Origin of the sequence: Pseudomonas sp. GD04015, assembly GCF_029837675.1 — a bacterium.
In the GTDB taxonomy this organism is placed as follows: Bacteria; Pseudomonadota; Gammaproteobacteria; order Pseudomonadales; family Pseudomonadaceae; genus Aquipseudomonas; species Aquipseudomonas paralcaligenes.
Genome location: NZ_JAOEEE010000014.1, coordinates 1 through 113,376 on the forward strand (window position 1 = coordinate 1; position 113,376 = coordinate 113,376).

The 113,376-nt window shown below is 61.8% G+C and carries 110 protein-coding genes and 2 pseudogenes (1 of these 112 only partly in view); 50 read left to right on the forward strand and 62 right to left on the reverse strand.

The features are described 5' to 3' along the window. Window position 1 precedes the first annotated feature (1 nt). The 3 genes and pseudogenes from N7640_RS13670 to N7640_RS13680 all read left to right on the forward strand — a co-directional run bounded on the left by N7640_RS13670 (window position 2) and on the right by N7640_RS13680 (window position 1,373). Window positions 2–559: a nitrous oxide reductase accessory protein NosL gene (locus tag N7640_RS13670; protein WP_279904984.1), complete on the forward strand. Its 558-nt coding sequence runs from the start codon at window positions 2–4 to the stop codon at window positions 557–559. 30 nt (window positions 560–589) lie between these two features. Then, window positions 590–754: a twin-arginine translocase TatA/TatE family subunit gene (gene tatA / locus N7640_RS13675; RefSeq protein WP_220815345.1), complete on the forward strand. Its 165-nt coding sequence runs from the start codon at window positions 590–592 to the stop codon at window positions 752–754. A gap of 167 nt (window positions 755–921) precedes the next feature. After that, window positions 922–1,373 (forward strand): annotated as a pseudogene (locus tag N7640_RS13680) (transposase). 101 nt (window positions 1,374–1,474) lie between these two features. Here N7640_RS13680 and N7640_RS13685 read toward each other — a convergent pair. Together N7640_RS13685 and nirK are read right to left on the reverse strand one after the other, a co-directional pair. Continuing rightward, the gene (locus N7640_RS13685; protein WP_279904985.1) at window positions 1,475–2,197 is read right to left on the reverse strand and encodes an SUMF1/EgtB/PvdO family nonheme iron enzyme; all 723 of its coding nucleotides are present in this window, start codon (window positions 2,195–2,197) and stop codon (window positions 1,475–1,477) included. 11 nt (window positions 2,198–2,208) lie between these two features. Beyond that, the gene (nirK, locus tag N7640_RS13690; protein WP_279904986.1) at window positions 2,209–3,294 is read right to left on the reverse strand and encodes a copper-containing nitrite reductase; all 1,086 of its coding nucleotides are present in this window, start codon (window positions 3,292–3,294) and stop codon (window positions 2,209–2,211) included. Between the two features lie 167 nt (window positions 3,295–3,461). On the opposite strand from nirK, the gene N7640_RS13695 reads away from it, so the two are divergent. Genes N7640_RS13695 through N7640_RS13705 form a run of 3 tightly spaced genes read left to right on the forward strand, consistent with a single transcriptional unit; the run spans window position 3,462 to window position 5,095 of the window. Further along, window positions 3,462–4,169, forward strand: a complete 708-nt coding sequence (locus tag N7640_RS13695) for a Crp/Fnr family transcriptional regulator (protein ID WP_279904987.1) — start codon at window positions 3,462–3,464, stop codon at window positions 4,167–4,169. A gap of 49 nt (window positions 4,170–4,218) precedes the next feature. After that, window positions 4,219–4,902 carry a Crp/Fnr family transcriptional regulator gene (locus N7640_RS13700; protein WP_220815379.1) on the forward strand — a complete coding sequence of 228 codons (684 nt, stop codon included), beginning with the start codon at window positions 4,219–4,221 and terminating at the stop codon, window positions 4,900–4,902. A 4-nt stretch (window positions 4,903–4,906) separates the two neighbouring features. Then, window positions 4,907–5,095 (forward strand): protein DnrP, encoded by a 189-nt coding sequence (locus tag N7640_RS13705; RefSeq protein ID WP_279904988.1) that lies wholly within the window; start codon window positions 4,907–4,909, stop codon window positions 5,093–5,095. Between the two features lie 25 nt (window positions 5,096–5,120). Here N7640_RS13705 and N7640_RS13710 read toward each other — a convergent pair whose 3' ends face one another. Both N7640_RS13710 and glsB read right to left on the reverse strand, forming a co-directional pair. Next, window positions 5,121–5,933 (reverse strand): helix-turn-helix transcriptional regulator, encoded by an 813-nt coding sequence (locus N7640_RS13710; protein WP_279904989.1) that lies wholly within the window; start codon window positions 5,931–5,933, stop codon window positions 5,121–5,123. Between the two features lie 48 nt (window positions 5,934–5,981). Next, on the reverse strand, window positions 5,982–6,902 hold the full coding sequence (gene glsB / locus N7640_RS13715) for a glutaminase B (protein WP_279904991.1): 921 nt from the start codon (window positions 6,900–6,902) through the stop codon (window positions 5,982–5,984). Between the two features lie 278 nt (window positions 6,903–7,180). Here glsB and N7640_RS13720 point away from each other — a divergent pair, with 278 nt between their 5' ends. Both N7640_RS13720 and N7640_RS13725 read left to right on the forward strand, forming a co-directional pair. Next, window positions 7,181–8,629, forward strand: coding sequence for an alanine/glycine:cation symporter family protein (locus N7640_RS13720; RefSeq protein ID WP_220815337.1), 1,449 nt, complete (start codon window positions 7,181–7,183; stop codon window positions 8,627–8,629). A gap of 117 nt (window positions 8,630–8,746) precedes the next feature. After that, a complete protein-coding gene (locus N7640_RS13725) occupies window positions 8,747–9,739 on the forward strand; it encodes an asparaginase (RefSeq protein WP_279904992.1) in 993 nt (330 codons plus the stop codon). A gap of 58 nt (window positions 9,740–9,797) precedes the next feature. On the opposite strand, the gene N7640_RS13730 is transcribed toward N7640_RS13725, so the two are convergent. After that, the gene (locus N7640_RS13730) at window positions 9,798–10,961 is read right to left on the reverse strand and encodes an acyltransferase (protein WP_220815335.1); all 1,164 of its coding nucleotides are present in this window, start codon (window positions 10,959–10,961) and stop codon (window positions 9,798–9,800) included. A 216-nt stretch (window positions 10,962–11,177) separates the two neighbouring features. Beyond that, window positions 11,178–11,741: a gamma carbonic anhydrase family protein gene (locus N7640_RS13735; protein ID WP_220815334.1), complete on the reverse strand. Its 564-nt coding sequence runs from the start codon at window positions 11,739–11,741 to the stop codon at window positions 11,178–11,180. Between the two features lie 122 nt (window positions 11,742–11,863). Here N7640_RS13735 and prlC point away from each other — a divergent pair, with 122 nt between their 5' ends. Both prlC and N7640_RS13745 read left to right on the forward strand, forming a co-directional pair. Then, window positions 11,864–13,912, forward strand: coding sequence for an oligopeptidase A (gene prlC, locus N7640_RS13740; RefSeq protein ID WP_279904993.1), 2,049 nt, complete (start codon window positions 11,864–11,866; stop codon window positions 13,910–13,912). Further along, window positions 13,909–14,169 carry a YheV family putative zinc ribbon protein gene (locus tag N7640_RS13745; RefSeq protein ID WP_220815332.1) on the forward strand — a complete coding sequence of 87 codons (261 nt, stop codon included), beginning with the start codon at window positions 13,909–13,911 and terminating at the stop codon, window positions 14,167–14,169. Before prlC ends, N7640_RS13745 begins: the two co-directional genes overlap by 4 nt. 6 nt (window positions 14,170–14,175) lie before the next feature. Here N7640_RS13745 and N7640_RS13750 read toward each other — a convergent pair whose 3' ends face one another. Further along, window positions 14,176–14,976 carry a helix-turn-helix transcriptional regulator gene (locus tag N7640_RS13750; protein WP_220815331.1) on the reverse strand — a complete coding sequence of 267 codons (801 nt, stop codon included), beginning with the start codon at window positions 14,974–14,976 and terminating at the stop codon, window positions 14,176–14,178. Window positions 14,977–15,054: 78 nt separating this feature from the next. Between N7640_RS13750 and N7640_RS13755 the strand changes: the two genes are divergently transcribed. The 4 genes from N7640_RS13755 (at window position 15,055) to N7640_RS13770 (ending at window position 18,558) form a co-directional block, all read left to right on the forward strand. Continuing rightward, window positions 15,055–16,050, forward strand: a complete 996-nt coding sequence (locus N7640_RS13755; protein ID WP_220815330.1) for a bile acid:sodium symporter family protein — start codon at window positions 15,055–15,057, stop codon at window positions 16,048–16,050. Between the two features lie 54 nt (window positions 16,051–16,104). Then, entirely contained in the window at window positions 16,105–16,608 is a 504-nt protein-coding gene (locus N7640_RS13760) for a hypothetical protein (protein WP_220815329.1), read from the forward strand. Between the two features lie 65 nt (window positions 16,609–16,673). Then, on the forward strand, window positions 16,674–17,735 hold the full coding sequence (locus N7640_RS13765) for a PA0069 family radical SAM protein (protein ID WP_220815328.1): 1,062 nt from the start codon (window positions 16,674–16,676) through the stop codon (window positions 17,733–17,735). A 97-nt stretch (window positions 17,736–17,832) separates the two neighbouring features. Further along, a complete protein-coding gene (locus tag N7640_RS13770; RefSeq protein WP_220815327.1) occupies window positions 17,833–18,558 on the forward strand; it encodes a carbonic anhydrase in 726 nt (241 codons plus the stop codon). A gap of 78 nt (window positions 18,559–18,636) precedes the next feature. Here N7640_RS13770 and N7640_RS13775 read toward each other — a convergent pair whose 3' ends face one another. Then, on the reverse strand, window positions 18,637–19,284 hold the full coding sequence (locus N7640_RS13775) for a hypothetical protein (protein WP_220815326.1): 648 nt from the start codon (window positions 19,282–19,284) through the stop codon (window positions 18,637–18,639). Between the two features lie 374 nt (window positions 19,285–19,658). On the opposite strand from N7640_RS13775, the gene coxB reads away from it, so the two are divergent. The 4 genes from coxB to N7640_RS13795 are packed head-to-tail and all read left to right on the forward strand — an operon-like array spanning window position 19,659 to window position 23,873. Continuing rightward, complete coding sequence (gene coxB / locus N7640_RS13780; RefSeq protein WP_220815325.1) at window positions 19,659–20,783, forward strand: cytochrome c oxidase subunit II; 1,125 nt, start codon at window positions 19,659–19,661, stop codon at window positions 20,781–20,783. 4 nt (window positions 20,784–20,787) lie between these two features. Further along, complete coding sequence (gene ctaD / locus N7640_RS13785) at window positions 20,788–22,380, forward strand: cytochrome c oxidase subunit I (protein WP_220815324.1); 1,593 nt, start codon at window positions 20,788–20,790, stop codon at window positions 22,378–22,380. 13 nt (window positions 22,381–22,393) lie between these two features. Then, window positions 22,394–22,972, forward strand: coding sequence for a cytochrome c oxidase assembly protein (locus tag N7640_RS13790; RefSeq protein WP_220815323.1), 579 nt, complete (start codon window positions 22,394–22,396; stop codon window positions 22,970–22,972). Window positions 22,973–22,985: 13 nt separating this feature from the next. Then, the gene (locus N7640_RS13795) at window positions 22,986–23,873 is read left to right on the forward strand and encodes a cytochrome c oxidase subunit 3 (RefSeq protein WP_220815322.1); all 888 of its coding nucleotides are present in this window, start codon (window positions 22,986–22,988) and stop codon (window positions 23,871–23,873) included. 9 nt (window positions 23,874–23,882) lie between these two features. On the opposite strand, the gene N7640_RS13800 is transcribed toward N7640_RS13795, so the two are convergent. Next, entirely contained in the window at window positions 23,883–24,086 is a 204-nt protein-coding gene (locus tag N7640_RS13800; RefSeq protein WP_220815321.1) for a twin transmembrane helix small protein, read from the reverse strand. Between the two features lie 77 nt (window positions 24,087–24,163). On the opposite strand from N7640_RS13800, the gene N7640_RS13805 reads away from it, so the two are divergent. From N7640_RS13805 to N7640_RS13825, 5 genes are all read left to right on the forward strand, one after another. Next, the gene (locus N7640_RS13805) at window positions 24,164–24,919 is read left to right on the forward strand and encodes an SURF1 family protein (protein ID WP_220815320.1); all 756 of its coding nucleotides are present in this window, start codon (window positions 24,164–24,166) and stop codon (window positions 24,917–24,919) included. Further along, a complete protein-coding gene (locus N7640_RS13810; protein ID WP_262880395.1) occupies window positions 24,894–25,469 on the forward strand; it encodes a hypothetical protein in 576 nt (191 codons plus the stop codon). Before N7640_RS13805 ends, N7640_RS13810 begins: the two co-directional genes overlap by 26 nt. 283 nt (window positions 25,470–25,752) lie before the next feature. After that, the gene (locus tag N7640_RS13815) at window positions 25,753–26,823 is read left to right on the forward strand and encodes a COX15/CtaA family protein (protein WP_220815318.1); all 1,071 of its coding nucleotides are present in this window, start codon (window positions 25,753–25,755) and stop codon (window positions 26,821–26,823) included. Between the two features lie 14 nt (window positions 26,824–26,837). Further along, complete coding sequence (cyoE, locus tag N7640_RS13820; protein WP_220815317.1) at window positions 26,838–27,737, forward strand: heme o synthase; 900 nt, start codon at window positions 26,838–26,840, stop codon at window positions 27,735–27,737. Between the two features lie 59 nt (window positions 27,738–27,796). Further along, window positions 27,797–28,432, forward strand: a complete 636-nt coding sequence (locus N7640_RS13825) for an SCO family protein (RefSeq protein ID WP_220815316.1) — start codon at window positions 27,797–27,799, stop codon at window positions 28,430–28,432. Window positions 28,433–28,656: 224 nt separating this feature from the next. Here N7640_RS13825 and N7640_RS13830 read toward each other — a convergent pair whose 3' ends face one another. From N7640_RS13830 to N7640_RS13860, 7 genes are all read right to left on the reverse strand, one after another. Beyond that, window positions 28,657–29,439 (reverse strand): MetQ/NlpA family ABC transporter substrate-binding protein, encoded by a 783-nt coding sequence (locus tag N7640_RS13830; protein WP_279904026.1) that lies wholly within the window; start codon window positions 29,437–29,439, stop codon window positions 28,657–28,659. 68 nt (window positions 29,440–29,507) lie between these two features. Then, window positions 29,508–30,176: an ABC transporter permease gene (locus tag N7640_RS13835; RefSeq protein ID WP_279904027.1), complete on the reverse strand. Its 669-nt coding sequence runs from the start codon at window positions 30,174–30,176 to the stop codon at window positions 29,508–29,510. After that, complete coding sequence (locus N7640_RS13840; protein WP_279904028.1) at window positions 30,176–31,183, reverse strand: methionine ABC transporter ATP-binding protein; 1,008 nt, start codon at window positions 31,181–31,183, stop codon at window positions 30,176–30,178. Before N7640_RS13840 ends, N7640_RS13835 begins: the two co-directional genes overlap by 1 nt. A 203-nt stretch (window positions 31,184–31,386) precedes the next feature. Then, the gene (locus N7640_RS13845) at window positions 31,387–32,340 is read right to left on the reverse strand and encodes a hypothetical protein (protein WP_279904029.1); all 954 of its coding nucleotides are present in this window, start codon (window positions 32,338–32,340) and stop codon (window positions 31,387–31,389) included. A 50-nt stretch (window positions 32,341–32,390) separates the two neighbouring features. Next, window positions 32,391–33,179, reverse strand: coding sequence for a zinc ABC transporter permease subunit ZnuB (znuB, locus tag N7640_RS13850; RefSeq protein WP_220815311.1), 789 nt, complete (start codon window positions 33,177–33,179; stop codon window positions 32,391–32,393). Further along, window positions 33,179–33,970 (reverse strand): zinc ABC transporter ATP-binding protein ZnuC, encoded by a 792-nt coding sequence (znuC, locus tag N7640_RS13855; RefSeq protein WP_279904030.1) that lies wholly within the window; start codon window positions 33,968–33,970, stop codon window positions 33,179–33,181. The genes znuB and znuC overlap by 1 nt, the downstream gene beginning before the upstream one ends. Further along, a complete protein-coding gene (locus N7640_RS13860; protein ID WP_279904031.1) occupies window positions 33,970–34,467 on the reverse strand; it encodes a Fur family transcriptional regulator in 498 nt (165 codons plus the stop codon). The genes znuC and N7640_RS13860 overlap by 1 nt, the downstream gene beginning before the upstream one ends. 64 nt (window positions 34,468–34,531) lie before the next feature. On the opposite strand from N7640_RS13860, the gene N7640_RS13865 reads away from it, so the two are divergent. Continuing rightward, the gene (locus tag N7640_RS13865; protein WP_279904032.1) at window positions 34,532–35,440 is read left to right on the forward strand and encodes a zinc ABC transporter substrate-binding protein; all 909 of its coding nucleotides are present in this window, start codon (window positions 34,532–34,534) and stop codon (window positions 35,438–35,440) included. A gap of 37 nt (window positions 35,441–35,477) precedes the next feature. Here the strand turns inward: N7640_RS13865 and N7640_RS13870 are convergent, their stop codons facing one another. Further along, a complete protein-coding gene (locus tag N7640_RS13870) occupies window positions 35,478–36,428 on the reverse strand; it encodes a homoserine kinase (protein ID WP_279904033.1) in 951 nt (316 codons plus the stop codon). 48 nt (window positions 36,429–36,476) lie between these two features. Next, a complete protein-coding gene (locus N7640_RS13875) occupies window positions 36,477–36,761 on the reverse strand; it encodes a DUF2782 domain-containing protein (protein WP_220815306.1) in 285 nt (94 codons plus the stop codon). Between the two features lie 74 nt (window positions 36,762–36,835). Between N7640_RS13875 and polA the strand changes: the two genes are divergently transcribed. Next, a complete protein-coding gene (polA, locus tag N7640_RS13880) occupies window positions 36,836–39,607 on the forward strand; it encodes a DNA polymerase I (protein ID WP_279904034.1) in 2,772 nt (923 codons plus the stop codon). Window positions 39,608–39,875: 268 nt separating this feature from the next. Here the strand turns inward: polA and yihA are convergent, their stop codons facing one another. After that, on the reverse strand, window positions 39,876–40,514 hold the full coding sequence (yihA, locus tag N7640_RS13885; RefSeq protein WP_279904035.1) for a ribosome biogenesis GTP-binding protein YihA/YsxC: 639 nt from the start codon (window positions 40,512–40,514) through the stop codon (window positions 39,876–39,878). A gap of 204 nt (window positions 40,515–40,718) precedes the next feature. Here yihA and N7640_RS13890 point away from each other — a divergent pair, with 204 nt between their 5' ends. From N7640_RS13890 to N7640_RS13915, 6 genes are all read left to right on the forward strand, one after another. Beyond that, the gene (locus N7640_RS13890) at window positions 40,719–41,018 is read left to right on the forward strand and encodes a c-type cytochrome (protein WP_220815303.1); all 300 of its coding nucleotides are present in this window, start codon (window positions 40,719–40,721) and stop codon (window positions 41,016–41,018) included. Between the two features lie 46 nt (window positions 41,019–41,064). After that, entirely contained in the window at window positions 41,065–41,688 is a 624-nt protein-coding gene (locus N7640_RS13895; protein WP_279904036.1) for a c-type cytochrome, read from the forward strand. A 143-nt stretch (window positions 41,689–41,831) separates the two neighbouring features. Further along, window positions 41,832–42,461 (forward strand): thiol:disulfide interchange protein DsbA/DsbL, encoded by a 630-nt coding sequence (locus N7640_RS13900; RefSeq protein ID WP_279904037.1) that lies wholly within the window; start codon window positions 41,832–41,834, stop codon window positions 42,459–42,461. Between the two features lie 10 nt (window positions 42,462–42,471). Further along, window positions 42,472–43,317, forward strand: coding sequence for an endonuclease/exonuclease/phosphatase family protein (locus tag N7640_RS13905; protein ID WP_220815300.1), 846 nt, complete (start codon window positions 42,472–42,474; stop codon window positions 43,315–43,317). A gap of 25 nt (window positions 43,318–43,342) precedes the next feature. Further along, complete coding sequence (locus N7640_RS13910; RefSeq protein ID WP_279904038.1) at window positions 43,343–45,211, forward strand: diguanylate cyclase; 1,869 nt, start codon at window positions 43,343–43,345, stop codon at window positions 45,209–45,211. Between the two features lie 392 nt (window positions 45,212–45,603). Continuing rightward, entirely contained in the window at window positions 45,604–46,410 is an 807-nt protein-coding gene (locus N7640_RS13915) for an inositol monophosphatase family protein (RefSeq protein WP_279904039.1), read from the forward strand. A gap of 156 nt (window positions 46,411–46,566) precedes the next feature. Here the strand turns inward: N7640_RS13915 and N7640_RS13920 are convergent, their stop codons facing one another. Together N7640_RS13920 and N7640_RS13925 are read right to left on the reverse strand one after the other, a co-directional pair. Further along, window positions 46,567–46,929, reverse strand: coding sequence for a hypothetical protein (locus N7640_RS13920; RefSeq protein ID WP_279904040.1), 363 nt, complete (start codon window positions 46,927–46,929; stop codon window positions 46,567–46,569). A gap of 362 nt (window positions 46,930–47,291) precedes the next feature. Continuing rightward, entirely contained in the window at window positions 47,292–48,569 is a 1,278-nt protein-coding gene (locus tag N7640_RS13925; RefSeq protein ID WP_279904041.1) for a DUF5623 domain-containing protein, read from the reverse strand. A gap of 359 nt (window positions 48,570–48,928) precedes the next feature. Here N7640_RS13925 and N7640_RS13930 point away from each other — a divergent pair, with 359 nt between their 5' ends. The 6 genes and pseudogenes from N7640_RS13930 to N7640_RS13955 all read left to right on the forward strand — a co-directional run bounded on the left by N7640_RS13930 (window position 48,929) and on the right by N7640_RS13955 (window position 55,105). Then, on the forward strand, window positions 48,929–49,606 hold the full coding sequence (locus N7640_RS13930; protein WP_279904042.1) for a DUF5710 domain-containing protein: 678 nt from the start codon (window positions 48,929–48,931) through the stop codon (window positions 49,604–49,606). A gap of 212 nt (window positions 49,607–49,818) precedes the next feature. Beyond that, window positions 49,819–50,172 carry a histone-like nucleoid-structuring protein, MvaT/MvaU family gene (locus N7640_RS13935; RefSeq protein ID WP_279904043.1) on the forward strand — a complete coding sequence of 118 codons (354 nt, stop codon included), beginning with the start codon at window positions 49,819–49,821 and terminating at the stop codon, window positions 50,170–50,172. Window positions 50,173–50,602: 430 nt separating this feature from the next. Then, window positions 50,603–51,352, forward strand: a complete 750-nt coding sequence (locus tag N7640_RS13940) for a hypothetical protein (RefSeq protein ID WP_279904044.1) — start codon at window positions 50,603–50,605, stop codon at window positions 51,350–51,352. Between the two features lie 1,616 nt (window positions 51,353–52,968). Beyond that, window positions 52,969–53,193, forward strand: a complete 225-nt coding sequence (locus N7640_RS13945; protein WP_279904156.1) for an AbrB/MazE/SpoVT family DNA-binding domain-containing protein — start codon at window positions 52,969–52,971, stop codon at window positions 53,191–53,193. Window positions 53,194–53,753: 560 nt separating this feature from the next. Next, window positions 53,754–54,046 (forward strand): annotated as a pseudogene (locus N7640_RS13950) (transcriptional regulator); the annotation flags it as partial. A 306-nt stretch (window positions 54,047–54,352) separates the two neighbouring features. Then, complete coding sequence (locus N7640_RS13955; protein WP_279904045.1) at window positions 54,353–55,105, forward strand: hypothetical protein; 753 nt, start codon at window positions 54,353–54,355, stop codon at window positions 55,103–55,105. Window positions 55,106–55,464: 359 nt separating this feature from the next. On the opposite strand, the gene N7640_RS13960 is transcribed toward N7640_RS13955, so the two are convergent. Beyond that, window positions 55,465–57,015 (reverse strand): hypothetical protein, encoded by a 1,551-nt coding sequence (locus tag N7640_RS13960; RefSeq protein WP_279904046.1) that lies wholly within the window; start codon window positions 57,013–57,015, stop codon window positions 55,465–55,467. Window positions 57,016–57,026: 11 nt separating this feature from the next. After that, window positions 57,027–57,305, reverse strand: a complete 279-nt coding sequence (locus N7640_RS13965; protein ID WP_023100297.1) for a hypothetical protein — start codon at window positions 57,303–57,305, stop codon at window positions 57,027–57,029. 777 nt (window positions 57,306–58,082) lie between these two features. On the opposite strand from N7640_RS13965, the gene N7640_RS13970 reads away from it, so the two are divergent. From N7640_RS13970 to N7640_RS13980, 3 genes are read left to right on the forward strand one after another with little or no spacing between them, the layout of a single operon-like run. Then, window positions 58,083–58,931 carry a bis-aminopropyl spermidine synthase family protein gene (locus N7640_RS13970; protein ID WP_155687331.1) on the forward strand — a complete coding sequence of 283 codons (849 nt, stop codon included), beginning with the start codon at window positions 58,083–58,085 and terminating at the stop codon, window positions 58,929–58,931. After that, window positions 58,924–59,499 carry a hypothetical protein gene (locus tag N7640_RS13975; protein WP_279904047.1) on the forward strand — a complete coding sequence of 192 codons (576 nt, stop codon included), beginning with the start codon at window positions 58,924–58,926 and terminating at the stop codon, window positions 59,497–59,499. Before N7640_RS13970 ends, N7640_RS13975 begins: the two co-directional genes overlap by 8 nt. A gap of 14 nt (window positions 59,500–59,513) precedes the next feature. Further along, on the forward strand, window positions 59,514–60,107 hold the full coding sequence (locus tag N7640_RS13980) for an ATP-binding protein (RefSeq protein WP_279904048.1): 594 nt from the start codon (window positions 59,514–59,516) through the stop codon (window positions 60,105–60,107). Here the strand turns inward: N7640_RS13980 and N7640_RS13985 are convergent. Next, a complete protein-coding gene (locus tag N7640_RS13985; protein WP_023100300.1) occupies window positions 60,100–60,855 on the reverse strand; it encodes a hypothetical protein in 756 nt (251 codons plus the stop codon). The genes N7640_RS13980 and N7640_RS13985 overlap by 8 nt on opposite strands. A 451-nt stretch (window positions 60,856–61,306) precedes the next feature. Between N7640_RS13985 and N7640_RS13990 the strand changes: the two genes are divergently transcribed. Continuing rightward, a complete protein-coding gene (locus N7640_RS13990) occupies window positions 61,307–62,320 on the forward strand; it encodes an ImmA/IrrE family metallo-endopeptidase (RefSeq protein WP_279904049.1) in 1,014 nt (337 codons plus the stop codon). An 8-nt stretch (window positions 62,321–62,328) separates the two neighbouring features. Continuing rightward, window positions 62,329–62,973, forward strand: a complete 645-nt coding sequence (locus N7640_RS13995) for a hypothetical protein (RefSeq protein WP_279904050.1) — start codon at window positions 62,329–62,331, stop codon at window positions 62,971–62,973. 66 nt (window positions 62,974–63,039) lie between these two features. Here the strand turns inward: N7640_RS13995 and N7640_RS14000 are convergent, their stop codons facing one another. Continuing rightward, a complete protein-coding gene (locus N7640_RS14000; RefSeq protein ID WP_279904051.1) occupies window positions 63,040–63,423 on the reverse strand; it encodes a hypothetical protein in 384 nt (127 codons plus the stop codon). 376 nt (window positions 63,424–63,799) lie between these two features. Here N7640_RS14000 and N7640_RS14005 point away from each other — a divergent pair, with 376 nt between their 5' ends. After that, entirely contained in the window at window positions 63,800–64,588 is a 789-nt protein-coding gene (locus tag N7640_RS14005; protein WP_279904052.1) for a hypothetical protein, read from the forward strand. A 250-nt stretch (window positions 64,589–64,838) separates the two neighbouring features. Here the strand turns inward: N7640_RS14005 and N7640_RS14010 are convergent, their stop codons facing one another. From N7640_RS14010 to N7640_RS14035, 6 genes are all read right to left on the reverse strand, one after another. Further along, on the reverse strand, window positions 64,839–65,447 hold the full coding sequence (locus N7640_RS14010; RefSeq protein ID WP_144930060.1) for a DUF6338 family protein: 609 nt from the start codon (window positions 65,445–65,447) through the stop codon (window positions 64,839–64,841). A gap of 186 nt (window positions 65,448–65,633) precedes the next feature. Beyond that, window positions 65,634–66,722, reverse strand: a complete 1,089-nt coding sequence (locus N7640_RS14015; RefSeq protein ID WP_279904053.1) for a caspase family protein — start codon at window positions 66,720–66,722, stop codon at window positions 65,634–65,636. Between the two features lie 17 nt (window positions 66,723–66,739). Beyond that, on the reverse strand, window positions 66,740–69,229 hold the full coding sequence (locus N7640_RS14020; protein ID WP_279904054.1) for an effector-associated domain EAD1-containing protein: 2,490 nt from the start codon (window positions 69,227–69,229) through the stop codon (window positions 66,740–66,742). 4 nt (window positions 69,230–69,233) lie between these two features. Continuing rightward, entirely contained in the window at window positions 69,234–70,070 is an 837-nt protein-coding gene (locus N7640_RS14025) for a hypothetical protein (protein ID WP_279904055.1), read from the reverse strand. Window positions 70,071–70,073: 3 nt separating this feature from the next. Next, window positions 70,074–70,886 carry a hypothetical protein gene (locus N7640_RS14030; RefSeq protein ID WP_279904056.1) on the reverse strand — a complete coding sequence of 271 codons (813 nt, stop codon included), beginning with the start codon at window positions 70,884–70,886 and terminating at the stop codon, window positions 70,074–70,076. Between the two features lie 145 nt (window positions 70,887–71,031). After that, window positions 71,032–72,351 (reverse strand): GTPase-associated system all-helical protein GASH, encoded by a 1,320-nt coding sequence (locus N7640_RS14035; protein ID WP_279904057.1) that lies wholly within the window; start codon window positions 72,349–72,351, stop codon window positions 71,032–71,034. Window positions 72,352–72,532: 181 nt separating this feature from the next. On the opposite strand from N7640_RS14035, the gene N7640_RS14040 reads away from it, so the two are divergent. Together N7640_RS14040 and N7640_RS14045 are read left to right on the forward strand one after the other, a co-directional pair. Then, complete coding sequence (locus N7640_RS14040) at window positions 72,533–73,015, forward strand: hypothetical protein (RefSeq protein WP_279904058.1); 483 nt, start codon at window positions 72,533–72,535, stop codon at window positions 73,013–73,015. 6 nt (window positions 73,016–73,021) lie between these two features. Continuing rightward, on the forward strand, window positions 73,022–73,381 hold the full coding sequence (locus tag N7640_RS14045; RefSeq protein ID WP_279904059.1) for a hypothetical protein: 360 nt from the start codon (window positions 73,022–73,024) through the stop codon (window positions 73,379–73,381). Window positions 73,382–74,134: 753 nt separating this feature from the next. On the opposite strand, the gene N7640_RS14050 is transcribed toward N7640_RS14045, so the two are convergent. After that, complete coding sequence (locus tag N7640_RS14050; RefSeq protein WP_347815592.1) at window positions 74,135–74,317, reverse strand: hypothetical protein; 183 nt, start codon at window positions 74,315–74,317, stop codon at window positions 74,135–74,137. Window positions 74,318–74,580: 263 nt separating this feature from the next. On the opposite strand from N7640_RS14050, the gene N7640_RS14055 reads away from it, so the two are divergent. Then, window positions 74,581–75,141, forward strand: a complete 561-nt coding sequence (locus N7640_RS14055) for a GNAT family N-acetyltransferase (protein ID WP_279904060.1) — start codon at window positions 74,581–74,583, stop codon at window positions 75,139–75,141. A gap of 144 nt (window positions 75,142–75,285) precedes the next feature. On the opposite strand, the gene N7640_RS14060 is transcribed toward N7640_RS14055, so the two are convergent. The 26 genes from N7640_RS14060 to rpmH form a co-directional block, all read right to left on the reverse strand. Further along, window positions 75,286–76,995 carry a TniQ family protein gene (locus N7640_RS14060; protein WP_279904061.1) on the reverse strand — a complete coding sequence of 570 codons (1,710 nt, stop codon included), beginning with the start codon at window positions 76,993–76,995 and terminating at the stop codon, window positions 75,286–75,288. 407 nt (window positions 76,996–77,402) lie between these two features. Then, a complete protein-coding gene (locus N7640_RS14065) occupies window positions 77,403–79,067 on the reverse strand; it encodes a TnsD family Tn7-like transposition protein (protein WP_279904062.1) in 1,665 nt (554 codons plus the stop codon). 15 nt (window positions 79,068–79,082) lie between these two features. After that, window positions 79,083–80,543 carry an ATP-binding protein gene (locus N7640_RS14070; protein WP_279904063.1) on the reverse strand — a complete coding sequence of 487 codons (1,461 nt, stop codon included), beginning with the start codon at window positions 80,541–80,543 and terminating at the stop codon, window positions 79,083–79,085. Beyond that, complete coding sequence (locus N7640_RS14075; protein ID WP_279904064.1) at window positions 80,540–82,711, reverse strand: Mu transposase C-terminal domain-containing protein; 2,172 nt, start codon at window positions 82,709–82,711, stop codon at window positions 80,540–80,542. Before N7640_RS14075 ends, N7640_RS14070 begins: the two co-directional genes overlap by 4 nt. Continuing rightward, complete coding sequence (locus N7640_RS14080) at window positions 82,708–83,562, reverse strand: TnsA endonuclease N-terminal domain-containing protein (RefSeq protein WP_279904065.1); 855 nt, start codon at window positions 83,560–83,562, stop codon at window positions 82,708–82,710. Before N7640_RS14080 ends, N7640_RS14075 begins: the two co-directional genes overlap by 4 nt. A 282-nt stretch (window positions 83,563–83,844) precedes the next feature. Continuing rightward, the gene (gene glmS / locus N7640_RS14085; protein WP_220815798.1) at window positions 83,845–85,680 is read right to left on the reverse strand and encodes a glutamine--fructose-6-phosphate transaminase (isomerizing); all 1,836 of its coding nucleotides are present in this window, start codon (window positions 85,678–85,680) and stop codon (window positions 83,845–83,847) included. Between the two features lie 11 nt (window positions 85,681–85,691). Next, window positions 85,692–86,459, reverse strand: a complete 768-nt coding sequence (locus N7640_RS14090) for a DeoR family transcriptional regulator (protein WP_279904066.1) — start codon at window positions 86,457–86,459, stop codon at window positions 85,692–85,694. Window positions 86,460–86,575: 116 nt separating this feature from the next. Next, window positions 86,576–87,934: a bifunctional UDP-N-acetylglucosamine diphosphorylase/glucosamine-1-phosphate N-acetyltransferase GlmU gene (gene glmU, locus N7640_RS14095; RefSeq protein WP_279904067.1), complete on the reverse strand. Its 1,359-nt coding sequence runs from the start codon at window positions 87,932–87,934 to the stop codon at window positions 86,576–86,578. A gap of 110 nt (window positions 87,935–88,044) precedes the next feature. Next, window positions 88,045–88,470, reverse strand: a complete 426-nt coding sequence (locus N7640_RS14100; protein ID WP_220815801.1) for a F0F1 ATP synthase subunit epsilon — start codon at window positions 88,468–88,470, stop codon at window positions 88,045–88,047. 42 nt (window positions 88,471–88,512) lie between these two features. Further along, entirely contained in the window at window positions 88,513–89,889 is a 1,377-nt protein-coding gene (atpD, locus tag N7640_RS14105) for a F0F1 ATP synthase subunit beta (RefSeq protein ID WP_220815802.1), read from the reverse strand. Between the two features lie 49 nt (window positions 89,890–89,938). After that, on the reverse strand, window positions 89,939–90,799 hold the full coding sequence (gene atpG, locus N7640_RS14110; protein WP_220815803.1) for a F0F1 ATP synthase subunit gamma: 861 nt from the start codon (window positions 90,797–90,799) through the stop codon (window positions 89,939–89,941). 50 nt (window positions 90,800–90,849) lie between these two features. After that, window positions 90,850–92,394, reverse strand: a complete 1,545-nt coding sequence (gene atpA, locus N7640_RS14115) for a F0F1 ATP synthase subunit alpha (protein WP_220815804.1) — start codon at window positions 92,392–92,394, stop codon at window positions 90,850–90,852. A gap of 21 nt (window positions 92,395–92,415) precedes the next feature. Further along, complete coding sequence (locus tag N7640_RS14120) at window positions 92,416–92,952, reverse strand: F0F1 ATP synthase subunit delta (protein WP_279904068.1); 537 nt, start codon at window positions 92,950–92,952, stop codon at window positions 92,416–92,418. Window positions 92,953–92,964: 12 nt separating this feature from the next. Beyond that, entirely contained in the window at window positions 92,965–93,435 is a 471-nt protein-coding gene (locus N7640_RS14125) for a F0F1 ATP synthase subunit B (protein WP_137973935.1), read from the reverse strand. A gap of 53 nt (window positions 93,436–93,488) precedes the next feature. Next, the gene (gene atpE / locus N7640_RS14130) at window positions 93,489–93,746 is read right to left on the reverse strand and encodes a F0F1 ATP synthase subunit C (protein WP_220815806.1); all 258 of its coding nucleotides are present in this window, start codon (window positions 93,744–93,746) and stop codon (window positions 93,489–93,491) included. Window positions 93,747–93,838: 92 nt separating this feature from the next. Further along, window positions 93,839–94,708 carry a F0F1 ATP synthase subunit A gene (gene atpB / locus N7640_RS14135; protein WP_279904069.1) on the reverse strand — a complete coding sequence of 290 codons (870 nt, stop codon included), beginning with the start codon at window positions 94,706–94,708 and terminating at the stop codon, window positions 93,839–93,841. 16 nt (window positions 94,709–94,724) lie between these two features. Further along, window positions 94,725–95,132, reverse strand: a complete 408-nt coding sequence (locus N7640_RS14140) for a F0F1 ATP synthase subunit I (protein WP_279904070.1) — start codon at window positions 95,130–95,132, stop codon at window positions 94,725–94,727. Between the two features lie 145 nt (window positions 95,133–95,277). After that, window positions 95,278–96,150 carry a ParB/RepB/Spo0J family partition protein gene (locus N7640_RS14145; protein ID WP_220815809.1) on the reverse strand — a complete coding sequence of 291 codons (873 nt, stop codon included), beginning with the start codon at window positions 96,148–96,150 and terminating at the stop codon, window positions 95,278–95,280. Window positions 96,151–96,159: 9 nt separating this feature from the next. Beyond that, window positions 96,160–96,948, reverse strand: a complete 789-nt coding sequence (locus tag N7640_RS14150; protein ID WP_220815810.1) for a ParA family protein — start codon at window positions 96,946–96,948, stop codon at window positions 96,160–96,162. A gap of 11 nt (window positions 96,949–96,959) precedes the next feature. Then, window positions 96,960–97,607, reverse strand: coding sequence for a 16S rRNA (guanine(527)-N(7))-methyltransferase RsmG (rsmG, locus tag N7640_RS14155; protein ID WP_279904071.1), 648 nt, complete (start codon window positions 97,605–97,607; stop codon window positions 96,960–96,962). Continuing rightward, a complete protein-coding gene (gene mnmG, locus N7640_RS14160) occupies window positions 97,607–99,499 on the reverse strand; it encodes a tRNA uridine-5-carboxymethylaminomethyl(34) synthesis enzyme MnmG (protein ID WP_279904072.1) in 1,893 nt (630 codons plus the stop codon). The genes rsmG and mnmG overlap by 1 nt, the downstream gene beginning before the upstream one ends. A 397-nt stretch (window positions 99,500–99,896) precedes the next feature. Further along, window positions 99,897–101,264, reverse strand: coding sequence for a tRNA uridine-5-carboxymethylaminomethyl(34) synthesis GTPase MnmE (gene mnmE / locus N7640_RS14165; RefSeq protein ID WP_279904073.1), 1,368 nt, complete (start codon window positions 101,262–101,264; stop codon window positions 99,897–99,899). A gap of 73 nt (window positions 101,265–101,337) precedes the next feature. Further along, complete coding sequence (yidC, locus tag N7640_RS14170; RefSeq protein ID WP_279904074.1) at window positions 101,338–103,014, reverse strand: membrane protein insertase YidC; 1,677 nt, start codon at window positions 103,012–103,014, stop codon at window positions 101,338–101,340. A 3-nt stretch (window positions 103,015–103,017) separates the two neighbouring features. After that, the gene (gene yidD, locus N7640_RS14175; RefSeq protein ID WP_279904075.1) at window positions 103,018–103,257 is read right to left on the reverse strand and encodes a membrane protein insertion efficiency factor YidD; all 240 of its coding nucleotides are present in this window, start codon (window positions 103,255–103,257) and stop codon (window positions 103,018–103,020) included. Next, entirely contained in the window at window positions 103,250–103,645 is a 396-nt protein-coding gene (gene rnpA, locus N7640_RS14180) for a ribonuclease P protein component (protein WP_220815816.1), read from the reverse strand. Before rnpA ends, yidD begins: the two co-directional genes overlap by 8 nt. A gap of 12 nt (window positions 103,646–103,657) precedes the next feature. Next, entirely contained in the window at window positions 103,658–103,792 is a 135-nt protein-coding gene (gene rpmH, locus N7640_RS14185) for a 50S ribosomal protein L34 (RefSeq protein WP_137973924.1), read from the reverse strand. A 524-nt stretch (window positions 103,793–104,316) separates the two neighbouring features. Between rpmH and dnaA the strand changes: the two genes are divergently transcribed. The 4 genes from dnaA to gyrB are packed head-to-tail and all read left to right on the forward strand — an operon-like array spanning window position 104,317 to window position 110,428. Continuing rightward, window positions 104,317–105,762, forward strand: a complete 1,446-nt coding sequence (gene dnaA, locus N7640_RS14190; protein ID WP_279904076.1) for a chromosomal replication initiator protein DnaA — start codon at window positions 104,317–104,319, stop codon at window positions 105,760–105,762. 31 nt (window positions 105,763–105,793) lie between these two features. Then, window positions 105,794–106,897, forward strand: coding sequence for a DNA polymerase III subunit beta (gene dnaN / locus N7640_RS14195; protein WP_220815818.1), 1,104 nt, complete (start codon window positions 105,794–105,796; stop codon window positions 106,895–106,897). An 11-nt stretch (window positions 106,898–106,908) separates the two neighbouring features. Beyond that, window positions 106,909–108,000 carry a DNA replication/repair protein RecF gene (gene recF / locus N7640_RS14200; protein WP_279904077.1) on the forward strand — a complete coding sequence of 364 codons (1,092 nt, stop codon included), beginning with the start codon at window positions 106,909–106,911 and terminating at the stop codon, window positions 107,998–108,000. A gap of 4 nt (window positions 108,001–108,004) precedes the next feature. After that, window positions 108,005–110,428, forward strand: coding sequence for a DNA topoisomerase (ATP-hydrolyzing) subunit B (gyrB, locus tag N7640_RS14205; RefSeq protein WP_279904078.1), 2,424 nt, complete (start codon window positions 108,005–108,007; stop codon window positions 110,426–110,428). A gap of 338 nt (window positions 110,429–110,766) precedes the next feature. Here the strand turns inward: gyrB and N7640_RS14210 are convergent, their stop codons facing one another. The 4 genes from N7640_RS14210 to N7640_RS14225 all read right to left on the reverse strand — a co-directional run. Continuing rightward, window positions 110,767–111,699 carry a phosphatidate cytidylyltransferase gene (locus tag N7640_RS14210; protein ID WP_220815821.1) on the reverse strand — a complete coding sequence of 311 codons (933 nt, stop codon included), beginning with the start codon at window positions 111,697–111,699 and terminating at the stop codon, window positions 110,767–110,769. Between the two features lies 1 nt (window position 111,700). After that, window positions 111,701–112,324, reverse strand: coding sequence for a lysophospholipid acyltransferase family protein (locus tag N7640_RS14215; RefSeq protein ID WP_279904079.1), 624 nt, complete (start codon window positions 112,322–112,324; stop codon window positions 111,701–111,703). 87 nt (window positions 112,325–112,411) lie between these two features. Then, window positions 112,412–113,023: a CDP-alcohol phosphatidyltransferase family protein gene (locus N7640_RS14220; RefSeq protein ID WP_279904080.1), complete on the reverse strand. Its 612-nt coding sequence runs from the start codon at window positions 113,021–113,023 to the stop codon at window positions 112,412–112,414. Between the two features lie 205 nt (window positions 113,024–113,228). Continuing rightward, a protein-coding gene (locus N7640_RS14225) for a lysophospholipid acyltransferase family protein (protein ID WP_220815824.1) crosses the window boundary here: on the reverse strand, window positions 113,229–113,376 show its final stretch. It continues 626 nt past the right edge of the window; only the last 148 of its 774 coding nucleotides appear in the window; the start codon falls outside the window, past its right edge; its stop codon occupies window positions 113,229–113,231.

Here is a 113,376-nt window from a genome sequence, read left to right on the forward strand (position 1 = left end):
AATGAACCACCTGTACCGTACCGGCGCCACGGCGCTGCTCGCCACCGTCCTCGCCTTCGGCCTGGGCGGTTGCGGCGAGAAGGAGGAAACCCGGCAGTCGCTGGAGCCGGTGGCCTTCCACGCCAGCGACGAATGCCACGTCTGCGGCATGGTCATCGCCGACTTCCCCGGGCCCAAGGGCCAGGCCGTGGCGAAGAACGGGGTGAAGAAGTTCTGCTCCACCGCCGAGATGCTCGGCTGGTGGCTGCAGCCGGAGAACCGACACCTCGACGCCAAGCTGTACGTGCACGACATGGGCCGCAGCGTCTGGGAACACCCGGACGACGAGCACCTGATCGACGCGACCAGCGCCTACTACGTGATCGGCACCTCGCTCAAGGGCGCCATGGGTGCGTCGCTGGCCAGCTTCGCCAGCGAGCAGCAGGCGCAGCAACTGGCCGCCGAACACGGCGGCCGCGTGCTGCGCTTCGCGGAGATCGACCAAGCGCTGCTGCAGGAGGCGGCCAACCTGCAACATGGCGCCGCCCCGGCGCATGGCCACGGTCACGCGGGCCACTGACCCGCCGTTCAACCCAACGAGGTACGCGAAATGATGGGTCTCAGCGTCTGGAAAATCCTGATCATCGCCCTGCTGGTCGCCATGCTGTTCGGCACCAGCCGCCTGCGCAGCCTGGGCTCGGACCTGGGCAGCGCGATCAGCGGCTTCCGCAAGTCGATGCGCGAGGGAGAGGAAGATACGAAGCGGATGAAGTAGTAGCGCACCCCCCACCCCTTGTGGGAGCGGCCTTGGCCGCGATGCTTTTCTGCTGGTTCTATTTGCGGCCAAGGCCGCTCCCACAATTGAAACTCTTGCTGGCTTGTCCGCGAACAAGCCCCCCTCTGTGCTATACCGAAACACCCGCTTTTCCCTGAGGCAAAGGAATGCCCGCCGAATCCCACCGCCTGCGTCTTGGCCGCCATTCGGAGCCGGCCGCCCCTACCTGCTGACCACCACCACCCATCAGCGCCAGCCATTCTTCAGCGACTTCCATCTGGGTCGCCTGCTCGTAACGGAATTACGCGCCGCCAACGATGACGGTTGGGTCACTTCGCTGGCCTGGGTGGTGATGCCCGATCACCTGCACTGGCTGGTCGAACTGCGCGACCGCCCGCTGGACAGGCTCATGCGGCGGGTCAAGAACAACAGCTCGCGACACATCAATCGGAGCATCGGATGCTCGGGTGTGCTCTGGCAGCAGGGTTTCCATGACCGGGCCGTGCGCCGGGAGGAAGACCTTCGAGCGGTTGCCCGCTACATCATTGCCAATCCATTGCGGGCGGGCCTTGTGGAGCATATTGGCGATTATCCGCTTTGGGATGCCTGCTGGCTCTGAGGCCATAGGCTGGAAGAGCTTCGCGGACAAGTCCGCTCCCACAATTACAAACACCATCCTCTGTAGGGGCTGCCTTTGTGGGAGCGGCCTTGGCCGCGAACTTAATCGCGTACCAACCTGAAGCCCAGATTGCTCGGCGGCACCCCCACCGAGCAGGCGCCACTGACGGGATCGCGCACGAAGTCGGACAGGCCGCTTGGATGTTGCCCGGCGGCAACGCGGATGCCGCAGAACTCGCCCTGGCCGACGCAGCTGTCGGTCCATTCCCAGACATTGCCGGCCACGTCGAGCAGGCCGTTACCATTGCGACCCTGGCTGCCGAACGCCAGCGGACGCGGGTCCAGCGGCTTGCGCCGGGACTCGCGGTCGTACTCCGCCAGCCAGCGCTGCGCCGGGTTGCGGGCATCGTCGAAGACCTGTGGCGGCTCGTCCTCGAAGGCCTCGCCGGCGGCCAGCACCCACTCGGCGTAGCGGGGTAGGCGATGCGTCACGCCCGTGCGCCGGGTCATCCACTGGGCGTAGGCGCTGGCATCCAGCCAGCTGATGCCCACCGCCGGCAGGTCGGCCGACGCGGCCTCGCGCAACGCGCCGTCCAGGGGCATGCAGGCCTGCGCCGCGACGCACGCCGCGTACTCCGCCTGGCTGACCTGGCGGCGCATGATCGCGAAGCCGTCGCTGCGTTCCTCGATGGCGGCACCGCTGGCGTCGACGGCCTGGTAATGGGCGGTGCCGGCGGCGATCCGCACCCATTCGCTCTCGTCGATGCCGGTGGCCGGCGAACAGCCGCCGAGCACCAGCAACCCGCCTGCCAGCAGCGCTCTCATCGCCATCGCCCCTACTGGGAAGTGATCGGGCCAGGAGCCTTGATCTGCTTCATCAGGTCGTCGTTCCACTCGCCCTCGACCTTGACGTGGCCCGCGGCGCCCAGCTCCATCGCCTCGATCAGGTTGTGGTTGACGTAGGCGTACACTCCAGGCTGCTTGAAGGTGTACAGCGCCGCGCCCGCCGAGCCGCCACGGATGAACCAGGTCTCCAGGTTCTTCTCCGGCGCGTTGGCGAACTTGCCGGTCTCCCAGACCCAGTCGCCGTGGCCGCCGATCAGGTGCGGGCGGGTGTCGCGGTTGGCCTGGGAGTGGATGAACAGCACGGTCTCGCCGACCTTGGCGGTCATGGCGTTCTCGCCGGTCAGCGAACCCACCTTGCCGTTGAACACCACATGGGTCGGGGTCAGGGTGCGCATCACGTCGCGGGTGTCGGCGTAGCTGGAGGCGAGGTCCGGGTAATCCTTGTACTTGCCGTCGGCGTCCTTCGGGATGTACAGGTCGAACTCGCCGATGGTGTAGGCGCGGTCGTAGTGCAGCGGCTTGCCGTCCGGGTCCTTCAGGCCTTCGCGCGGCAGCACCATCAGGGTGCCGCTCATGCCGGCGACCACGTGCCAGGCGACCATGCCTTCCGGCGCGCAGTGGTAGACGAAGGTGCCGCTGCGGTCGGCCTTGAAGCGCAGCACCGCCTCCTCGCCCGGGGCCACCTGGGTCAGCTTGGCGCCGCCCAGCGCGCCGGTGGCGGCGTGGAAGTCGATGTTGTGCGGCATGGCGTTGGTGGCGGGGTTGACCAGGGTCAGCTCCACGTAGTCGCCCTCGTGCACCACCATGGTCGGGCCGGGCATGGAGCCGTCGAAGGTCATCGCCTGCAGGGTGGTGCCCTGGTTGTCGATCACCACCTTCTTCTCCTGGATGACCATGCGGAACTGCACGACCTTGGGCTTGCTGGTGGTGGCCTGCTCGTGGGCATGCACCTGCGGCGGCGCGACCAGATCGACCTTGACCCGCTGCAGGCCGTCGGTGGTGTCCGCGAGCAGCGAGGTGCTGGAGAAGCACAGGGCGATGGCGCTGGCGATCAGCAGGGGTTTGAAAGCTTTCATGGCGTCTTCCCTTTTTAGGTTGGCTGACACCATTGCAGGGCATCGCGACGCCGGCTTCTTTGTCCTGGGACAAAGAAGGGGTGGGCAGCGACAACATACCGCACCGGTGCAGGCGAGCGGCGCGCTACGATCAGCTCATCCGCTGCATTGCCCCAATCTGGTGCCCTATGCCACCCGAGTTCGAGCTGATAGCACGCCTGCCTCTGTTCTCGCCACTGAGCGACAGCGAGCTCAGGGAAGCGCTGGCGCACGCGCAGGAATGCCACTTCCTCAAGGGCGAATTCGTCTTCCAGCAGGGCGAGCCCGCCCGGCATTTCTTTTTCCTGCTCGGCGGCCACCTGCAGATATCCCAGCTGACCTCGGCCGGCGAGCGCGTGGTGGTGCGCTACGTGTGCAGCGGCGAGCTGTTCGGCATCGCCCGGGCCATGGCGATGAGCCATTTCCCGGCGTCCGCCGTCGCCGTGGAGGACAGCTGCGCGCTGCGCTGGCCCTCGGCCCAGTGGGAGCCGCTGAGCCGGGTCTGCACGCACCTGACCGAACACGTGGTGCAGGCCGTCGGCAAGCGCCTGCAGGATGCCCACCAGCGCATCCGCGAGCTGTCCACCGAGCGCGTCGAGCAGCGCCTAGCGCATGCCCTGCTACGCTTGGCGCAGCAGTTCGGGCGCAGCACGGCCACTGGCGTCAGCATCGATTTCCCGCTGTCGCGACAGAACCTCGCGGAGATGACCGGCACCACCCTGCACACCGTCAGCCGCCTGCTCAGCGCCTGGAAGGAGCGCGGACTGCTCGAACTGGGGCGCCAGCACGTGGCGCTGCTCGACCTGGACGGCATCGCCCGCTACGCCGAACCACCGGAGAACGACCATGCTCGATAACACCATCCCGACCCGGATGATCGCCACCTCGGGCGGCCAGGACCCGACCATGGGGCTGCACCGCGTGCACCACCAGATCCTGCGCAGCCACCACCTGTTCGAGCCGATGTCCGACGAGCAGCTGGACGAACTGCTCGCCGACAGCCAGCTGCTCAACCTGGACAGGGGCGACATCCTGTTCATGCAGGGCGAGCCGGCGCACGCGTTCTTCTTCGTCATCGCCGGTGCGGTGAAGATCTACCGCCTGACGCCGGACGGCCAGGAGAAGGTGTTCGAGGTCATCGGCGAGCGGCAGACCTTCGCCGAAGCGATGATGCTGATGGACACCCCCGACTACGTGGCCTCGGCCCAGGCGCTCGGCCCGGTGCAGCTGTACCGCTTCTCCAACACCACCTACATGCGCCTGCTGCAGGGCAACTCGCGGCTGACCTTCGCCCTGCTCGGCAAGCTGTGCATCCGCCTGCACCAGCGCATCAACGAGATCGAGACGCTGTCGCTGAAGAACGCCACCCACCGCGTGGTGCGCTACCTGCTCACCCAGCTGGCGCGCAGCCAGAGCGAGGAACCGGAACTGGAGCTGCCGATGGCCCGGCAGCTGATCGCCGGACACCTGTCGATCCAGCCGGAAACCTTCTCGCGGATCATCCGCCGCCTGATCGACGAAGGCATCATCACCCAGCAGGCGAAGGTCATCCGCATCCTCGATCGCCAGCGCCTCGAGCAGTTCGAGTAGCGCCATGGCCACGCGCACCTGCCTGTACTGCCAGCGCTCGCAGCCGGAGCAGGCGGTCGCCTGCGACGGTTGCGGCATGCCCCTGCCCACCGACCGTCCCCAGCAGCGCCGGCAGCGGCGCTTCCTCTGGTTCTGCGTCGCGCTCTCGGTGTTCTGCCTGGCGATGATGCTGTGGCTGCCGCGCAGCCTGTAATCCGCGGCGGCCTACCTGTCCTGAGCTATTCGATCTCGAACAGTCCGTCGCGGATATGCGCGCCGGACAGACGCTGGCGGATGTCGTCGTCGATGCGTGCATCCTCCGGCGGGTAGAGCATCACCTGGCGATAGGCGTTGACCCGGTTGATCTCCTCGCCGAGGTAGTGCCAGACCACCCGGGTACAGGCCGGGGTACGCCGGTCGCCGCTGGAAACGCCGGTCTTCAGGCCGTTGAGGCGGGTGATGCGGCTCTTGAAGCTGGGGATGAGGATGGTCTGGCTCATCTCGTTGCCGGTGAGCGACTCGTAGTCGATGAGGAACAGCCGGTCCTGCAGGTAAAAGGCCGCGCCCAGATAGCGGCAGCGCACCCAGTCCTCGGCGTCGCCGCCCCGCGCGCGCTCCTGCCTCTCCTGGCGCTCGAACACGTAATTGCCGCGCTCTTCGCGCAGGTGCACCAGCGACAGCAGCACCTGGCCCGGTACCGACATGCAGTTGGAATACTCGAAGTAGTAGCCGCAGTAGCGTGCCAGCGAACTGGAGTGCTCGCGCAGCGGGGCGAACAGTTCCAGCAGGGGATCGCTGGCGGCCTGCGCCTGGGCGCGGTCGGCGCGCACGCCGAGCAGCCGGGCGAACTGCTCCGGCGGCAGCATCAGCTCGTAGTCCTCGACGCCGAAGAAGTCGCAGATGCGCTTGAGGTTGTAGGGCGTGGGGCGGCTCTGGCCGCCAAGGTACTTGTTGAACTGGGCCCGGTTGATCGCCAGCTTGCGGCATACCTCCGCGATGGACCGGTAGTGGCTGCAGAGCAGCTTGAGGTTGTTGCCGAGGGCGTGCGACACGGGCCTCTCCTGATGATGCGCGCGGCGCGAGTCTAGCACCGACGCCGGTCAGCCAAGCGGGGCGAACACCGACCAGCCGATCCGCGCGCTGAGGGCCTCCAGGGTCGCCATGCCGGCCAGGGAATTGCCGGCGGCGTTCAGCTCCGGCGACCACACGCACAGGCTGAAACGCCCCGGCACCACCGCGACGATGCCGCCACCGACACCGCTCTTGCCTGGCAGGCCGACCCGGTAGGCGAAGTTGCCGGCTTCGTCGTACAGACCGCTGGTCGCCATGATGGCGTTGACCTGCTGGGTCTGCCGCGCCGTCAGCACCCGCTCGCCGCTGCGCGGGCAGATGCCCTGGTTGGCCAGAAAGGCGCAGGCGCGGGCCAGGTCCACGCAGCTCATGGCCATGGCGCAATGGTGGAAGTAGCTGCGCAGCACCGTTTCGACCTCGTTGTGGAAATTGCCGAAGGCCTGCATCAGGTAGGCCGCCGCAGCGTTGCGCGCGCGGTGCTGGTATTCCGACTCGGCGACCCGCTCGTCCGACACCAGCAGCGGGTTGCCGGACAGGCGGCGCACGAGGTCACGCATGGACAGTGTCGGCGCGGCGAAGCGCGACTGGTTGATGTCGCAGATCACCAGGGCGCCGGCGTTGATGAACGGATTACGCGGGCGGCCACGCTCGAACTCCAGTTGCACCAGCGAGTTGAACGGCTGGCCGGACGGCTCGTGCCCCAGGCGCAGCCAGATGTCTTCGCCGCAACGCTGGATGGCCTGCACCAGGCTGAACACCTTGGAAATGCTCTGGATCGAGAACGCTTCGGCGGCATCGCCGGCCTGCCACAGACTGCCATCCACGCCCTGCACGGCGATGCCCAGGCGATCGGCCGGCACCTCGGCCAGCGCAGGGATGTAGTCGGCCAGCTCGCCCTGGCCCAGCAGCGGGCGCACCTGGTCCAGGATTTCGTTCAGCAGTGCCTGCATGCTCGGCTTCTCCATAGGCGTGTGCCGACATAGACGCACATGTGCGGCGCATCATCACAGTTGTGTCGGGCCAGCTCGAAACACGCATGACAGACGGCTCGGTGCCTGTGCGGGTGAGTGCCCGATTGTGACGCTAGAGACGCTTTTTGAGCGCCAACTCGCGTCATATCGCCACAGTCCGCGAAATTGCCCGGGGTGGACGCCGGGTCGACCATGCCCGTCCACGGCAGCGCCGTGTTCTTCCGTCCAGTCGAACAATAAGAATCGAGGTCCTCGCCATGCTGGAAATGCTCAACGATTTCCTGTCCGGAAAACTGCTGATCGTGCTGATCGTGGGTCTGGGCAGCTACTTCACCCTCCGCTCGCGCTTCGTCCAGTTCCGCCACTTCGGCCACATGTTCAGCGTGTTCAAGGACTCGATCCGTGGCAGCGCCGGCCAGCTGAGTTCGTTCCAGGCCCTGATGCTGAGCCTCGCCGGCCGCGTCGGCGCCGGCAACATCGCCGGCGTGGGCGTCGCCGTGACCCTCGGCGGCCCGGGCGCGGTGTTCTGGATGTGGGTGACCGCCCTGGTCGGCATGTCCAGCAGCTTCTTCGAGTGCACCCTGGCCCAGGCCTACAAGCGCGCCGACGGCGACGGCCTGTACCGCGGCGGCCCGGCCTACTACATCCAGCACGGCCTGAAGCTGCGCTGGATGGCGCTGACCTTCGCCGTGCTCCTGCTGGTCACCTACGGCTTCGCCTTCAACGGCCTGCAGTCGTTCACCGTGACCCACTCGCTGGAGAACGCCTTCGGCTTCCCGGTGCACTACACCGGCCTGGCCCTGGCCGTGCTGCTGGGCCTGGTGTTCATCGGCGGGATCAAACGCATCGCCGCCGTCTCCGACCTGCTGGTGCCGGTCAAGACCCTGGCCTACATCGCCGTGACCCTGTACGTGATCGTCAGCCAGATCGAACTGGTGCCGGACATGCTGGTGACCATCGTCAAGAGCGCCTTCGGCCTGGAGCCAGCCTTCGCCGGCCTGCTCGGCAGCGCCATCGTGATGGGTGTGAAGCGCGGCGTGTTCGCCAACGAGGCGGGCCTCGGCAGCGCGCCCAACGTGGCCGCCGTGGCCGCGGTCAAGCACCCGGTGGCCCAAGGCGTGGTACAGGCCTTCAGCGTGTTCCTCGACACCTTCGTGATCTGCACCTGCACCGCCCTGCTGATCCTGCTGTCCGGCTTCTACACCCCGGGCTTCGAGGGCGACGGCATCGTCCTCACCCAGAACTCGCTGGCCGCCGTGGTCGGCGACTGGGGCCGGATCTTCGTCAGCGTGGCACTGAGCCTGTTCGTGTTCACCTGCATCCTCTACAACTACTACCTCGGCGAGAACGCCCTGCAGTTCCTCGTCGGCCGCGGCCGCACCCCGCTGCTGGTGTATCGCGGCCTGGTGCTGGCGCTGATCTTCTGGGGCTCGATGCAGAACCTGGGCACCGTGTTCGCCTTCGCCGACATCACCATGACCTGCCTGGCCTTCGTCAACCTGGCCGCCCTGGCCATGCTGATCAAGGTCGGCCTGCGCCTGATGCGCGACTACGACCGCCAGCGCGCCGCCGGCATCGCCACCCCGGTGTTCGATCCGAAGGACTTCGCCGACCTGGACCTCGACCCCGTCGCCTGGCCGGCCAACCCGCAGCCAGCCAGCGCCGACGAGCACGTCGCCCTGAGCCACAGCCTGCACCAGCGCTGAGTCATCCGGTGTAATAAAAAGGGGGCGCGCAGCCCCCTTTTTGTTTGCCCTGCCTCGGCGCCCACGCCGTTACACTCGGGCTATCCAGACCCGTACCGCTACTGTTGGAATAAGCGCATGACTCCTTCGCAGAACCTGCTGGTGCTCTACACCGGCGGCACCATCGGCATGGAAATGAGCGAGTCGGGCCTCGCCCCGGCGTCCGGCTTCGAGGCGCGGCTGAAGGCCGAACAGGCCCTGCACCCGGAGCGCCCCGCGCCGGCCTGGCGCTTCCGCGAGCTGTCGCCACCCATCGACAGCGCCAACATGCGCCAGGCCAACTGGCTGGCGATGCGCGATGCCATCGTCCAGGCGGTGGACGAGGAAGGCTTCGACGCCGTGCTGCTGCTGCACGGCACCGACACCCTGGCCTACAGCGCCGCGGCGCTGAGCTTCCTGCTGCTGGGCATCCAGGTGCCAATCGTGCTGACCGGCTCCATGCTCCCGGCCGGCGCCGCCGGCAGCGACGCCTGGCCCAACCTGTTCGGCGCCCTGGCCGCGCTCGACCAGGGCTGCCTGCCGGGCGTGCACCTGTATTTCGACGGCCACCTGCTGCACGGCGCCCGCGCCAGCAAGATGAAAAGCGAGGCCTTCGACGCCTTCGTCACCATGGCCAGGCCACGCCACGGCGTGCACGAAGAGACGCTCCCCGCCGCCCTGCACTACCGCCAGCCGCGCCGCGAAGTGACGCTGGCCGTGCAACCGCTGTTCCCCGGGCTCACCGCCACCCAGTTGCAAGCCGCCCTGGCGAACGGCGTCGAAGCCCTGCTGCTGGAATGCTACGGAAGCGGCACCGGTCCCTCGGACGACCCGGCGATACTCGCCGCCCTGCGCGAGGCCCGCGAACGAGGCGTGGTGCTGGCCGCCATCAGCCAGTGCCCGCTGGGCCACGTGGACTTCGAGGTCTACGCCGCCGGCAGCGCCCTCGCCGAGGCCGGCCTGGTCAGCGGCGGCGGCATGACCCGGGAGGCCGCGCTGGGCAAGCTGTTCAGCCTGCTCGGCGCGGGCCTGCCCCGATCAGAAGTCGAGCGGCTGTTCGCTCATGATCTTTGTGGGGAAATGGCGGACTGAGGGACGTTGACGAGGCCGGAGATGGCTGCGGAAATGGTTTCCCGCCTGGATCGTCTCGTCAGACGGAAAGCTCGCGCCGGCGCCTGTCCGCATCGGTGTCGCTCGGTTCCTGCCGGGCGAATCGGGCAGCGATTCGCGCGCCGCGCCGACGCAACGGGGTTTCCACCAGGCGATAGTTCAGCTCGCTGAGCAGCAGGATCAACAGGCCGGCCGTCAGGACGTAGGGATAGAAGAAGGTCTCGTCCACCGTCTGCCCCGGCGCCAGCCACCTCCAGATCTGCCGGGTCAGGGAGAAGGCCGGGATGTGGATCAGATAGATCGCATAGGATCGCGAACCCAACCAGGCGAATATCCCCCGCAGCGGCGAGAACAGGAACAGGTCGTCGTCATAGGACGCCACCCAGACCAGCAATATGCTGAGCAAGGCCACCAGGCTCATGCGGTGCGATGCGATCTTCAGCACGTCCGAGCCCAGCAGGCCCATGAACGGGACGACGACCAGCAGGAGCAGGGTTCCCTTCGCCGGTAGCCGCTGGAGGAAGACGGGGCGCGCCAGGGCATAGGTCGGATGGCGGCTCCAGATCGCCAGCAGCACGCCGAGCAACAGGCCATCGCAGCGGAACACCATCATGGCCAGGGTACGCTCGGTCACCAGCTGCCAGACCACGATCAGCAGCAGGACCGGCACCAGCCAGCGGCGCAGCAGCAGGACCGCCAGGGGCAGCAGCAGGTAGAACTGCTCCTCGAGCGACAGGGTCCAGTAGACGAAGCTCGCACCGTACTCGCTGCGCCCGAACGTCTCCAGAAAGCGCAGGTTGGCGACCTGCAGCACCCCGGCCACCGTCGCCTCGATGTTGGCCCGGACGCTGCCGAACAATCCCGACTCCCGAAACACCACCGCCGCGACCAGGATCAGGGCCAGCCACAACCAGGCCGAGGGCAGGAGGCGCCAGGCACGGCGCAGCCAGAACGCCAGCGTGATGCGGAAGGCATCGATGCCGTCGCGACTGGCCTGCAATTGCGGCAGCAGGCTGCGCGCGATCACGAAGCCGGATATGGCGAAGAACAGATCGACGCCCACCCAGCCGCCGAAGTACACCGTCAGCCGCTCCAGGCCGGGCGAACTCCAGGGCAGCAGGTTGCCCACGGCGTGATGCACCACCACGGCCATTACGGCCACGGCGCGCAGGATTTCGATGTCGAGGATGCGTCCCTTGCTCATTCGCTCTGACTCAGGCCACGGGCTCACGCACGATGATGACCTGGCCCTCCACAAGGCCGCAGGCCGCTATCAAGACGCGCATTGTAATCGTCATTGCAAGCCGCCTGCGGTAAAGGCACCAGCGTATTCGCCTGCAATTTCGGCGTGCATAGCATCAGCATTTGCGAATAGCTGCAAGCTGCGCGGCACGCCAATGGCGGGTGACCTCCCGGTCAGTCACAAACGGATGCCTGTCTGGAGCGCGTCACCGGCCTCGGCCCTGTGCAACTCCTTGAGTTTCACGTAGTTCGCCGCGCTGTAGGCGAAGAAGGCGCGCTCCTTGTCGGTCAGCGGGCGGGCCTGTTTCACCGGGCTGCCGACGTACAGGTAGCCGCTCTCCAGCACTTTGCCCGGCGGCACCAGGCTGCCGGCGCCGATCACCACCTCGTCCTCGACCACCGCGCCGTCCATCACGATGCTGCCCATGCCGACCAGGATGCGGCTGCCGAGCGTGCAGCCGTGCAGGGTGACGTTGTGACCGACGGTCACGTCTTCTCCGACGATCAGCGGGTAGCCGTCCGGGTTGAACGGGCCGGCGTGGGTGATGTGCAGCACGCTGCCGTCCTGCACGCTGGTGCGGGCGCCGATGCGGATGCGGTGCATGTCGCCACGCACCACGGCCATCGGCCAGACCGAGGCATCCTCACCCAGTTCCACGTCGCCGAGGACCACGGCGCTGGCGTCGACGAACGCCCGTGCGCCCAGTTGCGGGACTTTGCCCTGGTAACTGCGAATCGCCACGATAGTCTCCTTCAGGCTGCGGTTTGCCGGGATTGTAATTAACATTCGGATCATTCCGGTTGTGAAAGGTCGCTCGCGACCCCATAACCTCTCTTCGAATCCGCGTCCAAAGGTGCCTTGCCGTGACCGCAGCCAACCCCCTCCTGCAGGACTTCGACCTGCCGCCCTACTCGCTGATCAAGCCCGAACACGTCGAGCCGGCCGTCGACCAGATCCTCGCCGACAGCCGCGCGGCCATCGCCGAGCTGCTCAAGACTCAGGCCGGCAGCCCGAGCTGGGACGGTCTGGTGCTCGCCCTGGACGAGCTGGGTGCGCGCCTCGGCCGTGCCTGGAGCCCGGTCAGCCACCTCAATGCGGTATGCAACAACGCCGAGCTGCGCAACGCCTACGAGGCCTGCCTGCCCAAGCTGTCCGAATACTGGACCGAGATGGGCCAGAACAAGCCGCTGTTCGAGGCCTACGACGCGCTGGCCAAGAGCCCGGCCGCCGCAGGCTTCGACGTGGCGCAGCAGACCATCCTCGAACACGCCCTGCGCGACTTCCGCCTGAGCGGGATCGACCTGCCGGCCGAGCAGCAGAAGCGCTACGGCGAGATCCAGATGAAGCTCTCCGAGCTGGGCAGCCGCTTCTCCAACCAGCTGCTCGACGCCACCCAGGCCTGGACCAAGCACATTACCGATGAGGCGGCCCTGGCCGGCCTCACCGACTCGGCCAAGGCGCAGATGGCCCAGGCGGCGCAGGCCAAGGAGCTGGACGGCTGGCTGATCACCCTGGAGTTCCCCAGCTACTACGCGGTGATGACCTACGCCGACGACCGCGCCCTGCGCGAAGAGGTCTACACCGCCTACTGCACCCGTGCCTCCGACCAGGGCCCGAACGCCGGGCAGAACGACAACGGCCCAGTGATGGAGCAGATACTCGACCTGCGCCAGGAACTGGCCCGGCTGCTCGGCTTCGCCCACTACAGCGAGCTGAGCCTGGCCAGCAAGATGGCCGAGAGCACCGACCAGGTGCTGCACTTCCTGCGCGACCTGGCCGTGCGCAGCAAGCCCTTCGCCGCCCGGGACCTGGACGAACTCAAGGCCTTCGCCGCCGAGCAGGGCGTCAGCGACCTGCAGAGCAGGGACGTCGGCTACTACAGCGAGAAGCTGCGCCAGCAGCGCTACAGCATCTCCCAGGAGGAAGTGCGCGCCTGGTTCCCGATCGACAAGGTGCTGTCCGGCCTGTTCGCCATCGTGCAGAAGCTCTACGGCATCGAGATCGCCGAGCTGAAGGACTTCGACACCTGGCACCCGGACGTGCGCCTGTTCGAAATCCGCGAGAACGGCCAGCACGTCGGCCGCTTCTTCTTCGACCTCTACGCCCGCGCCAACAAGCGCGGCGGCGCCTGGATGGACGGCGCCCGCGACAAACGCAAATCGGCGCAAGGTGAACTGATCAGCCCGGTGGCCAACCTGGTGTGCAACTTCACCCCTGCCGTCGGCGGCAAGCCGGCGCTGCTGACCCACGACGAGGTCACCACCCTGTTCCACGAATTCGGCCACGGCCTGCACCACCTGCTGACCCGGGTCGAGCACGCCGGCGCCTCCGGCATCAATGGCGTGGCCTGGGATGCGGTCGAACTGCCGAGCCAGTTTATGGAGAACTGGTGCTGGGAGCCCGAGGGCCTGGCGCTGATCTCCGGCCACTACGAGACCGGCGAGCCGCTGCCCCAGGCGCTGCTGGACAAGATGCTGGCGGCGAAGAACTTCCAGTCCGGCCTGATGATGGTGCGCCAGCTGGAATTCAGCCTGTTCGACTTCGAACTGCACGCCACCCACGGCGACGGCCGTAGCGTGCTGGAGGTGCTGGAGGGCGTGCGCGACGAGGTGGCGGTGATCCGTCCGCCAGCCTTCAACCGCTTCGCCAACAGCTTCGCGCACATCTTCGCCGGCGGTTACGCAGCCGGTTACTACAGCTACAAGTGGGCGGAAGTACTGTCCGCCGACGCCTTCTCCAGGTTCGAGGAGGAAGGCGTGCTCAACCCGGCCACCGGCCGCGCCTTCCGCGAGGCCATCCTGGCCCGCGGCGGCTCCCAGGAGCCGATGGTGCTGTTCGTCGACTTCCGCGGCCGCGAGCCGTCCATCGACGCCCTGCTGCGCCACCTCGGCCTGAGCCGGGAGGCGGCATGAGCGAGCCGAAGAAGCGCTTCATCGCCGGCGCCGTGTGCCCGGCGTGCAGCGCCATGGACACCATCAAGATGTGGGACGAAGATGGCACGCCACACCGCGAATGCGTGGCCTGCGGCTATGCCGACACCCTCAACGCCCAGGGCCAGTCGGTGCCGAAGGAACTCGGCACCCGGGTCAACCAGGGCGCGCCCAAGCCGGCGGCGAACAAGGGGCAGACGGTGCAGTTCTTCCCCAATCCCAAACTGAAGAAGGACTGATCGGCTTCACCGCGCCTGCCTGCGGAAGAACTCGCCGGGCGTCGCGCCGAACTGCTGGCGGAAGGCGGCGATGAAGGCCGACAGGGAGTCGTAGCCGCAGGCCAGAGCCACGTCGGTGACCCGCTCGCCGCGCTCCAGCGGGGCCAGGGCATCGAGCAGGCGCTGCCGCTGGCGCCACAGGCGGAAGCTCAGGCCGGTGTCGCGCAGGAACAGCCGGCTCAGGGTCCGCTCGGACACGCCCAGGCGCGCGCTCCACTCACCCAACCCCAGGTGCTGGTGGTCCGGGTCGGCCAGGCCGGCGCACACGGCGCGCAGGCGTTCGTCGCGCGGCAACGGCAGGGACAGGTCGACCGGCGGCGCGACGCGCAGCTGATCCAGCAGCACGGCGGCCAGGCGACCGGGGGCGCCGGCCTCGTCATATTCCGCCGGCAGGGCGCTGAAGCCGTCGATCAGCTCGCGCAGCAGCGGGCTGACCGCCAGCACCCGGCAATCCTCCGGGCCCCAGGGCACCACGGCACAGGCGATGTACAGGCTGCGCATCTCGGTGCCGGGTGAGCTGAACACCCGGTGCTCGACACCGGCCGGCACCCACACCGCCCGTTGCGGCGGGGCGAGGAAGCGGGCGCTGGCGGTCTGCACCTCCAGCACCCCGGCGATGGCGTAGGACAGCTGCACCCAGGGATGGCTGTGGACGAAGGTCAGCGCCCGGTTGGGCAGCGACTCCACCCGCCCGTACAGCGGCCGGGGCAGGCTGCGCAGGCCGGGCACTTCGCGCTGCACCACATCGTCTTGTCCGTTTGGCGACATTGGCTGGCTCTTTGGCGTTAGTCGGCAATGTCCGGTCACGATAAGTTGGCCCTCCCCGTACCGCAAGCCGAGTCCGCCATGCTGCGCCGCTTCCTCCCCGACCCGTTCACCCAGGCCCTGCTCGCCGTGGTCCTGGCCGCCAGCCTGCTGCCGGCTCGGGGCCAGGTAGCGCTGGCGTTCGACTGGATCACCAACCTGGCCATCGCCCTGCTGTTCTTCCTCCACGGCGCCAAGCTGTCGCGCCAGGCGATCATCGCCGGCGCCGGGCACTGGCGGCTGCACCTGCTGGTGTTCGCCTGCACCTTCGTCGCCTTTCCCCTGCTCGGCCTGGCGCTGCGGCCGCTGCTGACGCCGCTGGTCGGCCCCGAGCTGTATCTCGGCATGCTCTACCTGTGCGCCCTGCCGGCCACCGTGCAATCGGCCATCGCCTTCACCTCGCTGGCGCGCGGCAACGTGCCGGCGGCGATCTGCAGCGCCGCGGCATCCAGCCTGTTCGGCATCTTCCTCACCCCGCTGCTGGTGGCGCTGCTGATGGACGTGCACGGCGACGGCGGCTCGACTCTCGACGCCATCGGCAAGATCACCGTGCAACTGCTGATCCCATTCGTCGCCGGCCAGGTCGCGCGGCGCTGGATCGGCGCCTGGGTCGAGCGCAACCGGCAATGGCTGCGTTTCGTCGACCAGGGTTCGATCCTGCTGGTGGTCTACGTGGCCTTCAGCGCCGCGGTGGTCGAAGGGCTCTGGCACCAAGTGCCGCTGCCAGCCCTGGCCGGTCTGGTGGTGGCCTGCTGCGCGCTGCTGGCCCTGGCGCTGCTCATCGCCCATGGCGCGGCCCGGCTGTTCGGCTTCGACCTGGAAGACCGCATCACCATCCTGTTCTGCGGCTCGAAGAAGAGCCTCGCCACCGGCGTGCCGATGGCCCAGGTGCTGTTCGCCGGCAGCAGCCTCGGCCTGCTGATCCTGCCGCTGATGCTGTTCCACCAGATCCAGCTGATGGTCTGCGCCGTGCTGGCCCAGCGCTACGCCCGGCGACCGGAGTCGATCACCGAGCTGATGGGCCGGGTCGACCCCTAGCCCGCAGGACGCCTCTGCGCTACCGTGCCGGCGGCTATCGAGGAGTCAGGGACGATGAAGGGATATTCATGGCACGGCCTGGGCGGCGCGATGTTGCTCGCGGCATCACTGGGCGCCGCCGCCGAGGACTTCGGCCCGTCGATCTACGCCGGCATGAACGCGCGCTTCGACCCCGCCACGGAGGCGCGCTACCGCCAGCCCGAGGCGGAACTGCGCCTGCTGCTGGCGCACCAGGGCGCAAACACCCGGACCAACCACTTCTGCCTGCTGGGCTACCGCTGGCCCCACGGCCTCGAGTTCGTCTCGGTGCACTGGCGCGAGGGGCGGATGATCCTGCGCTGGCATGGCGGTACGGACTGGGCCGAGGACCTCCTGGTGTCGGTGGTGGGCCAGGGCATCGACCTGGAAACTGGCGTGATCGACGCCGACGATGTCGGTGGCAGCACCTTCCTGGTCACCAAGCGCGGCGCCGAAGGCACGCTCGAGGACTGCCGCCGCCACGGCCGCGAATACGTGATCGGGCCCTTCACGCCTCCGCCGCCGGTCGAAGAGGAGTAACCGCCGCTGGCGTACGGGGGCAAATCCGAATACTGTTCATGTATACAGTATTCGGAGCGTTTTCCATGTCCGTCACCTTGCCGCCCCGTGGCCGCGGCACCGCCAGCAATCCGCACAACCGTTTCGCCCCCACCCGCAGCGAGAACGAGGACGACGGCTGGTTCCAGGACGAGACGCCGCCCTGCCGCGCCACCGAGGTGCGCGTCGAGCGGGCCAAGACGGTGATCACCCGCAACCAGTCGCCGGACGTCGGCTTCGACCGCTCGGTGAACCCCTACCGCGGCTGCGAGCATGGCTGCATCTATTGCTTCGCCCGGCCGACCCACGCCTACTGGGACCTGTCGCCGGGCATCGACTTCGAGACCCGGCTGATCGCCAAGACCAACCTGGCCGAGCGCCTGGAAGAGGAGCTGAGCAGGCCCGGCTACACCCCGCAGCCGCTGGCCCTGGGCATCAACACCGACGCCTACCAGCCGATCGAGCGCGAGCAGCGCCTGACCCGCCAGGCCCTGGAAATCCTGCTGCGCTTCCGCCACCCGCTGCACATCGTCACCAAGAGCTCGCTGATCCTGCGCGACCTCGACCTGCTGCAGGAGCTGGCCAGCCGCAGGCTGGTCAGCGTGGCCTTCAGCCTGACCAGCCTGGACGACGAGCTGAAACGCATCATGGAGCCACGCACCGCCTCGCCCGGCGCCCGCCTGCGCGCCATGCGCCGCCTGCACGAGGCCGGCGTGCCGGTGACCGCGCTGGTGGCGCCGATCATCCCAATGATCAACGACATGGAAATGGAGCGCATCCTCGAAGCGGCCCGCGACGCCGGCGCCCGTTCGGCCGGCTACGTGCTGCTGCGTCTGCCGCTGGAGATCGCCGAGCTGTTCGAGGAATGGCTGCGCAGCCACTTTCCCGAACGGGCCGAGCACGTGATGAGCCTGGTGCGCCAGTCACGCGGCGGCAAGAACTACGACGGCCGCTTCGGCAGCCGCATGCGCGGCGAGGGCGCCTTCGCCGACCTGCTGGCGCAGCGCTTCGCCCTGGCGCGCAAGCGCTTGGGCCTGAACCACCGGGACGGCTTCGACCTGGACTGCAGCCAGTTCGCCCCGCCAGGCCGGCAGATGGCACTGCTGTAAATGAAATGTGACTCACCGGAGCTGGCAACTGTCCGCATGCCAGGTCGATAATCCGCCGCGCGCGCCAGCGCGACGGTCCAGCACGAGGTGAGACGCCATGCCCTACAAGCACAACGCCATTCCCCTGCAGGCGCGCACCGCGCCGGAAAGCGCCGACGAGGCGCTGGGCGCCATCGTCGGAGGCTTCAAGCGCTTCCGCAACGAAGTCTTCCCGCAGCAGGAAGAATTGTTCAAGGCCCTGGCCAGCGCGCAGAACCCGCGCGCCATGTTCATCACCTGCGCCGACTCGCGCATCGTTCCCGAGCTGATCACCCAGAGCGCGCCGGGCGACCTGTTCGTCACCCGCAACGTCGGCAACGTAGTGCCGGCCTACGGGCAGATGATGGGCGGGGTCTCCACCGCCATCGAGTACGCGGTGCTGGCCCTGGGCGTGCAGCACATCATCGTCTGCGGCCACTCCGACTGCGGCGCAATGAAGGCGGTGCTGGCGCCCGAGACCCTGGAGAGCATGCCGACGGTGAAGGCCTGGCTGCGCCACAGCGAAGTGGCGCTGCGGGTGGTCGAGGCAAACTGCGGCTGCGACGGTCATGACACCCTGGGCATCCTCACCGAGGAGAACGTGGTGGCCCAGCTCAACCACCTGTGCACCCACCCCTCGGTAGCGGCGCGGGTAGCCAGCGGTCAACTGTTCATCCACGGCTGGGTCTACGACATCGAGACCAGCGCGATCCGCGCCTACGACGCCGAGAGCGGCCGCTTCCTGCCGCTGGATGGCGACGTGGTGCCGATGGCTACGCCCAAGGCGCGCTACCAGGCGCAATGAAACGAAAAGGCCCGCGGATGCGGGCCTTTTACTGTGGGCCGGTAGCCCGGACGCAGTCCGGGACCAGCGGCGGCGAAGTCAGGCGCTGACCGGCAGGCCCAGCTCCACACCCAGCTGGCGCGACAGGCACGGCCAGTTCTGCCAGGCCGCCACGGTCTGCGGGTTGCTCAGGCGGGCGCGGTATTCCTGCACCGAATCCTGGTGGAACACCTGCTCGTCCAGCATTTCCTCGACCGCGTGATGCACCGCTTCATCCAGCTGGTTGGCGAACGGCTCGCCGATCAGCTGATGGGCGATCACGTTGGCGACGGTGGTATCCAGCGGGATCAGCGGCTGCCCCAGGTGGGCGATGTAGCGGTCGTTCACTTCCTCGACCAGGCGATGGGCCAGGTAGGCCTCGTCCAGCAGCGCATCCAGGCCCTGATGGCCTTCCATGATGCTCGGCGGGCTGAGGAAGAACTGTTCGGCCAGCTTCAGCACCGGTTTCACCTGCGCCTCGATGCCGGCCTCGCGGGCGACGGCATTGGCCGCATCGAGCACATCCGGCACCTGCTCCACATAGGCGGCGACGAAGCGTTCGAGCACACCCCGGGCATCGCGCTCGGGCAACTGGATGATCGGATGCAGCCGGTCGAAGCGGCCTTCGAGCTGGCGGGCCAGGTCACCGCTGCTGGCTTCATGAGAGAGGGCGCGCTGGATCTGTTCGCGCAGGGCGGGGGTATTCATGACGGCTCCGGATGGACATGAGATAGAAACGAAAACTCACCTTAGCTGGCGACGGGCTGGGACTAAGAACGGATTGTCATAATTATTTCATGGTTAGTAGCTGGAGCTATAAACCGCTCCGCCCGGTGCCGCTTCGCTGGACGCCATCCCGCAGCCGGCGCGGCCTGGACAAAAATCGGGCGTTATTTTTCTGGCTGCGTTGTGATGTCGCACTCCCTGTCTATACTCGAACTCGCAAGGCGTGAACCTGATGGAACCGGACGGGCTTCGGCACGGAGAGGTTTCGACAAGTGATAAGCCAGCAGTATCGGCAGTCGATCCCTTAGCCGCAGGCTTAGCCGGCGGGATAACAAGAACAACGAGGGGAACCCGCAATGATGCGACATCCACGAGTCTGGATGGGCCTCCTGCTGTGGTTGACATTTGGCTCGGCGCACGCCGAGTGGGCAGTGAACATGCTGCCGGGTGTCACCGAGGTCAGCCGTTCAGTCTTCGATCTGCACATGATCATCTTCTGGATCTGCGTCGTGATCGGCGTGGTGGTATTCGGCGTGATGTTCTGGTCGATGCTGATCCACCGCCGCTCCACCGGCCAGCAACCCGCGCACTTCCACGAGAGCACGACGGTAGAAATCCTCTGGACCATCGTGCCCCTCGTCATCCTGGTGGTCATGGCCGTGCCCGCCACCAAGACCCTGATCGACATCTACGACACGTCCGAGTCCGAGCTGGACATCCAGGTCACCGGCTACCAGTGGAAGTGGCACTACAAGTACCTGGGCCAGGACGTGGAGTTCTTCAGCAACCTGGCCACCCCGTCCGACCAGATCTACAACCGGGCGAACAAGGACGAGCACTACCTGCTGGAGGTCGACGAGCCGCTGGTGGTGCCGGTGGGCACCAAGGTGCGCTTCCTGATCACCGCCGCCGACGTGATCCACTCCTGGTGGGTACCGGCCCTGGCGGTGAAGAAGGACGCCATCCCCGGCTTCATCAACGAATCCTGGACGCGCATCGAAGAGCCCGGCATCTACCGTGGCCAGTGCACCGAGCTGTGCGGCAAGGACCACGGCTTCATGCCCGTGGTGGTCGAGGCCAAGAGCAAGGAAGACTTCGCCGCGTGGCTGGCCACCCGCAAGGAAGAGGCCGCCAAGCTCAAGGAGCTGACCAGCAAGGAATGGACCCGCGAGGAGCTGATGGCCCGTGGCGAGAAGGCCTACCAGACCAACTGCGCCTCCTGCCACCAGGCCAACGGCGAGGGCCTGCCGCCCATGTTCCCGGCGCTGAAGGGCTCGAAGATCGCCACCGGCCCGGTCCAGGACCACATCCACATCGTGGTCGAGGGCAAGCCGGGCACCGCCATGGCCGCGTTCGGCAAGCAGCTGTCGGAAGTCGACCTCGCCGCCATCATCACCTACGAGCGCAACGCCTGGGGCAACGCCGTGAACGACATGGTTACGCCGAAGGACATCCTCGCGTTCAAACAGGCTCAGGAGTAAGGACATGAGTGCAGTGATCGATCACAACGGTCATGCCGGACATGACCATCACCACGGCCCGGCCAAGGGGCTGATGCGCTGGGTGCTGACCACCAACCACAAGGACATCGGCAGCATGTACCTGTGGTTCAGCTTCGCCATGTTCCTGCTGGGCGGGTCCATGGCCATGGTCATCCGCGCCGAGCTGTTCCAGCCCGGCCTGCAGATCGTCGAGCCGGCCTTCTTCAACCAGATGACCACCATGCACGGCCTGATCATGGTGTTCGGCGCGGTGATGCCGGCCTTCGTCGGCCTGGCCAACTGGATGATCCCGCTGATGGTCGGGGCGCCCGACATGGCTCTGCCGAGGATGAACAACTTCAGCTTCTGGCTGCTGCCGGCGGCCTTCGGCCTGCTGGTGTCGACCCTGTTCATGGAGGGCGGCGGGCCGAACTTCGGCTGGACCTTCTACGCGCCGCTATCAACCACCTACGCGCCGGAGTCGGTGACCTTCTTCATCTTCGCCATCCACCTGATGGGCATCAGCTCGATCATGGGCGCGATCAACGTGATCGCCACCATCCTCAACCTGCGCGCCCCCGGCATGACCCTGATGAAGATGCCGCTGTTCGTCTGGACCTGGCTGATAACCGCCTTCCTGCTGATCGCGGTGATGCCAGTACTGGCCGGGGTGGTGACCATGATGCTGATGGACATTCACTTCGGCACCAGCTTCTTCAGCGCGGCCGGCGGCGGCGACCCGGTGCTGTTCCAGCACGTGTTCTGGTTCTTCGGTCACCCCGAGGTGTACATCATGATCCTGCCGGCGTTCGGCGCCGTCAGCTCGATCATCCCCGCCTTCGCCCGCAAGCCGCTGTTCGGCTACACCTCGATGGTCTACGCCACCGGCGCCATCGCCTTCCTCTCGTTCATCGTCTGGGCCCACCACATGTTCACCGTCGGCATCCCGCTGACCGGCGAACTGTTCTTCATGTACGCCACCATGCTGATCGCCGTGCCCACCGGGGTGAAAGTGTTCAACTGGGTGAGCACCATGTGGCGCGGTTCGATGACCTTCGAGGCGCCGATGCTGTTCGCCGTCGCCTTCGTCATCCTGTTCACCATCGGCGGCTTCTCCGGGCTGATGCTGGCCATCGCCCCGGCGGACTTCCAGTACCACGACACCTACTTCGTGGTGGCGCACTTCCACTACGTGCTGGTGCCGGGCGCGATCTTCGGCATCTTCGCCTCGGCCTATTACTGGCTGCCCAAGTGGACCGGCCACATGTACGACGAGACCCTGGCCAAGCTGCACTTCTGGATGAGCTTCATCGGCATGAACCTGGCGTTCTTCCCGATGCACTTCGTCGGCCTGGCCGGCATGCCGCGGCGGATTCCGGACTACAACCTGCAGTTCGCCGACTTCAACATGATCTCGTCGATCGGCGCCTTCACCTTCGGCGCCACCCAGTTCCTCTTCCTGTTCATCGTCATCAAGTGCATCCGTGGCGGCAAACCCGCCCCGGCCAAGCCCTGGGACGGCGCCGACGGGCTGGAGTGGAGCGTGCCCTCGCCGGCGCCCTACCACACCTTCAGCACGCCGCCGGAAGTGAAGTAGGAGGCGCGCGGTCGTGAGCGAAGCCCTGGACAACCGTCGCCTGGTCACTCGCCTGCTGCTGGTGGTGGCCTGCATGTTCGCCTTCGGCTTCGCCCTGGTGCCGATCTACGACGTGATGTGCCAGGCCTTCGGCATCAACGGCAAGACCGCCGGGGCCTACCAGGGCGAGCAGTCGGTGGACGAGCAGCGCCAGGTACGGGTGCAGTTCCTCGCCACCAACGCCGCCGGCATGTCCTGGGAATTCCATCCGACCACGGACGAACTGACGGTGTCGGCCGGCTCGAGCAACGAGATGGTGTTCATCGCCCACAACCCCACCAGCAGGCCGATGACCGCCCAGGCCATTCCCAGCGTGGCGCCGTCGAAGGCCGCCGCCTTCTTCCACAAGACCGAGTGCTTCTGTTTCACCCAGCAGGTGCTGCAGCCGGGCGAGCGCATCGAGATGCCGGTGCGCTTCATCGTCGACCGGGATCTGCCGAAGGACGTGAGGCACCTGACCCTGGCCTACACCCTGTTCGATATCACTGCGCGCAAACCACCCGTCGCGCAGGCGACTCTTGCCCAGACAGCCCCTGCCGGGGCGGCTCCATAAGGAGAACAAGAAAATGTCGAGTCACGAGAACTACTACGTTCCCGCCCAGAGCAAGTGGCCGATCATCGCCACCATCGGCATGCTCACCACCGTCTACGGTATCGGCAGCTGGTTCAACGACCTCAAGGCCGACCGCGCGGAATCCAACGGCCCGCTGATCTTCTTCGTCGGCGGCCTGATCCTCGCCTACATGCTGTTCGGCTGGTTCGGCAACGTCGTCAAGGAAAGCCGCGGCGGCCTCTACAGCGCGCAGATGGACCGCTCGTTCCGCTGGGGCATGAGCTGGTTCATCTTCTCCGAAGTGATGTTCTTCGCCGCCTTCTTCGGCGCGCTGTTCTACATCCGCATGTGGGCCGGCCCCTGGCTCGGCGGCGAAGGCGACAAGGGCGTCACCAACATGCTGTGGCCGAACTTCGAATACACCTGGCCGCTGCTGAACAACCCCGATCCCAAGCTGTTCCCGGGGCCGACCGAAGTGATCAGCCCGTGGCACCTGCCGCTGATCAACACCATCTTGCTGATCACCTCCAGCTTCACCGTCACCTTCGCCCACCACGCCCTGAAGAAGGACAAGCGCGGCCCGCTGAAGATGTGGCTGGCGCTGACCGTGCTGCTCGGCGTGGTCTTCGTCGTGCTGCAGGCCTACGAATACTACGAGGCCTACACCGAACTGGGCCTGACCCTCGGCTCGGGCATCTACGGCGCGACCTTCTTCATGCTCACCGGCTTCCACGGCGCGCACGTGACCATGGGCGCGCTGATCCTGACGGTGATGCTGGTGCGCATCATGAAGGGCCACTTCGACTCGGAGAAACACTTCGGCTTCGAGGCCGCCAGCTGGTACTGGCACTTCGTCGACGTGGTCTGGATCGGCCTGTTCATCTTCGTCTACGTGCTTTGAAGCCAGTCGCTACCAGGTAACGTGGGAGACCAGTTGGCCGCTGTAGAAGCCCCAGGCGATGAGCGCCAGGGTGACGGAGGCGAGGATCACGCGGAGCGTCAGGGCGTTGACCAGGCGCGAGCCGCGGCCCTCGTCCCTGACCAGGAAGAACAGGCCACTGAACAGGCTGGCCAGGGTGGCCAGCAGCAGGAGGATGATCGCGGCCTTGAGCATGCGTGACTCCGGAAATGGGGGAAGACGGTGTGCAGTTCCAGTATAGCCAGCCGCATTCCGGCCCCGGGCACAGGGGCATGATCGGTTTCCGTCCGGGGCTGCTGCCCAGCATCGTGGTCGCGCTGCTGTTGCCGCTGCTGGTCGGCCTGGGCTTCTGGCAACTCGCCCGCGCCGGGGAGAAGCGCCTGCTGCTCGCCGACTTCGCCGCCCGCGAGCACGCCGAACCCATGGGCGTCACCGACCTCGAACCGCGCGCCGACCTCTCCCACCTGCGCATCCGCCTGCACGGCCAGTTCGACGAACGCCATAGCCTGCTGCTGGACAACCGCCAGCGCGGCGGCCAGGTCGGCGTCGAGCTGCTGCAACCCTTCTACGACCAGGCCTCCGGCCTCTGGCTGCTGGTCAACCGCGGCTGGCTGCCCTGGCCGGACCGGCGCACGCCGCCGCGCTTCGACACCCCCGAGCAGCCGCTGGACCTGGTGGCGCGGGTCTACGTGCCGGTCGGCAAGACCTTCCAGCTGCAGGATGACCCGGCCGGCGGCGACTGGCCGCGCCTGGTCACGGCCGTCGAGCCGGAACGCCTGTGGCGCCAGCTCGGGCGCGGCGGCATGGCCTACGAAGTGCGCCTCGAACCCGGCCCGGCCGCCTACCAGGCCGAATGGCCACTGGTGGCCATGGCCCCGGAAAAACACACCGGCTACGCCGTGCAATGGTTCGCCATGGCCGTCGCCCTGGTCGGCCTCTACCTCTATCTCGGCATCCACACAGCGCGCCAGACCGCGCGGGAGAAACAGCATGAGCCCAGCCATGAATCCGGCCCTTTCCACTCCTGAAGCGCCCAGGGCGCGCGGGCGCCTGCAGCTGATCCTGCTGCTGCTGGTGGCGGTCGGCCCGATGATCCTGGCCACCGCCATGTACCAGTGGCGCTTCTGGGTGCCGGAAGGACGCAACTATCACGGCGCCCTGGTCGGCGATGGCACCCAGATCGCCGACATCGGCGTACAGGGCGCGAGCGAGGAACGCTGGCAACTGCTGGTCACCGCCCCCGGCGACTGCGCCGAGGACTGCCGCCAACTGGTCTACGCCGCCCGGCAGATCCACATCGGCCTCAACCGCGACGCCACCCGTGCCGTCCACGGACTGGCGGTGAGCCGGCCGCTGGCCGCCGACTACGACGAGCAACTCAGGCGCGAATACCCCCAGCTGGGCCGCTACCACCTCGACAACCTGCGCTACGACAAGGCGGTGCCGGCCGGCCAGGGCGCCCTGCTGTGGATCGTCGATCCCAAGGGCAACCTGGTGCTGCGCTACGACGCCACCAGCAAGGGCAAGGACATCCTCAACGATCTGCGGCTGCTGCTGAAGCTGTCGCAGATCGGCTGAGAGCCTGCCCATGATCGGCTGCGCGTCGGCCAGCCCGCGTTGGAAGCGGGCTCGGCATGCCCATTTACCGCTCCTGAGCTGCGTTGCTTCGCCCGCCTCCGCCTTGCCTGGCTCCAGAGACGGTACTGACAGGGTCGTCATTCCCGCGCAAGCGGGAGTCCAGAAGCCCCGCGACATCTCGGCTCCCGCTTGCGCGGGAGTGAAGAGGACTTTTTCAGCGTCCCTGGCTCGCAGGATCATGAGCAGATGCTGGTACCCCCTATAAGAACAAGAGAGGCCCCGGATGAGTGAACGCAAGACCCTGCCCGGCTACCGCCTGGCCCTGTTCGCCACCCTGCTGACGGTGGTGGTGGTACTGCTCGGCGCCTACACCCGCCTGACCCACGCCGGGCTCGGCTGCCCGGACTGGCCGGGCTGCTACGGCTTCCTCGGCGTGCCGATGAGCGAGCACAAGCAGGCCCTGGCCGAGGCGCGCTTCCCCGAGGCGCCGGTGGAGGTGGAAAAGGGCTGGAACGAGATGGTCCACCGCTACTTCGCCGGCACCCTCGGCCTGGTCATCCTCGGCCTCGCCGTGCAGGCGCTGCGCCGCCGCGACGAACCCGGCAGGCCGCTGAAGCTGCCCCTGCTGCTGCTCGGCGTGGTGGTCGCCCAGGCCGCCTTCGGCATGTGGACGGTGACCCTGCAGCTGTGGCCCCAGGTGGTCACCGCGCACCTGCTCGGCGGCTTCACCACCCTGGCGCTGCTGTTCCTGCTGACCCTGCGCCTGTCCGGCCGGCTGCCGGTGCTGGCAAACGTATCGGCGCGCCTGCGCCTGCTCGCCATCGCGGCGCTGTGCCTGGCCGTCGGGCAGATCGCCCTGGGCGGCTGGGTCAGCTCCAACTACGCGGCGGTCGCCTGCGTCGACCTGCCGACCTGTCACGGCGAATGGTGGCCGGCGATGGACTTCGCCAACGGCTTCCACCTGACCCAGCACATCGGCCCCAACTACCTGGGCGGCCAGCTCGACAGCGACGCCCGCACCGCCATCCACATGACCCACCGCCTCGGCGCGGTGGCGCTCAGCCTGATCCTCCTGCTGCTGGCCTGGCGCCTGCGCGCCGCCGGCCTCGGCCGCCTGGCCGGCCTGCTGCTGCTGGCCCTGGCCGTACAGGTCAGCCTCGGCGTGAGCAACGTGCTGCTGCACCTGCCGCTGGCCGTGGCGGTGGCGCACAACGGCGGCGGCGCCGCGCTGCTGCTGGTGCTGGTGCTGATCAACTACCGACTGCGTGCCCCTGCGGGAGCGGCCTTGGCCGCGATGGCCCGGCCTTCACGGCCAAGGCGGGATGCCGCCCAACCGCTTCCCCAGCATAACTAGAAAGGAGAAACGCCATGGCTACAGTGCTGCGAGCCCACTCCGAACACGCCACCTGGCGCGACTACCTGGAGCTGACCAAGCCCAGGGTGGTCCTGTTGATGCTGATCACCTCGCTGGTCGGCATGTTCCTCGCCACCCGCGCCGGCGTGCCGTGGACCGTGCTGGTGTTCGGCAACCTCGGCATCGGCCTGTGCGCCGGCGCCGCGGCGGCGGTGAACCACGTGGTCGACCGACGCATCGACTCGATCATGGCGCGCACCCACAAGCGCCCGGTCACCGCCGGGCGCGTCTCGGTGCCGGCGGCGCTGGGCTTCGCCCTGCTCCTGGCCGTGGTCGGGCAGGGCCTGCTGCTGGCCTTCACCAACGAGCTGACCGCCTGGCTGACCCTGGCCTCGCTGCTCGGCTACGCAGTGCTCTACACCGGCTTCCTCAAGCGCGCCACGCCGCAGAACATCGTGATCGGCGGCCTGGCCGGCGCCGCGCCGCCGCTGCTCGGCTGGGTCGCCACCACCGGCCATCTCAGCGCCGAGCCGCTGCTGCTGGTGCTGATCATCTTCGCCTGGACGCCGCCGCACTTCTGGGCCCTGGCCATCCACCGCAAGGAGGAGTACGCGAAAGCCGACATCCCCATGCTGCCGGTGACCCACGGCGAGCACTACACCAAGGTGCACATCCTGCTGTACACCGCCGTGATGTTCGCCGTGACCCTGCTGCCCTACGCCATCCACATGAGCGGGCCGCTCTACCTCGCGGCCGCGCTGGTGCTCGGCGGGCGCTTCATGTTCTGGGCCTGGGTGCTGTACCGTGACAGCCGGCCGCACGCCGCGATCAACACCTTCAAGTACAGTATCTGGTACCTGTTCCTGCTGTTCATCGCCCTGCTGGCGGACCACTACCTGTTGCTCAACCTCTGAGCGGCCCGCGCGATACCGGCGGGCACGCCACACTGCCCGCCGAACCGAAGAGAGATTCCATGAGCCGTACCCAGAAGACTGTCCTCGTCCTCGCCGCCGTCGTCGCCCTGGTGGTGGGCCTCACCGTCAACAAGGTGCTCAACAGCAAGGGCGACGGCACCGACAAGGTGGCGCTGCTCGACGCCGGCATCGTCCTGCTGCCACAGAGCCGCAGCCTGCCGGACCTGACCCTGACCAACCAGGAAGGCCAGGCGGTGACGGCGAACCAGCTCGAGGGCAAATGGAGCCTGCTGTTCTTCGGCTACACCTTCTGCCCGGACATCTGCCCGGCCACCCTGGCGCAGATGCGCCAGCTGCAGGGCATGCTGCCGGCCGAGGCCAAGGAACGCCTGCGCGTGGTGCTGGTGACGGTGGACCCGCACCGCGACACCCCCGAACAGCTGAAGAAGTACCTCGCCTACTTCGACCCGGGCTTCCAGGGCCTGACCGGCAGCCAGGAGGACATCCAGAAGCTGGCCAGCGCGGTGAGCATTCCGTTCATCCCGGCCGACACCAGCAAGGAAAACTACACCGTCGACCACAGCGGCAACCTGGTGATCATCGGCCCGGACGGCAGCCAGCGCGGCTTCATCCGCGCACCGGTGAACGTCGACAAGCTGGCCGCCCAGCTGCCGGGGCTGCTCGGATCAAGGTAGGGCGGGTGCAACCCGCGTGATCCCCGGTGGCGCGGGTTGCACCCGCCCTACGGGAAGCCGAAACGAAAAAGCCCGCTCAAGAGCGGGCTTTTTGTTGGCTACGTCCTCGTACGGGCACGGCATGTAGGGTGCGCCGTGCGCACCAGCAAGCCCATACATGGCCCCGGTGCGCACAGCCTGGAGGCCCCGCGCTCCCTACACGAGAACCAGCAGCTGGCAGGCGATCAGAACGCCGGCACCACGGCGCCCTTGTACTTGTCCTCGATGAATTTCTTCACTTCCGGGGTGTGCAGGGCCGCTGCCAGTTTCTGCAGAGCGGGGCTGTCCTTCTTCGCGGCGGTGGTCACCAGGATGTTGACGTACGGCGAGTCGGCGCCTTCGATCACCAGGGCGTCCTTGGTCGGGTTGAGGCCGGCTTCCAGGGCGTAGTTGGTGTTGATCAGAGCCAGGTCGACCTGACCCAGCACGCGCGGCAGGGTGGCCGCTTCCAGCTCACGCACCTTGATGGACTTCGGATTCTCGGCGATGTCCTTGACCGTGGCGGTGATACCGGCGCCTTCCTTCAGCTTGATCACGCCGGCCTTCTGCAGCAGCAGCAGGGCGCGACCGCCGTTGGTGGCGTCGTTGGGGATCACCACCTGGGCGCCTTCGCTCAGCTCGTCGAGCTTCTTGATCTTGCTGGAGTAGGCGCCGAAGGGCTCGACGTGCACGCCGGCGATGCTCACCAGCTGGGTGCCACGCGAGGCGTTGAACTCGTCCAGGTACGGCTGGTGCTGGAAGAAGTTGGCGTCCAGGCGGCCTTCGGCGACCTGCACGTTGGGCTGCACGTAGTCGGTGAAGACCTTGATCTTGAGGTCGACGCCTTCCTTGGCCAGGGCCGGCTTGACGAATTCGAGAAGCTCCGCGTGAGGCACGGCGGTGGCGGCGACGCTGATCGAGTCGGCGGCCTGGGCGGCGGCGGAAGTGAGGGCCGCGGCGGCGGCCAGGGCAGTCAGCAGTTTCTTCATGTTCAACTCCTTGTGGGACGTGGCGCGGGGTCCGGCGGGTGGCCGGTCGCCCGCTGTTCTAGGTGGATTTACTTGCGTGAGAAATGGATGACCAGCCTGTCGCCGACCATCTGCAGCACCTGCACCAGCACCAGCAGCAGGATGACGGTCACCGCCATCACATCCGGCTGGTAGCGCTGGTAGCCGTAGCGCACGGCCAGGTCGCCGAGGCCGCCGCCGCCGATCAGTCCGCTCATGGCGGTATAGGAGACCAGGGTGATGGCGGTGACGGTGGTGGCCGCGATCAGTCCCGGCAGGGCCTCCGGCAGCAGCGCGCGGAAGATGATCTGCAGGGTGCTGGCGCCCATCGCCTGGGTCGCCTCGATGATGCCGCGGTCCACCTCGCGCAGGGCGGTCTCCACCAGGCGCGCGAAGAACGGCGTGGCCCCCACCACCAGCGGCGGGATGGCGCCGGCCACGCCCAGCGAGGTGCCGGTGATCAGCACGGTCAGCGGGATCATCAGGATCAGCAGGATCACGAACGGCACCGAGCGCAGGATGTTCACCACCAGCGACAGAACGGCGTACAGCGCGCGCTGCTCGAACATCTGGCGCGGGCCGGTGAGGAACAGCAGCACGCCCAGCGGCAGGCCGAGCAACACGGTGAACAGGGTGGCGCCACCGAGCATGTTGAGGGTGTCGAGGCTGGCGTAGCCGATTTCCTGCCAATCGACGTTGGGCAGCAGTTGCTCGAACATCAGCGCAGTACCTCCAGATGCACCTCGGCGGCCCGGAAGCGGCCGATGGCGCTCTCCACGTCGCCGCCGGTCAGGGCCAGGGTGAGCTGGCCGTAGGGGGCGTCCTTGATGCGGTCGATGCGCCCGGCGAGGATGCTGTAGTCGACGCCCGTCTCGCGGGCCACGGTGCCGAGCAGCGGCGCGTAGGTGGCCTCGCCCTGGAAGGTCAGGCGCAGGATGCGGCCGCTGACGTTGGCGAAGTCGTCGCGCTGCTCGCTCTCGTCGATGTGCTCGTCCTCCAGCACGAAGCGGCGGGTGGTGCCGTGCTGCGGGTGGAGGAACACCCGGGCCACCGGGCCCTGCTCGACGATGCGGCCGTCATCCATCACCGCCACCTGGTCGCAGACCCGGCGGATCACATCCATCTCGTGGGTGATCAGCACGATGGTCAGGCCCAGCTCGCGGTTGATCTCGGCCAGCAGCTGCAGCACCTGGGCGGTGGTCTGCGGGTCCAGTGCGCTGGTGGCCTCGTCGCACAGCAGGATCTTCGGCCGGGTGGCCAGGGCGCGGGCGATGCCGACCCGCTGCTTCTGGCCGCCGGAAAGCTGGGCGGGGTACTTGTCGGCATGGCCGCTGAGGCCGACCCGGGCCAGCAGCTCGTCCACGCGCTGGCGGATTTCCGCGCGGCCCAGTTCGCCGGCCAGTTCCAGCGGCATGGCCACGTTGGCCGCCACGGTCTTGGACGACAGTAGGTTGAAGTGCTGGAAGATCATCCCGACCTGGCGGCGGAAGCGGCGCAGGCCGTCGGCGTCGAGGGCGGTGATGTCCTCGCCGTCGATCACGATGCGCCCGCCGGAGGGTTCCTCCAGGCGGTTGATCAGGCGCAGCAGGGTGCTCTTGCCGGCGCCGGAATGGCCGATCAGGCCGAACACCTGGCCCTGCTCGATGCGCAGGTCGGTGGACTGCAGGGCGGGTACGTCCCGCCCGGAGACCCGATAGGTCTTCTGGACGTGGTGGAACTCGATCACTGAGCGAACCTTGTGGGTACGTGGGAATGCTGGTCGCGATCCGGTGAGGTGCAACGACTCCCCTCTAGCCTAGGCGGTTAGCCGAAAGCCGCGCATTCTAGCCGTTTTGTTTATGCGCTCTTAGTCTTTGTTGGCCTGGCTTTCCTTCATAAAGGCATAAGCCGCGGGGCGGATGCGACCCGCCATGCGGCGCTTCCATTGCCTCAGCCGTTGCGCTGCGGGCTGAGCACCAGGCGCGGCTCCTGGTCGGGCTTGTACACCGGCGACAGGCGCGGCGCGAAGCCCGGGTCGAGCTTCTTGATCCGTGCCGAGAGCAGCGCGGCGACGAAGGGATAGTCCTTGGCCTCGCGCACCTCCAGGCTCACCGCGCAGCCGAAGGCCACCACGTCGGCGGCGACCCGGTCGAGCAGGTCGCGCAGCGCCTCGCGGTCACCGGCATCGAGCATCGGCAACGGCACGGTGCTGCTGGGCGCGGCGGGGTCGATCAGTTGGGCGCGCGGCGCCACCGGCTCGGCGATCTTGGCCGCGACTACTGGCGGCGGCGGAGCCACGGGCTCCGGTCGCTTGGCGGCGGCCTGCTGGGCGCGCGCCTCGCGCTCGGCGGCGGCCTTCTCTTCCGCCAGTTGCTGCTGACGGACCCGCTCGGCTTCCTTCCTGGCGAGGGCGGCCTCGGCTTCGCGCAGGCGGCGTTCGGTTTCCTGGCGGCGCGCCTCGGCGTCCGCCGACTCGCTGGCCTTCGGCTGGGCCGGCGGCGCCTTGGCCGCAACCTGGGGGGCCGGGCTCGCCACGGAGGCGGCCTGGCTGTACTGCTGTTTCAGGGCCGGCGAGGCCGCGCCCAGGTGGCGCTCGCCCTTGGCCAGGGTGGCGCTGGCAGCCGCAGTATCGCCGGCCTGCAATTGCTGGCGGCTGCGTTGCAGGTAGGCATTCGCCAGTTCGCGCTGGTACTGGCCCAGGCGCACGTCGTTGCCGGGGGCCCGCTGGCGCAGGGCTTCCAGCTTGGCTTCCGCGGCCTGCAGGTCGCCCTGGGATATCTGCGCGGAGACCTGATTGAACTCCTTCACCAGCTCGTCCACCGTCCAGTATTCGGCATGGGCTTCGCCCAACAGCAAGCCGAGGCCGAGCGCGGCGATATAGCGATACGCTCTGTTGTTCATCATGTGACCCATGGGTTCCGCTTGGTTTTGATCTGAGCAAAAAACGCTCAATGCTACCGGGCCTGGCGGGGCAGAGCAAAGCCAATCAGGAAAATCGCGGCGGCGCAGACCACGATGGAGGGGCCGGCGGGCGTGTCCTGGAACCAGGAAAGGCTCAAGCCCGCGGCTACCGCGAGCATGCCCAGGAAGCTGGCGCCGATCGCCATCTGTTCCGGGGTGCGCGCGTGGCGCTGGGCGGCGGCCGCCGGGATGATCAGCAGCGAGGTGATCAGCAGCACGCCGACGATCTTCATGGCCACCGCGATGACCACGGCGATCAGCAGCATCAGCGCCAGGCGCAGGCCGGCCACCGGCAGGCCCTCGACCCGCGCCAGCTCCTCGTGCACGGTGATCGCCAGCAGGCGGCGCCACAGCGGCAGCAGCAGGGCCAGGACCAGGGCGCAGCCGCCGAGAATCCACGCCAGGTCGTTGGCGCTCACCGCCAGCAGGTCGCCGAACAGGTAGCCCATCAGGTCGATGCGCACCTCGTCCATGAAACTGAGGACCACCAGGCCCAGCGACAGGGTGGTCGGCGCCAGGATGCCCAGCAGGGTGTCCGAGGCCAGCGCCTGGCGCTGCTGCAGGGTCACCAGCAGCACGGCCAGCAGCAGGCAGCCGGCGGTCACCGCCAGGGTCGGGCTGAGATCGAGCAGGAAGCCCAGGGCCACGCCGAGCAGGGCGGCGTGGGACAGGGTGTCGCCGAAATAGGCCATGCGCCGCCACACCACGAAGGAACCGAGCGGGCCGGCCACCAGGGCAAGGGCCAGGCCGGCGAGCAGCGCGTTGAGCAGGAAATCGGGCATCAGTGCTTGCATCCGGGACCGTGCACATGGGCCGGACCGTGGATGGTCAGGCCGGCGCCTTCGACCACCTCGCCATGCAGGTCGTGGCTGTGGTCATGATGGTGGTGGTAGACGGCCAGGCTCTTGGCGTCCTGGCCGAACATCTCGAAGAACACCGGGTCGTTGCTGACCTGTTCCGGATGTCCCGAGCAGCACACGTGGCGGTTGAGGCAGACCACCTGGTCGGTGGTGCTCATCACCAGGTGCAGGTCGTGGGAGACCATCAGCACGCCGCAGCCGTAGCGGTCGCGCAGGCGGGTGATCAGGCGGTACAGCTCCGCCTGGCCGGCCACGTCGACGCCCTGGACCGGCTCGTCGAGCACCAGCAGTTCCGGCTGGCGCAGCAGGGCGCGGGCCAGCAGCACGCGCTGCAGCTCGCCGCCGGAAATGCTCTGCAGCGGGCTGTCGAGCACCTGCCCGGCGCCCACCTCGTCCAGCGCCGCGATGGCCGCGGCACGATCGACGCCCGGCACCAGGCGCAGGAAGCGCAGCACCGACAGCGGCAGGGTCGGGTCCACGTGCAACTTCTGCGGCATGTAGCCGACGCGCAGGCGCGGCTTGCGCTGCACGCTGCCGCGATCCGGCCGGAGCAGGCCGAGCACGGTGCGCACCAGGGTGGTCTTGCCGGCGCCGTTGGGGCCGATCAGGGTGACGATCTCGCCGGGGCGCACGGTCAGCTGCACGTCCTGCAGCACCGACTGGCCGGCGAAGCCGACGCCCACGCCGTCGAGGCGGATCAGCGCATCGCTCATCACGCGCCCTGGCAACCGGCGCAGAGGCCGACCACTTCGACGGTCTGGCTCTCCACGGCGAAACCCACCTGGCTGGCGCCGGCGACGATGGCCGCGCTGATGGCAGGCTGCTCCAGCTCGATGGCCGTGTGGCAGGTACGGCAGATGAGGAACTGGCCCTGGTGCAGCTCGCCCGGGTGGACGCAGCCGATGAAGGCGTTGAGCGAGGCGATGCGGTGCACCAGCCCGTTCTCCAGCAGGAAGTCGAGGGCGCGGTAGACGGTCGGCGGCGCGGCGCGGCGGCCGTCCTCGTCGCTCAGCACGCCGAGGATGTCGTAGGCCCCGAGCGGCTTGTGGCTGGCCCACACCAGCTCCAGCACGCGCTTGCGCAGCGCGGTCAGGCGCGTGCCCTGACGGGCGCACAGCGTCTCGGCCTCGGCGAGGGCGTCGGCCACGCAGCGGGAATGATCGTGTGGCAGGCAGGCCAGCGGCGTGTTGTCGGTCAGCGGCTTGAACATGACGAGGGACGTCCGGGTGAAGAGACGTTATTCTATTACTCTTTTGCCTCAGAGTCTTGCCGTCGTGTCGCGCCCGTTCGCCGTTATCGCCCTGTTCCTGCTCAGCCTGGCCGCCCAGGCCGAAGTGCGGGTCCTCACCAGTATCAAGCCGCTGCAACTGATCGCCGCCGCCGTGCAGGGCGAGACCGGCCGGCCCGAGGTGCTGCTGCCGCCCGGCGCCTCGCCGCACCACTTCGCCCTGCGCCCTTCAGACGTGCGCCGCGTGCAGTCCGCCGACCTGCTGTACTGGATCGGCCCGGACATGGAGAGCTTCCTGCCGCGCGTGCTGGATGGCCGCGAGCGCCCCAGCGTGGCCGTACAGTCCCTGCCGGGGCTGACCCTGCGCCACTTCGGCGAGGAGGCAAGCGATGAAGACGAGCATCACCACCACGATGCCGACGAGCACGACCACGATCACCGGCCCGGCAGCCTGGACGCGCACCTCTGGCTGCTGCCCGCCAACGCCCGGGTGATCGCCGCGAAGATGGCCGCCGACCTGGCCGCCGCCGACCCGGCCAATGCCGCGCGCTACCAGGCCAACCTGGCCGCCTTCGAACAGCGCCTGGACGCCCTGGACGGCGAGCTGAAAGCCCGTCTGGCGCCGCTGGCCGAAAAACCCTTCTTCGTCTTCCATCAGGCGTTCGACTACTTCGAGGCCGCCTACGGCCTGCGGCACGCCGGGGTGTTCACCGCCGCCAGTGAGGTCCAGCCGGGCGCCCGCCACGTGGCGGCGATGCGCGAGCGCCTGGCGGCGGCCGGCCCATCCTGCGTGTTCAGCGAACCGCCGCTGCGCCCGCGCCTGGCCGACACCCTGTCCGCCGGCCTGCCGGTGAAGCTGGCGGAACTGGACGCCCTGGGCGCCGGCGCGAAGAGCTACGAACAGCTGCTGGGCGAACTGGCTGGCCAGCTCGCCGGCTGCCTGGAAGGGCTGTAGGGCGCACGCCGGTGCGCGTGGCCTAGGCGGCCCCGCGCTACAGGGCGAAGGGCAGCGGCAATGCCACCCGCTGGCGGCGGGCCAGGCGGCGCTGGAACTCGGCGGGGTCCTTGACCAGCACGTCGCGGTCCTGGAAGCGGCGCGCAGCGATCAGCCGGGACAACCAGAAGCGCAGGCAGGCGACCCGCAGCATCGCCGGCCACAGCTCGGCCTCGGCGCGGGTGAACGGGCGCAGCGCGGCATAGGCGCCCAGCAGGGCGCGGGCCAGCGCCGGGTCCAGCTCGTCGTCGGCGCCGGAGCACCAGTCGTTGAGGGTGATCGCCAGGTCGTAGAGCATCGGCCCCGAGCAGGCGTTGTAGAAGTCGATCACGCCGGCCAGATGGCTGCCGTCGAACAGGGCGTTGTCGCGGAACAGGTCGGCGTGCAGGTTGGCACGCGGCAGGGCGAGGATGTCCGCCTTCAGCTCGGCCACTTCATTGAGGCTGTCGCGCAGCAGCGGCAGCTGCTCATCGTGCAGCTCCAGGGCCAGCACCGTGCCCTCTTCGAGCATCCAGTCCAGGCCCCGGTCGCTGCGCCGTTCGAGGATGTCATCGCGAGTCGCCACGTGCAGACGCGCCAGCCAGCCGCCGATCTCCGCGCAATGGTGGGCATTGGGCGAGGCGACGTGGCGGCCGGCCAGGCGCGGCTGCAGGATGGCCGGCTTCCCGGCCAGTTCGCGCAGTGCCTCGCCGCCCGCGGTCGGCACCGCGTAGGGCACCGGCAGGCCGGCCCGGTGCAGGCGTTCGAGCAGGGCGACGAAGAACGGCATGTCCGCCCGCGGGCCACGCTCGACCAGGGTCAGGACGAATTCGCCACCCTCCAGGCTGACGAAGAAGTTGCTGTTCTCGGTGCCCGCGGCGATGCCCTGGAAGTCCTTCAGGCGGCCGAGGCCGTAGGGCTCCAGGAAGACTTCCAGTTCATGGCGTTCGAGAGGCGTGAAGACCGACATGGCGGGAGGTCCGTAGTGCGGGCGCGGCGGCCGGGGCCGCCACGCGGGTTACCACTTGAAGATTTCCCAGGCGGGAATGAGCATGTCCGGCTGGTCGGAACGGACGAAGTTACCCTCGCTGCCGTCGGCACGCACCAGGAAGTACGGCTTGCCGTTCTTAGGCGTGACCTTGATGGCGTAGAGGAAGCCGTTCTGCCGGTATTCGGTGATGGTCTTGTCGCCGTCCTGGCGGATGGTGACGTCCGGATCGCCGGTGACCGCGTCCTCGGCCATCGCCACCAGCGGGCTCGCGGCCAGCACGGCGGCCAGCATCAGGCGGTTGAATGCGCGCATGATAACCTTGTCCTTTTCTCGTCAATGGTCGGTCCATTCTAGCGCCGGCCCCATGGAAAAGGTTGATCCCTCGCATGTCTAACGCCCCCTTGGTCCTGGTCGACGGTTCCTCCTACCTGTACCGCGCCTTCCACGCCCTGCCCCCGCTGGCCACCTCCAAGGGGCAGCAGACCGGCGCGGTGAAGGGGGTGCTGAACATGCTCAAGAGCCTGCGCAAGCAGTATCCGGACAGCCCTTTCGCGGTGGTGTTCGACGCCAAGGGCGGCACCTTCCGCGACGAGATCTTCGCCGAGTACAAGGCCAACCGCCCGCCGATGCCGGAAGACCTGCGCGGCCAGGTCGAACCGCTGCACGCCAGCGTACGGGCCCTGGGCTACCCGCTGCTGTGCGTGGACGGGGTGGAGGCCGACGACGTGATCGGCACCCTCGCCCGCCAGTGCGCGGCGCTCGGGCGCGACGTGGTGATCTCCACCGGCGACAAGGACATGGCCCAGCTGGTGTGCCCGCACGTCACCCTGGTCAACACCATGACCGGCAGCGTGTACGACATCGAGGGCGTGAAGGCCAAGTTCGGCGTCGGCCCCGAGCTGATCATCGACTACCTGGCCCTGATGGGCGACAAGGTGGACAACATCCCCGGCGTGCCGGGCGTCGGCGAGAAGACCGCGCTGGGCCTGCTGGTGGGCGTCGGTGGCGGCCTGGAGGTGCTCTACGCCAACCTGGACAAGGTGCCCGAGCTGCCCATCCGCGGCGCCAAGACGCTGCCGGCCAAGCTCGAGGAACACCGCGAGATGGCGTTCCTGTCCTACCTGCTGGCCACGATCAAGACCGACGTCGAGCTGGACGTCCGGGTCGAGGACCTCTACCCCGGCGAGCCGGACCGCGAGGCCCTGCTGCGGCTCTATACCGAGCTGGAGTTCAAGAGCTGGCAGGACGAGCTGATGCGCGAGAAGGCCAAGAACCCGCCGGCGCCACCGATCAGCGGCGGCCTGTTCGACGAGGGTCCGCTGAGCGAGGAGCCGGAGGTGGCCTCCCGCTACGAGACGGTGCTGGAACAGGCGCAGTTCGACGCCTGGTTGAAGAAGCTGGAACAGGCCGAGCTGATCGCCTTCGACACCGAAACCACCAGCCTCGACGCCCAGCAGGCCCAGGTGGTCGGCGTGTCCTTCGCGGTCACCGCCGGCGAGGCGGCCTACGTGCCGCTGGCCCACTCCTACATGGGCGTGCCCGAGCAGCTCGACCGCGACGCCGTTCTGCGCGCGCTCAAGCCGATCCTCGAGGACCCGGCCAAGGCCAAGGTGGGGCAGCACGCCAAGTACGACATGAACGTGCTGGCCAACGCCACCACGCCCATCGACATGCAGGGCCTGGCCTTCGACACCATGCTCGAATCCTACGTGCTGGACTCGACCGCCACCCGCCACGACATGGACAGCCTGGCGCTCAAGTACCTGGAGCACAGCACCATCCGCTTCGAGGACATCGCCGGCAAGGGTGCCAAGCAGCTGACCTTCGACCAGATCGCCCTCGAACAGGCCGGCCCCTACGCCGCCGAGGACGCCGACGTCACCCTGCGCCTGCACCAGGCCCTGTGGGCCAAGCTCTCGGCCACCCCGGCGCTGGTCAAGGTGCTCAAGGACATCGAGATGCCGCTGGTGCCGGTGCTCGCGCGCATTGAGCGCAACGGCGCGCTGGTCGACGCCAAGCTGCTCGGCCAGCAGAGCCTGGAGCTGGGCGAGAAGATGATCGCCCTGGAACGTGAGGCGTACGCCATCGCCGAGCAGGAATTCAACCTGGGCTCGCCCAAGCAGCTCGGCGCCATCCTCTACGAGAAACTCGGCCTGCCGGTATTGAGCAAGACCGCCACCGGCCAGCCGTCCACCGCCGAAAACGTGCTGGCCGAACTGGCCGAGCAGGACTACGCCCTGCCCAAGGTGATCCTGCAGTACCGCACGCTGAGCAAGCTCAAGAGCACCTACACCGACCGCCTGCCGGAGCAGATCAACCCGCGCACCGGGCGCATCCATACCAGTTACCACCAGGCGGTGGCGGCCACCGGGCGGCTCTCCTCCACCGACCCGAACCTGCAGAACATCCCGATCCGCACCGCCGAGGGGCGACGCATCCGCCAGGCCTTCGTCGCACCCGCCGGCTACAAGCTGATGTCGGCCGACTACTCGCAGATCGAGCTGCGCATCATGGCCCACCTGGCCAGGGACGAGGGCCTGCTGGACGCCTTCCGCCACGACCGCGACGTGCACAGGGCGACCGCGGCGGAGGTGTTCGGCGTCGAGCTGGAGCAGGTCACCGCCGACCAGCGCCGCAGCGCCAAAGCGATCAACTTCGGCCTGATCTACGGCATGAGCGCCTTCGGCCTGGCCAAGCAGATCGGCGTCGACCGCAAGCAGGCGCAGGCCTACATCGACCGCTACTTCGCCCGTTACCCCGGCGTGCTTGCCTACATGGAGCGCACCCGCGAGCAGGCCAGCCAGCAGGGCTTCGTCGAGACCCTGTTCGGCCGCCGCCTGTACCTGCCGGACATCCACGCGAAGAACCCGGCGCTGCGCAAGGGCGCCGAGCGCACCGCGATCAACGCGCCCATGCAGGGCACCGCGGCGGACATCATGAAGCGCGCCATGGTGGCCGTGGACCGTTGGCTGCCGGAATCCGGGCTGGACGCGAAAGTCATCCTGCAGGTGCACGACGAACTGGTGCTGGAAGTGCGCGAGGATCAGGTCGAGGCGCTGAAGGCCGGCCTGCTGCCGCTGATGAGTGGTGCCGCCGAACTGGCAGTGCCCCTGGTGGTGGAAGCGGGCGTGGGCGACAACTGGGACGAGGCGCATTGAAACGCTGCGGCATAAGGTCGCATCGTTTATGCGATTTTATGCCTTCTGGTTATTTGCTTATGACAACGCGATTTAAAAAAAACTGAACTAACCGTCAAAGTGGCCGGTCAGAGAACACGAATGGCACGCAAGCCCTTCGATGCTCCTAGCTGTGTTTTAGTGTTGGCAGATCTCTGAACCCCGCCCTAGCGGTTCAGAATTGAACCCCGGACTTCTCCCTCCCCATACGAAGCCCGGGGTTTTTTTTGCCTGCGATTCAGCCCCGAACTCACTCGGCCTCGTCGTCTTCCAGCAGCCCCAGCCACTGCGCCAGCACCAGCTGCGCCTCCTCGACGCCCATGCGCTTGGGCGCGGAGAACAGCTGGATGCTGGCCACATCGTCGCCCCACTCCTTGCGGATCTCCTGGCGCACCTTGAGCAGGGCGTTCTTGGCAGCGCCGAAGGTCAGCTTGTCGGCCTTGGTCAGCAGGATGTGCAGCGGCATGCCGCTGGCCTTGGACCAGTCCAGCATCATGCGGTCGAACTCGGTCAGCGGATGGCGGATGTCCATCAGCAGCACCAGCCCGCACAGGCTCTCGCGGCTGCCCAGGTAGGCCTCCAGATGCTTCTGCCAGTGCTGCTTGAGCGGAATCGGCACCTTGGCGTAGCCGTAGCCCGGCAGGTCGACCAGGCGGCGCTCGTCGTCCAGGCGGAAGAAGTTGAGCAGTTGGGTGCGACCCGGCGTCTTCGAGGTGCGCGCCAGGCTGGCGTGGGTCAGGGTATTCAGCGCGCTCGACTTGCCGGCGTTGGAGCGTCCGGCGAAGGCCACTTCCAGGCCGCTGTCGTCCGGGCACTGGTCGACCTTGGCGGCGCTGATCAGGAAAGTTGACTGCTGGCACAGGCCGAGAATGGGGTTCTTGGATGACATGGGGAGTCCGTATGGGCGGGGTAGCGGAAGTGCTCGCCAGCGGCCGGGAGAGCCCGGGGGCGCGGCATGGTGTCGCTTCCGTTTCAGCGACTCCAGTATATAATGCCGCAGATTTTGTGTGCGCTTTGTCCTTCCGCCGGGAGCGAGACATAAACGCTGCGCGACCAGACGCAGGCCGTTCCCATCCCTGATGAGGTCTGGCCAATGGAGAAAATGCTGATCGCCGGCGCAGCGTTGTTGTGGTTGTCGGCGGCTGCGAATGCCAATGCGGTACAGGATCCCGAAGCGGTTTATGCCAAGGCCTGTTCGGCCTGCCACAATGGACAGCTGCCGATGGCACCCAAGCGTGGCGACAAGGCCGCCTGGGAGCCGAGAATGGCCAAGGGCATGGACGCGATGGTACTGAGCGTCACCAAGGGTTTGAATGCCATGCCACGCGGTGGCCTGTGCATGGATTGCAGTGCCGAGGACTACCAGGCCGTCATCAAGGTGATGAGCGAGTAGTCCCGTAAGAAAACCTTATTACCTCTAGCCGTTATTGGATTAGCTGATGAACAAAGTACTCGTGAGTCTCCTGTTGAGCCTGGGTGTCTCCGTGGCAGCACACGCCGCCGACGCTGGGAAAATCGTCGGCGATGCCGAGGCCGGCCAAGCCAAGACCGCAGTCTGCGGCGCCTGCCACGGCGCCGACGGCAACAGCCCCGCACCCAACTTCCCCAAGCTGGCCGGCCAGGGCGAACGCTACCTGCTGAAGCAGATGCATGACATCAAGGGCGGCAAACGCGTCGTGCTGGAAATGACCGGCATGCTGGACCCGCTCAGCGAGCAGGACCTGGCCGATATCGCCGCCTATTTCGCCAGCCAGAACATGAGCGTGGGCGCCGCCGACCCCACTCTGGTCCAGCGTGGCCAGGAACTGTTCCGCGGCGGCAAGCTGGAAGAAGGCATGCCCGCCTGCACCGGCTGCCACTCTCCCGACGGCGCCGGCCTGGCCGCAGCCAGCTTCCCGAAACTGGGTGGCCAGCATGCCCAGTACGTCACCAAGCAGTTGACCGATTTCCGCGAAGGCAACCGCACCAATGACGGCGATGCCATGATCATGCGCGCCATCGCCGCCAAGCTGAGCAACAAGGACATCGAAGCCGTGTCCAGCTACATCCAGGGTCTGCACTGAGCAGCGCTGACAAGCCGAAACAAAAGGGTGGCCATGGCCACCCTTTTTCTTGGGTGCTACCGCTACAATGCCGGAACCCGTCGCCGTGACGCCGGTCGAATCGAGCCGCCGCATCACGCGGCCCCATCGTCAAGGAGCTCCGCATGCGTAACCTGATTCTCAGTGCCGCCCTCTTCAGCCTCAGCTTGTTCGGCCTGAGCGTCCAGGCCGACAGTATCGAGGCCGGCCGCCAATACACCGAGCTGAGCAGCCCGGTCCCGGTTTCCCAACCGGGCAAGATCGAAGTGGTCGAGCTGTTCTGGTATGGCTGCCCGCACTGCTATCAGTTCGAACCGACCCTCAACCCCTGGGTCGAGAAGCTGCCGGGCGACGTCAACTTCGTGAGAGTCCCGGCCATGTTCGGCGGCATCTGGGACGTGCACGGCCAGCTGTTCATCACCCTCGAATCCATGGGTGTCGAAAGGCAAGTGCATGACGCCGTGTTCGAGGCCATCCACAAGGAGAAGCGCAAGCTGGCAACTCCCGAGGAAATGGCCGAGTTCCTCGCCGCCCACGGCGTGGACAAGGGCAAGTTCCTGAGCACCTTCAACTCGTTCGCCGTGAAGGGTCAGATGGCCAAGGCCAAGAAGCTGGCCATGTCGTACCAGATCACCGGCGTGCCGGTCCTGATCGTCAACGGCAAGTTCCGCTTCGACATTTCCTCGTCCGGCGGTGAGAACCAGGCCCTGGAAGTCGCCAACTTCCTGATCCAGAAAGAGCGTTCCGCCAACTGAGTCCCTGCCTATGCTGCGCCGCTGGAGTTCCGGGCGTTCCGCAGGCCTGCGTCAGGCGCAGGTCAACGGCTTCTGCACGGAATCCAACGGCCACTGCGGCGATGGCCGCCTGCGCCTGCTCAGCTTCAACATCCAGGTCGGCATCAGCACCGAGCGCTATCACCACTACCTGACCCGCGGCTGGCAGCACCTGCTGCCGCACCCCGGCCGGGCCGGCAACCTGCAGCGCATCGGCGCCCTGCTCGGCGACTACGACCTGGTAGCACTGCAGGAAGTGGATGGCGGCAGCCTGCGCTCCAGCTACGTCAACCAGGTCGAGCGCCTCGCCGAACTGGGCGCGTTTCCCTACTGGTACCAGCAGCTCAATCGCAACCTCGGGCGCCTGGCCCAGCACAGCAACGGCGTGCTCAGCCGGTTGCGCCCCGACCAGCTGGAAGACCATCCCCTGCCCGGCCCTCCCGGCCGCGGCGCCATCCTGCTGCGCTTCGGCGAAGGCGCCGATGCCCTGGCCGTGGTGATGATGCACCTGTCCCTCGGCGCCCGTACCCGCACCCGCCAGCTGGCCTATGTGCGCGAGCTGATCGGGAATTACCGCCACGTGGTATTGATGGGCGACATGAACACCCACGCCGTCGATCTGCTGCAGCATTCGCCCCTGCGCGATCTCGGCCTGGTGGCGCCGCAGATCGAGGCGACCTTTCCCAGCTGGCGCCCACAGCGTTGCCTGGACCATATTCTGCTGAGTCCAGAGCTGGTGCTGGAGCGGGTCGAGGTGCTCAGCCAGCCGATTTCCGATCATCTGCCGGTGGCCGTGGATATCCGCCTGCCGACCGGCTCCAACCTGCCTATGCTGTAGTGGCTTTGCCACTGGATTGCCACCAATGACCAACGACGCCCAGCGCTGGAAAGACAAGTATCTGGCAAGCCTTGAACAGCAGGAGCTGGAAGAGAAGCGCTGGAACGAACGCCTCGACCTGCTGCGGCGCGGCCTGGTGCGCAGCTCTCTGGCGGCCGAGGGCAGCGACAAGGCGGTGGACCAGTGCATGCAGGAACTGCGCGAACTGATCCGCGGCGAGCAGATGGACGCCGGCCTCGCCGCACTGATCCCGCGCCTGGAGAAGGCCGTGCTGGATTCGGAGCAGCGCCGCCAGCAGCGCGTCGAACAGAACATCGCCGGCATCACCGGCCTGACCCAGCAACTGCTGGCCCTGGAGCCGCCGCGCGAAGTGCGCAAGGCGCTCAGGCAATTCGCCAAGCGCATCGACGAGCGCGCCAGCCAGCCGCGCGAGCTGCCCGCCCTGCTGGCCGAGCTGGGCAGCCTGCAAGGCAAGGCACTGAGCGTGCTGGGCAGCGAGCCGGTGGAACGTCCCGGGCTGCTGCGGCGCCTTTTCGGCGGGCGCGAGGACATGCCGGCAGAGGACGCGTCTCTCCCGCCGCCATCCCAGCCCGCTCCCCGGATCGATATCGACGAGGAAGACGAGCAGGACATCCCGACCGCCCCGGCCCCTGCCGAAGCCGATGCACCGACCATACCGGCGACCGTGAGGGAAAGCGCTGCCGGGTCTCCGCCACCGTCTGCCGCCACCGGCCCGCAGCCAACGCCTCCGCGCCTCGCTCCCAATCTGGACAGCCTGCCGCTGGACGCCCGCATCATCACCGGCGACGGCGATTCCGCCTACGAGCTGCCCGAACGCTCCGAGCCCGGCTACAGCGCGGTGGCGCCGCATATCGCCGAGAGCCTGCTCGGCCTGCTCGCCGAACTCGAACTTCCCGACTATCACCAGCCCCAGGGCGAGGCCCTGCGCGAGCGCCTGCAAGGCGGGCTCAACTGGTACGAGCTGGTGCCCCTGCTGGACGATCTGGCAGTGCTGGTGCTGGCCGTCACCGACAACGGGCAGCGCGAGTTCGCCGGCTACCTCAAGCAGCTCAACGAACGCCTGGCCGCCTTCCTCGACACCCTCACCGAGGCCCACGAGGGCTACAGCGAATCGGTGGAGAGCGCTCGCAATTTCAACCAGGAGCTGCGCGACCAGGTCAGCGGCCTGCAGGCCAGCGTGCAGGATGCCATCGACCTGCCCAGCCTGAAGCGTGCCCTTGAGCAGCGTCTCGAGGGACTGCTGAGCACAGTCAGCGAACACCAGCACCAGCGCGAAGGGCGGGAGGAGGAAGTCTCGGCGCGCCTGCAGGCGCTGACGCAGAAGGTCGCCGAGATGGAGCAGGAGGCCCAGGGCTTCCGCGAGCATCTGGAGGAACAGCGGCAGAAGGCCCTCGTCGATCCCCTGACCGGCCTGGCCAACCGCGCGGGCTGGGCGGAGCGCCTGGACCTGGAAATGGCACGCTGGCGCCGGTACGGCGGCGATCTGCTGCTGGCGGTGCTGGACGTCGACCACTTCAAGCGGATCAACGACAGCTATGGCCACCTGGCCGGCGACAAGGTGCTGAAGATCATCGCCGGCGAGCTTGCCAAGCGCCTGCGCAAGACCGATTTCCTCGCCCGTTTCGGCGGTGAGGAATTCGTTCTGCTGATCCCCGGCACCCCGCTGGAGGGTGGGCAGCAGTTGCTGGAAACCCTGCGTGGAGCCGTCGAGGCCTGCCCGTTCCACTTCCGCGGTGAACCCGTGACCATCACCTTCTCGGCGGGGCTCACCGCGTTCGCCGGCGAGGACAACAGCGAAACGACCTTCAGCCGCGCCGACCAGGCTATGTACAAGGCCAAGCGCGAAGGCCGCAACCGCATCGAACTAGGCTAGCCGCCTGCGGATGAAGTCCGGGGTTGCAGGGTTCGCCTCTTCCTGGTTGGCAACAACATAGATTGACACAAGCCCCCTTGAAAACACTGAGGAAAATCGACGTCTTAGGTACCAGCCTCTACAACATAGTTTGACACAAGGCCACCGGCACATCGAATAAAGCCCTGATCTTGGGACAACATAGATCGACAAATTCTTTTACCAGCCCTAGCCGGGCCTCCGGCTACCCAGGAATCCATTCCTAAACGAGTTCTGTGCTGGCTGAGCTTTCGGGTTAGAAGCCTCATCTCGCCCTCCCTCGCTCCATCCGCCACAGCCACTGTCTTCAAAGGAGCATTTAGGGCAGAAACGATTAATCTTCAGAGGCTAATCGATAAACGTAGGAGGTTCCTATGAACACCATGGACTTGCTCGCCCCTGTCGTTGAACGAGTTCTTTCTGCCGGGAAGCTGCTATCTACGGAGTGGCACCGTATCGGCGGCCCCCGAGGCCATGGGGACAAAGCAGCTATCGACTCCGAGATAGAGACTCAGCTACGACTAGATCTGCTCGAGATTCTGGATTGTGATTTCTGGGGTGAGGAAACTGGAACCCATATGACAGGCCACGACTACTGTTGGGTGGTCGACCCGAACGATGGAACAGGGGACTTCCTACAGCATCGTGCAGGATCAGCCATCTCTGTTGGCCTACTTCACAATGCAATCCCTGTTCTCGGGGTGGTCTACGCGCCGATCACACCGGATGGTGGTGAAGATTGCATCTCCTGGGCAGAAGGACTGCCAGCAATCATTCGCAATAGGCAAACAGTACCTGCTCTGCTTGATCAGCTGAGGTTGACCTCCAGCAGCGCGGTACTAGTAAGCACTGCCGCGACAAGCAAACTCGAACTCAATGCAGAGCTTTGTGCCCCGGCAGATTTCATTCCGATGCCCAGTATCGCCTATCGCCTCGCTCGTGCTGCAGTTGGTGATGCTGTCGTTGGTACGTCCCTTGTACCTGTGTCAGCTCATGATGTAGCGGGAGGTCACGCACTACTGATCGGCGCTGGCGGTGTGCTCATTGATCAAAATGGCGAACCGATCACCTATGAATCTGAAGAGCGAATGAAGGAGGTTTCCTTGCGCTGCTTCGGCGGAGCACCTGAAGCATGTCGAGAGCTTGTCACTAGGGACTGGAAGCGCTTGTTTCGCCAGTAATGAACTGAAATCCCACACACAACCAGTTGAAGGCAGGAAATCGTAGGCTAAGCGCTACTGCATTCGAGAAGGCGCCCCTCGCGGGCGCCCTCTGTGAAGATCAAGGAACGTAACAGCTCTTGGCCCTATACGCGCTGAGAGAAACGTACAGATCAATCAGCCGAGAACTTCTTGTCGCAAGGTGGCAACACGATTAACTAGCGGCTCAAGCATTCGCATAACAGCCAAAAAATCAGGGAGCGAATCATCCTTTATTAGGATGCTGTCCATCGCCGAGCCGTCAATGCAGACATCAAAAATAAAGCGAACACCCGGCAGCTCCCCCCTAGCCCGCTCCATGTTCTCTCGGCGGAACAGCCTGTATGCATCTGCCACATCATCGTAAACGATGAAGCCCAGCTTTTTCTGCAGCAGGCCAACCTCATAATCGTCAAAGTCGGCAAGTTCCGGGAGGAGCAGGTCCTCCAACTGTGCAGCTACCTTTACCAGCTCTCCCTTCAAGACCTCATATACCGCCATTCTTTTGCTCCCTAATGCTTGGTCGTTTATTTGCAGGGCCCGTGCTCCGATCTTTCGTTCTCAGGAGAAAGATCTTCGCTGCAGCCTGCACATTTCATTTATCTGCGCGCGCGCTCAGTCCGCTGTAGCACGCATCTGAACTCGCTCGGATGAGAAAAACAGCAGCCTATCTTGCAGGTTTATGACTGCTTGCCTTTGCTGTGCCTCTGCCAACACTACCTAGGCCCTGCACAGCATTGGAATATGAGTGGTCCTCAGCAAGCTCCAAACCAGACGTGCTGCCCTCTAGTTCTACAGCGACCCTCACCACATCAACAATGGCCGGCCTAAAACAAGGCAGGCCATGCCGGTACACCCAACATCTAAGGGCTTACCTTTTTCCGAAGGTCCACAGCAGCAGACTCAATCTTGGCCAGCATCTGAGCCCTTGGCTTGCAATCCTCATAGCCTTTAAGGAGCACGGCCCAGACCGTCTCAATGGCCTTAAGCGTGTCTTGCGGAGTGGTAAATCCATCAATCACTGGTCCGTAGTAAAACTTGGCCTCGACCTCCTCCGTAATGCCGTTGGGGTGCTCCATGAAAGCCCAGTCCTCAAGACGCGAACGCACTTGGTTCAATTTCTCGTAAACCCTAGCGGTTACGCCAGCAGCACGGACCGAACTGTTGCAGAGCTTATGTAGGATCGGTCCAACGGTTGTGTGCATCTCCAATGGCATTCCCCGTACCGGGCGCCATTTGGAACGAACCCCACGCGCTCCACCGTACGCTACCGCTCCATTTCTGACGCCACTGGATGGCAACGTGTGCGGCCTGCGAGGCTTTCCTGAAGCAATACGGGCCGGGCTAATAAACTTGGAATCGTATTCCATTTTCCGGGGCAGCCCCTTGGGATAAGCGCTATCAGGAATTCCCTCAACCAGGGTTTGCACCTTCTTGATTAGAGCCTGACTGGGCGAGATCAGATATGGGACGGAGTAGCCAGGGTAGTAAAGCCCGTGCCAACTTGGCGCCACCTGATACAGTCCATGCTCCTGCAGCCATTCTTCCCTAAATCCAGGCACAGGCGAAATGTAGGGCTCATCCAACAGCAACCAATCGCCGGTTTGTGGATCTTCCCAGCCGGTCATGTGATCGGATTTCGGTATCCGACCCAAGCTTTTCACTGCCTCAAAATTCTCCTTCCTGCACCCACCCACCAGCCCGGTTGCGTTCAAGAAGAGCAGAGTAAAGCTGGCTTGATCCAAGTACTGCATCGCACTGTTCTGGCTGGCAGCATCCGTGCGTAATTCGAGGTGATCTGGCGCTTCAAGTTTGAATCTACTCAGGTACGCGCCGCCAATCTTGATGCCATCAGCAAGCAATTCGGAGAGGGGGAGCTTGAGTTGAACCTCGACGGTACAGCGGCCAGATGATCGAGCGCTAGAATGGAGGTCATTCCAGTACACCGTGACATAGGCGGTAAAGCTCTGGGCCCTAGCCTTGGCGATGGCCCGCTTGGCGTGCATGAAGTTCTGGAAGCCTGCCTTGCGGGCGGCCTCATCAAGGGCTTGGTGGTGAGTGATGCCAGATACGCGCTTGATAGACTTTGCCGAGCGCTTGAGGCCGTCGATAGTTGACGGAGGGGTAGCGAGGGTAACCATGAATTTCTCCCGGTCTATCTCGCAGCGTCACCCGTCTCCGCTACAACAGACCGATTAAATTCACAGTCGGTCGTTTATTAGCAAGGCAGTGCCGTTACCAGCTCTTAAAGACGGGTGTCATACGCCTGCCGGGGCGCCGTTGCATGGTAGCAGTGGTTTTGCGATGACCTCAAGCAGCAGCGCATTCGGAAAGCTTCACCCCATTAATGCTGCCTGATCTGCTAAGACTGAACCTGCGATGCCAACTGAATCCAGGTTGGCTACTGCTCGCGCAGCCATTCGACTCATCAGAGGTTTGGCCAGAAACCTCCAATATGGGTCTGGCGCATATTGAATTAGCAACAAGTAAGGAAATCAAAATGGCAAGGATCGACCTGATTGTCCCGTTTTCACAGAAAGATGAAGCTAAAGCCCTCGGCGCCCGCTGGGATCCTGACCTAAAGGTTTGGTACATCCCCGAAGGGGGCGATGTGGCCCAGCTGGCCCGATGGCTACCTGTGACAGAGAATTCAGCTCTGGAACACGAACCTGAATTTCGCGTCAGAGCCCCTTTCTACTACGTGATTCAGTCAACTACCCGCTGCTGGCAATGCCCTGAATGGACGCGAGTTTTCTCGTTTAAGCTTCCCGAGGAGCACGAACAGTTCGACTACATTGAGGATGAAGACGAAGGCTTTTCGCTCACGAGCAACCTCGGCGAATGGAAGAACCATGGATATCGCGGCACCGCCTCCGACGTGTACAGCCTATCCCCTCAGGTCACAAAGCAGATCCGTCGCTTCACTGAAAATTTCAAGCACGCCTACAGCAGGACGGCCGGTAGCCGGTACCTAATGAATCACTGTGAGCACTGCGGAGCGAAGCTCGGCGATTTCTTCATGCACAACGAGCCTGGTGGAGCTTTCTTTCCGACCTCGCCAAACGAAGGCCAGCGAATGACTCTCTTTAGAATCAATGAGCGATTCGATGCCAACTGTAGCGTCGGCATTACCTCTGAAGATTTTTTCGACTGGATGCAGGTTCCCGAACAACCTTAACCACAACTTTTAAGGCTAAGGGGTTCTCCGCCTACGACGGCGAACTCTTGGTCTTCTGGATGAATTATCTACGGCGATACTCTTCGGTCGGCAGCAAACGCTCACGAACGCTCAATTTGGGCTGCCTCCGCTCCGCTAGCTGCGACTCTGGTTGAGCTCTACCCCTTCGGCTATGTATCTTAGGAGCACTGACGAGCGACCTAGGAATAAACATGTCTATTATTGCTGAATACAAAGCCCTTGAAGCTCAGATTGCAGAGCAGCAAAAGCGTCTGGAAGCCCTCAAGGGTGACGAAAAGCTCAAGCGTGAGATTGAATTCGAGACAAAGCTCCGCACACTGCTGGCAGACTACAACTACTCCCTGCGCAACGTTATTGCTCTACTCGACCCAAGCGCCAGCAAAAGCGCTGTGGCCCCAGTAAAAGGTGCTCGCCGTGAACGGACGCTCAAGACATACAAAAATCCGCACACTGGTGAAGTTGTAGAGACCAAGGGAGGCAATCACAAGGTGCTGAAAGCTTGGAAAGAGCAGTACGGTGATCAAGTAAAGAGCTGGGTAAACTAGCTTAATCTATATATAAGGGCCGCATGTGCGGCCCTTGTCGTTTCCGTGTCAACTGCGCGTTAATTTAGCCGACTTCACCACCATCAAATTTTAGTTGGAGCAAATTTTACTTTCTTAAGAACCCAGCTCATTTTCTTTTCCTATGCAGGCTAAATATGCTGAGCATATGCAATCTCCACCACGCTAATCTAGCCGAACCTAAAATAATGTGATCGGTAGTCTAGCCGGTATGAAATTCTTCTTGGATACAAATGTTTGGAGCTACGTAGCAGACCACGACGCTGGCTCAGACCTAGTAGCCGCCTCAGTGGCTGCGAAGGCGCCCATTTTGGTCTCACCAGCGATAGTCGATGAGGTGCAAAGGCTACCCAACGCCGAGGCTCGCCGCAGAATTGTGCGGTTAGTGACACATTCTAAATGGCAGCGCCTCATGCCGGAAATCTACAGCGAATGTGAAGAGCTGAAGGGCGAGATCAAACGCGCACGGCCTGAATGGATTATTCCCAATCCGCGGATGAAGGAAGTACATCGGTTACGGTATGACTGGGTACGTCGCACTGGCGGATACTGGGATCGCGTACGTCGAGGGGTAACGCAGGATTCAACTACCGAAAGCCTTCGTTGCGAACAAGAGAGTCGACTTGCCGTCGAGGAATCATTCGCCATCCGAGAGCGACTGAAGAGAGCCAAAGGGGCGCCAACGGAAAATCTACAGCACGTAGGTTTTCTACCTGAACCAAGCACCCGAGGTTGGCTTGGGAAACCGGTGCATTACTGGCGCGCACCAAGCCTGCATTTCTTCACTAAGGAGCTGCAGGTTTATGCAAGCGCGGTAAGGGAATGGCTAGATAGCGAGGTCGATGTATTCGCCATGCTTGCATCCTCTGAATCTATGAATCGGCTTTGGCTACACGAACTCGACCCAGCAGGGGTACCTCGACAGTGGCTTCGAGGCTCTTTCGAGTTTCTTCAGGCATGGCACAAGGTAACTAACGGTACACCCAGTGATTCACGATTGGCGACCCATCTCCTAGACGCTGATGTAATCGTTTCTGCAGATAAGAACTTTGTTCGCTTTGCAGATCGCTGCAGAGTCGAAGCTCCGTTCACGATTGGCAAACCTGTACTCATTCCTGCTGCACGAGCGGGTGTTGATGAATTGCTGCGACTGATTTCTTGAGCGAAGGTACCCCTGACTGCACGAGATAGGAGGTGAACCTGGGACGAAGGCAGCGTCATTTCGCTGACATAGCTCGGGCCAGTCGAGTCTCCAGCTCCTACTTATTCAACTATCGACAACCGGCGCCTTATTGGCTGTATGTAGCAATTCGAACAGAGTTTTTCGATCAGGACTATGCGCTGTCAAAGCAGAGCGTGCTGCTGCCAAGGACTATTTGTTGCGGCATGGCGGGGCTAACGAGGCGAATGGTCTGCTCGGTGTATCGTCGGTGAGCCACAAGGCCACTATTCGTCGGCGATGGAACCCGCGGGTGCCGCACTCCGGGGTACAGACGAGGATCTGACCTGCATTTATTTGGCAGTAGTTTTTCCTGGTATGGCCACCTGCCGCGGTGTCGAATGGGAGTGGACAGAGATAGCCAGTGCAGTGAGCCATCGTCCTGCCTGCGATTGGTCAGTTCTCATATTCCGATTAGAAGCTAGACCTACCTGATTCGCAGTGATGATTCGATCAGTGCTATCCTCGACTCGCTGCCCAAGAGCTTCCTCTCCCGTGCATCTATTATCGGTGATGAAACTTGGTTTGAGGCGGTCTCTTTGAGGCCGCCTTTGTCATTTCTGAGGTCGCCAGTTTAGAGCTCCCGGCTGCCCTGTCTTGCTGGGCTTGATCCTTGGCGTGGCTAGATGTCCCATCCATAGGCCTCTTATCCAAGGAGCCAGCCACACCCTGGCGATGTACTCAGCTGGCTGGGCCGAATGTGCCGTCTGCAAAACTTGCACAATGTTTCCCTCGCAAGCTCTACCGGTAAACGCATTGCGGTGCTTCATGACTTCAGCGTGGCGCGTACTGCCCCGACCTTGCGGGCTCTTAGGTTCCAGCAGGCCTGGGCCAATCTCGCCATCGCAGCCATCATGAGTGCCAGCGCCAGAGGTCCTTGCTCCATGCCGTCCCAAGCGCGATCAAGCGCGACACAACAAGAAGTCTGCTCAAGCAGTTGGGGCATCAGCAAGGGTGATGCATTAGGCAGTTTATACCTTGAGCGTGTTAGATGATCTGGCCTCTAGAGGATTCTGAGAGCGTCGATCTTCTTATGCGTTTCGCATAGAGACGTCATGTCGCCCCTAGCCATGACTTCAACGAAAGACCTCCCATCAAAGGACTCATTGTGATTCGCCATTGAGGGGAAGCCATACGCGTTCCCAGAGTTTTCGAATACTGTCCGGAGCACGGCATCGATGTTTGCACTAAGCTGATGTGTTGCAGTTGGTCTCCAGGGAGATCCCAATTTCCAAACCATATTGCTTTGCACACGTCTGATGCGAGATGCCCAAGATGCTGCATGCTTGCGCTGGCGAAGCGTTCCATTTCTCTAGGACGGTCATCGCGGTGAGCAGCGCTGCTGGTCCTTGCTGTCCCGAGTCACAGTGGCCTTGAACATTCGCGGTCATGACCAAGCTCAAATGAAAGATGACAGGCTTAGTCTCGGACCGGACGCAATATGGATCAAGCTACATTGCGCTCAGCGGATGACCATCGATCCTAGTTTACAGATGCTTGGCTAGCCTTATGGAAGCACGGCTATTCAAGCGTCGGCTCATATGAGGGTTGAGTAGTTGATCATAACGCATGTGGTGATTGAGGACTGGGATGGTGATGGCACCATCCGTATTCCCGATGAGGTTCTCCAATTGATGGGAGTCGATGTTGGAGACAGCCTTTATCTCGTAGAGGAATATGTCGGTACCGTTCGCTGTATGGTGCTGAGCAAAACTCCTCGCGTCCCTGACCGTATAGACGAGTTGGTGGAGCACATGGACTCCATAGCAAAGAAACAAACGTAACCGCCAACGCTTCCTTGTCAGCCGATTCTGCGGCACCGCTGGCGGATCGCTAGTGCCTCCTGCGGAAATTGGGCTCCACACATGACAACGGGTAATTGCTTGGAATGGAACTAGGCCGGAACGTCCAGGTTTCCTGCCGCTGCGAGTCCGCAAGAAATCTTATTTATCTCCAAAACCGAGTCCCGACCAGCAAGCTCTGGCGGATTAACGCCGGCACCTGGGGCAAAGGTTGCGGTACGGATCCATCACAACCTCGTTAGAAATATAGCGAAAACTAGGGGTAACTAGCATTTTTTGCTAGTTACCCCTAGAGGTTGATATAGCTAGCCAGTGTCGGACCGGCCAGGTAGAGATCTGACTCGACCATACAGGTATCTAGGTGCTCCTCTTGGCCTCAATTTCCTAGCCCGCTACGACCGTAGATCGAGTTGTCGGAGCTAAGACCTGCTGCTTGGTGGCAGTATGCGGGGCGGTGGTACAGGCAGCTAACCGATTCGGAATTGAAGCAGAAACTGTCTAACGCCATTGCCCGCACCGTACCTACAAATCGCATCCCTTGGATCGAGGATCATCTGATTAACAGCGCGGAGATCAAGAGCATCGCCTGGCAAAGAGCCGCGCGGGAGGCGTTGTCAAACGCCGAGTTGGCTGCATGCTCGGGCGCTTACGGTCCCCAGACAGCCTTGCTCTGTCGCGCCTCGCCCTGCCACCCCTGGTATTGCTCCACGTGCAATCCAGAGAAGGTGAGTTGAGACTCCTCTCGACATTTACGACTTTCGGCATGCCGCTTGATATCACGGTGGCCTCGCTTCGCATCGACCACCTCATTCCAGCAGACACGCGTACCTGGTAGGTAATGAAAGAGGTTTGTGAACATCAGTCACCTGGAGCTGGAGATTTTGCGTCGCAACAGATTTGCCAGCTCATTAGGGTTTCTGCCCCGATGCAGCCCTTCGCATCAGGCGACTGCAGACAGCCACGCTCTCGCTTCCGCTTACGAGTCGTGGTGTCTCACCTGACAGGTTCAGCGCTGCCGGCTCGGTAGTTATTGTGCTTGACCCACAGTAACAATCCAGACTTACTCGGTGTAATTGTTACCGCAGGCTGATCATTCTCGGCGGGAATCAAGCAGCAAGATTCTCAGATTATAGGGATGTGTATGCAAAGGAAGGTCGGTCTCATTGACGTATTTACCGAGCCCTATGAGGCTTGGACCTGGCGTAGAGCCAGTCAGCAGGAGGCCTTGGATCTTCTTAATCACGGCGTGCATCCAAGCCAAGCTATGGAGGTGAAGGACAAGCTTATCGCTGTGGTCTCCACGCCTGTTGAAGCTGCTAGTCGAATGCTTGACGCGCGTGTTGACAATGGGCTCGAGCATCACGTTGATGCTGCCCTGTATTCAAGCGCCGAATACCAAACGCTGCAAAGCTTGATGCCATCGGACGAGCCTCCGGCGCTTAGCGCTTACCAAGGTTCATTCACAGAGCACGACTGGGCTCCAGCCGATGCCGCGATCAAGTCCAATGGTGTAGAAATGGCTGATGGGCAGTTTTTGTTCCACGGGGGGCTCTGGCCAAGCGAAAGCAACACCTTCATCACGACACGACCATTCTCTACCTCCTTCTGCCCTCAGGTAGCATTGAGAAATGCCGAATGGCGTGGAAAGGCATACGACTCTGGCCGCGTAGACCTGATGGTTGTACGGGTCACACGGTCAGAAACGAAAGCCTACGCCTATAACCTCGAGGGCGATCACGGCAACGAAAAGGAAATTGTCTTTGCAAGCGGCGCAATCCTTCGTCGTGTCCGTGAATCCCAATTGGCCGATATACCTGTAAGCAAGGTCACCTTACAGTTGAAGACGCTCGAAAAGGTGGTGCCTGCCTATCTAGTTGAGGTGGAACTGAGCTAGATGCGAAAGAAGAAAGGGACAGGTCTATTTATCGGGCTGCTGCCCGCTTTTGGCCGATTCTGTTAAAAAAGTCCCGCCGCAATTTTGCTCATGAAAGAGCACGAGCGACGTTGAAGTCTGGGTCGCTTAGAAGATCAAGCTGCCTTGGTTTTTACGTAGCAATGCTCGATTTGGATGTTTTTCAGGCTACGAGCAAGCAACTCTGTCGCACACCGAGTTTTTCAACAGAATTGGCCGGAAGCGCCTCCACCGCTGGACAACTATCGGCCCAAAAATAGTTGCTGCTCCCCGCCGCCTTTACACGCAGCCTGAACTGAGATAGCTGTGTGACACCTCGAAAACCAGAATGCAATTCACACCTACGACGACTCACACGAAGCATGAGATGAGCGGCCAGCCCCCCCCACAATGCCCTGAAGTTGCACGCATGGCCTTGGAGGCAAGCCGCACCTTTCTAGCAACTGCGCGACTTGGTCTTCTGAACACTGGCTCATGAGTACACTGTCCCACTTGGACAATGCGGCTTGCTTGAAGTTATCCAGTAGGGTGCGAATTAGAATGCGCCGTACATTAATTACCCACCGAGCATGCAGAATGCTCCGCGCTGCAGATGGATAGTCATAATGGTGGCCTAGCATCAACGTCGACAGAACGCGCCTTAGCGAAACCATGTTTTGACCTATCTCTGTAGCTCTCGCACGGCGAGATATAGGGCGAAATCCAGTGACATGGAGATTCGGGTTGTCATCGGGTAGCCTCCTGTCGTTGAGATAGATCCACGCGAGGGCGAGCCAAATCATAGCTCGCGATAATTCGTGAGAGCGCAGAATGGCGTGGTTAACCTCGACTTCGGCTCCGTACTCTGCGTTGCTCGCGCTCGCGAGCACAGCCTCGGCCTGCGCATTGAGTGCTTTCATGACACTATCGGTCAAAGCGTTGGTGCGCTTTGACATAGAGCCCTTGAGCACATACTTGGCAAGCGCCCCGTGACAGATCTCGCCATTCAGTCGGTAGTCATCAAGGATACCGAGCAAGCCCTGAGGAACGGTTTGCTCCAGCTCAGACAGAAAATCACGATGGACATCGGCTACAGCATGGGTTCGATGCTCAAACGCCCAATTCTCCAAAATAAAGCGATTAAGAGCCGCATTGATCAACAACTTAGCGAACAAGCCATCTTGGCTTGGCGTTGTAGCTATAAGATCCGAGTACCATCTGCTTCTAGGTACGCTATGGCTCATCGACTCTAAAATTTCCTCGTGAATACTCTGTATCTCTTCAAGGCTGAAATCCCGAATACTATGTCGTGGTGTTTGCGACTCAGGCCGTGGGCGAGGCCGAGAGCCTCTTTCGGCATCGTAGATATGGCCTTGGCATTTGCTCAGAACCAGCCACGCTCCTGATTCCATTACAACCTGGAGCTTATCTGCCGTCTCAGATGTATCTTCGTTTGAGTTATATAACGACAACAGGTGCGGGAAAGCCTTTCTTTCCTCTTCAGGCACACACGTCAAAAGCAGATGCAGAAAGTAGTTCCGCAACTCGATGTCTGACATCGCAGGAGCCCTATCTCCAACAGGCTTCGTTCGTAATGGTACCTTGGATTTGAGTTTCGCCTCGCTCGGGCGTGTTTTGGACGTAAAGCGGCTGTGAGGGATTGCTACCTGGATCTCACTCAGCCATTTCCTGTTGTAAAAGCTAACCAGACAGATGACCTGCTCCAGAATACGATGTTCGTCAGCTGTGCCTGGCACCTTTGCCAGGGGAGGCAAGGAAAGGATGTCACGAATGACTTTCCTGATGGTGCTGGTCTCAATGGCCATCTTGAGCTCTTGGCTCGGATTTTCTCGCTCAACGCGTTTGAACTCAGCGTTGAGCGCACGCTCGATAGCGTTGAACGTGCGACTCATCTACCCTCTCCTTAGGTGAACAACAGCGTGGGCTTAGTCCGGGCTTTCAGGTTGCGGCGAGTGCGCTGCATTACTCGCTCCCCCTCCTCGGTGCTGCGGTAAGCGGTGATGTTGGCGGCGGCCAGAACCATGCCTTCGGAGATGGTACCTACGCGCCCCACATCCTTGTAGACACGTGCTAGCTCGCCGATCACTACCTCCTCAGGGTTCTCCTGCAGAGCGTTATGGAGATGCCAGAGCTGGTGCCCTTGGCGGATGAGGAGTTTTTTCTTGTCTAGATAGTCTTTCATTTCGCTAATACCTTTATGTATGGTTTTGTTAGTGTCCTCCCATGAGGACAGTGACAAATTTCAACCATACTGAGCGAAAGGTGAACGGCGAATCTCCCGCGAAACGCTGAGCAGAGATTCGGGCACCCTGAAAGGCTGTAGCCGCTGACCTATCTACACGACTCCGCCATACTCAATAGCATGCAGCACTCGCTTGGCACTTTGATATCCAGCCGCAGTCCGACTCATACTCCTAGGGGTTGCTCCCCCCAAAGCGATGTTAGGCCGATCCATCCAGTCAAAGGCCTGCTTGTGGTCTACAAACACCTCTTGGGCTAGTCGTTCAAGCATGGCTTCTACCATTGCCTCGCTGGACTCTCTCATCGTCCCCCCTATGAGATGGGCTTGCCTCCTAGCCTCACCAACTGAGCCTTAATTGGTATCAGAGGACTAGCCGAGGCCACTCAGATTACCCTGATACTCGGCATCAAGAGCAGGGGCTACTGCAGGCTCTGTGGCACTTGCCACAGGTGACCTGCTCCTCAGGTCTCAGTACCGCGTTGGTCGTAGTAGGGGCCGTTCTCCGATCAGGAGACGGCTATGGTAAAGCGAGGTCCCCCTAAAAGGGCCTCCTCGTACCATGTTTCATCACCGGTATAAACGCCCGGGAGAGGAAGCTCATGGGCAGCACATCGAAGGTAGCATGATCCTATCCCCCTCAAAACGCCCATCGGTCTGGACACTGGGCTATCCTTGGGTGGATCACCAACTGCGATAACTGAACTCATCTACACAAGGATGTTAATAGTGAAGTTTGATCTGAGGAGCGCAATTAATAGCATTTCTGATGTAGTCATGAATCGCCCCGCCCCGCTACGGGAGTTCGATCAGATCTACATGAAAGTAGCTGACATGGTCGTCCAGGCCGAGTACGTCGCTCGTGTTTTCAACAACAAGAAGGTCGTTTTCGTGGGAGACGGCGACGGCATCGCCCTTTCAGCCGCTCACCTCAAGGCACAAGGTGTGATCGACTATGGCCCCTCGTCGATTACGCTATTGGACTTTGATGAACGCATCGTTAACTCAGTTCTTCGGTTCGGCGAAAAGCTGGCTCCGAAAGTGGCTATCACTGCTCACCTCTACAACGTAGCCGATCCGCTTCCCACCGAGCATTTCGGAGCCTACGACGGCTTCCACATAAACCCTCCATGGGGTGCGAGCAACGCCGGTCAGAGCGTCACCGCATTTCTGGAGCGTGGCAGCCAGGCCACCCATGACAAGGGCTTGGGGATAGTAGTGATCGCGGATGATCCCGACCTTGCTTGGACTCAAGAGGTGCTCCGCGACACTCAGAAACGGGCAATCGACCTTGGCTATGTTGTCTCCGAGCTGCTGCCCCAACTGCATCTTTATCACCTGGATGATGCCCCTGACTTGCGCTCGTGCTCGTGCCTATTTCGCCGGGTACAACCAGACCTGATGGAGAAGTCCTCCGAAAAGCTTTCGAGCGATCGCCTGCGCAATTTCTATGGAAAGAACAATCCGCTGACCTACAAGTACGTGAGGGAGAAGCCAGACCTCAATGCCAACCGGGAGGCAGAACAGCGCTATTCACTTGAACATTACCTGGAGACTCCAGATGCCTAACCCGCTCACTGATGGACAGGGTGTGATTTTCATGAAGGTAGGCCTCCATGCCTCGGAGACTCTTGAAGATATCGTTAAGAGGAAGCAGCGAGAGTACGAGCAGGCCGGGTCAATCTTCTGGGGATATGGCGGAAGCTCCTGCCACCCCAAAACGATGGTGCAACCATTCGGCAGGACGATGGAGGAAGCAGGGAAGCACCTCCTAATCATCATGAACGAGATGAACTCGAAGCATACAGCCCCGCCAGTGGCCGCCGCTGAGTATTCGGAAGATGGCGTCGACTGGCTTGCGGTTCCAAAGGGTATTGAAGTCCGCGGCTCACGCTATGCCCTAGTCCTCGATGAGCTGTTGATTGATGAGTTTGAGGTAAACCTCAACGAGTTTGAGGTCGGGCTCGGACAATCCCGGGGCAAAACTGCTTCTGACTACCTGAAAGGTCAGAACGATAAGGGCTGCCTGATTTTCCATGAGCCCCACATTCCTCCCCCCCCAGAGCAGCGCATCACCAAGCAAATAGGGCTCATTGCCAGGGTGAAGCCACCGTATGCCGTCTTCTTAAGGAACTGACAGAGGGTCGAGCGTTGGGAAAAATCATCTACCTGACTGGGGCCCCGGCCACAGGTAAATCCACGCTAACTGCAGACCTGATTATGCGGGCTTCGCAGGTAACTGTTTTCACGTACAGCAAGGAGCTCGCCCGGGTTACCTCAACACGAGTCGGCCCGGTAACCCAAAACGATATGAGGGAGCAGTCAGCCAAGCTGATAACTCGAGAAGACGTTGAAGTGGTAGATGTCGAGCTTATTCAGGAAGCAAGGCGTCTCAAACAAGCCGATGGCTACCTGGTCATCGATTCGCACCCCGTCACGATCGAATCCTTCGGCTTTAGGGTTACCCCCTTCACCAAAGAGATGCTCCAACAGCTGGCTCCTGATGTGATTGTTTGCCTTTATGCTGATGCCGAAACTCTGGCCTCACGCATCAAGGCTGACCCTGCTGGCCGCCCATTACCACCGAAATCAGAGCTTGAACGGCACGTTGATCTACAGAGTCAGGTCGCCTCGATCTACGCCATTGAGACCGGAGCATCTCTGTACTTTCTGGATGCGTCAAAATCACGAGCAGAGGTTTTGAGCAACTTTCTGAAGGTCGCTCGCATACCCGAACTCAAATAGCGGCGCTTAAGCTTTGGTCAGCGCAGAAAAGATCGAAAGTAATGGGGCTTCGACTCTCCGAGCTACGCTTACTGCGCAGCTTGGTTACAAGGCGATTCCAATCCTCCACGGTTCCGCAGGATGAGACCTCAACGATGGCCTCAACATCGCATTGGGTAAGCAGGGCTGGATCAGAAAGCTGTACCGAATAGGGTGCAGCCATGTTGGCGGTAAAACTCACCGGATACTTCTTAGCAACGTTCCCGCTGACCGCATACTCAGCGTTTCGCACTACCGCTGTCACCTGAGACGCCCCCAGCGGCTTGTCACTTGAGAAGTTCCTCAGGAATGCGGCCGTGACCTGCATTTCCGTCCCCCCGCCCAAACTGTCGACGGATCGGCACACCAGTGCGTAATGGCTGGATTTTCGCCGACCAGAAGGCAAATCAGCTCGACTGGTGATCAACACATGCTTCGGCAATGGCTGGGTATTACCTCGCTCATCGACCCAGCTATTCCAGACCAACACATCACCCGGCGTCACATCGATGGCCTTCGCCTTACTAGGCATGGGAGAAAACAAGACCTGAATCTCGCCATCCATAGACCCGGCTGCGTCGCGAGCATTGTCACCTAGCGATTGGCCTATACCCCAGAAAAACAGCCCATCGCCCAACTGACGCTCCCACTCCTTGCGGCGAATGATCAGGTCGAGAGCCTCGCCTGATTCGACACCCATTTTGGTCCAGCAAAAGGTAGAGGGAATCATCGCTGTCGTTTCCAAGATTGATAGCTGGCAGTCTACCAAACTCTATTCATTTATGAAATTAAATAGCATATATTGAATATTATGAATAGAAATCACGTCCACGAGTCTTATGCCCGTCTTGCCACAGCCTTACGGCAGGACTCCCGCAGCGATTCTGAAATAGCGCGGCTAAGTGGGGTTTCTCAACCCACGATTTGGCGTCTCCGCAACCAAAGCACCGCGAGGATAAGAGCCAGCGGCCAATTCATTAAGCTATGCGCCTTCTACCAGCTTAATGAATTGCAGGAGCCGCTGCGTGAGACCTCATTGGAGGGCGAGCTAAAGGGTGCAATAATGAACATCTGGGACGGCTCGGAAGCCCATGCACGGGCCCTGATCAAGGTTATTCGAAGCCTCAAAGGGCTCGCTCAACCTCAGCACACGCCCGAGACCACCACTGAAGGAGGTCGAAATGCCGAACACGCACATTGACCGTATTTTCGGGGTGCTCGAGTCAGCAGGCTATCCACGAGATTTCCAGCATTCGCTTCTTCCTCACTGGGTAACCAGCGAAGTGCTCCAGGATGAAGGAGCAACCCTTGAGGTAGCGGCTATTTTGGCGAAGCGGCTGGGCCTGAGAGTCGCCCCCCTCTTTGCTGATAACCCAGGCCTTGAAGAGCTTCGCAGACGAGATACGAAGTACAAGCGCTCGATCCCTAACAAATCCAAGAACCTCAATGCTGCGACATCACTTGCCATGTTCGTAGCTGAATCGGTTGCCTACGCGACCCCCTTCAAATATCAGCCGTTCCCTACTGATCCGTTTGAGCTGCGAGCAGAAATCCTAGGTACCGAGGGCGGTAATTGGCTCGGCCTGCGTAACGCGCTGCAAGCATGCTGGCGACATGGCGTACCAGTGATCTATTTGGATCACGTCGGGGAAGGTCTTCCCAAGATGGACGGCATGGTCACCGCCGTAGATGGCCGCCCAGTCATCATCCTGTCCAAGAAGAGCACATCTTGGGCTTGGCAGCTGTTCATCATTGCCCACGAGATTGGTCACTGCGCTCTAGGACACATAGGGCCGGACGAGATACTCATTGATGAGTCTCTCGGGGAGCAATCGTATGCTCTCGATGATCCGGATGAAGATGAGCAAGCAGCTGACCACTTCGCCATCACCCTGCTCAACGGCAGGGAAAACGCGACCTATGCCTCTGGAACAAGCAGCATGTCCGCACGGGGCCTAGCGCTGGCCGCTATGGATTATGGCAAAGCGAATAAGGTGGACCCAGGCCACGTAGTCCTCAACTTCGCTAAGCACAACGATGCTTGGCCCTTGGGAATGGCAGCCACAAACATGCTGCAGGAGGGAAAGTCCCCGGCGGGTATAGTCATCAACGACTTGCTATGGAGATGCATTGAGCATAGAGCCCTCCCCGATGACACCCTAGGACTGCTAAGCCGCGTGGCACCGGCCAAATAGGGGCTCGTATGGCGCTCAATCTCTTCGTAGACAACGACGTGATTTTGAAGCTTGCCCAGTACGGGATCCTCGAGCGCCTGCCCGAGCTATTTAGCGACCAGGGCGAGCACGTCCAATTAATTGTTCTGGACTCTGCCAAATACAAGCTCCTACCTAGGCGCAGTCGCTTGGAACTCTGTGGAACCGAGGAAGTGGCTCTTCAGGTTGAGCATTTTCTTGATAGCGCTACGAAGTTGTCGCCTAGCGTGGTTGACCTCAATACGTTAGAGATCTTCAACGCTGCGCCAGGAATCGATGCTGGAGAGGCCCTCCTTTTCGCTGCTGCGGCAGGCGATGACAACGGCAGGGTACTAACAGGGGATAAGCGCGCGCTATCCAGCCTACTAGCCCAGGATCCCATGCAGCTTACCTCCTGGCTGACCAACAAGCTGATCACTCTAGAAGCGCTGATCCAAGGATTTGCCCACCTAGATCTACCGGCCATCCAACACATGGTTAGAGCCAACACCGGCGTAGATAAGGCCCTCACAAATGCGTTCGGCGTATCCGCCCCAGCTTCCAAAGACAGCGTGCAAGCTGGCCTTCAATCCTACATTGAGCACTTAAGGAAAAGCTTGGGAGGGCTCATAAATAGCGGCCCTCCGTTTACCTAGCTTGCCCCTGGCTCGACGGCGCTCCATACGATCTATGCGTTGCTGTGTCCGGTTCAGGCGACTTCGTCAGAACTGAGTTTTCTGGAGCGTTTCAGCTACTGCGGCAGAATGCTTGGCCCTACCTTTGGTTGCAGTGACCTTCTGGGTGGTTGTAATCACCTCAATCTTGAGGGCGAAGTCATGGGCATAGGGTCGGTTCTGAAAGAGCTGCCGGAGGTAAGCTACAAATCGCTCAGCTAGCTCGACGCTATCCAGGTAGAGCGTCTTGTACGAGAGGCGACCGGTAGGGCTCGCATAGAGCCCGGCAACGATGTCCTCATCTCTATAGTGGGGATTACTAAGATTCGACGGGATAAGACGGTGGGGTATCTCGACTCGAACCGTCGCGTACTCCACGACCGATTTGTTCGGAAAATCCCCAGCGCTACGCAACTTCTTTGAGTCGGTCACGACATCAGTCCTTTACTGTCCAAAAATCATTGTGACGTTATCACGCCTGAGGCAAACCACATCGAAGCCCAATAGCTGCTTGGGCTCCAAAGCTACTCAGGATATTGCCGGTGTATAACGATGTCGCCAACAAAGGTTGACGCAGCATCCGCTGCGTCACTGCGATCTTTGGCCAGCCGTCTTGAGCTCCATCCGGGCTAAAAAGGACCAGCAGCCCTCTTCAAGCTCAGTACTGCCCGGATGATCATGAGGCTTGCTCACACCCAAAGGTCGCAATATCCTTTCCGCAGGTCGGCTCAACCACACCTGCCACCGGGTGAAACGAAGCTGCGGTAAATACCCTCACGTCTTCCCCATCAGGGTCGAAGTGTAATCGGTGGCCATGACCCGTTTATTGGGAGAAGGCTCTATGCTCTTCGTGCCTCCGTGCGCTAACGCGCTCCGTACTGTAAAAAACCGCCTGTCTGCTGCTCTTCCCCATATATCGTCGTCGCACCTCACCGAAGCCCTCGCGTCCTCTGCTGGCTTCAGAACCAATGCATCTCTTCGGGCATCACTCTGGGAGCCAGGAAAGGATCCCGCGTCCTTCCCGGCGCTTGAATTTCACGATGGGAAGTTCCTAGAGCGACTACGCCAATTTGACTACGAGAACACCGGAGAGTGGCCTGGCTTTGCTCGCTTTGCAAAGCAGAATTGGATCGGCACTATGTACCGTTCAGAACGTGCCATGTGTGCGCGAAATCTGTTAACCGCAGCGATTATTTCCGGGCTCACTCAACGCCTGTTCGGGTTAGGCGCTAAGGAGAACTTCTGGCCAGGCGCTGACATCGACAATCGAACCGGCCGATCCAAGACCGGTACCTTTTTCCATGTATGGATGCCAGAGGGGATACCCACGCTGGCCTGGGTGGACGATAACGGGATGGGTGAGCTCACCGTCAAAGTCGCATGCTGGCCAAAGGATGATCGTATTCGCTATTCGGGTGGGTTCGAGTCTGGTGAGGCGACTGCAATTGGTTGGCTTGAACGGGCGAACGGCACCTGGATCATGAACGACCACCGAGGGGGTATCGATCTAGCCGTTCGCCGGACGGTACAGGGGCGAATCGCCCGGGCAATTTCGCCAACCATAGTGTTCCAAGATCAAGGAACCTTCATTTTCTGAGTAAGCAGCACCCTGATGATATGGGGGTGATAATTGGAGAAGCCGCCTTTGCAGGCGACTTCTTCCGGGAGGTGTGCGTCATCTCTCCCATGGGCAGCCCTTATTTTAACCTCACGACTCGCTAGGTTTCGTAGGAGGCTTCGGCGGCGACTTGGGCGGCGTTTTCGGCAAAACGTTCCTCGGCATAAGCGGATTAACGTTTAACCCCTCATTAATGCTTTTTCTTAGCACCTCATCGATGCTCTCTCTATCACGACTCATCTTCTTCCTCCGGCTGATCTAGAAACTCAGTCCAAGCCACATCAGTTACGGAAATTAGCATAGAAGTAATCCTGTCAGCCGGCTCATAGCAGCCATCAACAATCCACGTCGGCTGAATAATCAAATAGTGGCCAGTTGTGGGATCAGTCGGCCAAGCTCTTGGGTATCCCGCGAGCCTCCTTCCGTCCTTAAGCTGCAGCGTAACGCCCCTATCTTTTTGCGTACGATGTGCGAAACGCCATTCCCCATCAGCTGATCGGGAGGTCAATCGAAGGTCTCTGCATATCGCGTAAATAGCGTCGTTATTGGCCCACTTGGCAAGCAGAAGTCCAGAGCCGACGGCAATCGTGACACTCCACCCCATCGCAACACCATCTGTCCATTGACCCAGGCTGTGGAATTGTCCTGCCAAAAGCGCCAGCCACCGGATGACCTCGACAACAACCTGAATCACTACTGTCGACATCAAAGCTTGGATTACTCGCTCAAACTGACCGGGCTTAGGCGCGTCAGAAAGCCAATAGAAAATAAATGTAACAACAAAACCCGGCATTATGGCTTGTAATACCGGCAGAGCTTCAGCCAAAACACTGTCCATCCAGCCTCCTTGCGTTCACTGGCCAAGAGTAATTATTGAAGGGTCGTAACTGAATGGCTGATCTACGCCGCCCCTAAAATTTTGACGTTTTCTGCGAATATCAACAGCTGCTGAAAGTCGGCGATGAAACTGAAACCACTACATTCAGCCGTCCTCTAGTAAGCCTGGCAATGCTTTAACGGCTGCTTAAAGCATCTTGAGCGCCGCCAACTGAGGATGGTTCGAAAAGTCCTCCTTCACTGTACTAAGCAAGCTGCAAAAGTTGATACTCCTGCCTCCGCCGCCCTGTTTCAGAGTGCGAAGCGCTGCATGCCAAGCGGCCTGACCGGTGGGGTGAAACTGGAGACGGGACAGGTCACCACCAGCGCGGCTCCACACTTCTTGGTCCCGCGGTCCGAATGGGTAGAGTTCGACCAGTATCTCTTCTAGCATCAACCACGGAGCCTCTTCTTGCATCGTTGGCGTGTGCGGCGACTTCTTCCCGCCTTGGCTCAGCGCGACAGCGAAGTTCCCTTCAAGGTTGTCAGCTTTAAAAATTGGATGCTGGTTGTCAGGGATCAGTTTCTGCACCTCTTCGGATACGTAGTTAAACAGGTCAAAGACCTTGATGAAGCCGCTGGCACCCTTGTCGGCAGCTCCCCGCAATCCTTCGAGCAGTACCGCAGTGAAAACGCTATTTCTCGCACCGACAAATACGGCCGACACTTCGTCAGCGCGACACGATGCCATCAGCGCACGTCCGCTCCCGGCTGCCAGCTTCGCGAAGGTGTTTTGGGTATAGCCAGACTTAAACTCGTGGCCTCTGCCATCAGTCAATCTTTTCGAGATTGCAGCCCCCCCAGCATGACAGGCGTCGATGAAGACCAGCAGTCGCTTCGACTTAATCTGCGCAAGGGCCGCGGCCAACTCATTCGAGCTAATGGATGTGTTTTCAATGTCTGCGAGATCGCTATCCACTGTCACCAACACGCTGTCCTCATTACCAGGGCTGCCCACGACGGCACCATGACCGGAAAAGAACACGCAAGCCGTGTCATCAGCCCCCACCCGGGCAGCCAGCTCGTCTAGCCCCTTCAGCACAGCTGCCCGAGTAGCGCTCGCCTCTAATAGAGTGACCACGTTGGCGGGGGCATAGGCACAGTACTGCGGCGATGAGAGTGTCGCTGCGATGTCGTTGACGTCGTTCAGAATCGCAGCAGGCAGGCTGGAGACTTGCTGATAGCTCGCCACGCCGATAAGAAGGGCGTGGCCTTGCGGATAGCTAGTTGGGTTCATGTTTCAACCATGGAGTGTCACCGCCGGCCAACGATGTCAGTGTCACTGACACACAGGCGCAGTTTCTCGTTCGAAGGAAAGTCCTGGCACATCACTTTAAGGAGCTCGCGTGCAGTCGGCCGGCCGCCGTAACGAATTGAATTCAATGCAGTGTGCCAACGTGTTGCCCCGTTTTGGGACTGCCCTGGAAGGTCGGAATTCTTGCCTCCAGCGCGTGACCAAAGCTCGTCACTGTCTGGCCCGCTTGGATAGAGTTCACGGGCCTCTTTCTCGAATGCATTCCACTTCTCGACAGCGCTTGGTTTCGAGACTCCAAGCATCCAACGCGTATAAAAGTTAAGTAAGTCTGCGCACAACCGTAGCCCCGGCATGAGATCTGGACGATGGTCGGCAAACCGATCCGAGAGATTTTTGGCTGCGCGCTCCCAACGTCGGGACGCCACAAACGCTCCAAGTTGCTCAGAATCCGTATGAGAAAGAGTGCGAACGTTCCTCAAGAGGTTGCTCAGCCATGAGATGAACATCTCTTCGAGGAACGACGGAAGGGCTCTGATGATTGAGAGACGCGCAGCAACCGTCACAGATGATCTTTCAAGCACGGACTGTAAGCTAGAACTCGCCATGATTGCGCGCTCAAGCAACGCTTCAGGGGGAGTAACCGCCGAGCCTTTCGCTGCGACGTTCAGCCAGCCGTTTGCTGTCGCCTGTAGGTAGTGCTCACGCTGCGAAGCGGGCAGAGACGGCCAAAGCCGCGCCCGCTCCGGGATGGCACTAAGGTCAGCCAAGGGAGTATGGGCCAGCCTCTCGAGTAGGGCAGTGTCGACGGACCGCCCTTCGACGAGTTGAGCTAAAACGTTGTCGCGCACGCAGGTGGCATTGCTTGGTGCGTTCCACAGGGAGGGGCTCCTGCCGATCGCAGCGCCCCACAGCTTTTGCTCGGTAATATCGTCGCATCGGATGTTAGACAGGATCTGAGGGTGGGTGGCCGCCAGCTCAGCGCACAATTCGACCAAGCGCAAGTCCGTATGCGTGAGTGCGCACTCCAGCATCTGGAAAGGGCTTGCGTACCGGAGAGCTGACCGTAAACCGGCGCTATGGTCTGAATCCTTGTCCACCTTGAGCTGCTGAGCCGTGGCATCGAGAGGGGAGAGAGTCGAAGCTAACGCGGCGCCGTACGCGATCAGCCAGCGCTTTTTCAGCAACGGCGAGAGCAAGCCGGCCTGATTGGTAACGTGGAGCTTTCGAGGCACTTCCTCCGCCAGCCGTTGCTCAACTGCTGCATCAGCCGGTACAGAGTCTATGACCGCGGCGAACGCGGCTTGGCTAACCTCAGCCCATCGCCAGATCGCTTGAGAAATGGCGGGGTTGTCTCGACGAGCAGCAGTCGATAAGCCTGCTGTCACTGCAGCGCGCCAAGACGGCAATGCGAGATCCTCATCAGCCGACGCAGCGGCCATCTCTATTAAGTCGCTGTCGTCCACTGGCGCGAATACAAGGTTGCTAACGAGAAGCTCAACGGCCGACCATAGCGACCGCGTGTTGGAAAAACCCGGGAGTGCCAAATTCCTCATTGGCAGCAACTGCTTGCAGGTTGCGACTGAAATCAATGCCGTGAACCGCCCGATGATCTTATCCTTAATACTTACGCCGAGAGTCGTCTGACTTGAGAGACCGTCTATCAAACGTATGGCAGCCAGCAAGTCATCGAAACTCTCGCGACCAGAGAGGAGTGTGTACAGCCGTTCAAGCTTAATCAGATCCTTGAGCGTATGAACTTCAAGGCCCAGCTCTGCGGCAAGAGCCAGGATTGGCTGCAGGTCGCGCAGGCCACAGAGAATCCTTGCGGCTTCAGATTCCGGGGTTTGATCATCTGGCTTGACTATACGGCGCTTCGTCCAGCGAGCTTGGAGCTGCTCGGGCGTGCATACGAGCGCCGGCACGGGTTGCTCTACTATGTCGTTCGGACCGAAGCTCAGCCGGAACGCGAAAGTTCGCCTGAAGGCTGGCCAGAGGTTCCTCCACAGCGAATCGACGAGGTGCTCAAATCCTCCGGCGCTCAGTCGGACAACTGGAGCGAGCTCTTGGGCTGTCAACGCGTTGGCCGCGCCGATCAGGTCAGCAGCCGGTTCGTGGCTGCTGCCAACATTGTCAAGCTCAAGCGTTGCCACCGAGCCGGGGCAATCTGTAACCGAGGGTGCCAGCCGCCCAAACAGCATGGCCAGGCTGCCAACCTCGCACATATCGTCCAAGCTGATGATCAGCGCATGAGTCAGCACCATGCCGCCGCGCGACGCGCTCGAATCCAGGAACGTGCGAGCAAGAACGTAGTGCTCGTCGATTGGGAAGCCGCGAACGAACGGCGACCACGTCTGGACACCTAGAGGCACTGTATCTGGTAGGTCGAGCTTTGATGCAATGTCAGAGGCTATAGGCGCAGTCGTACTTGATATTTTGAGCCCGTGACCGCGACCCGGGACCTCGCCATAGACAGCCTGTTCGACTCGCATTCACTCAGGTTCCATCGATCATCAAGCGTTGGATCGGCAGGGTAATGTCGGTGCTCTTCACACCGTCGGGTAGCACTACGTAGCCGAACTCTTCGGGGCCGCGGATTGCGTACTCTTGGTCCGCATCCGTCTTGCTGAGTGTGCGTTCGAGGGCCGAGAGGCCAATGACAGTAGGCGACGCACAATTGCTGCGTACGAACGACCACAGCATCGGCAGTCGAGAGGCCAGAAGGTCAGCCGGTAGCTCCGTCGTTTCAAGCTCATCCCAGCAACTCAGAAGGAGCGTCAAGCGAGGTTTGCGAAGCGGCCGGTCCAAGTGGAACTGCGCCAGATAGAGCAGCATTTGAAGAAGCTCCACTGTCCTTGCTTGGTCTGACAGCTCGTATGCGGGCGCCTCTGCCTGGAACTCCACCGCAGCGAATGACTGCAGCGGGCGTGAGAACAGGTCGTCTTCAGACCGAAGCGAATGCAGTCTGATGAGCAATACCCAGTCCGTGGCCCCGAGTACGCGTTCGCGCCAGGCGGCAGGAATCCGGCGCTGCGTGACAAGGTTGCGAACCTGTTCGCCGCCGTAGTCAGGCCAAACCAGTTCGGCGTGGCGACCGGCCTCGTCCGTAATAGGCCAGACGCTCTCGACATAGGTGCTGGCCGGCGTGTGGTCGGTCGATTTTCCCTCTGTCAGGCAACTGAGAGCTGTAGTAAACGCCTCCAGATTAGTCGGAGCGCCGGACATCTTGAGTGCACATGCTCTGACCATGAGCCGCTTCAAAAACTGGGCTCCATAGTGAGTCTTACCGACGTTTGACTCGCCGACCAACAAGATAGTGTGTTGAGCAGCCACCAACTATCTCCTATCAAATCGAAAAAACGGGTCGTGACCAGACGCTTCTGTCGTGGGCAAATCAACTCCCGTTCGTTTGGTGCAAAGGACCCAGTCAAATAGCTCGCGGAAGCCTTCTGCAGCATCGACTTCACCACGGGGGGACACGCTGACTGTGAACTCTGGGACGCTTGATGACGCAGAGGCCACCGCTTTTCTAATCTGCGCTTCCATGGCTGGCGCCACGTCTACGTCCCCCTTCGTCCAGACGAGTGCCAGACGCCGTCCGCGGGCCTCAGTCACTGCACGCTGAGCAAGCAGCTGAAAATCGTTTCGAGCGGCCCCCATCTTGGGTCCAGCAAGTGCCTGGCGATCAGCAATCAGTAGCGTGACATCTGCATGTCGGGCAATCCAACGGGCCCCTTCAGCGTCGACTGCCTGTTCATTGACCGCCCATTTTTGAAACCACTCTCCTGGGGCGTCGGCAAAAAGAAGGTCGCGCAGCGACCCGTCCTCACGACGAAAGCCAAGGTGAAGCATCCCAGGTGCTCGAGCCGCCCCACTTGGCGTATGGGGTGGAAAGCTTGGAGGCTGTCCCGGTTTCCAGCGTAGATAGGTCGCAACTGCCTCCCAACCTGCAAGCGTGTAAGAGTTGCTGAATAAATTTGCGTTAGTAGTCAGCGCGCCTCGACCAAGCAGTAGATAGAACGCACCAAGAATGGTCGTCTTACCTGCGCTTTCTGGACCGACGATACCTACAGTGATGGGCTTGACCTTACCACTAACAAAGTTGAGGTCAGACTCTCCCATTGCCAAGCCGCTCCACGGGAGCAGCATCTGGTCATCGCCAGGCGAGGCAGTTACCTCTCCTTTGCTGACACGTTTCCACTCGGGGCACATGTCAAGCCGGATGTGGCCCAACGTACAAGTGGTGTTGTCGTCCGCGAAACAGTTTGGTTGGGGGCACCTGTCCATGGGCGGCTCACTTCTTTTTTGCCCGAGTGGTTGGGCCGTTGCTGGTGGCGCGGGCTGTCTGAAGCTCACGGAATAGGTAAGTTCCCCAATCAGACGGGGTCATCGAGGTAGAAGCATCCACGCCACAGAGTGCACGCAGGGTCGTTGGTTCGACTGCGTCTGAACCCTGCGGGTGTCCAATCAACGACAGCAGCGGGCCTCGGCCAACGGGTACAGGCGCGTATTTAGCAGCCAACGTGCGAAAAGGTTGCATAAATGTAGCTGTCCTGGCTTCGCGCACAAGGCTCGCGAGATCACGCTCACCGCTCGCAGCGCCTTCATCTTCAACCGGTAGGCAACGGATGGCCTCCCGCAGAAAGGCCGATACGCTCGCTGGTGAGTAGGTTGGCACCTGCTCATGTAAGTCGAGCGCCATCAAAGCAGAGGCCTCGAAAGGCGGAAGGTCAAGGTAGCTAGCATGAGCGCTCGGGGAGTACAGAGCTTCCTTCCACCAAAGCAAATTCGTGCGGCGCTGCAGGCCTGCCGTGGCGCCACTGAAGCTCGCTAATGCCTTATCAATGTGAGTGGTGACCGCCTTTGCCAGCGTAGACATTGGGCCTGAGAGATCCACAGGAGCTGGCGCAAGCTCCTCGGCCATAGCATCCAAAGCATCAGCAATGGCAACACTCATCTTGTTTGCAAATTGCTGCGACCACGCTTGCTGATTGTTCGACGGAGAAAACTTGTTCGGGTCAGTGGGGCCCCAGGGGCCCGCAGCTGAATGGATTTTCGCCAGTAGCTCATCCTGATCGACAGTAGGGGCCTCATAGTCCATAGACACTAAGGCTGGCGGTGTGTATTGCAACGGGTCGACCGTAATCATCTCCGGAGTTGCCCACTCTGCCTCGGCACGTGCATCGACCTTCGTCTCAATTTCGCTCACAGCTTCGCGCCAAATATCAGCTTCGTTGGCTGTTTCGGTGTGAGTCAGAGCATTGCGTGCAGTGTTGACAAAGGCGACGGCAATCGCATCGTCCGAACGAGCCGCCCGCACGATCGCATCAAGAAGGGTGGCCCGTAAGATACTGACTGGTCGCCCTGCGAAGGCATTGGCAACGGTCTCCCATTGCTTACGGAGGGCCGCCATCGCCTCGTCCACGGTTGGGTCCGTAGCTGCAATGTTGGGATCGGCCGCCACCATCGTGAAACTGGCGGTCTTGGAGGGTGATTTTCGAAGAATGGCAGCCAGGTCTTTGGCCGTGGATCGAAGCTTATCTAGTTTTGTGTCATCGCCCTTGAGGTCGATGGCTCCAATTTCAAGAAACTTCAACAAAAACTCTTCTTCCATTCCCTGGCCTCCCGACCTTTTGTTGTGATACGTCAAAATGATACTTGAGCCAGCCACAGCCCGATAGCTGCGGCTGAAATCGGCCGCTTTTGGCCGAAAGCAGCCCTTCGATTAGCCCATTTCTTCAGGATGCTCTAGTGTTGACCTCGGCCAGGACGGCCTCCAACTGAAAGGACTCTACATGCGATACCTCAACACGCTTCTGATCGCACTCGCATCAGCTCTCTGCGCTACCTACCTCGCACTCTGGTTTACGAAGCCCAGCCCAATCGAGAACACCACCATTCCTCCACTGATCTTCAAAGAGGAGCAGGATGATGTTGTGATCTGGGGCGGATGGAAGACCGCCGAGGGCTACCAGGCACCAGGAACGAACGCGGTAGAAATCCGCTGCAACCGCACCTCCAATACCTGCCACGAAGCGGTCGCCTCGATCCTGCATCACAACCAGGGCGAAGACCTCGAAGCGCAGGTTTTCAGCTACAAGATCAGCAGCTGGGACTCGACCAAACTTGAGGCCGTGGCGGAACACGCGATGGGGGAGTGCTTGGAGCGTTACCTCGTCGTCCACATACCTGACAAATCCGCTGCTTTGAGTTGGTCTCCACCCGACGGGTGCGAGGGCGATACAGGCCGTGCGGTTTTAGTCGGCGACCCTCTGTAGACCACGATGAATAGCTTTTCCTCACAGCAGCGCAAATTGTCTTTCGGCCTGTGTTTGGTCATCGCGACAGCGCTTGGCTTTTCTACGCTCGAGGCCCTTGCGGCCAATACTCCCTGTTCTGGTAGGAAGGGGGGCATCGCCGGGTGCGATGGCGATCTCTTCCTTTGCAATGACGGCTCTATTAGCGGCTCTAAGAAGAGCTGCTCGGCATACATGGGAACGGGGCGTGCTCCGGTTGCTGCCCCACAGCAGCTCCTCCAGAGCAGCGGCGAGTGTGCATGCGGTACAAGCACGTTCTGCACTGGCCCACGAGGGGGCGTGTACTGCCTGACCCCTTCTGGCAACAAAAGCTACGTGCGAAAGTGAGGCCTAGTAGTGCTGAACGGGGATACCCAGGCCGGAACGCTCGTTATTCTACAGAGACGCTCTATGCGGCGCTGTCTTCAGGCCCTAGCGGTGAGCCTTGGCTTTCTATTGATGGTCTCGCCTGCGAGCGCCTGTAGGGCATATGCCGCCCTTGAACTCGGCGACATCCAGTACGCGAGCATGATCGTCGTAGGCAGAATCGAGAAGTATGAGATCGTCCAGCCCACAGACGAGAGATCAAATTTCTGGAGGGCGAGGTCGAAGAGTAAGAAAATCCTGAGTGACTACGCACGCTTTGACGTGGTGGTAGACGAGGTTTTGGTTGGGCAGCCGTCCCGAGTGATTTCGGCAACCTGGGACAACTCTACGTTTGCTGAGCCTGAATCGATGAAGGCGGTACCGTACTTGATTGCGCTACGAGAGCCAGACTCCAAGACTCCACCGCTGCGTGGCCCCAGTGCCACGACCCTGCCTAATCCAGAGCCAAACTTGCTGGCGGTACTGCAGGCGCCTTGCGCCCCGGCTTTCATCTTCGAAACTACGAGCGTTGAGGCACAGACAATCCGGAGCGAGCTGGGACTACCAAAGATTCGCCAATAGCGTCCAGTCACCAGCGTCTGCTACCGGCCTATTCCGTTGAAAAACTCGCCTCGTAACTGATCGGCGCTCGACCGAGTGCCAAGTTGCTCCGGGCGAGTAGTGATTTTTCAGACTATCGATCTGGATTTCTGGAGGCGAAAGCCGCTGTTCCGATCAAATCGCCAGGCCATTTGCCCCTTTCTGCATTTTCGGCATCAGCCACAGGGCCATTCGCCTCAAATTCTGGGCAGTGGCGGCCAGCAAAAACTCGTCCTGCGCACCGTTCAGGCCTCGAAGTCGAAGCCGATCTAGGCGCAGGATGCGCTTGAGATGTTCGCGCGAGCCGTAGCAATCCAAGCACTGATGCTTAAGATCGACCCGACCAGCGACTGGAAAGACCGCTTCAAAGCCCTCATGTCGAACTTGCCGATTGCCAGCTTTCGGCGAGCAGGCATGACTGAGGGAGTGCTTGGCCTGGTACCAGGCTGGGAAACGCGCCCTTTCTGGTCGTAGCTTCTGTCTTTCCCGTCAATTAACCGACTTTCATGTAGCTCTGCCGCTCGATAACCGTATTGACCTCTAGCTCGGCCATATCAAACTATTCAATGCAGGAGCCGGCAATGCTTATGTTTGAGCCCCTTTGCGACTTCTTCCAACGCCGTCAGATAGCCCGCTTCGAGGCACAGGCGGTCGGCCTGAAACTGGTGACCCAGAACAGCGAAACCTTGCGCGGCAACTTTGTGTTCCCCGGGCCGAGTATCTCTGCCTCGGTCGAACTGGCTGGCCAGCGCGTTGGCGTGATCAATTACGGCGTGAGCCCGCTGCAGGATCGGGTCTACATCAGTGAATTTCGCATTGCCCCCAATCATCAGCGCCGCGGCCTCGGGATGGCCACATTGTGGCGGCTCTCACAGCAGTATCAGGTACCACTGTCTCCCATGCACGAAATAGGCACATCCACTGAATTTTGGGAGAAAGCGCGCCGACGATTCGCCAGTGCCGGCGCCGAACTGACCGAAGACATTCGCACCGGCAACCAAGAAAGCGAACAACAGCGCTGGCAGCACCTGATACCAGAGCCAGAACACGAACGGCTAATCCGCGAACTGATGACCTCCCCAGAGTGGCCGACCATAAAAGCTCGCATGGATGCGGAGTACGATCCAGGTTACAAGGACTGATTAACCCTGGCGCCGACTGGTCGCCGCGAGTTCCAGTTAAGTACCCGCTGGAAACGACCATAACAATGAAGGCTAACGTCCTCAGCTGTCGTGTTATTACCGCTTGCTAGTTCTAGGCATCTAATCCACATAACCAAATGCCACTTAGTATTCGAGGAGCTTCGCGCTACGTTTTTCCAAAAGCTCAGCAGTAGGTTTTGGTTGATAGTACGCAGCCCCCCCAAGAACCACGTTGAAACCAGGCGGTCCCTGCCAATCCCTAGCTACACCGGTCGACTTAAGCAGGACCTCTGGATCAATGCCGTTTCTTACAAAGCTCTCCAAGTCCCATTCAAAAAAGCTTACAAGGGCCTGAAAAACCGGGTTGGGCACGCTGGAAACTACATTAAGACTTCCAGTGTTCATCGGGAGACCTAGCCTTGAGATATCGGTAAGCGCACAAATAAGCCGCCGCAATAGAAAGTGCCAGGAAGATTCCATAAGGAGCTCAGCCTGCTGAGAAGCCAACGGAAATCTGCGCTTACGCGTTGTTGGATCCGGTGGTAAACGGACTGGAAGTAGTTTTTGTAGATTGCTGAGGTTGACCCGCTTCTGCCCTTTTGATATCCGATAGAGATCCTCTGCACCCGCGATCAAGATTGCTGCAAACGCGCTATCTCGGGAATCGCTGACGTCCTCAATCTCAACAGACTCATGCTTTGGCGTTTCGAGCTTTGACATCAGCCATGGCTTGTCATTTTCATTAAGCCATCGGGTGGCTTGATAGGCATTTTTCCAGAGATATTCTAAGTCGGCGTCCGCTCGTACAGTTAGGATCGTGTCGATCTTATGACGATATTGCGACTTCCTACCTCTAACAATCTTTGGCTTTTCTGGCTTTGAACGTGACCTCGCACTTGCGCCTTGAAGAATGAGTTCCTTGTTTAGAGCATCCTCAAATCCATCCGCGCTTCCGAACAGATGCAGGGCAATAATTAAATGTCGCGCAAGAGGCATATCCATCTGGTTGTTACGAGTGGTGAACCTTATCCATTGATCATGTTTCCCTGCTTCATAAGCCGCGTCCATTTGCGACAAGGCGTCATCACCGTAGTTATCTCGGATGCTATCAAATAGTTTTGCCGTACTAGTAAATTTTCCGTGTACATAGCCCCGCTTTCTGCATTGCCGCCAATAGGTCGCGCATAACGCCTCGCTACTCATCAACGGTAAATTGCGCTGCAGAAGCTCGTGAGCGAAATCTGCAAATCTCTTTTCAAGCTGAGTTCCATAGGTCACTGCCGCGGGGGCGAGAGTGCTCCAGCCACATACACATGGATCGGTCAGGTTCGGAAGTAACCGCAGCTTCCGGAAGAACGGGTGGGTGCATTTGGGGCACGCATGTATTAGCTGGTCACCATGTCGCCAACAGACGGAGACACCTGGTAAATGGTGTGATCGATGCCAGTAGGCGTACCCCAGATCCAGCAGGTCTTGCTGCATGCAGGTAAGACAGAGCTTTGCTTTACCGTGGACCGTTCCCTCTCGGCGGGGGATACGGGCAACCCCAGAGAAACAAGGCTCTGCAGTGGCACTCTCCACTCCTTGGCTTACCCCTAGAAAGGATCTGTATGCAGGGAACGTAGTGTTGGTGCGGATTAACTCATCAAGATTGTTCTCTGCGTCACCAGGTAGCTTGGCAGCAAGTACATCAATCCGCTTCGGCAGCATCCCTACAGTAAAAGGAGCCGATCCGAACAAGTCACGAAAGGTTTCTGCCTCAGTTCTGTTACCTGAAAGGAAATGATAACGAGTGATACGAGAGTGCAGCATCTCGTCCGGCATCGACATAGGAAAAAATAGCAGGTCAGACATCTATAATGGGCTTGTGAGATAGGACTTTGAGTTATACGCATCCTGCGAGGCGGGGCATTTTAAACACAAAAGCTCCGGTAATTGGAAAATATTGCGAAGCTTTCAACTTTACAAAAATTCGCCATTAATTTGACATTCTATTATCGGATATTGCATGCCCCATACGTCCAAAATTAGGCTTACATCAGAACTCTCATGGCCTAGAGCACAGTAAACGTCTCTCAACGGCTCACACATTCTCAAAGAATATATCCATAGAAATGCGTGACTGGCATATTGCTATAAGAAACAGGACTTAATTGCGGCTGCCTAACATGCAGCATGTAACAAGGCCTGTATTCTCGAAGGCCACCTACGACCGGCTAATTCAGCCTTGCTTGCCTCGCCGCGTTATGAAGCCAGAATCACTACGGCCTGATGCAAGCAGTTCGATATAACGCTGAGCGGGTCACGCTTCGCTGCTCATTTTCCAGCTTCGCTTTGGCCCACTGCAGACGCCGGGCGTGAAACTCCTCAATAGACTCACACGTCTGCTCCAGAGCTCTAGCACACAGGGGTAGCTTGGACAGCTGTTTCTCGAGACGTGGAAGGATATGCAGTTCTCGCCCTACCCTAGCTCGCGAGATCAATACGGGCTTTCCCGAGCCAGCTCGAAGGCGCTGTGCACAAGATCTGATTTGTTCAGCAAGTTTCGCGTCGAGAACAGCGAATGTACCGGCGTTATCGGAGCGCCTTGCATGAATACCTACATGTTTGGCGATGCAGCCTGAAAGCCAGGCTCGATCACATCGATACAGCCACATGTAATCGATGCATTGGTGAGCTTGCAGGCGCTCATACTCAATCTCGAAGGCTGCTCGGCGCCTGAGGCGCTCACTTAGAAATCTTGCTTCTCTCCATGCCTTCGAGCCGCCGTTGACGGCACGAATGGTTCGATAAACATACACTTGAGAGACCCCAAGCGCAGCGGCGATAGGCCGTGCCTCGCTTCCGGCCAGCGCTAGTTTCCAAACCGCCGCAGATAAGCCTTCCAGCCCCTCTAATAAGGTCTCAGAAAGCCTCGTTTTTGAATAGCCGACATCAATTGGCGATGGGCGCTTAACCGCTGGCGTTGATGGCTTACCACCACACAAGAGATGAGGCAGATCCATCTCCAGCGCGGTGGCTAACACAATGTATTTGAGTGGATGATGCGTGTGCCTTGGTCTCCGTAGCAGCTTGGTGACCCAAGTCGCGGGCAGATCTGCGGGCGACTCTCCGAGAGTCGAGTATTCCCAAGCTGCAGGCAGGGCGTTGAAGACGCATGCCATATGTGCGTCCAAACGACATAGGTCTAGCCGGTGCGATACACCACGGGTTAGGCCTAGCTCAGCAGCTTTTCGCACAAAGCAAGAGCGCACTGCAGTAGGTGATAGAGGTTTGAGGTCTAGCGTAAGTAGCTGCATTGAGCAGAGCGCTATCTGATGTAGCGCTGGAAAATCGTCTAGACCAGCATCAATCTGACTTGAATGAGCTTGTACATCATCATCGTCAGGTAAGTTGAGCTGCCAGGAATTACGGCTATACCAGCTCGGATCCACCATCCTGAGCGGATCGCCGTGGTAAGGACATACCAACACGCCGGGAAGCTGGTGAACGCGGTGCCAGTACGCTGCGCCAACACGAACGATGTCCTCATTGAGGCAGGCCGGACAGAACCGTACCCTCGAAGCTCCTTCGAGCCGACTGGCATTAACCCCTAGTTTCAGCATTAGCCACTTGCCGTCCCCGGCCATTGAGGTGCGGGCATGCTGAATCTGATCCTCGGTGAGGAAGGGCGCGTAATACGGCAGAACGGTATGACACGTGATGATTTTGGATACCGAGAGATCCGTGCCCGGGGGGAGCGACCCGACTAAATCATCCAACCGACAGGGAAACGCTACATTTTGCGTGAACGAGACCGCAGCTCTGTTGCCGGTGAACGCAGCCTTGCGGCTATGCCCGCCACAAAGCCGGGCATAGCGAGAGAGAACGCTGTGTAGCGTCTCGTCGGGGAATGCTGCAGGGAAGAAATGGAATTTCAGCTCCATTACGCGACCCTCGAATCATGAGCGACGGTAGGTCGGCGAGAATTCGAAGATATCCTTGGTGACCCAGCCAGCTGACTTTAGCTCTGCAAGGGTGTCAGGATGCTCACTGAACGCCTTTGCTTGCGACGCCTCAACAGCGACAGCTACAGGCGTACCGGCTTTCTTAACAGCAGGTTCTGGTACCGCGGTATTTGCACGTGCAGGTGGGGTCACACCTCGAAGCAAAGCAAGACGGTCAGCTCGCCCAAGCCCACTGAACGCCATCATTTCCATCAACTGCTCCTCTATGGGAAGCAGGTCGTCAAACTTGCGCATGCGATTAGGATCACGACTACGCAGAGCCGATAGCGCTGGCCTGAGTATTTGCATCTTGGAATTGCTTACTTTGACGATCGTCTCGGCAGTTACACACTCAGAGCCACTCTGAATGGCATAGCGCTGGCTCAACACCAATAACTTAACCAGGAAGTCAGTCACTCCCTGGGTGTGCTCGTACAGAGCGTCAAAAATCTCCGGAGTCAGTTCAGCCGTCTGCTTGCACCACTGATAGCTCCAAAGGTTCTCGACCAGAAAATGCCACTCGTCATCCTCCTTCTCGAAGCGCTTGAATTCGATCATCCCCCCACCGCAACTGCGCCTGGCGACACGCATTACGTCCGAGAACAGGCTGATCATCGAATTCGTCCCGATGAACACGACCGGGATACCGATGTTGTTCACCAGGTGGAGGAAGAAATTCAGCATGCTTTCCTTACCCCCGGTCTTGGCCAGGTGAAGGTTCTGCAGCTCATCAATGAGCAAGGCGCCGATAAAAAACGTGCTGGCTACCTGTTCCATCTGCTGAAGCGCATCGTTGATGTTTCGATGCCGGTGGCGCTTGTGGTAGTCCTGATCACCCAGTGCCTGGCCGACCGCGTGGAAGAACTGCTGACAAAATCCAGCCAGCGAGCCATCTCGGGGACAATCAAGCTTGAGCCAGGTGATCTGGGTGTGGACGAATTGCTGGCCCTCATAACGCTCATGCCGGATCGTCTGAGGGTACAGGCTTAAAATGGCATGCAGTGCAGTGGACTTCCCAATACCACTCAGGCCCACAACACTGAAAGTGTCAGCTGTTGATTTGAAAGCATCGTGATAGCGCTGAGCCCCTGACAAGGAATGCAGGTGCCTGACCGTGGAGGCACTAGTTGGATTACGGCCAACATATCCGCGGCGGATCAGCAGAGATAACAGGGACTCTAGTTCCAAATGCAGCAGAAACGGCTGCACGACCGTCCTCAAGCGATCAATACAGTGAATCCGCATTGCCCCGTCGAGCTCGAGCTCTTCAGGTGTTACCGGCTGGGGAAAATTTGATATCAGCTCTGCAGCAGCCGTTTCGTCAAGAATTGGTGGCAGCGCTTCGATCAGAGGGTTTCCCGCGTATTCAGTGATGGCCTGCGTCGTATAGCTCGCAAGAGCTTTAGCACCTCTCATTTGGTCTGCCCCGGTCGAACTCTTTTGAGCAGATCGATAACCTGCGCGGTGCGGGGTCCCGCGTACGAATCTCGGCCAATAGCAGGGCTCTGCGCACCAGGTTGAACGACGGGTTCCGCACGTACACCTTCAGGTACAGTGGCGTGCTCTCGCTCCAGCAGCCGCTCTTGCGCACGATTCTCGCGCATGTTCGCCAACGCTTCAGCCTTAGAGGCGGGTGCTGGTTCAAGCTTCCGCTCGGCCATTGCATTGTTAACAATTTGCTCCACTGTGTCGGCCAAGACCACTCGGCTCTCGAGTTCGGCGCGTTTATGAGTGGGTGGCAACTGCCGGTAGGCCTCCAGCAGATCGTAGATCTCATCTGAGCGATAATTCGCATACTTGGCATCCGAGCGTCGCAGGTCGCAACGTAGGAACTCCTTGTTCTCGCCCTTGATCCAGATGTGCGCTGCGGAGTTCGGATCAAACCAGCAATCAATCGACCAAACGCCATTGCGACGCGCTTTTGCGAACCAGTTTTCCTTGATAGCCATATCGCAGACGTAATGCATACCGCGGAACAACACGCCCCCCTTCTGGACAGTGGCTCGTTCCCGAGGCAGCAAGTTGAGATAAATCAGCTCGTCAGGCCGCTTGTTGGCCTGGATCAGATCATTCTCCGAGGCCCACCTCCAGATATCCATCGGGGTGGGTTGAACGCCCTCGCTCATCATTGCCTGGGTAAGCCGATCCGGCTGCCGGTGATAGCGGTTGTAGTGAAGAATGCACTCGATGATGATCTGGGTGAACTCCTTCAGAGTCAGCGTCGCGTCGAGCCGATAATCACGCTCTCCGCGTTCCTTCTCTCGTGCCGCTACGCCGCCGGGGAGCCACCTAATACCGGTTAAATCATTCAGGATGCCGAAGCGACTCTCGACCATGGATTTCCAATCTGGTCGATACGGCGGAGCTGTTCCCATATCGATACCCAGGCCAGTTGCGAGCCCTTCAGCAGCAGCCCCCAGCATTTCACCTCTGTCCGCGTAGATTTGATGCGGGAGGTGACGACAGTCCCAATCCTCAGGGCTGATATCAACGCCGTTCTGCGCGCAGAACTCCACCTTGGAGGTGAATGCGTTGAACAGTGCCTGTCGAGCTCCGTTCCAGCTAGGCCCCTCCAGACCGACATACAAGCCGACAATCATCCCCGAGAAACTATCGATCACGATGTACACTACGGGACGGCCGATGAGCATTCGGCGAGAGTAACTGTTGACCAGGTAAATATCAGCAACGGTCGCGTCGATCTCGAATTGATGACAAGGCCCTCTAAGCCAATCGCGGACGGTACCGGACAACGGGCGGCAATCCTTGAGCCACTTCGTCATGCCCTTACGCCCACGATCAGTTTCGATCTCATCAAAAAATTGCTTGCCCCAGTAATCGAACTGGTTAAATGTCGGGATCTCAGACTCAGGAAGCAATCGGACCCGATTTTCGGCGTTTTTTGAAAGCTCTTTTTCCGAGTAGAAACGGCTCAGCATCTTGTCGTAAGCGCTGCGAATCGTTGATGTCTTGCTCTTGGCGTAAAGCGCGTAAGACACCCGAATACATCGTTTATCGACCGCACTGAGTAATTTGGCAGGCGAGATTAAAACTCCTTGGTATTTAGGTTTCCTCCCTGGCCGCTTATCAGCAGAGTAATTGCGATTCTGAACACCTACAGCAGAATAATTTTTTAGAAGCGCATTTCTTACCTGGCCATAAAACCAGTATCTATACAACAAACGATAGATTGTCTTTCTCTGAACACCGACTTCAGCAGCACGATTTCCTACTAGCCGGCCCATCTCGCCATGAAAGAATATTTGCCCTGGATAGGCCGGATCCAAAAGTGGCGCAATCAATGCCCATTTTTGATCCCTATCACGCCTGGCGCTCTCGTCGAGGTCTTCTTCCAAAACCAGTAAAAATTCTGGTACTGCCGTAACTACAGGCTTTGTATGACCCGACACCAACGAAACCTTGAGCTCCTCCAAACCTATAGAATAGGGCTGTCTGGGCGGTTCAGTTAGATCTATAACGAACAGCGTATCGCTCTTCTCATCGAGGTGAAGCGCTCTCGCCATAGTAGATAGTACTGAGAGTTCTGTGACCGGCTCAAAGACATCATTGACTGAAATATTCACGATGACATCTCGCTCAGCTTAATCATGTCGGTGGGGGAGACAACATTGAAATCTGGCAAGGGCGACTTGAGGTGTAACGGCGAACAACTTAAGTCGAGCGTTATGATTTTTCGCCAGATCAAATTAAAGAAAATGTCCCGAGATTCGCTGTACGGTATAGATAATTGGTTGCCAATTTTTCTCAAGCTCTCTGACGTTGACCAAGGGCAAAATTTTATGGATTCAAGAATCTCGATAAATTCCGAATGCAGCGAGACATCCATCAGGGCGCGCGGCAATTTGGCGTATTTGCGAAGAAATGCGAGGTTCAGAATTAAGTCGGGCGTAAACAACTCTTCCGTTACGATGCTCCAATCTACGCCTTGGCTCATCCAGAATCGTCTCTCGATTTCTAACTTCTCCAACGTGCGACAGCAGTCTTCGCCTTGAAGATCCTTCTGATATTTGATCGTCCTAGCAACAGACTTGAGATCCCCGTTTGGCTGCTTAACGGTGAGCAGAAAGTCAGTGGTCATTACGAGCGGAACAGAGGTGGCTTTGTACCTTGGATACCGAACACCGATAGCTCTGGCGATCGCCTGGGTGCTTTCCACCGGCAGTAAGGGATACTGCTCGCGGATGTCTACGACATCCTCTGAAAACTCAGAGAGTAGAAAGTACGCTCGTTCGAGATCGGATAAAAGGTGATGAATCCGATCTATCTTAACGCCTTGGATTTTCCAGGAACGACCAATCGAAGGAACATCCTGAACACGTAACCAAGGCACATAGTCAGCTCCGGCGCCTGCTCCAAAACCATTGGCGATGTGCCGTTCAATATCCTGATTTGAAGCAAACCTACGACCTCGCACCCTCCCTCCTCAGCCCGTTCGGACCGATCCCCTCATTTGACCAAAAAATAGTTCTAGGAAACCAGGGGCTGCCAAGGAGCCATCTCGAAGGGTCATCCAGATTACTCCTGATAAAAATCGAGGTGGCGGCCTCTGACAAACGGCCTAGGCCAGAAACAAAAAACCCCTGTAGATACAGGGGCTTACGCATTTTGTCAGACTTTAATAGCCTGTGTCAGACTTTATTATTTTGTGTCAATCTTTATTCCGTGCAGCCACTTCCCCGGATTCCATCCGGGCGAATCACTCCACCGTCACCGACTTGGCCAGGTTGCGCGGCTGGTCCACGTCGGTGCCCTTGAGCACGGCCACGTAGTAGGACAGCAGCTGCAGCGGCACGGTGTAGAGGATCGGCGCCAGCACATCGTGGATGTGCGGCATGTTGATCACCTGGGTGCCCTCGCCATTGCCCAGGCCGGCGGCCTCGTCGGCGAAGACGATCAGTTGGCCGCCACGGGCGCGCACTTCCTGCAGGTTGGACTTGAGCTTCTCCAGCAGCTCGTTGTTCGGCGCCACGGTGACCACCGGCATGTCGCCGTCCACCAGGGCCAGCGGGCCATGCTTGAGCTCGCCGGCCGGATAGGCCTCGGCATGGATGTAGGAGATTTCCTTGAGCTTGAGCGCCCCCTCCATCGCCACCGGGTACTGGGCGCCACGACCGAGGAACAGGGTGTGGTGCTTCTCGGCGAACAGCTCGGCGACCTTTTCCACTGTCTTGTCCATCGCCAGCGCCTCGCCCAGGCGGGTCGGCAGGCGGCGCAGTTCCTCCACCAGTTCGGCGGCCACACCGGCCTGCAGGGTGCCGCGCACCTGGCCGAGGGCCAGGGTCAGCAGCAGCAGCGAGACCAGCTGGGTGGTGAAGGCCTTGGTCGAGGCCACACCGATTTCCGGGCCAGCCTGGGTCAGCAGGGTCAGGTCGGATTCACGGACCAGGGAACTGGTGCCGACGTTGCAGATGGTCAGGCTGGCTAGGTAGCCGGCCCGCTTGGCGTTGCGCAGGGCGGCCAGGGTGTCGGCGGTCTCACCGGACTGGGAAATGGTGACGAACAGGCTGTCCGGCTGTACCGCCACCTGGCGGTAGCGGAATTCGCTGGCCACTTCGATCTGACAGGGAATGCCGGTCAGCGCCTCCAGCCAGTAACGGGCGACCATGCCGGCGTGGTAGCTGGTGCCGCAGGCGACGATCTGTACGTTGCGTACCTTGGCGAACAGTTCCGCAGCCTGCGGGCCGAAGGCCTGTACCAGCACATGGTCACCACCCAGGCGGCCCTCCAGGGTGCGCTGCACGACCTTGGGCTGCTCGTGGATCTCCTTGAGCATGAAGTGGCGGTACTCGCCCTTGTCGGCGGCTTCGGCGCCCTCGTGGTACTGCACCGATTCACGTTGCACGGAATGGCCGTCGACATCCCAGATCTGCACGCTGTCGCGGCGAATCTCGGCGATATCTCCCTCCTCCAGGTACATGAAGCGGTCGGTCACCTGGCGCAGGGCCAGCTGGTCGGAGGCGAGGAAGTTCTCGCCCAGGCCCAGGCCGATCACCAGCGGGCTGCCACTGCGCGCGGCGAGGATGCGGTCCGGCTGCCTCGCGCTGATCACCGCCAGGCCGTAGGCGCCGTGCAGCTCGGGAATGGCGGCCTTGAGCGCGGCGGTGAGGTCGCCGCCCTGCTGCAGCTTGTGGTGCAGCAGGTGGACGATGGTCTCGGTGTCGGTGTCCGAGGCGAAGACGTAGCCGAGGCCCTTGAGGCGCTCGCGCAGCTCCTCATGGTTCTCGATGATGCCGTTGTGCACCACCGCCAGCTCGCCGGCGGAGAAATGCGGGTGGGCATTGCGTTCGCTCGGCGCACCGTGGGTCGCCCAGCGGGTGTGGGCGATGCCCAGGTGGCCGGTCAGCGGCTCGCCGGCCAGGGCCTGCTCCAGCTCGGCGACCTTGCCGACCCGGCGGCTACGCTGCAGTTCGCCGGCCTGGGTGAAGACCGCCACGCCGGCGCTGTCGTAGCCGCGGTATTCCAGGCGCTTAAGGCCTTCAACCAGGATCGGGGTGATGTTGCGTTCGGCGACGGCGCCAACGATGCCACACATAGCGTTTCTCCTCAGGAAGCGGCGGCGAGGGTCAACTGGACCCCACGCGCGCGTATCTGTTCTGCCACCCGGAGGTCCAGGCGGTCGTCGGTGATCAGGGTATGGACGCTGCTCCAGGGCAGTTCCAAGTTGGGGATGCGCCGGCCGATCTTGTCGCTCTCGACCATGACGATGACCTCGCGGGCCACCTCGGCCATGACCCGGGACAGGCCCAGCAGCTCGTTGAAGGTGGTGGTGCCGCGTTCCAGGTCGATCCCGTCCGCGCCGATGAACAGCTGGTCGAAGTCGTAGGAACGCAGCACTTGTTCGGCCACCTGGCCCTGGAAGGATTCCGAGTGCGGGTCCCAGGTCCCGCCGGTCATCAGCAGCATCGGTTCGTGCTCGATGTCGCGCAGGGCGTTGGCCACGTTCAGTGAGTTGGTCATCACCACCAGGCCGGGTTTGTGGCCGAGCTGCGGGATCATCGCCGCCGTGGTGCTGCCGCTGTCGATGATGATCCGGGCGTGCTCGCGGATCAGCCCCACCGCCGTGCGGGCGATGGCCTGCTTGTGCCGCGACACCGGCTGCGCCGGCTCGCCGATCAGCTCCTGCGGCATCGACACGGCACCACCGTAGCGGCGCAGCAGCAGGCCATTCTTCTCCAGTTCGGCCAGGTCCTTTCGAATCGTAACTTCCGAGGTGGAGAAATGCTGTGCCAGTGCGTCCACCACCACTTCGCCCCGCTCGTTGAGCAAGGCCAGGATGGCGTGGCGGCGTTGTGGTGTATTGCGCTTGGACATTAAGTTTCGATTCGAAAGATAAGTGCGCGAATCAAAACCCAACGAAAGCGTTTGGTCAAGTTCCCGATGGACAAAAGGCAGCCGAGGCCGCCTTTCCTGAGAGGAATCGCCTCACCCTATTTCTTGGTCGGGCGCTTCCAGCCTTCGATGTTGCGTTGCTTGGCGCGACCCACGGCCAGGGCCTTGGCCGGTACATCCTGGGTCACGGTGGACCCGGCGCCGGTGGTGGCGCCGTCACCGAGGCTGAGCGGCGCGACCAGGGCGCTGTTGGAGCCGATGAACACGTCCTCGCCCAGCACGGTACGGTGCTTGTTGGCGCCGTCGTAGTTGCAGGTGATGGTGCCGGCGCCGATGTTGGTGCGCGCGCCGATCTCGGCGTCGCCCAGGTAGCTCAGGTGGCCGGCCTTGGCGCCCTCGCCCAGCACCGCGTTCTTCAGTTCGACGAAGTTGCCGACATGCGCCTTTGCGCCCAGTTTGGCGCCCGGACGCAGGCGGGCGAACGGGCCGCAGTCGGCGCCCTCGCCCAGCTCGGCGCCTTCCAGATGACTATTGGCTTTGACGATGGCACCGCGACGCAGTACCGAGTCCCTGATCACGCAGTTCGGGCCGATCGAAACAAAGTCCTCGATGACCACCTTGCCTTCGAGGATCACGTTGATGTCGATGGTGATATCACGCCCCACGGTGACCTCGCCCCGCACATCGAAGCGATGCGGATCGAGCAGAGTCACGCCCTGGGCCATCAACTGGCGGGCCATGCGCTGCTGGTAATGGCATTCGAGTTGCGACAGCTGGATGCGGTCGTTGGCGCCAAGCACTTCCATCTCGTCCTGGGCAGTCTCGGTGGCGACTACCAGGCCATCGGCCACGGCCATGGCGATCACGTCGGTCAGGTAGTACTCGCCCTGGGCGTTGCTGTTGGACAGGCGACCCAGCCAGTCGCCGAGGCGCTTGCCGGGCACGGCGAGGATGCCGGTATTGCCCTCGCGGATGGCGCGCTGCGCGTCGCTGGCATCCTTGTGCTCGATGATCGCCTGCACCATGCCGGCGGCGTCACGCACGATGCGACCGTAGCCGGTGGGATCGGCCAGGTTGACCGTCAGCAGGCCCAGCTGGGAATCGTTGGCCTGCTCCAGCAGGCGGGTGAGGGTTTCCACCCGGGTCAGCGGCACGTCGCCGTAGAGGATCAGCACCTTGTCCGCGTCCAGCGCCGGCAGCGCCTGGGCCACGGCATGGCCGGTGCCGAGCTGCTCGCTCTGCAGCACGAAGTGGATATCGTCGGCCGCCAGGCGCTCGCGGACCAGCTCGGCGCCGTGGCCGATCACCACGTGGATCTTGCGCGGGGAGAGCTGGCGAGCGGTGTCGATGACGTGGCCGAGCATGGGCTTGCCGGCGACCGGATGCAGGACCTTGGGCAGGGCCGAGCGCATGCGGGTGCCCTGGCCGGCGGCGAGGATGACGATATCGAGGGACATGGCGGAATCCTGAACGGGCACAGGCGCAACACCACCTGTGGATAAAACGGCAGAAAAGAAAAAGGGTAGCCAAGGCTACCCTTTTACCTGCTCGCGCTGAAGTCGTCGGATCAACCGCCGAACTTCTTGCGCAGCTGCTGGACGGTGCGCAGCTGGGCTGCCACTTCGGCCAGGTGAGCGGCGGCGGAACCGTAGTCGAATTCCGAGCCTTTCTCGTTGAGCGCCTTCTCGGCGGCCTTGAGGGCCTCCTGAGCAGCCGCTTCGTCGATGTCGCCAGCACGGGTCACGGTGTCGGCCAGGACCTTCACCATGTTCGGCTGCACTTCGAGGAAGCCACCAGAGATGTAGAACACCTCATGCTCGCCACCCTGCTTGACCAGGCGGATCGGGCCCGGCTTCAGGTCGGTGATCAGCGGGGCATGGCCCGGAGCGATACCGAGATCACCCAGGTTGCCGTGCGCGATCACCATCTCGACCAGACCGGAGAAGATCTCCGCCTCGGCGCTGACGATATCGCAATGGACTGTTATGGCCATACGCTTGCCTCACGAGCGCCCGTTGCCGGGCGCACAGGGGGATTACAGTTTCTTGGCTTTCTCGATGGCTTCGTCGATGCTGCCAACCATGTAGAACGCCTGCTCCGGCAGGTGATCGTAGTCACCTTTCAGAATGCCGCTGAAACCGGCGATGGTGTCCTTCAGGGAAACGTACTTGCCTGGCGAACCGGTGAAGACTTCGGCCACGAAGAACGGCTGGGACAGGAAGCGCTGGATCTTACGAGCACGGGATACCAGCTGCTTGTCGGCTTCCGACAGTTCGTCCATGCCGAGGATCGCGATGATGTCCTTCAGCTCCTTGTAGCGCTGCAGTACGTACTGCACGCCACGGGCGGTCTCGTAGTGCTCCTGGCCAACCACCAGCGGATCGAGCTGACGGGAGGTGGAGTCCAGCGGGTCCACGGCCGGGTAGATACCCAGGGAGGCGATGTCACGCGACAGTACGACGGTGGCGTCCAAGTGGGCGAAGGTGGTCGCCGGGCTCGGGTCGGTCAGGTCGTCCGCAGGTACGTATACGGCCTGTACCGAGGTGATCGAGCCGTTCTTGGTGGAGGTAATACGCTCCTGCAGAACGCCCATCTCTTCGGCCAGAGTCGGCTGGTAACCTACTGCGGAAGGCATACGGCCCAGCAGTGCGGATACTTCGGTACCGGCGAGGGTGTAGCGGTAGATGTTGTCGACGAACAGCAGAACGTCACGGCCTTCGTCACGGAACTTCTCGGCCATGGTCAGGCCGGTCAGTGCCACGCGCAGACGGTTGCCTGGCGGCTCGTTCATCTGGCCATAGACCAGGGCCACTTTGTCGAGAACGTTGGAGTCCTTCATCTCGTGGTAGAAGTCGTTACCCTCACGAGTACGCTCACCCACACCAGCGAACACGGAATAACCGCTGTGTTCCATGGCGATGTTACGGATCAGTTCCATCATGTTCACGGTCTTGCCAACACCGGCGCCACCGAACAGACCGACCTTGCCGCCCTTGGCGAACGGGCAGACCAGGTCGATTACCTTGATGCCGGTTTCCAGCAGCTCGTTGCCGCCGGCTTGCTCGGCGTACGACGGCGCAGCGCGGTGGATTTCCCACTGCTCTTCTTCGCCAATCGGACCGGCTTCGTCGATCGGGTTGCCCAGCACGTCCATGATCCGGCCCAGGGTCGCTTTACCGACCGGTACGGAGATGGCCTTGTTGGTACGGGAAACGTCCAGGCCACGCTTGAGGCCTTCGGTCGAACCCATGGCGATGGAACGAACCACGCCGTCGCCCAGCTGCTGCTGGACTTCCAGGGTGGTTTCGGCGCCGACTACTTTCAGCGCTTCATAAACACTCGGCACTTGATCACGCGGGAATTCCACGTCGATAACGGCGCCGATGATTTGAACGATACGTCCGCTACTCATCTTTGGTTCCTCTGACTTTTTTCAACCGTTCTAAACAGTTGAACCGTTCTTAAACCGCGGCAGCGCCGCCGACGATTTCCGAAATTTCCTGGGTGATCGCTGCCTGACGAGCCTTGTTGTAGATCAGCTGCAGGTCCTTGATCAGATCACCAGCGTTATCGGTGGCGTTCTTCATCGCGATCATCCGCGCCGCCTGTTCGGCAGCAGCGTTCTCGACCACCGCCTGGTACACCTGCGACTCCACATAACGCACCATCAGGCCGTCGAGCAGCTGTTTGGCGTCGGGTTCGTACAGGTAGTCCCAGTGGTGCTTGAGTTCGGCATCCGGAGTCGCCACCAGGGGAACGAGCTGCTCCACTGTCGGCTTTTGCGTCATGGTATTGACGAACTTGTTCGAGACCACGGACAGACGATCGATGCGACCTTCGAGGTAGGCATCGAGCATCACCTTGACGGAACCGATCAGATCGTTGATCGAGGGTTCTTCGCCCAGATGGCTGATCGCAGCAACGACATTGCCACCGAAGCTGCGGAAGAACGCCGCACCCTTGGTACCAATCACGCAGAGATCGACCTCTACGCCTTGCTCGCGATTGCTCGCCATGTCCTTGACCAGAGCCTTGAACAGGTTGGTATTCAGACCACCGCACAGACCACGGTCCGAACTCACCACCACGTAACCGACGCGCTTGACCTCACGCTCGATCATGAACGGGTGACGATATTCCGGGTTGGCGTTGGCCAGATGACCAATCACCTGGCGGATACGCTCCGCGTAGGGACGACTGGCAGCCATGCGCTGTTGAGCCCTGCGCATCTTGCTGGTCGCCACCTTTTCCATGGCGCTGGTGATCTTCTGCGTGCTTTTGATGCTCGCAATCTTGCTGCGAATCTCTTTTGCGCCTGCCATGTAACACCTATCAGGTTAGCAAGCGGGGACCTCGCGGCCCCCACTGCGGCTTACCAGGTTTGGGTGGCCTTGAACTTCTCGATACCGGCTTTCAGCTGGCCATCGATGTCGTCATTGAAGTCGCCCTTCTCGTTGATCTTCGCCATCAGAGCGGCGTTCTCACGGTTGAAGTAGGCGATCAGGGCCTGCTCGAAGCTGATGATCTTGGCGACTTCGACGTCGGCCAGGAAACCACGCTCGGCGGCATACAGGCTCACCGACATGTCGGCGATGGACATCGGCGCGTACTGCTTCTGCTTCATCAGCTCGGTAACGCGTTGACCGTGATCCAGCTGCTTGCGGGTAGCTTCGTCCAGGTCGGAAGCGAACTGGGCGAAGGCCGCCAGTTCACGGTACTGAGCCAGAGCGGTACGGATGCCACCGGAGAGCTTCTTGATGATCTTGGTCTGAGCGGCACCACCCACGCGGGAAACCGAGATACCGGCGTTGACGGCCGGACGGATACCCGAGTTGAACATGGCCGATTCCAGGAAGATCTGACCGTCGGTGATGGAAATCACGTTGGTCGGAACGAACGCGGAAACGTCGCCAGCCTGGGTTTCGATGATCGGCAGAGCGGTCAGGGAACCGGTCTTGCCAGTCACGGCGCCATTGGTGAACTTCTCGACGTACTCTTCGGAAACGCGGGAAGCGCGCTCCAGCAGACGGCTGTGGAGATAGAACACGTCGCCCGGGTAGGCTTCGCGGCCCGGCGGACGGCGCAGCAGCAGGGAGATCTGGCGGTAGGCAACGGCCTGCTTGGACAGGTCGTCGTACACGATCAGGGCGTCTTCACCGCGGTCGCGGAAGTATTCGCCCATGGTGCAACCGGCGTACGGCGCGAGGAACTGCAGGGCAGCCGACTCGGACGCGGACGCGGCGACAACGATGGTGTTGGCCAGGGCACCGGCTTCTTCCAGCTTGCGAACCACGTTGGCGATGGTCGATTGCTTCTGACCGATGGCCACGTAGACGCAGCGGATGCCGCTGTTCTTCTGGTTGATGATGGCATCGACGGCCAGGGCGGTCTTGCCGATCTGACGGTCACCGATGATCAGCTCGCGCTGGCCACGGCCTACCGGGATCATGGCATCGACCGACTTGTAACCGGTCTGCACCGGCTGGTCGACCGACTTACGCCAGATCACGCCCGGAGCGACTTTCTCGACGGCGTCGGTGGCTTGAGCGTTGATCGGGCCTTTGCCATCGATCGGGTTGCCCAGGGCATCGACCACGCGGCCCAGCAGTTCCGGACCGACCGGGACTTCCAGGATGCGGCCGGTGCACTTGGCGCTCATGCCTTCGGCGAGGCTGGTGTATGCACCCAGCACTACGGCGCCGACGGAGTCTTGCTCCAGGTTCAGCGCCATACCGTAGACGCCGCCCGGGAACTCGATCATTTCGCCGTACATGACGTCGGCCAGACCGTAGATACGCACGATACCGTCGGAAACGGATACCACGGTACCTTCGTTGCGGGCTTGGGAAGAGACGTCGAGTTTCTCGATACGCCCCTTGATGATTTCACTAATTTCGGAAGGATTGAGTTGCTGCATTGCTCTGCTGCCCCTTCAAACTCAAGATTTCAACGCTTCGGCCAGTTTCGCGATCTTGCCGCGAACCGAGCCATCGATAACCAGGTCGCCCGCGCGGATGACCACACCACCGATGAGGGCGGGGTCTTCCGTCACATGCAGACGCACTTCTCGGCTGAGCCGTGCGTTGAGAACCTTGGCGAGTTTGTCTTGCTGTTCTGTGCTCAATGCGAAGGCACTGGTCACTTCCACGTCCACCGACTTCTCCTGCTCGGCCTTGTACAGCTCGAACTGGGCGGCGATTTCCGGCAACAGGTCGAGACGACCGTTTTCGGAGACGACGGAAATGAAGTTGCGTGCCTGGGCGTCGAACTTGTCACCACACACTTCGTTGAAAGTGGTGGCCTTCTCTGCGCTCGTCAGACGCGGGGCCTTGAGCACGCGCTGCATGGTGTCGTCCTGCGACACCGCCGCAGCCAGGCCGAGCATGGCTGACCAGGAGGCCAGTTGCTGGTGGGCCTGAGCGTGCTCGAAAGCTGCCTTAGCGTAAGGTCGGGCCAGCGTGGTCAGTTCTGCCATGATCGCCCTCGCTTAGATTTCGGCGGCCAGTTTGTTAACCAGCTCCGCATGCGCGTTTTGATCGATGGACGCACCCAGGATCTTCTCGGCACCGCCGACGGCCAGGGCACCCACTTGGGCACGCAGGGCGTCTTTGACGCTGTTCAGTTCCTGTTCGATCTCGGCCTGAGCCTGGGCCTTCACGCGGTCAGCCTCGACACGAGCCTGATCACGGGCTTCGTCGACGATCTGAGTGCCGCGCTTCTTGGCTTGCTCGATGATTTCAGCAGCCTGGGTTTTGGCTTCGCGCAGTTGCTGGGCCACTTTCTCGTGGGCCAGTTCCAGATCGCGAGCCGCACGGTTGGCGGCGTCCAGACCATCAGCGATCTTCTTCTGGCGTTCGCGCAGAGCCGTGATGACCGGAGGCCATACGAACTTCATGCAGAACAGCACGAAAATGAAGAACGCAACGGCCTGGCCAATCAGGGTTGCATTAATGTTCACGCCAACACCTCGCTCGTTCGTTGTCTATCCAGCTAATCAACTCGAAGAGTTGATTAGGCCGGGATTTGACCGATGAACGGGTTAGCGAAGGTGAAGAACAGAGCGATACCAACACCGATCATGGTCACGGCGTCCAGCAGACCGGCGACGATGAACATTTTCACCTGCAGCATCGGAACCATTTCCGGCTGGCGAGCAGCGCCTTCCAGGAATTTGCCGCCCAGCAGGCCGAAGCCGATGGCAGTACCCAGAGCGCCCAGACCGATCAGCAGAGCAACGGCAATCGCGGTGAGACCAACTACAGTTTCCATTTTTCCTCCCGACTTTTTATGTCGTATTGGTTTAGGGGTTTAAGTGAAGCGGTAAAGCGGTTTTCAGCTACCAGAGACGCGCGAGGCGCCTCTTAGTGGTTGTCTTCGTGCGCCATCGACAGGTAGACGATGGTCAGCATCATGAAGATGAAGGCCTGCAGAGTGATGATCAGGATGTGGAACACCGCCCACGCCCAGTTCAGTACCACGCCCAAGGCGCTCAGCAGGAACAGGCCGCTGCCGAACATCACGGCGATCAGGATGAAGATCAGCTCGCCGGCATACATGTTGCCGAACAGACGCAGGGCCAGAGAGATCGGCTTGGCGATCAGGGTGACGAACTCGAGCAGGAAGTTGACCGGGATCAGCAGGATCTGCACGACGATGTTCTTGCTGCCGAACGGATGCAGGGTCAGCTCGCCGAGGAAACCGCCGATGCCTTTCACCTTGATGCTGTAGAAGACGATCAGGGCGAACACCGACAGGGCCATGCCCAGGGTGGCGTTCGGGTCGGTGGTCGGCACGACGCGGAAGAACAGGTGCTCGTTGCCGGTGATCTTGGCGGCCAGGACCGGCAGGAAGTCCACCGGCACCAGGTCCATCAGGTTCATCAGGAAGATCCAGACGAAGATGGTCAGGGCCAGCGGCGCGATCAGGGCGTTACGGCCGTGGAAGGTATCCTTGACGCTACCGTCGACGAACTCGATCAGCACTTCGACGAAGTTCTGCAGGCCACCCGGTTGGCCGCTGGTGGCGCGCTTGGCGGCCATGCGGAACAGCAGGATGAACACCAGGCCGAGAACTACCGACCAGCCCAGGGTGTCTACGTGGAAGGCCCAGAAGCCCATTTCCTTTGCTTCTTGCGCGGTGTGGGCGAAGCCCCAGCTACCGTTCGGCAGTTGCCCGAAGGTCAGGTTCTGCAGGTGGTGCTGGATATAGCCCGAAGCGGTTTGTTCTGCCATGTTTGCCTCAAACGCTCTAAGGTCTCGAAAGTCTTGTTCTCATCAGCAGCGGTGCGAACCATCCGACGCTGAGCGCCAGCAGGAAGACACCGAACAGGGCCGGCGCCTCCAGTGGTTTCACCACCACGAACGTCAGCGCGAAGAGCACCGCCGTCAGAATCAGCTTGCCCGCCTCGCCGGCATAAAAGGACCGGACGATGTTCTGGGCGGCCCGCGCTCCACTGAAACGGAACGCCTTGTGGGCGAAATACAGGTTGGGGAGCCAGGCAATAAGCCCCCCGCAGAGTCCCGAGTAGCCGCTCACTGCGCCGCGCCAGCCATACAGGGTAGCGGCAGCCAGCAGAATCACGACCAGTTGGGCGAACAGCACCGGAAAGACCGGCAGACGATGGAAGGGCAGGCGCTTCTGCGTGCGGGCATCCATCTCGCTGTTCCTCTGGCTCGGCACATCAAATCAATAACTTGGCATACTTTGTGCCGACAAAATGCGCGCAGAGTATAGGGGGGGTTCCCACCCCGTTCAACTGGCCGGTAGTGAATTCCGACCGCCCGCTACATGAGTAATTGTGTCAGCGGATGTGGGCCAGAACGCCCTGCAATTCATCCAGCGAGCTGTACCGGATCACCAGTTGCCCCTTGCCCTTCTGTCCGTGCCTGATCTGCACCGGAGCCCCTAGCTTCTCGGCCAGGCGCTGTTCCAGGCGGTTGATGTCCGGGTCGACCTTGACCTTCTCGACAGGCTTTTCCTTGCTGTTCAGCCACTGGCGCACCAGCGCCTCGGTCTGGCGTACGGTGAAGCCCCGTGCGACAACATGTCGCGCGGCTTCGACCTGCTGTTCCAGGGGCAGGCCGAGCAGGGCACGGGCATGGCCCATCTCCAGGTCACCGTGGGCGAGCAGGGTCTTGATCTCTTCCGGCAGGGCGATCAGGCGCAGCAGGTTGGTGATGGTGACGCGTGACTTGCCCACCGCATCGGCGACCTGCTGCTGGGTCAGCTCGAATTCCTGCTGCAGGCGCTGCAGGGCCACGGCTTCCTCGATCGGATTGAGGTCCTCACGTTGGATGTTCTCGATCAGCGCCATGGCGATGGCGGCTTCGTCGGGCACCTCGCGAACCATGGCCGGAATCTTGTCCAGGCCAGCCTGCTGGCTGGCGCGCCAGCGGCGCTCGCCGGCGATGATCTCGAAGCGGCCACCGCCGATGGGGCGCACGACGATCGGCTGCATCACTCCCTGGGCCTTGATCGAGTTGGCCAGTTCTTCGAGGGCGGCGGGGTCCATGTCGCGACGCGGCTGGTACTTGCCACGCTGGATCAGGTCGAGGGGCAGATGCTGCAACTCACGGCTGTCGGCCTTGACCGCTTCTTCTTCCAGGGTAGCGGCGGTGCTGCCACTGAGCAGGGCGTCCAGTCCGCGGCCGAGCCCGCGCTTCTTGATGGCCATGGGATTCCTTTATGCGGTTGCGGTTTTCGCGGCGGCACGCTGGCGGCGCACCAGTTCGCCGGCCAGGGCCAGGTAGGCGATGGCGCCGCGGGATTGCTTGTCGTAGGCCAGCGCCGGCATGCCGAAGCTGGGTGCCTCGGCCAGGCGCACGTTGCGCGGAATGACCACGTCGTAGAGCTTGTCGCCGAAGTGCGCCTTGAGCTGGGCGGAAACGTCGTTGGTCAGGCTGATGCGCGGGTCGTACATGGTGCGCAGCAGGCCTTCGATCCTGAGGTCAGGGTTGAGCAGCTGGCCGATGCGCTGGATGCTGTTCATCAGGTCAGTCAGCCCCTCCAGCGCGTAGTACTCGCACTGCATGGGAATGATCACGCCATCGGCCGCGACCAGGGCGTTGATGGTCAGCATGGACAGCGCCGGCGGGCAGTCGATGAGGATGTAGTCGTAGTTCTCGCGGATCGGCGCCAGGGAGTAGCGCAGGCGGCTCTCCTTCATCTTCATCTCGAGCAGGGCGACTTCGGCGGCGGTCAGGTCGCGGTTGGCCGGCAGCAGCTGGTAGCCGCCGTGCTCGGAGAACTGCATGGCCTCGCCGACCGTGCTCTCGCCGATCAGCACGTCGTAGATGGAGTGCTCCAGGGTCTGCTTGTCGACACCGCTGCCCATGGTGGCGTTGCCCTGCGGGTCGAGGTCGATCAGCAGTACGCGGCGCTTGGTGGCGACCAGCGAGGCGGCCAGGTTGATGCAGGTGGTGGTCTTGCCAACCCCGCCTTTCTGATTGGCGATCGCGAATACCTTGGCCATCTTGCTTCCCCCTAGACCGAGCGACGCAGTATCAACAGGTGACGCTGGCCTTGGCAACCGGGAACCTTGAGCACATCGCAGCTTTGCAGACGGAAGTCCGCCGGCAGGGCCTGCAGTTCGTCGTCCGGCTGCACGCCCTTCATGGCCAGCCAATGGGTATCGCCATTTCCCAGGTGCCGGGTCCAGTTGCTGAAGTCTTCCAGCGAACTGAAGGCGCGCGAGCAGATGCCGGCAAAGGGCGCTTCCGGCTGGAATTCCTCGACCCGGCTGTGGACAACTTCCAGATTGGCCAACCCGAGTTCCAGCTTCACCTGGGTGAGGAAGCGGGTCTTCTTGCCATTGGAGTCGAGCAGGGTGAAGCGCTTGTCCGGGAACAGGATGGCCAGCGGCACGCCGGGCATGCCGCCGCCGCTGCCGACGTCCAGCCAGCTGTCGCCGAGCTTGGCGACGAAGGGCACCACAGACAGGCTGTCGAGCAGATGGCGCGAGACCATCTCGTCCGGGTTGCGCACGGCGGTGAGGTTGTAGGCCTTGTTCCACTTGATCAGCAGGGCCAGGTAGCCAAGCAGGCGTTGCCGCTGCTCAGCAGAGAGTTCGACGCCCAGTGCCTGCGCGCCCTGCGCGAGTTCCTCGGCATGGCGTTCGGTGACCATGGACATCAGGCGCTCTGCTCCAGCTGGCGGCCGGCGCCGCGCTTCTTCAGGTGGATCAGCAGCAGGGAAATGGCCGCCGGGGTCACGCCCGGGATACGGCCGGCCTGGCCGAGCGTCTCCGGCCGGGCGTTGCCGAGCTTGTGCTGGATCTCCTTGGACAGGCCGGAGATGGTGGCGTAGTCCAGGTCTTCCGGCAGGCGGGTGTCTTCGCTGGCGCGCAGGCGTTCTATCTCGTCCTGCTGACGGTCGATGTAGCCGGCGTACTTGGTCTTGATCTCCACCTGTTCGGCGACCTGGGCATCGACCTGCGGCGCCTCGGTCACTTCAGCCAGGGCCGCATAGTCGATTTCCGGACGGGCCAGCAGGTTGAGCAGGTTGTACTCATGGGCCAGCGGCGTACCGAAGCGCGTGGCGATGGCGTCGCCCTGCGGCGTGCCTGGGCGCACCCAGGTGCTCTTCAGGCGCTGTTCCTCCTGGGCGATACCCTCGCGCTTGGCCTCGAACGCGGCCCAGCGGGTGTCGTCGACCAGGCCCAGCTCGCGGCCCTTTTCGGTCAGGCGCAGGTCGGCGTTGTCCTCGCGCAGGATCAGCCGGTATTCGGCGCGCGAGGTGAACATGCGATACGGCTCCTGGGTACCCAGGGTGATCAGGTCGTCGACCAGCACGCCGATATAGGCCTCGTCGCGACGCGGACACCAGCTTTCCTTGCCTTGGGCGCGCAGCGCGGCGTTGGCGCCGGCCAGCAGGCCCTGGGCGCCGGCTTCTTCGTAACCGGTGGTGCCATTGATCTGGCCGGCGAAGAACAGGCCGCCGATGACCTTGGTCTCCAGGCTGTACTTGAGGTCGCGCGGGTCGAAGTAGTCGTACTCGATGGCATAGCCGGGGCGCACGATGTGGGCGTTCTCCATGCCGCGGATGGAACGCACGATGTCCAGCTGCACGTCGAACGGCAGCGAGGTGGAGATACCGTTGGGGTACAGCTCGTGGGTGGTCAGGCCTTCCGGCTCGAGGAAGACCTGATGGCTGTCCTTGTCGGCGAAGCGGTGGATCTTGTCCTCGATCGACGGGCAGTAGCGCGGGCCGATCCCTTCGATCACGCCCGAGTACATCGGCGAACGATCGAGGTTGCTGGCGATGATCTCGTGGGTACGCGCGTTGGTGTGGGTGATCCAGCAGCTGACCTGGGCCGGGTGCTGCTCCTTGTTGCCGAGGAAGGACATTACCGGGATCGGCGTATCGCCGGGCTGCTCGGTCATCACCGAGAAATCCACAGAGCGGCCGTCGATACGCGGCGGGGTGCCGGTCTTCAGGCGACCGACACGTAGCGGCAGCTCGCGCAGGCGCTTGGCCAGGGCGATGGAAGGCGGGTCGCCGGCGCGACCGCCGGAATAGTTCTGCAGACCGATGTAGATAAGTCCCCCGAGGAAGGTGCCGGTGGTCAGCACCACATTGTCCGCGTGGAAACGCAGGCCCATCTGGGTGACCACGCCCTTGACCTGATCCTGCTCGACGATCAGGTCGTCCGCCGCCTGCTGGAATATCCACAGGTTCGGCTGGTTCTCCAGGATTTCGCGGATGGCAGCCTTGTACAGCACGCGGTCGGCCTGGGCGCGGGTAGCGCGCACGGCCGGGCCCTTGCGGCTGTTGAGTACGCGGAACTGGATGCCACCCTTGTCGGTAGCGATGGCCATGGCGCCGCCCAGGGCATCGATTTCCTTCACCAGGTGGCTCTTGCCGATGCCGCCAATGGCCGGGTTGCAGCTCATCTGGCCGAGGGTTTCCACGTTGTGGGTCAGCAGCAGGGTCTTCACGCCCATGCGCGCGGCCGCCAGAGCGGCTTCGGTGCCGGCATGGCCGCCGCCGATCACGATCACGTCAAAACGGGAAGGGAAGTCCACCACGCACCTCGATGCCTGTTGATAAGGGCTTTTTGATTGGAAAGCAGAAAAGGGTGGCAAGTATAGGGAGTTGGCCTGCCTGAATGAAGCCTTCTGGACAAAAAATAGCCAGCCGGAGCGCTTTCAGAAAATAGAGAATAAAAAAGAGAAATTTTATAAAGCTTAGTTTTTATGTTTATTCATGGTGAAGCACTTTTCTGTGGATAGATCGCTGCAGCCTAGACCAGCAAAGGGCTCTGTCGATGTATAAGGCTGTGCCGTTCCTGGCCCTATCCGCTGGGCAAGCTGCACAACTCCTGTGGATTAAAACTCATCTTATGCACAGGCGGATTTTCCAACCCCTTGTCACCAGGCTTATCGACTGGGCTCAGGTCGGGTTTTCCACAGGGCTCAGGGCCTACTTGCCGATACAGAAGCTGGAGAAGATACGGCCCAGCAGATCATCCGAGCTGAAGGCGCCGGTGATCTCGCCCAGTGCCTGCTGGGCCTGGCGCAGGTCCTCGGCCAGCAGTTCGCCAGCGCCCATCAGGGTCAGCTGGCTACGGCCATGCTCGAGGCTGGCCTGGGCCTGGCGCAGTGCCTCCAGATGGCGGCGGCGCGCGCTGAAACCGCTCTCCGCGGTCTGCTCGAAGCCCATGCAGGCCTTCAGGTGCTCGCGCAGCAGCTCCAGGCCTTCAGCCGATCTGGCGGAGAGCGAGATGGTTACATGGCCATCGTCGCTGGTGTCCAGCAGCACCGGTTCGCCAGAGAGATCGGACTTGTTGCGGATCAGGGTGACCCGTGAGGGGTCGGGCTTCTCGTCGAGGAATTCGGGCCACAGGGCAAAGGGATCGGCCGCTTCCGGAGCGGTGGAGTCGATCACCAGCAGTACCCGGTCGGCCTCGCCGATGGCCTTGAGCGCGCGCTCCACGCCGATGCGCTCGACCTGGTCGTCCGTGTCCCGCAGGCCGGCGGTGTCGACCACGTGCAGCGGCATGCCATCGATGTGGATATGTTCGCGCAGCACGTCGCGGGTGGTGCCGGCGATATCGGTGACGATGGCCGCCTCGCGCCCGGCCAGGGCGTTGAGCAGGCTGGACTTGCCGGCATTGGGCCGGCCGGCGATCACCACGGTCATGCCGTCGCGTAGCAGTGCGCCCTGTCCGGCTTCGCGCAGCACCGTGGACAGGTACTCGCGCACGCCATCCAGCTGGCTCAGCACATGGCCATCGGCGAGGAAGTCGATCTCTTCCTCGGGGAAGTCGATGGCCGCCTCCACGTAGATGCGTAGCTGGATCAGTCGCTCGGTCAGTTCATGCACTCGCCGCGAGAATTCACCCTGCAGGGAACGCAGGGCATTGCGCGCGGCCTGGGCCGAACTGGCCTCGATCAGGTCGGCGATGGCCTCGGCCTGGGCCAGGTCGAGCTTGTCGTTGAGGAAGGCGCGTTCGCTGAACTCGCCCGGGCGTGCCTGGCGGGCGCCGAGCTGCAGGCAGCGCTGCAGGAGCATGTCCAGCACTACCGGGCCGCCGTGGCCCTGCAGTTCCAGCACGTCCTCGCCGGTGAAGGAGTTCGGCCCGGGGAAGAACAGCAGCAGGCCCTGGTCGATCACCTCGCCTTCCTCGTCGCACCAGGCGCCGTAGTGTGCGTGGCGTGGCTTGGGCTCCAGCCCGGCGAGGGTGATGCCGATGGCACGGGCGCGGGGCCCGGAGACCCGCACGATGCCGACGCCTCCGCGGCCCTGGGCGGTGGCGACTGCGGCGATGGTTTCGCGGACGGCGTGCATGGCGTTTTCCCGGTAAAAAGTGACGGATAGCAAAACGCCCCACGAGGGGGCGTCTTGTGCAGCTTCGGCGGAATCAGGCTTTCGCCGTCGCGGCCTCGATCTTGCGGGTAATGTACCACTGCTGGGCGATGGACAGGACGTTGTTGACCACCCAGTACAGCACCAGACCAGCGGGGAACCAGAGGAAGAAGAAGGTGAAGATGATCGGCATCATCTTCATCACCTTGGCCTGCATGGGGTCCGGCGGGGTCGGGTTCAGACGCTGCTGGATGAACATGGTGGCGCCCATGATGATCGGCAGGATGAAGAACGGGTCCTTGATCGACAGGTCGGTGATCCAGCCCAGCCAGGGAGCCTGGCGCATCTCGACACTTTCCAGCAGTACCCAGTAGAGGGCCAGGAACACCGGCATCTGCACCAGGATCGGCAGGCAGCCACCGAGCGGGTTGATCTTCTCCTTCTTGTACAGCTCCATCATCGCCTGGGACATTTTCTGGCGATCGTCGCCATGCTGTTCCTTCAGCGCCTGCAGCTTGGGCGACACGGCGCGCATGCGGGCCATGGACTTGTAGCTGGTGGCGGAGAGCGGGAAGAAGGCCAGCTTGATGATGATGGTCAGGACGATGATCGACCAGCCCCAGTTGCCGAGCAGGTCGTGGATGTGTTCCAGCAGCCAGAAGATCGGTTGGGCGATGAACCAGAGGATGCCGTAGTCGACGGTCAGTTCCAGGCCTGGCGACAGCTGCTTCAGGTGCTCCTGGATCTTCGGACCGGCGTACAGGACGGCACCGGTTTCGGCGCTGGCGCCGGCGGCGACGCTCAGCTGCGGGCCGGTGAAGCCGACGATGTAGTTGCCCTGGCTGTCCTTGCGGGTCTGGACGCTGTTGCTGTCGTCCTTGTTGGCGACCCAGGCGGTGACGAAGTAGTGCTGCAACCAGGCGACCCAGCCGCCTTGCACGGTCTCGCGCAGGCTCTTGTCGTCCATGTCGCCCATCTTCACCTTTTTGTAGGGCTCTTCGGCGGTCCACAGGGCGGCGCCCAGGTAGGTCGCGGTGCCGGTGGCGGTGGTGGAGGACGGATCGCCGCTGTTGTCGCGCTTGAGCTGGGCGTAGAAGTTGCCGCTCCAGGCCTGGCCGCTCTGGTTGTCGATCTTGTAGGTGACGCCCAGGTCGTACTGGCCGCGCTCGAAGGTGAAGCGCTTGATGTAGTTGACGCCGTCTTCGGCGTAGGTGAGATCGACCACCAGCTGGTCCTGGCCTTCGGCCAGTTCGTAGCTGCGCTTCTCGCTGCTCCACAGGGCGCGGCCGCTGGACTTGTCCGGCGCGTTGCCACCGATCAGGCCGCTTTGTGCCAGGTAGATACGCTCACCGCCGTTGTCGAACAGCTGGAACGGCACGTCCGGGCGATCCTGGCGGCGCGGGTACAGCGGCAGGGTCAGCTGGACGATGTCGCCGCCTTTCGGGTCGATGGCTAGGTCGAGGACATCGGTCTTCACCCGGATCAGCTGGTCGCTGACGGCAGCCGGAGCGACCAGTTGCGGGTTGGCCTCGCCATTGGCGGTCGGTACGTCGTCCGCGGCACCGGTATTGGCGGTGGGCACGTCCGGCAGACTCGCGGAAGGATTGCCTCCGAGAGTGGCGCTGGCGGTAGCCGGGATCGCGGCCTGGCCGTAGTCCTCGTTCCATTGCAGCACCATCAGGTAAGCGACGATGGCCAGGGCGACGAGCAGGATCGAGCGTTGGATATCCATGGTTTACTCGGTCATCGAATGGGGTGAAGAAAGAGGCGGAACCGGGTCGTAACCACCGGGATTCCAGGGATGGCAGCGGCTCAGCCGGCGCAGGCCGAGCCAACCGCCGCGCAGCACGCCATGGGTCTCGATGGCTTGCTGGGTATAGCAGGAACAGCTGGGATGGAAGCGACAGTGATTGGCCATCAAGGGGCTGATGGCGTAGCGGTAGAACTGGATCGGGAGAATGACCAGTTTACGCATGGGCGCTGTCGCTTAGCCCGGGAGGGGCGGCTTCGTTGCGTTGCCTGGCGAGGCGCTTCCAGAGCTTGCCGAACTGCTGATGCAGTTCCGGGTTTTCCAGATCGCCAAGGCCCTTGCGTGCCACGACGACGATATCCAGACCGGCCAGCAACTCCTGGTTGAGCCGGAAGGAGTCTCTGATCACGCGTTTGATCCGATTGCGCTCGACGGAGAGCTTGACGCTCTTCTTGCCGATCACCAGCCCCAGGCGGGGATGTTCGAGATCATTGAGGCGCGCGAGAAGCAGGACGTTCTTGCCAGGAGCCTTGCCGCTCGGTGAGTCGAAGACTGCCTTGAAGTGCCGGGGTGTCAGCAGGCGCTTTTCCCGGCCGAAGCCTCGACTCACCACCCGTTCCGGTTATCAGACGGTCAGACGCTTGCGGCCCTTGGCGCGACGACGCGACAGGACGGCACGGCCGTTCTTGGTGGCCATGCGAGCGCGGAAACCATGGGTGCGGGCGCGCTTGAGAGTGCTGGGTTGGAAAGTGCGTTTCATGGTGATCTACCTGGGTGGTTCATACGGGCCGAGATGGCCCCCGTTTAAAGAGACCGGCGATTCTAGTGAAACCGGCGCCTCAGGTCAATTTCCAGCCAGCCGGGAATTGTCTGGATAGATAAAAGGAAAGAAATTCTTTAAAGCTTGAAGTGATTACTCATGTTGGAGGACGGAGTCTCTGTGGAAAACTTCCTGCAGCAGCCGGCCCACATGGCTTGCAGGGGAAGGATAAGACTGTCTGCAAGCGGTGGGTGTCATGTTCGCTTCGGGTGCATCGCCTGTGGAGGAAATGCACATTTACCCACAAGGCGGTTTTCCTCCCGGTTTGGCACAGGTTTTCCACCCCCTTCCGGTTACCTTTATCCACAGTTTTCATCATTCCATTTCGTGAGGGTGGTAGACATAAATAAATCATTGATTTTACTGGCTTGAAATCACCAATTCGTGTGGATAACTAGGTCCCTCGGGGCTACAATGCGGGCTGTTTTTTGCGATCGCCAGCCGTAGCGACCCAGGGGATTTCAGTGTCCGTAGAACTTTGGCAGCAATGTGTCGAGCTGCTTCGCGACGAGTTGCCAGCGCAACAATTCAACACCTGGATCCGCCCCCTTCAGGTGGAGTCGGCCGGAGACGAGTTGCGTGTCTATGCGCCCAACCGCTTCGTGCTCGACTGGGTGAACGAGAAATACATGGTCCGTCTGCTCGAACTGCTGGCGGAGCGGGCCAACGGTCTGGCGCCTGCGTTGTCGCTGTTGATCGGCAGCAAGCGCAGCACCGCCCCGCGCATGGCCGCTCCGGTGCTTTCTCCCGCCAGTCCTGCCGCTCCGGTGAGCATGGCGAACGAGCCACCCGCCGCCGATCCCCTGGCAAATGCCGCGCCGGCCTCTTCGGCTCCGGCTGCGAGCCGACCGACGGAACGCACCGTGCAGGTGGAAGGCGCGCTCAAGCACACCAGCTATCTGAACCGTACCTTCACCTTCGAGAACTTCGTCGAGGGCAAGTCCAACCAGATGGCCCGCGCTGCGGCCTGGCAGGTGGCGGACAACCTCAAGCACGGCTACAACCCGCTCTTCCTTTATGGTGGCGTGGGCCTGGGCAAGACCCACCTGATGCACGCCGTGGGCAACCACCTGCTGAAGAAGAATCCCAACGCCAAGGTGGTGTACCTGCATTCCGAGCGCTTCGTCGCCGACATGGTCAAGGCGCTGCAGCTCAACGCGATCAACGAGTTCAAGCGCTTCTACCGCTCGGTGGACGCGCTGCTGATCGATGACATCCAGTTCTTCGCCAAGAAGGAGCGCTCCCAGGAGGAGTTCTTCCACACCTTCAACGCGCTGCTCGAAGGCGGTCAGCAGGTGATCCTCACCAGCGACCGTTATCCGAAGGAGATCGAGGGCTTGGAGGAGCGCCTGAAGTCGCGCTTCGGCTGGGGCCTGACCGTGGCGGTGGAGCCGCCGGAGCTGGAGACCCGTGTCGCCATCCTGATGAAGAAGGCCGAGCAGACCAAGGTCGACCTGCCACACGACGCCGCCTTCTTCATCGCCCAGCGCATCCGCTCCAACGTGCGTGAGCTGGAAGGCGCATTGAAGCGGGTGATCGCCCACTCCCACTTCACCAACCAGGCGATCAGCATCGAACTGATCCGCGAGTCGCTGAAGGACCTGCTGGCCCTGCAGGACAAACTGGTCAGCGTGGACAACATCCAGCGCACCGTGGCCGAGTACTACAAGATCAAGATCGCCGATCTGCTCTCCAAGCGTCGCTCCCGTTCGGTGGCACGCCCAAGGCAGGTGGCCATGGCTCTCTCCAAGGAACTGACCAACCACAGTCTGCCGGAAATCGGCGATGCTTTTGGCGGAAGAGACCACACCACAGTACTGCACGCCTGTCGTAAGATTGCGGAACTGCGCGAAGCCGACGCGGACATCCGCGAGGACTACAAGAATCTGCTGCGCACCCTGACCACCTGAATCGCAGCCCACGAGGCAAAGGGACGAGACCATGCATTTCACCATTCAACGCGAAGCCCTGTTGAAACCCCTGCAACTGGTCGCCGGCGTCGTCGAACGCCGCCAGACCCTGCCGGTCCTGTCGAATGTGCTGCTGGTGGTCGAAGGCCAGCAACTGTCGCTGACCGGTACCGACCTGGAAGTCGAGCTGGTCGGTCGCGTGACGCTGGAAGACAGCGCCGAGCCGGGCGAGATCACCGTTCCGGCGCGCAAGCTGATGGACATCTGCAAGAGCCTGCCGAGCGACGTGATGATCGACATCCGCCTCGATGAGCAGAAACTGGTGGTCAAGGCTGGTCGTAGCCGTTTCACCTTGTCTACTCTGCCGGCCAACGATTTCCCCACTGTGGAAGAAGGTCCGGGCTCGCTGACCTTCAATCTGGTGCAGAGCAAGCTGCGCCGCCTGATCGACCGCACCAGCTTCGCCATGGCCCAGCAGGACGTGCGCTACTACCTCAACGGCATGCTGATCGAAGTACAGACCGGCGCGTTGCGCGCCGTTGCCACCGACGGTCACCGCCTGGCCATGTGCGCCATGGAAGCGGCCATCGAGAATACCGAAAGGCACCAGGTCATCGTGCCGCGCAAGGGTATTCTGGAACTGGCCCGACTTCTCACCGAGCAGGACGGTGAAGTGGCCATCGTGCTGGGCGCGAACCACATCCGCGCCACCACCGGCGAGTTCACCTTCACTTCCAAGCTGGTCGACGGCAAGTTCCCGGATTACGAGCGCGTGCTGCCGCGCGGCGGTGACAAGTTGGTGATCGGCGATCGTCAGGCATTGCGCGAAGCGTTCAGCCGTACTGCGATCCTGTCCAACGAGAAGTACCGTGGCATCCGCCTGCAACTCGCCAGCGGCCAGCTGAAGATCCAGGCCAACAACCCGGAGCAGGAAGAAGCCGAAGAAGAAGTGGCGGTCGACTACAACGGTGGCTCCCTGGAGATCGGCTTCAACGTCAGCTATCTACTGGACGTACTGGGCGTGATGACCACCGAACAGGTACGCCTGATCCTCTCCGACGCCAACAGCAGCGCCCTGGTGCAGGAAGCCGGCAACGACGATTCGTCCTACGTCGTCATGCCGATGCGTCTGTAACCAGCCACTGAATGTCCCTCTCCCGCGTCACCGTCACCGCGGTGCGAAACCTGCACCCGGTGACGCTCTCCCCCTCCCCTCGTATCAACATCCTTCACGGCGCCAACGGCAGCGGCAAGACCAGCGTGCTGGAGGCCATCCATCTGCTCGGCCTCGCCCGCTCCTTCCGCAGCAACAAGCTGCAGCCGATGATTCAGTACGAGCAGCCGGCCTGTACCGTATTCGGGCAGGTGCAACGGGAAGATGGCCTGCACAGCAACCTGGGGATTTCCCGCGATCGCCAGGGCGAGTTGCAGATTCGCATCGATGGACAGAACGCCCGAAGTACCTCCCAGCTCGCCGAGATATTGCCGCTTCAGGTCATCAATCCAGACAGCTTTCGCCTGCTGGAAGGCGCGCCTAAGGTTCGCCGGCAGTTCCTCGATTGGGGTGTGTTCCACGTGGAACATCGCTTCCTGCCGGCCTGGCAGCGGCTGCAGAAGGCCCTGCGGCAAAGAAACTCGTGGCTGCGGCATGGTACACTGGACGCCGCGTCGCAAGCGGCCTGGGACCGTGAGCTGTGCCTGGCCAGCGACGAACTGGACGGCTATCGACGGGCCTATATCCAGGCCCTCAAGCCGGTGTTCGAACAGGTGCTGAGCGAGTTGGTGCAGCTGGAGGGGCTGACCCTCAGTTATTACCGCGGTTGGGACAAGGACAAGCCGCTGGCCGAAGTGCTGGCCTCTACCCTGCCCCGTGACCAGCAGCTCGGTCATACCCAGGCAGGTCCGCAGCGTGCGGACCTGCGCCTGCGGTTGGGGACTCACAATGCCGCGGAGATTCTGTCCCGCGGACAACAGAAGCTGGTGGTCTGTGCGCTTCGTATCGCCCAGGGCCATCTGCTGAACCAGGCCAAGCATGGCCAATGCATCTATCTGGTGGACGACCTGCCGTCGGAGCTGGATGAGCGACACCGACAGGCCTTGTGCCGACTGCTGGACGATTTGCAGTGCCAGGTGTTCATCACCTGTGTCGACCAAGACTATTTAAAGGATGGCTGGCGCATGGACACGCCGGTCGCCATGTTCCACGTGGAACATGGAGTGATCACCGCATCGGAGTGAACGCATGAGCGACGAGATCAACACGTACGACTCCTCGAGTATCAAGGTACTCAAAGGTCTGGATGCCGTACGCAAGCGCCCGGGCATGTACATCGGCGACACCGATGACGGCACCGGCCTTCACCACATGGTGTTCGAGGTGGTGGACAACTCCATCGACGAGGCGCTGGCCGGCTACTGCTCCGAGATCAGCATCACCATCCACCCCGACGAATCCATCACCGTGCGCGACAACGGCCGCGGCATTCCGGTGGACATGCACAAGGAAGAAGGCGTGTCCGCGGCAGAGGTCATCATGACCGTGCTGCACGCCGGCGGTAAGTTCGACGACAACAGCTACAAGGTCTCCGGCGGCCTGCATGGCGTGGGTGTGTCCGTGGTCAACGCCCTGTCCAAGGAGCTGATCCTGACCATCCGCCGCAGCGGCAAGATCTGGGAACAGACCTATGTACACGGCGTACCCCAGGCCCCGCTGGCCCCGGTTGGCGACAGCGAAGGCACCGGTACCCAGATTCACTTCAAGCCTTCCGACGATACCTTCAAGAACATCCATTTCAGCTGGGACATCCTGGCCAAGCGCCTGCGCGAGCTGTCTTTCCTCAACTCCGGCGTCGGCATCCTGCTCAAGGACGAGCGCAGTGGGAAGGAGGAGCTGTTCAAGTACGAGGGCGGCCTGAAGGCCTTCGTCGAGTACCTGAACACCAACAAGACCATCGTCAACCAGGTGTTCCACTTCAACATCCAGCGCGAGGAAGACGGCGTCGGTGTGGAAGTGGCTCTGCAGTGGAACGACAGCTTCAACGAGAACATCCTCTGCTTCACCAACAACATCCCGCAGCGTGACGGTGGTACCCACCTGGCCGGTTTCCGCTCGGCCCTCACCCGCCACCTGAACAACTACATCGAGCAGGAAGGGCTGGCGAAGAAGTTCAAGATCGCCACCACCGGCGACGATGCCCGCGAAGGCCTGACCGCGATCATCTCGGTCAAGGTGCCGGACCCGAAGTTCAGCTCGCAGACCAAGGACAAGCTGGTCTCCTCCGAGGTGAAGACCGCGGTGGAACAGGAAATGGGCAAGTACTTCGCCGACTTCCTGCTGGAGAATCCCAACGAGGCCAAGGCCGTGGTCGGCAAGATGATCGACGCCGCCCGCGCCCGCGAAGCCGCGCGCAAGGCCCGCGAGATGACCCGGCGCAAGGGCGCGCTGGACATCGCCGGCCTGCCGGGCAAACTCGCGGATTGCCAGGAAAAAGACCCGGCGCTGTCCGAACTCTACATCGTGGAGGGTGACTCCGCGGGCGGCTCCGCCAAGCAGGGCCGCAACCGCAGGACCCAGGCGATCCTGCCGCTCAAGGGTAAGATCCTCAACGTCGAGAAGGCGCGCTTCGACAAGATGCTTTCCTCCCAGGAGGTGGGCACCCTGATCACCGCGCTGGGCTGTGGCATCGGCCGCGAGGAGTACAACATCGACAAGCTGCGCTACCACAACATCATCATCATGACCGATGCCGACGTTGACGGTTCGCACATCCGCACCCTGCTGCTGACCTTCTTCTTCCGCCAGCTGCCGGAGCTGATCGAGCGCGGCTACATCTACATCGCCCAGCCGCCGCTGTACAAGGTGAAGAAGGGTAAGCAGGAGCAGTACATCAAGGACGACGAGGCCATGGACGAGTACATGACCCAGTCGGCCCTCGAGGATGCCAGCCTGCACGTCAACGAGAACGCCCCGGGCCTGTCCGGAGCGGCGCTGGAGCAGCTGGTCAACGAGTACCGTGCGGTGATCAAGACTCTCGGTCGCCTGTCCCGCGTCTATCCGCAGGACATCACCGAACACATGGTCTACCTGCCGCGTGTCTCGGTGGAGCAACTGGCCGACCAGGCCGCCATGCAAGGCTGGCTGCAGGCCTTCCAGGCCCGTCTGAAGGGGGCCGAGAAGTCCGGCCAGACCTATTCCGCCAGCCTGCGCGAAGATCGTGAGCGTCACCTCTGGCTGCCGGAAGTCGAAGTGCTGGCCCATGGCCTGTCCAGCTACATCACCTTCAATCGCGACTTCTTCGCCAGCAACGACTACAAGTCGGTCACCGCCCTCGGCGATCAGCTCAACAGCCTGCTGGAAGACGGTGCCTACGTGCAGCGTGGCGAGCGCAAGAAGTCGGTCTCGACCTTCAAGGAAGCGTTCGAGTGGCTGAAGGTCGAGAGCACCAAGCGACACAGCATCCAGCGCTACAAGGGTCTCGGCGAGATGAACCCGGAGCAGCTGTGGGAAACCACCATGGACCCGACCGTGCGCCGCATGCTCAAGGTGACGATCGAGGACGCCATCGCCGCCGACCAGATCTTCAACACCCTGATGGGCGATGCCGTGGAGCCGCGCCGCGACTTCATCGAGTCCAATGCCCTGGCGGTGTCGAACCTGGACTTCTGATCGGTTCGCTGTAAAAGGAAAACCCCGGTCCAGTGCCGGGGTTTTTTATTGCAGGGTGAGTAGCCAAAGGCTTACACGCGAAGGCGGAAAGGGACTCTGCCCTCCCGCTTGGGCGTTGGCTAATCTAGCCACACCTACCGGGAACAAGGATGTCCCGGGTCAAGGAAGACAGACCGCGCCAGGATGGCAAACGACAGGATGTCGGAAGGTCGCGAAAAACCCGCCTCGGCGGGTTTTTTGTTGCCCGCCATCCATGTAAGCGGTTGTAGAGTGCGCGGGGCCGCCCAGGCTGTGCGCACCGGAGGCTTGGGCGGCCCCGCGCACCCTACAACTTGGCCTCAAGCCCACCAGTAGCGCACGAAGTGGAAGAAGATCGGCGCCGCGAAGCAGACCGAGTCCATGCGGTCGAGCATGCCGCCGTGGCCTTCGATCATGTGGCCCCAGTCCTTCACGCCCCGGTCGCGCTTGATCGCCGACATTACCAGACCACCGGCGAAGCCGAGCAGGTTGACCACCAGCGCCATCAGCGCCGCCTGCCAGAAGCTGAACGGGGTGATCCAGAACAGCGACGCGCCCACCAGGCTGGCCAGCGCCACGCCTCCGACGAAGCCCTCGACGGTCTTGGAGGGCGACAGCTTGGGCGCGATCTTGTGCTTGCCGGCCAGCTTGCCGCAGACGTACTGCAGTACATCGGAGAGTTGCACCACCAAGATCAGCCAGGCGATCAGCAGCAGGTTGCGCCCTTCATAGCCGGGAATGTCCAGGGTCAGCAGCGCCGGCACTGCGGACACGCAGTACACCGCGATCATCAGCCCCCACTGCACCTTCGAGGCCCGCTCCAGGAAGCGTGTGGTATCGCCGCCCAGCGAGGCCAGGATCGGCAGCAGCAGGAACAGGTAGACGGGAATGAAGATGGCGAACAGGCCGTACCAGTCCAGGGCGATCAGCAGGTACTGCATCGGCAGCGCGAAATAGAAGGCCGCAGCCAGCGCCGGATAGTCGCTGCGCCGGGTCGGCGTCAGGGTGAGGAACTCGCGCAGGGCGTAGAAGGAGACGAAGTAGAACAGCAGGATCACACCGTTGTTGCCGAACAGGAAGGCGAGGCCGATCACCAGCACCATGGCCCACCAGGCGTCGATCCGCGCGTTGAGGTTCTCGATCACTGCGTTGGGCGTCTGGCCCGCCCGGTGGCGCAGCACCCGGGCGATGAGAGTGGCCAGCAGGAGTACGGCGCCGATGCCGGCGAACAGCAGGATTGTATTGCGATCCATCTCAGACCTCCTCCGGAGCCAGGGCCAGCAGGGCGTTGCGTGCGCGTTCGAGGAAGGCTGTCTTGTCCTCCCCGGCGATGCGTTCCAGCGGCGCGCCGAAGCTCAGGGTGCAGAGCAGCGGCAGCGGCAGCGCCCTGCCCTTGGGCATCACCCGGTTGAGGTTGGCGATCCACACGGGTATCACCTCCACCTCAGGCATTGCCTGGGCGAGGCGGAACAGGCCGCTCTTGAAGGGCAGCAGCTGTTCTTCGGTGAGGTTGCGCGTGCCCTCCGGAAAGATGATCAGCGAGTCGCCCTGTTCCAGCGCGTCCAGCATCGCTTGCAGGGGATTGGCCTGGGGTGAGCGCTGCTCCCGGTCGACCAGCACGGCGTTGAACACGTCGCGGATCAGGAAGCGCCGCAGATTGCCGTTCAGCCAGTAGTCGGAGCCCGCTACGGGACGGGTGCGCCGCCGCAGCTCCGGCGGTAGCGAGGCCCAGAGCAGCACGAAGTCACCGTGGCTGCTGTGGTTGGCGTAGTAGAGGCGCTGGGTGGGCTGTGCGGTGCAGCCCAGCCAGAGCGCGCGAGCGCCGGTCAGCAGCCGGGCCGCCGAGGTGATCGCGAAGGACGTGAGGGAAGCGAGCATGAATGACTCCTTTATCCGGCCATGCGCAGCATGGCTTGGCGGGATGGCCGGCCCGCTGGGGGCATGCCGTCCCGGTTGTACAGCGAACTAAACGGTCCCGATCTCGGTCAGGCCTTGGCGCACGCGGTTGATCAGGGTCGCCACCAGCAACAGCAGGACGATCACGAGCAGCCCGTTGATCCAGGACGAAGGCAGCCACCCGGTGGCGACGCCGGCGCCGAGCACGCCGAAATAGAAGGCGCGATCACTCTTGCCCATGGGGCCGTCGTAGCGGCGGGAGGCGCCGACCATGGGGCCGAGCACGCCGGCGTATTCGCTGATCAGCGCCAGAACCACCACCAGAATGGCCAGTGTCGGCGAGACGCCAGCGAGCAGGGCGAAGGGCAGGTACAGGGCGCTGTCCGCGACCACGTCGCTCAGCTCGTTGAGGTAGGCCCCGAGCTTCGACTGCTGGCCGAATTCCCGGGCCAGCATGCCGTCCACGGCGTTCAGCGCCATGCGCAGCAGCATCCACAAGGGGATCAGGGCGAACAGCCAGGTGTGCTGGGGCAACCAGGCCAGCAGCGCACCCAGCAATACCGAGACGGCGGCGGCGGTCAGCGTCACCTGATTGGCGGTGACCCCGCGTGCGTGCAGGCGCGTGACGCCGGGGCGCAGCAGGTTCTGGAAGCGGGGCTTGAGCTGATAGATCGAGGGCATGCGCGGAAATGCCTTTGACGAGGTGGGACAGTTAGCTTAACCGCTCTGCCCAGCGGACATGCGGCGTGGAACGTGCGGCGGTGCGCGAAAATACTTATACCCCGATGCGCGTCGACCGGTCTGAAGAGGAATTAGCTGGAATATCAGCCAGTTGAGACGCCTAATGGCAAACTGATGGTATTTCCTGCACAGCTTATCCACAGGCTCAGGCTACGCTGGAGGCGCTTTCCGTGCTGACTACCGGCGCCACGCCGCTGATCTGCTCCTGGGTCTGGGCCACCCATTTGAAGGCGCGCTCGTTGAGTTCGGCGATGGCGCGCGGGCCGGTGCCCTCGGCGTGCATCACCGGGCCG

Coding starts and splice junctions, on each gene's coding strand:
- N7640_RS14090 (WP_279904066.1), bottom strand. CDS start 86,459: ATGTCCAAGCGCAATACACCACAACGCCGCCACGCCATCCTGGCCTTG.
- N7640_RS13920 (WP_279904040.1), bottom strand. CDS start 46,929: ATGGCGGTATATGAGGTCTTGAAGGGAGAGCTGGTAAAGGTAGCTGCA.
- N7640_RS13905 (WP_220815300.1), top strand. CDS start 42,472: ATGCTGCGCCGCTGGAGTTCCGGGCGTTCCGCAGGCCTGCGTCAGGCG.
- N7640_RS13960 (WP_279904046.1), bottom strand. CDS start 57,015: ATGAGTCGCACGTTCAACGCTATCGAGCGTGCGCTCAACGCTGAGTTC.
- N7640_RS13995 (WP_279904050.1), top strand. CDS start 62,329: ATGGCGCTCAATCTCTTCGTAGACAACGACGTGATTTTGAAGCTTGCC.
- glsB (WP_279904991.1), bottom strand. CDS start 6,902: ATGCAGGCACTGCTGAACGAAATCCTGGACCAGGTGCGCCCGCTGCTG.
- N7640_RS13670 (WP_279904984.1), top strand. CDS start 2: ATGAACCACCTGTACCGTACCGGCGCCACGGCGCTGCTCGCCACCGTC.
- N7640_RS13815 (WP_220815318.1), top strand. CDS start 25,753: ATGAGTGAACGCAAGACCCTGCCCGGCTACCGCCTGGCCCTGTTCGCC.
- N7640_RS14060 (WP_279904061.1), bottom strand. CDS start 76,995: ATGTCTGACCTGCTATTTTTTCCTATGTCGATGCCGGACGAGATGCTG.
- mnmE (WP_279904073.1), bottom strand. CDS start 101,264: ATGCACGCCGTCCGCGAAACCATCGCCGCAGTCGCCACCGCCCAGGGC.
- atpA (WP_220815804.1), bottom strand. CDS start 92,394: ATGCAGCAACTCAATCCTTCCGAAATTAGTGAAATCATCAAGGGGCGT.
- N7640_RS13800 (WP_220815321.1), bottom strand. CDS start 24,086: ATGCTCAAGGCCGCGATCATCCTCCTGCTGCTGGCCACCCTGGCCAGC.
- N7640_RS13845 (WP_279904029.1), bottom strand. CDS start 32,340: ATGATGAACAACAGAGCGTATCGCTATATCGCCGCGCTCGGCCTCGGC.
- N7640_RS13990 (WP_279904049.1), top strand. CDS start 61,307: ATGCCGAACACGCACATTGACCGTATTTTCGGGGTGCTCGAGTCAGCA.
- N7640_RS14220 (WP_279904080.1), bottom strand. CDS start 113,023: ATGCCCTCGATCTATCAGCTCAAGCCCCGCTTCCAGAACCTGCTGCGC.
- glmU (WP_279904067.1), bottom strand. CDS start 87,934: ATGTCCCTCGATATCGTCATCCTCGCCGCCGGCCAGGGCACCCGCATG.
- N7640_RS13725 (WP_279904992.1), top strand. CDS start 8,747: ATGACTCCTTCGCAGAACCTGCTGGTGCTCTACACCGGCGGCACCATC.
- N7640_RS13895 (WP_279904036.1), top strand. CDS start 41,065: ATGAACAAAGTACTCGTGAGTCTCCTGTTGAGCCTGGGTGTCTCCGTG.
- N7640_RS14215 (WP_279904079.1), bottom strand. CDS start 112,324: ATGCTCGCTTCCCTCACGTCCTTCGCGATCACCTCGGCGGCCCGGCTG.
- polA (WP_279904034.1), top strand. CDS start 36,836: ATGTCTAACGCCCCCTTGGTCCTGGTCGACGGTTCCTCCTACCTGTAC.
- nirK (WP_279904986.1), bottom strand. CDS start 3,294: ATGAAAGCTTTCAAACCCCTGCTGATCGCCAGCGCCATCGCCCTGTGC.
- znuC (WP_279904030.1), bottom strand. CDS start 33,970: ATGAGCGATGCGCTGATCCGCCTCGACGGCGTGGGCGTCGGCTTCGCC.
- znuB (WP_220815311.1), bottom strand. CDS start 33,179: ATGCCCGATTTCCTGCTCAACGCGCTGCTCGCCGGCCTGGCCCTTGCC.
- N7640_RS13860 (WP_279904031.1), bottom strand. CDS start 34,467: ATGTTCAAGCCGCTGACCGACAACACGCCGCTGGCCTGCCTGCCACAC.
- N7640_RS13830 (WP_279904026.1), bottom strand. CDS start 29,439: ATGAAGAAACTGCTGACTGCCCTGGCCGCCGCCGCGGCCCTCACTTCC.
- N7640_RS14020 (WP_279904054.1), bottom strand. CDS start 69,229: ATGCGAGTCGAACAGGCTGTCTATGGCGAGGTCCCGGGTCGCGGTCAC.
- yidD (WP_279904075.1), bottom strand. CDS start 103,257: ATGCGTAAACTGGTCATTCTCCCGATCCAGTTCTACCGCTACGCCATC.
- N7640_RS14070 (WP_279904063.1), bottom strand. CDS start 80,543: ATGAGAGGTGCTAAAGCTCTTGCGAGCTATACGACGCAGGCCATCACT.
- recF (WP_279904077.1), top strand. CDS start 106,909: ATGTCCCTCTCCCGCGTCACCGTCACCGCGGTGCGAAACCTGCACCCG.
- tatA (WP_220815345.1), top strand. CDS start 590: ATGATGGGTCTCAGCGTCTGGAAAATCCTGATCATCGCCCTGCTGGTC.
- N7640_RS13805 (WP_220815320.1), top strand. CDS start 24,164: ATGATCGGTTTCCGTCCGGGGCTGCTGCCCAGCATCGTGGTCGCGCTG.
- atpG (WP_220815803.1), bottom strand. CDS start 90,799: ATGGCAGGCGCAAAAGAGATTCGCAGCAAGATTGCGAGCATCAAAAGC.
- N7640_RS14035 (WP_279904057.1), bottom strand. CDS start 72,351: ATGGAAGAAGAGTTTTTGTTGAAGTTTCTTGAAATTGGAGCCATCGAC.
- N7640_RS13745 (WP_220815332.1), top strand. CDS start 13,909: ATGAGCGAGCCGAAGAAGCGCTTCATCGCCGGCGCCGTGTGCCCGGCG.
- N7640_RS13930 (WP_279904042.1), top strand. CDS start 48,929: ATGGCAAGGATCGACCTGATTGTCCCGTTTTCACAGAAAGATGAAGCT.
- ctaD (WP_220815324.1), top strand. CDS start 20,788: ATGAGTGCAGTGATCGATCACAACGGTCATGCCGGACATGACCATCAC.
- N7640_RS13915 (WP_279904039.1), top strand. CDS start 45,604: ATGAACACCATGGACTTGCTCGCCCCTGTCGTTGAACGAGTTCTTTCT.
- gyrB (WP_279904078.1), top strand. CDS start 108,005: ATGAGCGACGAGATCAACACGTACGACTCCTCGAGTATCAAGGTACTC.
- N7640_RS13730 (WP_220815335.1), bottom strand. CDS start 10,961: ATGAGCAAGGGACGCATCCTCGACATCGAAATCCTGCGCGCCGTGGCC.
- N7640_RS14065 (WP_279904062.1), bottom strand. CDS start 79,067: ATGGAGCTGAAATTCCATTTCTTCCCTGCAGCATTCCCCGACGAGACG.
- N7640_RS14210 (WP_220815821.1), bottom strand. CDS start 111,699: ATGGATCGCAATACAATCCTGCTGTTCGCCGGCATCGGCGCCGTACTC.
- N7640_RS14010 (WP_144930060.1), bottom strand. CDS start 65,447: ATGGACAGTGTTTTGGCTGAAGCTCTGCCGGTATTACAAGCCATAATG.
- N7640_RS14055 (WP_279904060.1), top strand. CDS start 74,581: ATGCTTATGTTTGAGCCCCTTTGCGACTTCTTCCAACGCCGTCAGATA.
- N7640_RS13940 (WP_279904044.1), top strand. CDS start 50,603: ATGCCGGAAATCTACAGCGAATGTGAAGAGCTGAAGGGCGAGATCAAA.
- rpmH (WP_137973924.1), bottom strand. CDS start 103,792: ATGAAACGCACTTTCCAACCCAGCACTCTCAAGCGCGCCCGCACCCAT.
- N7640_RS13890 (WP_220815303.1), top strand. CDS start 40,719: ATGGAGAAAATGCTGATCGCCGGCGCAGCGTTGTTGTGGTTGTCGGCG.
- N7640_RS13755 (WP_220815330.1), top strand. CDS start 15,055: ATGCTGCGCCGCTTCCTCCCCGACCCGTTCACCCAGGCCCTGCTCGCC.
- rsmG (WP_279904071.1), bottom strand. CDS start 97,607: ATGTCCATGGTCACCGAACGCCATGCCGAGGAACTCGCGCAGGGCGCG.
- N7640_RS13810 (WP_262880395.1), top strand. CDS start 24,894: ATGAATCCGGCCCTTTCCACTCCTGAAGCGCCCAGGGCGCGCGGGCGC.
- N7640_RS13750 (WP_220815331.1), bottom strand. CDS start 14,976: ATGTCGCCAAACGGACAAGACGATGTGGTGCAGCGCGAAGTGCCCGGC.
- N7640_RS13795 (WP_220815322.1), top strand. CDS start 22,986: ATGTCGAGTCACGAGAACTACTACGTTCCCGCCCAGAGCAAGTGGCCG.
- N7640_RS13900 (WP_279904037.1), top strand. CDS start 41,832: ATGCGTAACCTGATTCTCAGTGCCGCCCTCTTCAGCCTCAGCTTGTTC.
- N7640_RS13765 (WP_220815328.1), top strand. CDS start 16,674: ATGTCCGTCACCTTGCCGCCCCGTGGCCGCGGCACCGCCAGCAATCCG.
- cyoE (WP_220815317.1), top strand. CDS start 26,838: ATGGCTACAGTGCTGCGAGCCCACTCCGAACACGCCACCTGGCGCGAC.
- N7640_RS13935 (WP_279904043.1), top strand. CDS start 49,819: ATGTCTATTATTGCTGAATACAAAGCCCTTGAAGCTCAGATTGCAGAG.
- N7640_RS14145 (WP_220815809.1), bottom strand. CDS start 96,150: ATGGCCATCAAGAAGCGCGGGCTCGGCCGCGGACTGGACGCCCTGCTC.
- atpB (WP_279904069.1), bottom strand. CDS start 94,708: ATGGCAGAACAAACCGCTTCGGGCTATATCCAGCACCACCTGCAGAAC.
- N7640_RS13925 (WP_279904041.1), bottom strand. CDS start 48,569: ATGGTTACCCTCGCTACCCCTCCGTCAACTATCGACGGCCTCAAGCGC.
- atpE (WP_220815806.1), bottom strand. CDS start 93,746: ATGGAAACTGTAGTTGGTCTCACCGCGATTGCCGTTGCTCTGCTGATC.
- N7640_RS13720 (WP_220815337.1), top strand. CDS start 7,181: ATGCTGGAAATGCTCAACGATTTCCTGTCCGGAAAACTGCTGATCGTG.
- N7640_RS13965 (WP_023100297.1), bottom strand. CDS start 57,305: ATGAAAGACTATCTAGACAAGAAAAAACTCCTCATCCGCCAAGGGCAC.
- N7640_RS13875 (WP_220815306.1), bottom strand. CDS start 36,761: ATGCGCGCATTCAACCGCCTGATGCTGGCCGCCGTGCTGGCCGCGAGC.
- N7640_RS13975 (WP_279904047.1), top strand. CDS start 58,924: ATGCCTAACCCGCTCACTGATGGACAGGGTGTGATTTTCATGAAGGTA.
- N7640_RS13685 (WP_279904985.1), bottom strand. CDS start 2,197: ATGAGAGCGCTGCTGGCAGGCGGGTTGCTGGTGCTCGGCGGCTGTTCG.
- N7640_RS14100 (WP_220815801.1), bottom strand. CDS start 88,470: ATGGCCATAACAGTCCATTGCGATATCGTCAGCGCCGAGGCGGAGATC.
- N7640_RS14045 (WP_279904059.1), top strand. CDS start 73,022: ATGAATAGCTTTTCCTCACAGCAGCGCAAATTGTCTTTCGGCCTGTGT.
- N7640_RS13775 (WP_220815326.1), bottom strand. CDS start 19,284: ATGAATACCCCCGCCCTGCGCGAACAGATCCAGCGCGCCCTCTCTCAT.
- N7640_RS13970 (WP_155687331.1), top strand. CDS start 58,083: ATGTTAATAGTGAAGTTTGATCTGAGGAGCGCAATTAATAGCATTTCT.
- N7640_RS14015 (WP_279904053.1), bottom strand. CDS start 66,722: ATGAACCCAACTAGCTATCCGCAAGGCCACGCCCTTCTTATCGGCGTG.
- N7640_RS13705 (WP_279904988.1), top strand. CDS start 4,907: ATGGCCACGCGCACCTGCCTGTACTGCCAGCGCTCGCAGCCGGAGCAG.
- dnaN (WP_220815818.1), top strand. CDS start 105,794: ATGCATTTCACCATTCAACGCGAAGCCCTGTTGAAACCCCTGCAACTG.
- glmS (WP_220815798.1), bottom strand. CDS start 85,680: ATGTGTGGCATCGTTGGCGCCGTCGCCGAACGCAACATCACCCCGATC.
- N7640_RS13910 (WP_279904038.1), top strand. CDS start 43,343: ATGACCAACGACGCCCAGCGCTGGAAAGACAAGTATCTGGCAAGCCTT.
- N7640_RS13955 (WP_279904045.1), top strand. CDS start 54,353: ATGCAAAGGAAGGTCGGTCTCATTGACGTATTTACCGAGCCCTATGAG.
- N7640_RS13770 (WP_220815327.1), top strand. CDS start 17,833: ATGCCCTACAAGCACAACGCCATTCCCCTGCAGGCGCGCACCGCGCCG.
- N7640_RS13700 (WP_220815379.1), top strand. CDS start 4,219: ATGGGGCTGCACCGCGTGCACCACCAGATCCTGCGCAGCCACCACCTG.
- N7640_RS13695 (WP_279904987.1), top strand. CDS start 3,462: ATGCCACCCGAGTTCGAGCTGATAGCACGCCTGCCTCTGTTCTCGCCA.
- N7640_RS13870 (WP_279904033.1), bottom strand. CDS start 36,428: ATGTCGGTCTTCACGCCTCTCGAACGCCATGAACTGGAAGTCTTCCTG.
- N7640_RS14120 (WP_279904068.1), bottom strand. CDS start 92,952: ATGGCAGAACTGACCACGCTGGCCCGACCTTACGCTAAGGCAGCTTTC.
- N7640_RS13835 (WP_279904027.1), bottom strand. CDS start 30,176: ATGTTCGAGCAACTGCTGCCCAACGTCGATTGGCAGGAAATCGGCTAC.
- N7640_RS14140 (WP_279904070.1), bottom strand. CDS start 95,132: ATGGATGCCCGCACGCAGAAGCGCCTGCCCTTCCATCGTCTGCCGGTC.
- yidC (WP_279904074.1), bottom strand. CDS start 103,014: ATGGATATCCAACGCTCGATCCTGCTCGTCGCCCTGGCCATCGTCGCT.
- N7640_RS14030 (WP_279904056.1), bottom strand. CDS start 70,886: ATGCTGCTCCCGTGGAGCGGCTTGGCAATGGGAGAGTCTGACCTCAAC.
- N7640_RS13760 (WP_220815329.1), top strand. CDS start 16,105: ATGAAGGGATATTCATGGCACGGCCTGGGCGGCGCGATGTTGCTCGCG.
- N7640_RS14150 (WP_220815810.1), bottom strand. CDS start 96,948: ATGGCCAAGGTATTCGCGATCGCCAATCAGAAAGGCGGGGTTGGCAAG.
- yihA (WP_279904035.1), bottom strand. CDS start 40,514: ATGTCATCCAAGAACCCCATTCTCGGCCTGTGCCAGCAGTCAACTTTC.
- atpD (WP_220815802.1), bottom strand. CDS start 89,889: ATGAGTAGCGGACGTATCGTTCAAATCATCGGCGCCGTTATCGACGTG.
- coxB (WP_220815325.1), top strand. CDS start 19,659: ATGATGCGACATCCACGAGTCTGGATGGGCCTCCTGCTGTGGTTGACA.
- N7640_RS13825 (WP_220815316.1), top strand. CDS start 27,797: ATGAGCCGTACCCAGAAGACTGTCCTCGTCCTCGCCGCCGTCGTCGCC.
- N7640_RS14040 (WP_279904058.1), top strand. CDS start 72,533: ATGCGATACCTCAACACGCTTCTGATCGCACTCGCATCAGCTCTCTGC.
- N7640_RS13985 (WP_023100300.1), bottom strand. CDS start 60,855: ATGATTCCCTCTACCTTTTGCTGGACCAAAATGGGTGTCGAATCAGGC.